93 protein-coding genes, 1 tRNA gene and 1 pseudogene are annotated in these 102,554 nt (G+C 61.8%); 68 read left to right on the plus strand and 27 right to left on the minus strand.

The features are described 5' to 3' along the window. Nucleotides 1-166 precede the first annotated feature (166 nt). Complete coding sequence (locus J2W94_RS17520; RefSeq protein WP_310096346.1) at nt 167-1,228, minus strand: LacI family DNA-binding transcriptional regulator; 1,062 nt, start codon at nt 1,226-1,228, stop codon at nt 167-169. A gap of 185 nt (nt 1,229-1,413) precedes the next feature. Here J2W94_RS17520 and J2W94_RS17525 point away from each other — a divergent pair, with 185 nt between their 5' ends. The 5 genes and pseudogenes from J2W94_RS17525 (at nt 1,414) to J2W94_RS17545 (ending at nt 10,174) form a co-directional block, all read left to right on the plus strand. Beyond that, nucleotides 1,414-3,561, plus strand: a complete 2,148-nt coding sequence (locus J2W94_RS17525; protein ID WP_310096187.1) for an alpha-glucuronidase family glycosyl hydrolase — start codon at nt 1,414-1,416, stop codon at nt 3,559-3,561. After that, a complete protein-coding gene (locus tag J2W94_RS17530) occupies nt 3,558-5,552 on the plus strand; it encodes a sialate O-acetylesterase (protein WP_310096189.1) in 1,995 nt (664 codons plus the stop codon). Before J2W94_RS17525 ends, J2W94_RS17530 begins: the two co-directional genes overlap by 4 nt. A gap of 25 nt (nt 5,553-5,577) precedes the next feature. Beyond that, nucleotides 5,578-5,757: pseudogene (locus tag J2W94_RS17535) on the plus strand (bifunctional D-altronate/D-mannonate dehydratase); the annotation flags it as partial. Nucleotides 5,758-5,804: 47 nt separating this feature from the next. Then, on the plus strand, nt 5,805-7,481 hold the full coding sequence (locus J2W94_RS17540; protein WP_430540656.1) for a glycoside hydrolase family 43 protein: 1,677 nt from the start codon (nt 5,805-5,807) through the stop codon (nt 7,479-7,481). 56 nt (nt 7,482-7,537) lie between these two features. After that, a complete protein-coding gene (locus J2W94_RS17545; protein ID WP_310096350.1) occupies nt 7,538-10,174 on the plus strand; it encodes a beta-glucosidase in 2,637 nt (878 codons plus the stop codon). Nucleotides 10,175-10,312: 138 nt separating this feature from the next. Here the strand turns inward: J2W94_RS17545 and J2W94_RS17550 are convergent, their stop codons facing one another. The 5 genes from J2W94_RS17550 to J2W94_RS17565 all read right to left on the minus strand — a co-directional run bounded on the left by J2W94_RS17550 (nt 10,313) and on the right by J2W94_RS17565 (nt 18,149). After that, a complete protein-coding gene (locus tag J2W94_RS17550) occupies nt 10,313-11,350 on the minus strand; it encodes an SMP-30/gluconolactonase/LRE family protein (protein ID WP_310096191.1) in 1,038 nt (345 codons plus the stop codon). A gap of 246 nt (nt 11,351-11,596) precedes the next feature. After that, nucleotides 11,597-12,034 carry an SMI1/KNR4 family protein gene (locus tag J2W94_RS18220; RefSeq protein WP_430540651.1) on the minus strand — a complete coding sequence of 146 codons (438 nt, stop codon included), beginning with the start codon at nt 12,032-12,034 and terminating at the stop codon, nt 11,597-11,599. Between the two features lie 70 nt (nt 12,035-12,104). Further along, nucleotides 12,105-14,780, minus strand: coding sequence for a TonB-dependent receptor (locus J2W94_RS17555; RefSeq protein ID WP_310096193.1), 2,676 nt, complete (start codon nt 14,778-14,780; stop codon nt 12,105-12,107). 413 nt (nt 14,781-15,193) lie between these two features. After that, a complete protein-coding gene (locus J2W94_RS17560; RefSeq protein WP_310096195.1) occupies nt 15,194-16,261 on the minus strand; it encodes a glycoside hydrolase family 11 protein in 1,068 nt (355 codons plus the stop codon). Nucleotides 16,262-16,919: 658 nt separating this feature from the next. Continuing rightward, nucleotides 16,920-18,149 carry an ROK family transcriptional regulator gene (locus tag J2W94_RS17565; protein ID WP_310096197.1) on the minus strand — a complete coding sequence of 410 codons (1,230 nt, stop codon included), beginning with the start codon at nt 18,147-18,149 and terminating at the stop codon, nt 16,920-16,922. Nucleotides 18,150-18,478: 329 nt separating this feature from the next. On the opposite strand from J2W94_RS17565, the gene J2W94_RS17570 reads away from it, so the two are divergent. The 8 genes from J2W94_RS17570 to J2W94_RS17605 all read left to right on the plus strand — a co-directional run bounded on the left by J2W94_RS17570 (nt 18,479) and on the right by J2W94_RS17605 (nt 28,934). Beyond that, a complete protein-coding gene (locus tag J2W94_RS17570; protein ID WP_310096199.1) occupies nt 18,479-19,657 on the plus strand; it encodes a glycoside hydrolase family 11 protein in 1,179 nt (392 codons plus the stop codon). A 204-nt stretch (nt 19,658-19,861) separates the two neighbouring features. After that, nucleotides 19,862-21,100, plus strand: a complete 1,239-nt coding sequence (locus tag J2W94_RS17575; protein WP_310096201.1) for a GH12 family glycosyl hydrolase domain-containing protein — start codon at nt 19,862-19,864, stop codon at nt 21,098-21,100. A 183-nt stretch (nt 21,101-21,283) separates the two neighbouring features. Further along, entirely contained in the window at nt 21,284-23,077 is a 1,794-nt protein-coding gene (locus tag J2W94_RS17580; RefSeq protein WP_430540652.1) for a S8 family serine peptidase, read from the plus strand. A 1,410-nt stretch (nt 23,078-24,487) separates the two neighbouring features. Next, complete coding sequence (locus tag J2W94_RS17585) at nt 24,488-25,990, plus strand: MFS transporter (protein WP_310096203.1); 1,503 nt, start codon at nt 24,488-24,490, stop codon at nt 25,988-25,990. Between the two features lie 8 nt (nt 25,991-25,998). Then, nucleotides 25,999-27,015: a glycoside hydrolase family 43 protein gene (locus tag J2W94_RS17590; RefSeq protein ID WP_310096205.1), complete on the plus strand. Its 1,017-nt coding sequence runs from the start codon at nt 25,999-26,001 to the stop codon at nt 27,013-27,015. Beyond that, nucleotides 27,005-27,844, plus strand: a complete 840-nt coding sequence (locus J2W94_RS17595; protein WP_310096207.1) for an aldose 1-epimerase — start codon at nt 27,005-27,007, stop codon at nt 27,842-27,844. The genes J2W94_RS17590 and J2W94_RS17595 overlap by 11 nt, the downstream gene beginning before the upstream one ends. A 164-nt stretch (nt 27,845-28,008) precedes the next feature. Further along, entirely contained in the window at nt 28,009-28,368 is a 360-nt protein-coding gene (locus J2W94_RS17600) for a glycine zipper 2TM domain-containing protein (RefSeq protein WP_310096209.1), read from the plus strand. Nucleotides 28,369-28,484: 116 nt separating this feature from the next. Then, nucleotides 28,485-28,934: a DUF6970 domain-containing protein gene (locus J2W94_RS17605; protein WP_310096211.1), complete on the plus strand. Its 450-nt coding sequence runs from the start codon at nt 28,485-28,487 to the stop codon at nt 28,932-28,934. Nucleotides 28,935-28,992: 58 nt separating this feature from the next. Here the strand turns inward: J2W94_RS17605 and J2W94_RS17610 are convergent, their stop codons facing one another. From J2W94_RS17610 to J2W94_RS17625, 4 genes are all read right to left on the minus strand, one after another. Further along, nucleotides 28,993-29,889: an endonuclease/exonuclease/phosphatase family protein gene (locus tag J2W94_RS17610; RefSeq protein WP_430540653.1), complete on the minus strand. Its 897-nt coding sequence runs from the start codon at nt 29,887-29,889 to the stop codon at nt 28,993-28,995. A 70-nt stretch (nt 29,890-29,959) separates the two neighbouring features. After that, the gene (locus J2W94_RS17615; RefSeq protein ID WP_310096213.1) at nt 29,960-31,204 is read right to left on the minus strand and encodes a cation:proton antiporter; all 1,245 of its coding nucleotides are present in this window, start codon (nt 31,202-31,204) and stop codon (nt 29,960-29,962) included. 135 nt (nt 31,205-31,339) lie between these two features. After that, complete coding sequence (locus J2W94_RS17620) at nt 31,340-32,350, minus strand: LacI family DNA-binding transcriptional regulator (protein ID WP_310096215.1); 1,011 nt, start codon at nt 32,348-32,350, stop codon at nt 31,340-31,342. A gap of 106 nt (nt 32,351-32,456) precedes the next feature. Further along, a complete protein-coding gene (locus J2W94_RS17625) occupies nt 32,457-33,941 on the minus strand; it encodes a glycoside hydrolase family 30 protein (RefSeq protein ID WP_310096217.1) in 1,485 nt (494 codons plus the stop codon). Between the two features lie 205 nt (nt 33,942-34,146). On the opposite strand from J2W94_RS17625, the gene J2W94_RS17630 reads away from it, so the two are divergent. Next, nucleotides 34,147-36,942, plus strand: coding sequence for a TonB-dependent receptor (locus J2W94_RS17630; RefSeq protein ID WP_310096219.1), 2,796 nt, complete (start codon nt 34,147-34,149; stop codon nt 36,940-36,942). A gap of 64 nt (nt 36,943-37,006) precedes the next feature. Here J2W94_RS17630 and J2W94_RS17635 read toward each other — a convergent pair whose 3' ends face one another. From J2W94_RS17635 to J2W94_RS17645, 3 genes are all read right to left on the minus strand, one after another. Further along, nucleotides 37,007-37,372, minus strand: coding sequence for an MmcQ/YjbR family DNA-binding protein (locus J2W94_RS17635; protein ID WP_310096221.1), 366 nt, complete (start codon nt 37,370-37,372; stop codon nt 37,007-37,009). A 74-nt stretch (nt 37,373-37,446) separates the two neighbouring features. Next, nucleotides 37,447-37,926: a DUF1456 family protein gene (locus tag J2W94_RS17640; protein ID WP_310096223.1), complete on the minus strand. Its 480-nt coding sequence runs from the start codon at nt 37,924-37,926 to the stop codon at nt 37,447-37,449. Between the two features lie 95 nt (nt 37,927-38,021). Further along, a complete protein-coding gene (locus tag J2W94_RS17645) occupies nt 38,022-38,498 on the minus strand; it encodes a hypothetical protein (protein WP_310096226.1) in 477 nt (158 codons plus the stop codon). Between the two features lie 165 nt (nt 38,499-38,663). Here J2W94_RS17645 and J2W94_RS17650 point away from each other — a divergent pair, with 165 nt between their 5' ends. From J2W94_RS17650 to J2W94_RS17670, 5 genes are all read left to right on the plus strand, one after another. Beyond that, the gene (locus tag J2W94_RS17650) at nt 38,664-39,062 is read left to right on the plus strand and encodes a hypothetical protein (protein WP_310096228.1); all 399 of its coding nucleotides are present in this window, start codon (nt 38,664-38,666) and stop codon (nt 39,060-39,062) included. Nucleotides 39,063-39,265: 203 nt separating this feature from the next. After that, nucleotides 39,266-39,667 carry a hypothetical protein gene (locus J2W94_RS17655; protein ID WP_310096230.1) on the plus strand — a complete coding sequence of 134 codons (402 nt, stop codon included), beginning with the start codon at nt 39,266-39,268 and terminating at the stop codon, nt 39,665-39,667. Between the two features lie 128 nt (nt 39,668-39,795). Next, nucleotides 39,796-40,788 (plus strand): cyanophycinase, encoded by a 993-nt coding sequence (locus J2W94_RS17660; protein ID WP_310096232.1) that lies wholly within the window; start codon nt 39,796-39,798, stop codon nt 40,786-40,788. Between the two features lie 139 nt (nt 40,789-40,927). Next, nucleotides 40,928-41,584, plus strand: a complete 657-nt coding sequence (locus J2W94_RS17665) for a hypothetical protein (protein WP_310096234.1) — start codon at nt 40,928-40,930, stop codon at nt 41,582-41,584. Between the two features lie 195 nt (nt 41,585-41,779). Further along, complete coding sequence (locus tag J2W94_RS17670; protein ID WP_310096235.1) at nt 41,780-43,642, plus strand: glycoside hydrolase family 13 protein; 1,863 nt, start codon at nt 41,780-41,782, stop codon at nt 43,640-43,642. A gap of 54 nt (nt 43,643-43,696) precedes the next feature. On the opposite strand, the gene J2W94_RS17675 is transcribed toward J2W94_RS17670, so the two are convergent. Further along, on the minus strand, nt 43,697-43,888 hold the full coding sequence (locus tag J2W94_RS17675) for a hypothetical protein (protein ID WP_310096237.1): 192 nt from the start codon (nt 43,886-43,888) through the stop codon (nt 43,697-43,699). Between the two features lie 374 nt (nt 43,889-44,262). Here J2W94_RS17675 and J2W94_RS17680 point away from each other — a divergent pair, with 374 nt between their 5' ends. Next, nucleotides 44,263-44,544, plus strand: a complete 282-nt coding sequence (locus J2W94_RS17680; protein ID WP_310096239.1) for a hypothetical protein — start codon at nt 44,263-44,265, stop codon at nt 44,542-44,544. Nucleotides 44,545-44,604: 60 nt separating this feature from the next. Here J2W94_RS17680 and J2W94_RS17685 read toward each other — a convergent pair whose 3' ends face one another. Continuing rightward, nucleotides 44,605-45,162: a flavin reductase family protein gene (locus J2W94_RS17685; protein WP_310096241.1), complete on the minus strand. Its 558-nt coding sequence runs from the start codon at nt 45,160-45,162 to the stop codon at nt 44,605-44,607. A 741-nt stretch (nt 45,163-45,903) separates the two neighbouring features. Here J2W94_RS17685 and J2W94_RS17690 point away from each other — a divergent pair. The 31 genes from J2W94_RS17690 (at nt 45,904) to J2W94_RS17840 (ending at nt 75,665) form a co-directional block, all read left to right on the plus strand. Next, on the plus strand, nt 45,904-46,320 hold the full coding sequence (locus J2W94_RS17690) for a TcpQ domain-containing protein (RefSeq protein WP_310096356.1): 417 nt from the start codon (nt 45,904-45,906) through the stop codon (nt 46,318-46,320). Nucleotides 46,321-46,377: 57 nt separating this feature from the next. Next, nucleotides 46,378-47,367, plus strand: a complete 990-nt coding sequence (locus tag J2W94_RS17695) for a virB8 family protein (RefSeq protein ID WP_310096242.1) — start codon at nt 46,378-46,380, stop codon at nt 47,365-47,367. Beyond that, on the plus strand, nt 47,364-48,125 hold the full coding sequence (locus J2W94_RS17700; RefSeq protein WP_310096243.1) for a TrbG/VirB9 family P-type conjugative transfer protein: 762 nt from the start codon (nt 47,364-47,366) through the stop codon (nt 48,123-48,125). Before J2W94_RS17695 ends, J2W94_RS17700 begins: the two co-directional genes overlap by 4 nt. After that, nucleotides 48,122-49,342: a TrbI/VirB10 family protein gene (locus tag J2W94_RS17705; RefSeq protein WP_310096245.1), complete on the plus strand. Its 1,221-nt coding sequence runs from the start codon at nt 48,122-48,124 to the stop codon at nt 49,340-49,342. Before J2W94_RS17700 ends, J2W94_RS17705 begins: the two co-directional genes overlap by 4 nt. Nucleotides 49,343-49,356: 14 nt before the next feature. After that, on the plus strand, nt 49,357-50,394 hold the full coding sequence (gene virB11 / locus J2W94_RS17710; protein WP_310096247.1) for a P-type DNA transfer ATPase VirB11: 1,038 nt from the start codon (nt 49,357-49,359) through the stop codon (nt 50,392-50,394). Between the two features lie 303 nt (nt 50,395-50,697). After that, nucleotides 50,698-51,465, plus strand: a complete 768-nt coding sequence (locus tag J2W94_RS17715) for a lytic transglycosylase domain-containing protein (protein ID WP_310096358.1) — start codon at nt 50,698-50,700, stop codon at nt 51,463-51,465. An 82-nt stretch (nt 51,466-51,547) separates the two neighbouring features. Further along, nucleotides 51,548-51,958: a TrbC/VirB2 family protein gene (locus J2W94_RS17720; protein ID WP_310096249.1), complete on the plus strand. Its 411-nt coding sequence runs from the start codon at nt 51,548-51,550 to the stop codon at nt 51,956-51,958. Then, nucleotides 51,951-52,259, plus strand: a complete 309-nt coding sequence (locus J2W94_RS17725) for a type IV secretion system protein VirB3 (RefSeq protein ID WP_310096251.1) — start codon at nt 51,951-51,953, stop codon at nt 52,257-52,259. Before J2W94_RS17720 ends, J2W94_RS17725 begins: the two co-directional genes overlap by 8 nt. A 61-nt stretch (nt 52,260-52,320) precedes the next feature. Further along, complete coding sequence (locus tag J2W94_RS17730; RefSeq protein WP_310096253.1) at nt 52,321-54,789, plus strand: VirB4 family type IV secretion/conjugal transfer ATPase; 2,469 nt, start codon at nt 52,321-52,323, stop codon at nt 54,787-54,789. A gap of 16 nt (nt 54,790-54,805) precedes the next feature. After that, entirely contained in the window at nt 54,806-55,606 is an 801-nt protein-coding gene (locus J2W94_RS17735) for a hypothetical protein (protein ID WP_310096255.1), read from the plus strand. Between the two features lie 174 nt (nt 55,607-55,780). Continuing rightward, on the plus strand, nt 55,781-56,836 hold the full coding sequence (locus J2W94_RS17740) for a type IV secretion system protein (RefSeq protein WP_310096257.1): 1,056 nt from the start codon (nt 55,781-55,783) through the stop codon (nt 56,834-56,836). 72 nt (nt 56,837-56,908) lie between these two features. Further along, the gene (locus tag J2W94_RS17745; protein ID WP_310096259.1) at nt 56,909-57,388 is read left to right on the plus strand and encodes a DUF4189 domain-containing protein; all 480 of its coding nucleotides are present in this window, start codon (nt 56,909-56,911) and stop codon (nt 57,386-57,388) included. Nucleotides 57,389-57,423: 35 nt separating this feature from the next. Continuing rightward, a complete protein-coding gene (locus tag J2W94_RS17750; RefSeq protein ID WP_310096261.1) occupies nt 57,424-58,107 on the plus strand; it encodes a hypothetical protein in 684 nt (227 codons plus the stop codon). An 82-nt stretch (nt 58,108-58,189) separates the two neighbouring features. Then, nucleotides 58,190-59,464: an XVIPCD domain-containing protein gene (locus J2W94_RS17755; protein ID WP_310096263.1), complete on the plus strand. Its 1,275-nt coding sequence runs from the start codon at nt 58,190-58,192 to the stop codon at nt 59,462-59,464. Nucleotides 59,465-59,630: 166 nt separating this feature from the next. Next, nucleotides 59,631-60,119 carry a DUF4189 domain-containing protein gene (locus tag J2W94_RS17760; protein ID WP_310096265.1) on the plus strand — a complete coding sequence of 163 codons (489 nt, stop codon included), beginning with the start codon at nt 59,631-59,633 and terminating at the stop codon, nt 60,117-60,119. Between the two features lie 282 nt (nt 60,120-60,401). Continuing rightward, entirely contained in the window at nt 60,402-60,716 is a 315-nt protein-coding gene (locus J2W94_RS17765; RefSeq protein WP_310096267.1) for a lysozyme inhibitor LprI family protein, read from the plus strand. A 73-nt stretch (nt 60,717-60,789) separates the two neighbouring features. Further along, nucleotides 60,790-62,070, plus strand: a complete 1,281-nt coding sequence (locus J2W94_RS17770; RefSeq protein ID WP_310096269.1) for a peptidoglycan-binding domain-containing protein — start codon at nt 60,790-60,792, stop codon at nt 62,068-62,070. 121 nt (nt 62,071-62,191) lie between these two features. Continuing rightward, nucleotides 62,192-63,226, plus strand: coding sequence for a type IV secretion system protein (locus J2W94_RS17775; RefSeq protein ID WP_430540654.1), 1,035 nt, complete (start codon nt 62,192-62,194; stop codon nt 63,224-63,226). A gap of 22 nt (nt 63,227-63,248) precedes the next feature. Then, entirely contained in the window at nt 63,249-63,728 is a 480-nt protein-coding gene (locus J2W94_RS17780; protein ID WP_310096271.1) for a DUF4189 domain-containing protein, read from the plus strand. 37 nt (nt 63,729-63,765) lie between these two features. Further along, nucleotides 63,766-64,251: a DUF4189 domain-containing protein gene (locus J2W94_RS17785; RefSeq protein WP_310096273.1), complete on the plus strand. Its 486-nt coding sequence runs from the start codon at nt 63,766-63,768 to the stop codon at nt 64,249-64,251. Between the two features lie 37 nt (nt 64,252-64,288). Continuing rightward, nucleotides 64,289-64,675 carry a hypothetical protein gene (locus J2W94_RS17790; RefSeq protein ID WP_310096274.1) on the plus strand — a complete coding sequence of 129 codons (387 nt, stop codon included), beginning with the start codon at nt 64,289-64,291 and terminating at the stop codon, nt 64,673-64,675. A gap of 311 nt (nt 64,676-64,986) precedes the next feature. Beyond that, nucleotides 64,987-65,460, plus strand: coding sequence for a hypothetical protein (locus J2W94_RS17795; protein ID WP_310096276.1), 474 nt, complete (start codon nt 64,987-64,989; stop codon nt 65,458-65,460). Nucleotides 65,461-65,474: 14 nt separating this feature from the next. Beyond that, complete coding sequence (locus J2W94_RS17800; RefSeq protein ID WP_310096279.1) at nt 65,475-66,053, plus strand: hypothetical protein; 579 nt, start codon at nt 65,475-65,477, stop codon at nt 66,051-66,053. 249 nt (nt 66,054-66,302) lie between these two features. Continuing rightward, nucleotides 66,303-68,051: an XVIPCD domain-containing protein gene (locus tag J2W94_RS17805; RefSeq protein WP_310096281.1), complete on the plus strand. Its 1,749-nt coding sequence runs from the start codon at nt 66,303-66,305 to the stop codon at nt 68,049-68,051. A gap of 363 nt (nt 68,052-68,414) precedes the next feature. After that, nucleotides 68,415-68,795 carry a hypothetical protein gene (locus tag J2W94_RS17810; protein ID WP_310096283.1) on the plus strand — a complete coding sequence of 127 codons (381 nt, stop codon included), beginning with the start codon at nt 68,415-68,417 and terminating at the stop codon, nt 68,793-68,795. Nucleotides 68,796-69,146: 351 nt separating this feature from the next. Beyond that, nucleotides 69,147-69,917: a hypothetical protein gene (locus tag J2W94_RS17815; protein WP_310096362.1), complete on the plus strand. Its 771-nt coding sequence runs from the start codon at nt 69,147-69,149 to the stop codon at nt 69,915-69,917. A 106-nt stretch (nt 69,918-70,023) separates the two neighbouring features. Further along, nucleotides 70,024-71,922, plus strand: coding sequence for an XVIPCD domain-containing protein (locus J2W94_RS17820; RefSeq protein ID WP_310096285.1), 1,899 nt, complete (start codon nt 70,024-70,026; stop codon nt 71,920-71,922). Between the two features lie 103 nt (nt 71,923-72,025). After that, complete coding sequence (locus tag J2W94_RS17825) at nt 72,026-72,937, plus strand: arginine deiminase-related protein (RefSeq protein WP_310096287.1); 912 nt, start codon at nt 72,026-72,028, stop codon at nt 72,935-72,937. 149 nt (nt 72,938-73,086) lie between these two features. Next, the gene (locus tag J2W94_RS17830) at nt 73,087-73,479 is read left to right on the plus strand and encodes a PepSY domain-containing protein (protein WP_310096289.1); all 393 of its coding nucleotides are present in this window, start codon (nt 73,087-73,089) and stop codon (nt 73,477-73,479) included. Nucleotides 73,480-73,533: 54 nt separating this feature from the next. After that, the gene (locus J2W94_RS17835) at nt 73,534-74,220 is read left to right on the plus strand and encodes a response regulator transcription factor (protein ID WP_093286361.1); all 687 of its coding nucleotides are present in this window, start codon (nt 73,534-73,536) and stop codon (nt 74,218-74,220) included. Continuing rightward, on the plus strand, nt 74,220-75,665 hold the full coding sequence (locus tag J2W94_RS17840) for an ATP-binding protein (protein ID WP_310096292.1): 1,446 nt from the start codon (nt 74,220-74,222) through the stop codon (nt 75,663-75,665). Before J2W94_RS17835 ends, J2W94_RS17840 begins: the two co-directional genes overlap by 1 nt. 38 nt (nt 75,666-75,703) lie before the next feature. Here the strand turns inward: J2W94_RS17840 and J2W94_RS17845 are convergent, their stop codons facing one another. Together J2W94_RS17845 and J2W94_RS17850 are read right to left on the minus strand one after the other, a co-directional pair. Continuing rightward, on the minus strand, nt 75,704-76,492 hold the full coding sequence (locus J2W94_RS17845) for a zinc-dependent peptidase (protein ID WP_310096294.1): 789 nt from the start codon (nt 76,490-76,492) through the stop codon (nt 75,704-75,706). Beyond that, nucleotides 76,459-76,752 carry a hypothetical protein gene (locus J2W94_RS17850; protein ID WP_310096296.1) on the minus strand — a complete coding sequence of 98 codons (294 nt, stop codon included), beginning with the start codon at nt 76,750-76,752 and terminating at the stop codon, nt 76,459-76,461. The genes J2W94_RS17845 and J2W94_RS17850 overlap by 34 nt, the downstream gene beginning before the upstream one ends. 500 nt (nt 76,753-77,252) lie before the next feature. Here J2W94_RS17850 and birA point away from each other — a divergent pair, with 500 nt between their 5' ends. The 4 genes from birA to J2W94_RS17870 all read left to right on the plus strand — a co-directional run bounded on the left by birA (nt 77,253) and on the right by J2W94_RS17870 (nt 79,810). Continuing rightward, entirely contained in the window at nt 77,253-78,221 is a 969-nt protein-coding gene (gene birA / locus J2W94_RS17855; RefSeq protein WP_310096298.1) for a bifunctional biotin--[acetyl-CoA-carboxylase] ligase/biotin operon repressor BirA, read from the plus strand. After that, a complete protein-coding gene (locus J2W94_RS17860) occupies nt 78,218-78,973 on the plus strand; it encodes a type III pantothenate kinase (protein WP_310096300.1) in 756 nt (251 codons plus the stop codon). The genes birA and J2W94_RS17860 overlap by 4 nt, the downstream gene beginning before the upstream one ends. Next, nucleotides 78,967-79,677: an SPOR domain-containing protein gene (locus tag J2W94_RS17865; RefSeq protein WP_310096302.1), complete on the plus strand. Its 711-nt coding sequence runs from the start codon at nt 78,967-78,969 to the stop codon at nt 79,675-79,677. The genes J2W94_RS17860 and J2W94_RS17865 overlap by 7 nt, the downstream gene beginning before the upstream one ends. A gap of 57 nt (nt 79,678-79,734) precedes the next feature. Next, nucleotides 79,735-79,810 (plus strand) — tRNA-Thr (locus J2W94_RS17870). Nucleotides 79,811-79,858: 48 nt separating this feature from the next. On the opposite strand, the gene J2W94_RS17875 is transcribed toward J2W94_RS17870, so the two are convergent. Next, on the minus strand, nt 79,859-80,236 hold the full coding sequence (locus J2W94_RS17875) for a hypothetical protein (RefSeq protein ID WP_310096305.1): 378 nt from the start codon (nt 80,234-80,236) through the stop codon (nt 79,859-79,861). A gap of 205 nt (nt 80,237-80,441) precedes the next feature. Between J2W94_RS17875 and rocF the strand changes: the two genes are divergently transcribed. The 3 genes from rocF (at nt 80,442) to J2W94_RS17890 (ending at nt 82,087) form a co-directional block, all read left to right on the plus strand. Beyond that, nucleotides 80,442-81,365 carry an arginase gene (gene rocF, locus J2W94_RS17880; RefSeq protein ID WP_310096307.1) on the plus strand — a complete coding sequence of 308 codons (924 nt, stop codon included), beginning with the start codon at nt 80,442-80,444 and terminating at the stop codon, nt 81,363-81,365. 137 nt (nt 81,366-81,502) lie between these two features. Next, a complete protein-coding gene (locus tag J2W94_RS17885; protein ID WP_310096309.1) occupies nt 81,503-81,655 on the plus strand; it encodes an entericidin A/B family lipoprotein in 153 nt (50 codons plus the stop codon). A gap of 213 nt (nt 81,656-81,868) precedes the next feature. Next, the gene (locus J2W94_RS17890; protein WP_310096311.1) at nt 81,869-82,087 is read left to right on the plus strand and encodes a CsbD family protein; all 219 of its coding nucleotides are present in this window, start codon (nt 81,869-81,871) and stop codon (nt 82,085-82,087) included. 79 nt (nt 82,088-82,166) lie between these two features. On the opposite strand, the gene J2W94_RS17895 is transcribed toward J2W94_RS17890, so the two are convergent. Next, nucleotides 82,167-82,970, minus strand: coding sequence for a hypothetical protein (locus tag J2W94_RS17895; protein ID WP_310096313.1), 804 nt, complete (start codon nt 82,968-82,970; stop codon nt 82,167-82,169). Between the two features lie 254 nt (nt 82,971-83,224). Here J2W94_RS17895 and J2W94_RS17900 point away from each other — a divergent pair, with 254 nt between their 5' ends. Genes J2W94_RS17900 through J2W94_RS17910 form a run of 3 tightly spaced genes read left to right on the plus strand, consistent with a single transcriptional unit; the run spans nt 83,225 to nt 85,774 of the window. Beyond that, the gene (locus tag J2W94_RS17900) at nt 83,225-84,514 is read left to right on the plus strand and encodes a tryptophan--tRNA ligase (protein WP_310096315.1); all 1,290 of its coding nucleotides are present in this window, start codon (nt 83,225-83,227) and stop codon (nt 84,512-84,514) included. Beyond that, nucleotides 84,514-84,813: a hypothetical protein gene (locus tag J2W94_RS17905; RefSeq protein WP_310096317.1), complete on the plus strand. Its 300-nt coding sequence runs from the start codon at nt 84,514-84,516 to the stop codon at nt 84,811-84,813. The genes J2W94_RS17900 and J2W94_RS17905 overlap by 1 nt, the downstream gene beginning before the upstream one ends. 31 nt (nt 84,814-84,844) lie before the next feature. Next, nucleotides 84,845-85,774, plus strand: coding sequence for an MBL fold metallo-hydrolase (locus J2W94_RS17910; RefSeq protein WP_310096319.1), 930 nt, complete (start codon nt 84,845-84,847; stop codon nt 85,772-85,774). A gap of 100 nt (nt 85,775-85,874) precedes the next feature. Here the strand turns inward: J2W94_RS17910 and J2W94_RS17915 are convergent, their stop codons facing one another. The 6 genes from J2W94_RS17915 to J2W94_RS17940 form a co-directional block, all read right to left on the minus strand. Then, nucleotides 85,875-86,261: a VOC family protein gene (locus J2W94_RS17915; protein WP_310096321.1), complete on the minus strand. Its 387-nt coding sequence runs from the start codon at nt 86,259-86,261 to the stop codon at nt 85,875-85,877. Between the two features lie 70 nt (nt 86,262-86,331). Further along, entirely contained in the window at nt 86,332-87,741 is a 1,410-nt protein-coding gene (locus tag J2W94_RS17920; protein WP_310096322.1) for a dihydrolipoamide acetyltransferase family protein, read from the minus strand. Between the two features lie 104 nt (nt 87,742-87,845). Further along, on the minus strand, nt 87,846-88,199 hold the full coding sequence (locus J2W94_RS17925) for an SH3 domain-containing protein (protein ID WP_310096324.1): 354 nt from the start codon (nt 88,197-88,199) through the stop codon (nt 87,846-87,848). Continuing rightward, on the minus strand, nt 88,199-89,248 hold the full coding sequence (locus J2W94_RS17930) for an alpha-ketoacid dehydrogenase subunit beta (protein WP_310096326.1): 1,050 nt from the start codon (nt 89,246-89,248) through the stop codon (nt 88,199-88,201). The genes J2W94_RS17925 and J2W94_RS17930 overlap by 1 nt, the downstream gene beginning before the upstream one ends. Further along, nucleotides 89,245-90,321, minus strand: a complete 1,077-nt coding sequence (pdhA, locus tag J2W94_RS17935) for a pyruvate dehydrogenase (acetyl-transferring) E1 component subunit alpha (RefSeq protein ID WP_310096328.1) — start codon at nt 90,319-90,321, stop codon at nt 89,245-89,247. Before pdhA ends, J2W94_RS17930 begins: the two co-directional genes overlap by 4 nt. 166 nt (nt 90,322-90,487) lie before the next feature. Continuing rightward, nucleotides 90,488-94,063 (minus strand): Calx-beta domain-containing protein, encoded by a 3,576-nt coding sequence (locus J2W94_RS17940; RefSeq protein WP_310096330.1) that lies wholly within the window; start codon nt 94,061-94,063, stop codon nt 90,488-90,490. Nucleotides 94,064-94,197: 134 nt separating this feature from the next. Here J2W94_RS17940 and J2W94_RS17945 point away from each other — a divergent pair, with 134 nt between their 5' ends. From J2W94_RS17945 to J2W94_RS17955, 3 genes are all read left to right on the plus strand, one after another. Next, nucleotides 94,198-95,070: a tryptophan 2,3-dioxygenase gene (locus J2W94_RS17945; RefSeq protein WP_310096331.1), complete on the plus strand. Its 873-nt coding sequence runs from the start codon at nt 94,198-94,200 to the stop codon at nt 95,068-95,070. 279 nt (nt 95,071-95,349) lie between these two features. Continuing rightward, the gene (locus tag J2W94_RS17950) at nt 95,350-96,909 is read left to right on the plus strand and encodes a peptide MFS transporter (protein WP_430540655.1); all 1,560 of its coding nucleotides are present in this window, start codon (nt 95,350-95,352) and stop codon (nt 96,907-96,909) included. Continuing rightward, nucleotides 96,909-97,523: a thioredoxin family protein gene (locus J2W94_RS17955; RefSeq protein ID WP_310096332.1), complete on the plus strand. Its 615-nt coding sequence runs from the start codon at nt 96,909-96,911 to the stop codon at nt 97,521-97,523. The genes J2W94_RS17950 and J2W94_RS17955 overlap by 1 nt, the downstream gene beginning before the upstream one ends. Before the next feature lie 4 nt (nt 97,524-97,527). Here the strand turns inward: J2W94_RS17955 and J2W94_RS17960 are convergent, their stop codons facing one another. Continuing rightward, nucleotides 97,528-98,022, minus strand: a complete 495-nt coding sequence (locus J2W94_RS17960) for a MarR family winged helix-turn-helix transcriptional regulator (protein WP_310096334.1) — start codon at nt 98,020-98,022, stop codon at nt 97,528-97,530. Nucleotides 98,023-98,119: 97 nt separating this feature from the next. On the opposite strand from J2W94_RS17960, the gene hppD reads away from it, so the two are divergent. The 3 genes from hppD to hmgA are packed head-to-tail and all read left to right on the plus strand — an operon-like array spanning nt 98,120 to nt 100,994. Next, on the plus strand, nt 98,120-99,211 hold the full coding sequence (gene hppD / locus J2W94_RS17965) for a 4-hydroxyphenylpyruvate dioxygenase (protein ID WP_310096336.1): 1,092 nt from the start codon (nt 98,120-98,122) through the stop codon (nt 99,209-99,211). Nucleotides 99,212-99,270: 59 nt separating this feature from the next. Continuing rightward, nucleotides 99,271-99,681, plus strand: a complete 411-nt coding sequence (locus tag J2W94_RS17970) for an endonuclease domain-containing protein (RefSeq protein WP_310096338.1) — start codon at nt 99,271-99,273, stop codon at nt 99,679-99,681. After that, nucleotides 99,678-100,994 carry a homogentisate 1,2-dioxygenase gene (hmgA, locus tag J2W94_RS17975; RefSeq protein WP_310096340.1) on the plus strand — a complete coding sequence of 439 codons (1,317 nt, stop codon included), beginning with the start codon at nt 99,678-99,680 and terminating at the stop codon, nt 100,992-100,994. The genes J2W94_RS17970 and hmgA overlap by 4 nt, the downstream gene beginning before the upstream one ends. A gap of 4 nt (nt 100,995-100,998) precedes the next feature. On the opposite strand, the gene J2W94_RS17980 is transcribed toward hmgA, so the two are convergent. Further along, nucleotides 100,999-101,568 (minus strand): hypothetical protein, encoded by a 570-nt coding sequence (locus J2W94_RS17980; protein ID WP_310096342.1) that lies wholly within the window; start codon nt 101,566-101,568, stop codon nt 100,999-101,001. A gap of 195 nt (nt 101,569-101,763) precedes the next feature. Between J2W94_RS17980 and J2W94_RS17985 the strand changes: the two genes are divergently transcribed. After that, the gene (locus J2W94_RS17985; RefSeq protein WP_310096344.1) at nt 101,764-102,405 is read left to right on the plus strand and encodes a lectin; all 642 of its coding nucleotides are present in this window, start codon (nt 101,764-101,766) and stop codon (nt 102,403-102,405) included. Nucleotides 102,406-102,554 lie beyond the last annotated feature (149 nt).

Here is a 102,554-nt window from a genome sequence, read left to right on the forward strand (position 1 = left end):
TTCGAGCAGGGCAAGCTGGCCCTGGCCGATCTGCGCACGCTGGCGGCCAACAACGGCGAGCCCAAGCAGATCAGCGGCAAGCAGGAGCGTTACGAGAACCTGTTGAACCAGTATCTGTTGCGGTAAGACGATGAGCGCGCGCTTCGCCGAGGTGGCTGCGGCCGGTCTACTTCCGCTTGGGCGGAGCGGCCACCGAATCGCGCACGATCAGGCGATGCGGAACCACCTGGTCCACCAGCACGCGCGTAGTGGGATCCTTGCGGCGGATGCTTCGCAACAGCACGTCGATAGCGGCGTTGGCCATCGACGCGATGGGCTGGTGGATGGTGGTCAGTTCGGGCCAGACGGTGGTGGCCGCCGAAGTGTCGTCGAAGCCCACCACCGACAGGTCGCGGGGAACATCCAGGCCGCGGCGGTGCGCCACCGAGATCGCCGCCGCAGCCATGTCGTCGTTGCTGGCGAAAATCGCGCTGGGCGGCCGGCGATGCGCCAGCAGTTTCTCGGTGGCCTTCAATCCGGAACGGTAGGTGTAGTCGCCGTGTTGCACCAGCGTGCTGTCCAGGGCGATGCCCGCTTCGTCCAGTGCGGCGTGGAAGCCCTGGAAGCGACGCGTACTGGCGCTCAGGTCGGAGCGGCCCTTGATGCAGCCGATGCGGGTGTGGCCCTGCTTGATGAGGTACTCGGCGATCTCCCTTCCGGCCTGGAAGTCGTCGATGCGCACGCAGGAAATGTCGTCGCTGAAACGGCCCGAAGCGATCGCGACGACGGGCACGTTGGCGCGAACGAATTCGGTCACCGCGGCGCGGGAGTCGCACAGAGGCGGCGGCAGGATTACGCCGTCCACTTTCTTGGCCAGCTTGCGGGCCGCCTTGCGTTCGGACTCGGCATCCAGGTCGTCCCAGTAGTCGATGACCAATTGAATGGCGGTACTCGAGGCCACGCGCAGCAGGCCGACCAGCAGTTCGCGCAGATAGGCGCCGCTGGGGTTGGTGTAGATGAGCGCGATACGCGTGTGTTGGGCCGCGGCCAGCGAGCTGGCGGCCAGGTTAGGCGTGTAGTCCAATTCGCGCACGGCGCGCATTACCCGTTCGCGCGTCGTATCGCGCACCTTGCCCTGGCCGTTGATCACGCGCGATACCGTCATCGGCGATACACCGGCCAGCGCCGCCACCTCGTCGATGGTGACGCTGCTGCTCTTGCGGCGCACGGATTTCCTGGGCTTTTCCAACGCTTTGTCCTTCATTCGGCTAGCGAGTGGAAACGTCGCGGCCGACTTGTGCCATGGGGAATACCGATGAGATTCAGCTCATGAGATCCAGTGCTGAACCGGTTTTCCGGATGCTCAGAATGTTAACGCTAACCCGTTGGGGCGGCGATAGCCAGCGGGCAAGCTCCCCATTGCGTGGCTTTGGCATGGCTGTCCTCCTGTTCTGCACGGTCGCCATGGCATGCGCGCCTGCCGCACATGCCGAAGACGGCTACGATCTTTGGCTGCGCTACCCGCCCACCGAATCCGCACGCGCGACCGCGTACCGGGCGCAAGTCTCACAATTGCTGGCTGCGGACGCCACGCCAACGCAGGCCGCTACACGGGCGGAACTGCTGCGTGGCTTGCGCGGCCTGCTTGGCGTCACGCCTGTGCCGGCGAACACCGTCACCCAGGCGGGAGCGGTGGTGGTGGGAACGCCCTCCTCTTCGCCGACGATCGCCCGCCTGCGCTTGGATACACGGCGTCTAGGACCCGAGGGTTATCTGATCCGGAGCGTCGCGATCGACGGCCACGCGGTCACGGTGATCGCCGCCGATGCAGACGCCGGCGCGCTGTACGGCGCTTTCCATTTTCTGCGCCTGCTGCAGACCGGGCAGCCGATCGCCAAGCTCGACCTGCGCGATACGCCACGGGTGAAGCTGCGATTGCTCGATCACTGGGACGATCTGGACGGCCATGTGGAGCGTGGCTATGCGGGCGCCTCGATCTGGGATTGGCACAAGCTGCCCGACTACCTGGACCCGCGCTACACCGACTACGCGCGCGCGAACGCCTCGCTGGGCATCAACGGCACGGTGCTCAACAACGTCAATTCCAATGCGCTCAGCCTGACCCCGGCGTATCTGGAAAAAGCGGCGGCGCTGGCGGGGGTATTTCGGCCCTACGGCATCCGCGTTTTCCTTAGCGCGCGTTTCAGCGCGCCTATGGAAATCGGCGGCCTCAAGACCGCCGATCCGCTGGATCCCGCGGTCAAGCGTTGGTGGCGCGACAAAGCCGATGAAATCTACCGCGTCATTCCGGACTTCGGCGGCTTCCTGGTCAAGGCGAACTCGGAAGGCCAGCCCGGTCCGCAAGACTACGGCCGCTCGCATGCCGACGGCGCCAACCTGCTGGCCGATGCGCTGGCGCCGCACGGCGGCACGGTCATGTGGCGCGCGTTCGTTTATTCGCATGAAGAGCCGGACGATCGCGCCAAGCAGGCCTACACCGAGTTCGTACCGCTGGACGGCAAGTTCCGCGGCAACGTGCTGGTCCAGGTGAAGAACGGAGCGATCGACTTCCAACCGCGCGAACCTTTCCATCCTCTGTTCGGGGCGATGCCGAAGACGCCGCTGATGATGGAATTCCAGATCACCAAGGAATACCTCGGTTTCGCCACCCATCTGGTCTATCTGGGGCCGCTCTACGAGGAAACCCTCAAGGCCGACACCCACGCGAAAGGAAAAGATTCGACAGTCGCGAAAGTGATCGATGGTTCGTTGGACGGCCATGCGTTGACCGGCATGGCCGGCGTCGCCAACATCGGTGCGGGCCGCAACTGGAGCGGTTCGCATTTCGATCAGGCCAACTGGTACGTCTACGGCCGCCTGGCCTGGAACCCGACGCTTTCGTCCCGCGCGATCGCCGAAGAATGGGTGCGAATGACGTTTTCCAACGAGGAAGGCGTGGTCGCTCCCGTCGTGGACATGATGATGGGCTCGCGCGAGGCCGCCGTCGATTACATGACGCCGCTGGGCCTCCACCACCTGATGGGGCGCAGCCACCATTACGGCCCCGGGCCGTGGGTAGAAGGCGGGCCGCGTGCGGACTGGACCTCGGTCTATTACCACCGCGCCAACCGCGAGGGCATCGGTTTCGACCGCACCGCGCACGGCAGCAATGCGGTTGCCCAATATTCCCCTTACCTCGCGCGCGAATTCGGCGACCTGCAGCGCGTGCCGGAAGAATTCCTGCTCTGGTTCCACCACCTGCCGTGGGACTACCGCACCCGTTCGGGCCGCCCGTTGTGGGACGAACTGGTGCATCGATACACGAGCGGGGTCGACTATGTGCGGGGAATGCGCAGCACGTGGAGTGGCCTCGAAGGAAAAGTGGACGCGGAGAGGCATGCGCAGGTAGCCGCCTTTCTCGGCATCCAGGAGAAAGAAGCGCAGTGGTGGCGCGATGCCAGCATCGCTTACTTCCAAACGCTCTCCGGACGCCCGCTGCCCGCCGGCGAAGCGGCTCCGGCGCATACGCTGGAGTACTACCAGTCGCTGGAATTTCCGTACGCGCCGGGAAGCGGACGATGAGGAGATTTTCAGTGTCGGTGAAGGAGTGGCCGTGCCGCGTCGTCGGCGCCTTGCTGGTGGTCTGGTCGTGCTTCATCGCGTTCGCCGCAAGCGCGGCAGAGGCGGGCGAGGCGCCATTGCTGCATGCCATGTTCCAGGACCACGCGGTGCTGCAACGGGACAAGCCGATCCGTCTGTGGGGCCATGCGAAGCCCGCGGAGGAAGTGCGCATCGCGCTGGCCGGAAAGAATGCCCGTGCGCGCGCCGACGGCGAAGGCCGCTGGGAAGCGCAGCTGCCGGCGTTGAAGGCCGGTGGCCCTTACGTTCTGACTGCGACCGCAGGAAATATCACGCAAACGGTGAGCGATGTGCTGATCGGCGACGTGTGGCTGTGTTCGGGCCAATCGAACATGGAGCTGCAGGTCTGGCGCACGCTCGATGCATGGGCCGAGATCGCCGATGCGGCCGGCGACACCATCCGCCTGTTGACGGTGCCGCAGGCCGGCAGCGCGGTGCCGCTGGAAACCTTCCCGACTCCTACGCGATGGCAAACGGTGAACTCCGACACGCTGCGCGATTTCTCCGCGGCCTGCTTCTACTTCGCGCGCGAACTGCAGAAGACCGTCGACGTGCCTATGGGGCTGGTCGATTCGGCCTGGGGCGGTTCGCGCATCGAAGCCTGGATCAGTGGCGATGCGTTGCGCGCCAGCGGTCGCTACAACGACGAACTGGACGTGCTGGCGACATACGCCAGCGATCCGGTAACGGCCACCGGCCGCTGGGGCGAACTCTGGGGCCGCTGGTGGGGCGGTCGCGCCGGCGCTGTCGCTGGCGATGAGCCCTGGAGCCTCGCCTATTCTGCGGGCGCCGGCTGGCGCAACGCGCCGCCCGAGCTCGGCGCGTGGGAACGTTGGGGCGTACCCGAGCTGGCGGATTTCAACGGCATGCTCTGGTATCGCACCAAGATCCGACTGACCGTGCAGCAGGCCGCGCAGCCGGCCACGCTGATGCTCGGTTCGGTCGACGAGATCGACATGACCTGGGTCAACGGCCGCGGAGTGGGCAGTGCCTATGCACCGGGTTCCGGCCGCGAATACGCGCTTCCCGCAGGCCTGCTGCGCGCCGGCGAGAACGTCGTCGTCGTCAATGCGCTGGACACCTATCACGACGGTGGCATGGCCGGTCCCGCTTCGGCATACGCGCTTCGGTTGCAGGACGGAACCCGCGTGCCACTGGACGTAGGATGGAAGTACCGCATTGCGGGCGAAGACACGCCACCGCGTGCGCCGTGGCAGACGGCGGGCGGCCTGTCCACCTTGTACAACGGCATGATCGCGCCCCTCGGTCGCTACGGTTTGCGCGGCGTGTTGTGGTACCAGGGTGAATCCAATACGACCGAAGCAGCGGGTTATCACGCGTTGCTGCGGGAGTTCCGTAGCGACTGGCGTGCGCGTTTCGATGCGAATCTGCCGCTGCTGATCGTGCAACTGGCCGGCTATGGCAAACCGAATACGGCCCCCGCCGAGAGCGGTTCGGCGTCGCTGCGCGAAGCCCAGCGGCAGGCGGCTTCGGAAGATCCGAACACGGGGCTGGCCGTCGCCATCGATATCGGCGACCGCTACGACATCCATCCGCCCAACAAACAGGAGCTGGGCCGCAGGCTGGCGCGTGCGGCGCGCCACGTGGTCTACGGCGAAAAGCTGCCGGCGTCCGGGCCGGTGCCGCTATCGGCAAAACGCGACGGCGAATCGGTGGTGGTGAGTTTCGGCGACGTCAGCGGCAAGCTGGTCGCGTACGGCGCCGATGGCCCGGTCGGCTTCGAGCTATGCGCGGCCGCACCCGGTTCCTGCCGCTATGCCAGTGCCGAGATTCGCGGCCACGAGGTGATCCTGCGTGCGCCATTGGCGGCTCCGGCCACACGGGTGCGCTACGGCTGGGCCGACAGCCCGGTCGTCACTTTGTTCGACGGCGCCGACTTGCCTGCGGGACCGTTCGAGATCCAGGTTCCCTGATGCTTTCCTTACGACGGACCTCTTGATGACTACGCAATCCCCTACCGAAACAAGCGCTCACGGCTCATCGCGCGATCGCGAGATCGTCGATGCCAAGGCCATCATCACTTGCCCGGGACGCAACTTCGTCGCCCTGAAGATCACCACGCGCTCCGGCGTGTATGGACTGGGCGACGCCACGCTCAACGGCCGCGAATTGTCGGTGGATTGGTGAGCAACGCCGGACAGCGAGGAGCAGGAACGATGACGCGAATGAAAGCCGGAATGCTGTTGTTGTGCTGGATGTTCGCGGCGCCGGTTCTGGCGCAGCAGCCGGTCCTGTTCGACTGGTTCGAATACAGCGGCAAGGACGCGGTCTTCGAAACGCCGCTGCCGGAAGGTAGCTACCGCAATCCAGTGCTGGCCGGTTTCCATCCCGACCCCAGCATCGCGCGGGCGGGCGATCGCTACTATCTGGTGAATTCCAGCTTCGCGTTCTTTCCCGGCATTCCGGTGTTCGAGAGCACCGACCTGGTGCACTGGCGGCAGATCGGCAACGTCATCGATCGCCCCTCGCAACTGGACTTCGATGGATTGGGCATGTCGCGCGGGGTGTTCGCGCCGGCCATCGAATATCACGACGGCATCTTCTACGTGGTCAACACTGCCGTGGACAGCGGCGGCAACTTCATCGCTACGGCCACCGATCCGGCCGGCCCGTGGTCCGATCTCCACTGGCTGCCAACCATCGGCGGGATCGACCCTTCGTTGTTCTTCGACGATGACGGGCGCACCTATCTTCTCAACAACGACGCACCGGTCGGCAAGCCGCGCTACGACGGCCACCGTGCGATCTGGATGCAGGAATTCGACCTCGCCAAAATGCAGCCGTTCGGTCCGCGCAAGGTGTTGATCGATGGTGGGGTCGATCCTTCGAAAAATCCGATCTGGATCGAAGGGCCGCATATCTTCAAGCGCGACGGCTGGTACTACCTGCACTGCGCCGAGGGCGGCACCGGGCCGCAGCATTCGCAGGTGATCCTGCGCAGCCGGACGGTGTGGGGACCGTACACGCCCTATGAGAACAATCCCATCCTGACCCAACGCGACCTGCCGGCAGACCGCGCCCATCCGATCACCAACGCAGGACATGCCGATCTGGTCGAAGCGGCGGATGGCAGTTGGTGGGCCACCTTTCTCGCCAGCCGCAACTACGGCGGCGTGCATTACAACACCGGCCGCGAGACGTTCCTGCTGCCGGTGGAATGGAAGGACGGCTGGCCGATGATCCTCGAACCGGGTCGCGAGATCGCGTACGCCGCGCCAGGCCCGAGCTTCATGTCGCGCACCGACACGCAGGCGCCATCGACCGGCAATTTCATTTGGCGCGACGAGTTCGACAAACCGGTCCTGGATCGCGCATGGACGTATGTGCGCGTACCCAAACAGCCCTGGGCCGACCTGACCGGCCATGCCGGCCAGTTGGCGATACGGCCCCTGGTGGAAGGGCTGGACACGTTGCGCAACCCCGCGTTCCTGGCGCGTCGCCAACAGCACACTAGGTTTGAAGCCAGCACCGCATTGCGGATGCCGGTCGAGGCCGGCACCGAGGCGGGCATCGCGGCATTCCAGAATGAGACGCACTGGTACTTTCTCGGCGCGCGCCGTAAAGGCAAGGGCATCGAACTGTTCCTGGAAAAGAACGGCGGCGAAGGCAGGCGCATCGTCGCCGCTTCGACGCTGCCGGGCTTGGAGTCGCTGAAATTGAAGATCGCAGGCGACGGCGCCGAGTATTCCTTTGGCTTCGATGCGGGACAGGGCTGGCAATGGTTGAAACAGGGCGAGGACGGTACCTTGCTCAGTACCGACGTGGCGGGTGGTTTCATCGGTGCCGTGATAGGGCCGCACGCGCGAATAGCGCAGGAAGAACGACAAGGGGCAAGCGAATGAATCACGAAAACACGCTATTCAAAATGACGATGCGCGGTAGTTTTATGGCCGCGCTGATGGTGGCCTCGTGGCACGCGCAGGACGTCCGAGCCGCCGACGCGCAGCAAGCGCCGCCGGTCTACCAGGATACGCAGCGCAGCTTCGAGGAGCGCGCGGCCGATCTGGTGTCGCGGATGACGCTGGAGGAAAAAGCCGCGCAGATGCAGAACAGCGCACCTGCGATCGAGCGCCTGGGAGTGCCTGCGTATGACTGGTGGAACGAGGCGCTGCACGGCGTCGCCCGTGCCGGAGCGGCGACTGTGTTTCCGCAGGCCATCGGCTTGGCGGCGACTTTCGACGTTCCGCTGATGGACGAGGTCTCGAGAACCATCAGCGACGAAGCGCGCGCTAAGCACCACGAGGCTTTGCGGCGCGGCGAGCATGGCCGCTACCAGGGCCTGACTTTCTGGTCGCCGAACATCAATATCTTCCGCGACCCGCGCTGGGGACGTGGGCAGGAGACCTATGGCGAGGATCCGTTCCTGACCGCGCGCATGGGCGTGAGTTTCGTCCGCGGCCTGCAGGGCGACGATCCCAAGTACCGAAAGCTCGACGCCACCGCCAAACATTTCGCCGTGCATAGCGGGCCGGAGGCCGATCGCCACCACTTCGATGCACGACCCAGTGCGCGCGACCTGTACGAAACCTACCTGCCGGCGTTCGAGGCGTTGGTGAAGGAAGGGCAGGTGGACGCGGTGATGGGCGCGTACAACCGGGTCTACGGCGAATCCGCCAGCGCAAGCCGCTTCCTGCTGCGCGACGTGCTGCGCCGTGACTGGGGCTTCAAGGGCTATGTGGTGTCGGACTGCTGGGCGATCGTGGACATCTGGAAGAACCACAAGATCGTGGCCACGCGCGAGGAAGCGGCCGCGCTGGCGGTGAAGAACGGTACCGAGCTGGAGTGCGGGGAGGAGTATTCGACCTTGCCCGAGGCCGTACGCAAGGGCTTCATCACTGAGGCCGAGATCGACGTTGCACTGACGCAGTTGTTCACGGCGCGCATGCGGCTGGGCATGTTCGACCCACCCGAAAGCGTGCGCTGGGCGCGCATCCCTGCTTCCGTCAACCAGTCGCCGGAACACGACGCCTTGTCGCGCAAGGCGGCGCAGGCTTCGATGGTGCTGCTGAAGAACGACGGCGTCCTGCCGTTGTCGCGCAAGCTGCGCCGCATCGCCGTGGTCGGCCCTACCGCCGACGACACCATGGCCTTGTTGGGGAATTACTACGGCACGCCGGCAGCGCCGGTGACCATCCTGCAAGGCATCCGCGATGCCGCGCCGCAGGTGGAGGTCGTTCATGCGCGCGGCGTCGATCTGGTCGAAGGGCGCGAAGACCCGGCCGCAACGCCGTTGATCGAAGCGCAATATCTGCGCCCGGCGGCGGGTAGCAGCGAACGTGGCCTGCGTGGCGAGTATTTCCGCAGCAACGACCTGTCCGGCACGCCCGCATTGGTGCGCGTGGACGCGCAGATCGGTTTCCGATGGGATCGTGGTTCGCCCACCGACAATCTGATGGCGCGCGGCGAAGCCGGCCCCAGCCAGGGCGTGCCCTCCGACAACTTCAGCATTCGCTGGAGCGGCCAGTTGCTGCCGCCGGTGTCGGGCAGCTACCGGTTCGAAGCCGCGGCCAACGACGGTTTCCGCCTGTACCTGGACGGACGTCTGTTGCTGGACCATTGGCAGCCCAGCGACCGCCTGCGTGCCGACAGCGTCAGTGTGGAACTGGAAGCCGGCCGCGCCTACGACGTGAAGATGGAGTATTACGACGGCGAGCGCGACGCCAGCGTTCGCCTGGCCTGGAACATGCCGGGCGCCAAGCCGCCGTTCGAAGAAGCACTGGAAGCCGCGCGCGGCTCCGATGTGGTGGTGTTCGTCGGTGGACTCACCGGCGACGTGGAAGGCGAGGAGATGACGGTCAACTATCCGGGTTTCGCCGGCGGCGACCGCACCGACATGGGCCTGCCTTCAACGCAGCGCAAATTGCTGGAAGCATTGCACGCCACCGGCAAGCCGGTGGTGCTGGTGCTGACCACGGGTTCGGCGCTCGCCGTCGATTGGGCCAAGCAGCACGTGCCGGCGATCCTGGTGGCCTGGTATCCCGGCCAGCGCGGCGGCAATGCGGTGGCGGACGTGCTGTTCGGAGACACCAACCCGGCCGGACGCCTGCCGGTCACGTTCTACAAGGCGGACGAGAAATTGCCTGCCTTCGACGATTACGCCATGAAGGGGCGCAGCTATCGCTATTTCAGTGGCGAGCCGCTGTTTCCTTTCGGGCATGGACTCTCCTATACGAGTTTCGCGTATTCCGGCTTGCGTCTGGATCGTAGCGATGCCGGACCGAAGGAGCAGGTTAGGGTGTCGCTGAAAGTGAAGAACACCGGCCAGCGCGCCGGCGAAGAGGTCGTGCAGCTGTATCTGCATCCGCTCGAGCCGCAACGTGAGCGTGCCTTGAAGGATCTGCGCGGCTTCGAGCGCTTGAGCCTGCAGCCTGGCGAGGAACGGGAAGTGTCGTTCACTTTTACGCCCGAGATGGCCTTGCGGCACTACGATGTCGAGCGCAAGACATATGCCGTCGATGCCGGCGCATACGAAGTGCAGTTGGGAGCGTCGAGCGCCGATATCCGCTTGAAGAAACGTTTTAAAGTCACACAATAGCTTGCGAATAACGCCCCTCTCCTCTTCGGAGAGGAGAGGGGCGCGGCGAAGCGATAGGTGTGAAAAGGAAAAGCGCGACCATTGGCTCTCCATTCGCCATGCGATGGCGCCGCACGCGCTCGCACCTGAAGGTCGTCATTAGCGATTGAAGCCGAAGCCGGTTGTTTTCACGCGTACCCGCGCAACGAAGGTATGCGAGCTCATATAAAGCGTGTGGCCGTCGTCGCCGAATGCGCAGTTGGAAATCGCCGCGCCGGTTTCGATGCGTCCAAGACGTTTGCCATCGGCATCGAATACCAGCACGCCGCCAGGTCCGGTGGCGAAGAGCTTGCCGTCGCTGGACACGGCCATGCCGTCGGGCAGTCCGGGAACGCCTTCGCCCAGCAAATCGGAAGCATCCGCGAACACGCGCTTTTCGAGAACCTCGCCTTGCGCATCTAGGGAATACGCCATCCATACCGGTCGCTTCGGATCCGAATTGGAGACGTACAGCGTGCGCTCATCCGGCGACAACGCGATTCCATTCGGAAAGCTCAATCCATCGTCCAGCAGATGGACGGTCCCATCGGCGTCGATGCGATACACGCCATTGAAACTCAGCTCCTTGGCGGGAGAATCATCCAGTCCTTTCAAGCCGTAGGGCGGATCGGTAAAGAACACCGCGCCGTCGCTGCGCCGGACCACATCGTTCGGGCTGTTGAAGCGTTTTCCCTTGAAATTCGCGGCAAGCGTGGTTTTCTTCTTCGTTCGCGGATCGAGCCTGGCTACCAGGCGCGAACCCGAGTCCGCAAGCAACACCGTACCGCCCGTTTCCGCGAACAGCCCATTGGCGCCCGCCTCGCGCAGCACGCCCGTGTCGGGGCCGTCGTAACCCGAAGGCTTGAGGAACACGGAAAGTCCGTCGCGCTCCGACCACCGATACAGCGTGTTCTCGGGTACGTCGGTGAAAAGCAGGTAGTTCCCCGCAGCGACCCATGCCGGCCCCTCCGACCAGGTGAAGCCTTCGGCGATCTTCTCGACTTTGGCATCGGCGGCCACGACCGCGTGGAACGACGGGTCGAAGGCGGTCACGCGTCCGACGGCGGGAAAATCCGCCGCCGATCCGTTGGGAGTCGCGCAGCCGGCCAGTGCGACGATGAATGGGATCAGGGGGAGATAGCGGGTGAGGTTTCGCATCGGGGGTTTCCTGGTGTTGATCATGTCAGCGAGCAGTCGGCGTTGAAGGCATTTCGTTCGGTCGGTAGCCTAGCAGCGTTTGTGTCGACAAACGCCGGCTTGCTGCTCAGTCGAATTGCTCCGTTTCGCATTCGTCCGGTCGCTCGCTACCCTCCCGCTTCCGGCCAAAAGCGGACATTCGCCAATGATCTAACTAAGCCGACCTGCAAAGCGAGTTCGGCTCGAATGACCTGTTAGCCGCCAAACCTATATCTTAACGTGGCCACTTGCCCACCATTGGAAGAAGGTCTTCAGAGATGGGGCAATCCAAGTGCGGCTATCGTCCCCGTGAGACCACCCGAAGATGTCAGAGCGTCTTACCGCACCGGACTGAATTGAGAAAGCGAACTGATCGCCGTTGCCCGCTTCACCGAAGAACAGGAGCGAGTCAAAGGGCATGTAGAGGCCTTGAAAGTCCGGGTTGCAACGGAAGGTGAGGTTGTCCGCCTCAATCCTGGCGATAGGCCATACCAAGCCTATTCCGTAGTCTACGAGAATTCCATCTGACTCAATGAGCAGCCCTTTGAGATCAGAAGGAAGTTTTATACCAAGGAGGTGTTCGCAGGACGTAATCTGCCCAAGCGTGGCTCCGCGTGGGAACCTCGCATCGGGGAAAAGCTTTGAAAGAGTCGATTGCCATTCCATAGGGCTAATGCCTGAGTTGAGCCGAGCCGCGAAGCGGCTCCGGCTTGAATGAACTACTAGGCGCGCCTCGTCAGAAGTTGTAGCGCACACGCAGGCCGTAACTGCGCGGATCGTTGAGAAAACGGAGGTTAAGGTTAGGGCCGACCAGCGCCTTCTGTGAGACGTCGTTGTTCAGCAGGTTGCTGCCCCACAGTTCGAAACGCCAAGCGCCGCTCAAGCTGGTGAAGCCAAGACCCGCATTGAGCGTGGTCTCGGCGCGCTGGCGATCGGGAAAGCCCGCGGTCGCCGCGTCCTCGATCCGGTCGACGGTACCGGCGGTGTCGGAGAGGTACACCACGTCGCGGTCGTTGAACTGGGTGAGGTAGTACGCCGAACGATACGAGGCCAGGAACTGCCAGTCGAAGCTGCCGTGGACCAGTTCGAAGGACTGCTTCAGGTGCACGTTGAAGGTGAACTCCGACGACAGCGGCAATTCGTTGCCGGCCAGATCGATCTTCGAGGTGATGCCGCCCGCGCCGAAGTTCTGGCTACGGACGTCGGCGACCACGCCGTCCTTGATCTCGGTGTGCAGATACAGCGCATTCAGGCCCAGGCTGAAGCCGTGGCGGAAGCGAAGCAGGCTGTCCAGCTCGAGACCGTAGATCTCCGACTTGCCGATATTGCGGTTGACCAGCGAGAAGCCGGTGGCGTCACCGTCCTGGTTCACGCCTACCACCGCCAGGTCCTGGAACACCTGGTCGGAGTAGTCGTAATAGAACGCGCTGACATTGAAGGTCGAACGCAGGCCGTTGAACCAGCGAAACGTATTCTTCGAGCCGATTTCGAAGGAGACCAGCGATTCCGGCTTGAAGGTCTCCGGGATAAAGTCGATATCGAAGCTGTCGTTGAAGCCGCCCGCCTTGTGGCCAGTTGACACCGTTGCGTAGAGCAGGCTGTCGTCGCTCGCGTCGTATTCGAAGCCGAGACGCCAATCGGTGAAGTCGAACTTGCTTCTGCCGATCTGCTGCTGCGGGATGCCGAGATTGACCCACGGGTGCGAACCGTCCGCGGTGCAGTTCAAACTGTCGCCACCGGTATCCGGACGGTCCACGCAGAGTCCGTTGGGCATCGAACCGTCGGCGATGCCTCCAAGCTGGTCGAGAATGGTATCGCGTGCGCCGGAGCGTGCGACGCCTTGCAACAGGAATCGTGCCAAGTCCGCGTTGGAAGTGAGATTGCTGACATCGAAATTCGGACGGTACAGGAAGGCCGGCATGAAGCCCTCGGTGCCCAACCTGGTGGCGAAGCAGCAGTTGTTGTCCGCGCCCAAGCCGATGGTCCAGTTGCCACCGATGCCGTAGCGGAACTTTTCTTCTTCGGTGTGGCGCAGACCGGCCTTGAGCCGGAAGCGGTCGTTGACGTTGAAAGTGCCGTCGGCGAACAACGCCGTGGACTTGCTGCGGACAACGGGCATGGTGAACTCGGTGCCTGAATAGAACACACCCCTGTCGTTGAGCGAGAAGAAGCCGGATTTCTGGTTCTCTTCGAAGTGGAATGCGCCCGCGGTCCAATACAAGCGCGCGTCGTCTGGCGAGGAGAAGCGCAATTCGTGCACCTGCGACTGCGACTGGGTCAGCCAGTAGACCGACGAATAGTTGTCGTACTCGATGCCATCCGGATTATCCGCCGTGCGGGGCGCGATGTTGCGGCCGGGCCAGAGGATGCTGTCGCTCGAGGCGTTGGTCTGCTGAAAATCGACGTCGCGGTAGCTGCCGTTGTATTCGACTTTCACCGGGCCAAAATCGTAGCTGATCTGGGCCATCGCCCCCCAGTTGGTGGCGTCTAGCTTGCCCTGCGGTCCGCGGTAGATCACCTGACGCATGTCCAGATCGTCGGGCAGGGTGTTGCCCTCGGTCACGGCCCTGAAGATATTGGCGCCCGGGTAGCCGGTGCCGCCTTCCTTGCCCATGTCGGCCATCAGGAATACCGACAGCTTGTCGTCCGGCTGGTAGAGGAGCGACAGCCGTCCGCCCTTTTCGTCCTGGATGCCGGCCGGTTTCAAATGGCGCGCCGCGCCCGCGTTTTCGAATGAACTGCCCTTGTCCACCGAGTAGCCGGCGAAGCGCAACCCGGCTACGCCGCCCAGCGGCAGGTTCACGGCGAACTCGCCGGCCTCGTGGTCGCGGTTGCCAGCCTCGACCTGCACATAGCCGCCGAATTCCTCCAGGTCGGGCCGCTTGGTCACGATGTTGAGCGTGCCACCCAGTGCATTGCGGCCGCGCAAGGTACCCTGCGGACCTTTGTTGACCTCGACCCGCTCCAAGTCGTAGAACATGGCGCCGAGACCCCGCGGGCGCGGGATGTAAGTGCCGTTGACGTGCGGTGCGTTAGCCGGATCGCCTAGTTCGGTGCTGTTGGCCGAACCCACGCCGCGCATATAAATTTCTGCATGGCCCTCCTGGTTAGCGATGCTCAGGCCTGGAACCATGACCTGGATGTTGCGCAACTCGTTGTTGATGCCCAACTCGCGCAGGTCGTCTGCGTACAAGGCCTGGGCAGTGCCGGCGTATTTCTGCAGATCCTGTTCGCGGCGCTCCACGGTGACGATGATCGTGTCGAGGTCCGTCGCGGTCGCTTCGGCAGCGGCGGTTTTTTTGTTGGCGTCTTCGGCAGGTGGCTCCTGCGCGAAAGCAGGCGAGGCGAGTATGGCGGCCAGTGCGAGTGGCAGTGCGGCGCGTGGCGATATGCTGTTGCGGATGATGGTCATTGTGGTGTTCCCCGAAGAATGTGGCGTTGAATGAGTAAAGTTGAATGCGCAAGGTCGTCTTCGCGATCGATAGTCGCCGCTCGATGGATCCTCACGGCGCTATTGCCAAATTCGGCCAATTTAATGTTAGCGCTATCATTTTTAATGCAAATTTTAGTGTTGGCTGTGCTGCGATACAGAGCCGGCGCCCGCCGCTCTGTACCGCAATCGTCGAATTCCCTGAGCGGACACTGCGGGCGGATCTTCGGCAAGCCTGTCGTTGATCGTCCGAAAGAGTGCGGTGGACCTCTCCACTACCCGATCGCTGGGCACGACTTCCTGGCAAGCTTCGGCAGACGAGGTGCTGCCGACGCACCGCGTTGCCCGATCGAACGATGGCAGCCTGGCTGGCCATTGCATCACCTGCGAGCAACTCAGAATCCGATGCCACCGTTGCAATGCAGCCATTCGCTGTAGCCCGCGCCGCCGCACTGATTGTTGGCCCAAACGCCGGTATTGGTGGACTGCTGCTCGGCTTGGCGAATCTGTCCGTTCACCTGGAGATAGTCGATTTGAACGTCACGCCCTGACGCGTCATTGGTGTAATAGACCATGATGCCGCCGTTGGCGGGGCTGTTGTTGGTGGAAATGGAGTAGTTCTGCATCGTGGTGGACAGGGTCCAGGTCGCGACATCGCTGCCGCCCACCCAGAGCCTGATCTGCTCCTGGCCGGATGTGCCGCGAGCGCGCACCACAAAGTTGTTGCCACCGCCCTGTTCCCAAACGGTTACGTTCGAATAGCCGTTGGTCGGGTATTGCTCATTGCCAAACCCTTCCGTTCCCATGACCTGGTATTTCTGTTCTCCTCCCAGCGTCCAGCCTTGATTCGCCCAGGCATTGACGTGGTTTTGCAAAGTGATGGTGCTGTTGACGCCGGTCTGTCGCTTCGACGTCCTGACGCTCCAGTACTGGTCGAAATCCGCGTTACCGGAGCCAAAAACGTGGGGCTGTTGGAACTGCCTCTTCTTGTATAGCTTGTAGGTGCCGCCATCGGTGGTGACATAGCCGACTGGCGCAGGCGGATTATTGCCAAAAGGCGGCTCCCAGGTACCCCAGCTGTCAACGACGTAGTACTCCACTATCTCGCCGTAGTTGCTTTTTGCCCATCCGTAGAACGCCAGATAGGCATTGCCGTTCGGTTGAAAGGTGGCGTTGTAACCGATGACCCTGCTGGGGTTTCCGATCTGCCAGCCCTTGCCGCCGACAAAGTTCCCTTGGAAGTTATTCCACGAGTAACTGTAGTTGCCAGGGCCTCCAAACTGGAGGCATGGATACCCGCTAGAACTGTTCGACCAGTGCGAATAGAAAAGATTGCCATCGACAGGGCCTGTGTTATTGCAACTTTGGGCGTTGGCCGCAGGCGCCCAAAGGCAAACGACGGCCAGCAATAATCCGAAAACAGAAAAACGATGGCATGTTCTTGTGTGCTCAAAGACGTTCATATCAATCAATCTCCAGAGAAACGGAATTAGGTGTGGTTACGTAGTGGACCCCGCAAAATTCACCGCCGGGCCGGCGGTATGGCTCGCATCCCTTCGATTGGCTTGCTCACAACCGGCATCCTCGCCGCATGGGTTCCGCACGAACATGCGCGACTTCATACCGTCGGATTTCCCCGTGCGCGCTCGCGGACAAATCCACAAAATGATCGCGGTTGTCGCGCACGTTTCCGCGTACGACCTACAACCCTTGTTTGCGCCGCATCGCGACTTCGTCGATCTGCATCCCTCAGTGAGGAATCGATGCGAGCATCTGCAAGACCCCACTAATGGTAGCGCTACCATTAATTTCAAAAATAATTAGCACGCGCTTTTTTTGCTGTCACGTTGCGACGCAACAGGTAAGGAGCATTACTTGTCAGGTGCTTCGATCTAATCGCAAGAACCTGGTCAGTTGCCTCGATCTAATCGCACATGGCATCAGTCGAAGCGCAAAAAAAAAAGAAAAAGAAAAAACAAAGAACTGGCGCCAGGCTCGCACCGGGCTCTGGTTTTGCGCATGTTATGGTGGTTACATACTTGGAATTTGCAGCTGACTTCCGTAGCCACTTCGCGATCTATCGGATTGGCCGCGCTAGGCGAAGCCATTGACCTTCGACGTTCAGCGGGCCAATTGGGCAGCGAGAATGCCCGGAGCGCCGTCGAGGATCATGGTTGCCGCTCCCAGCACCTCAGCGTGTTCGCCGAGCTCTGCGACGGTTACCCGGAGATTCTCCACTGCTGGCGAAAGCGCATGACGGGTTATCGCGCGGCTAATGGGCTCGATGAGGTTGTGACCGGCGCCTGCCAGGTCGCCGCCGATCACGATCAGTTCGGGATTGAGCAGTGTTACCACGGTCGCCAGCACGCGGCCGACTTGCTCGGCGGCATCGTTCAAAGCCCGCAAGGCGCTAGGATCCCCGGAATTGAGCAGCGTCACCAAGTCGGTCACGCTGACGGAACTACGCCAACTGTCCGAGAGCAATTGTGCGATAGCGGCTGGGCTGGCCACGGTTTCCAGGCAGCCACGATTACCACAGCGGCAGATCAGTCCATTGGGCACAACGACAATGTGGCCTATTTCGCCGGCCAAGCCGCCCGCGCCACGCACCGGTCGACCGCCGCTGATGATGCCAGCGCCGATACCCGCTGAAAGGCGAACGTAGATCATGTCGTCGACATCTTTGCCGGCGCCGTACTTCCGTTCGGCACGCGCACCGACCGTGGCGTCGTTCTCTACCCTCGTCGGCAGTCCGGTACGCTGCTGAAGTTCCTTAGCCGGCTGGAATCCGACCCAGCCCGCCATAATGCCGCGCGCCTCGAGCTGTCCGTTGCCGCTGCGGATGGGTGCGGCAATATCAACCCCAAGGCCCAGCACTTTGGCGGGATCAACGTGGCCTTCTCGCAATGCACGCGCTATCAGATCCGCAATCAGGTTCAGAGTCTCATGCGGCGCATGGTCGACCTCGCACAACGTCGTCCGGCTCCACACTGGAGTGCCGCTCAGATCGCATAGCGCGACCCTGATGTGCTGGTGTCCGATGTCCGCGCCCAGGGCATAGGCGGCTGAGGGGCGCAAGGTCAGGGGCTGGCCCGGCCGACCAGTAACTTGATCGCCCAGGTCCGGCTGCCCTTCTTCGAGGAGCCCCGCGGCCAGTAGGTCGGAAGCCACCGAAGACACGGTGGCCCGTGACAGCCCCGTCGTCCGCGCCAACCCCGAGCGCGTCAGGCTTTGGGCGTCATAGAGGGCTTGCAGGACCCGAAGACGACCAACCTCACGCAAGTTAAGAGGTGTCTCGATGGCTCGGCTCCCATGGGCTGCTATGGCCGCAAGCATGTTGCTTTGCGGCATCAAACGCGTTGCTGCAGTCTGCCCGACGAACGGTAGTGCGGCAATAGATCGTGACTTTTGGCTTATTAGTTCAAGTTAATGCAAAAGATGTGTGAGATAAGGCACAATTAGACTTGACATTCGATAAATTCACTCATAACACTCGCGCCGACTTGTAGGGTGCTACGCGGGATATGACTGAAAACCTACGCCGGCTGGCCCCCTCAAGCTCACCGTCCGCATCCGTGGACGGTTCCTATGACGTCTCTGCCCTGAAGTCTCTGCCCCCGCGCTCTTTACGAGCCAGAGACGTGGGATCGGTGGCGTCCTAATCGAGGGAGGGAATGCATATGAAGTACGAATCGATGCTGCTGGCTGGGCGTGCGGGGCGCATTTGGCGGCTCTTCAGCCTTGCCGGTTTATTCGCACTGGCCCTGGGCGCGTTGATGGTGGCCCCGGCTGCCCAGGCGGAGGCGGACAGACAGACATGCTCCAATAATGAGGTGGGCACCCATAACGGTTTTTTCTACACCATGTGGTTTGACCACGGCACCTCCTGCATCCAGCTGAAGGCTGGCGGCAGGTATGCGCTTACTTGGCAAGTCCCCAATAACGGCAATGTCGTGGCCGGCAAGGGTTGGGCCACGAGCGCTCGCCGCACCATCAGCTACTCCGGCACCTACAGTCCGGGCGGCGGCGGTGCCTCGTACTTGGCAGTCTATGGTTGGACGCAGAATCCGCTCGTCGAATACTACATCGTCGACAACTGGTCCAATTACAACCCGAGTTCCGGCGGTACCTTCATGGGCACCGTCACCACCGACGGCGATGTCTACGACATCTACAAGTCGAGGCGTTATGGCGCGCCGAATATCACCGGGACCAACCAGGACTTCGACCAATACTGGAGCGTCCGGCGCACCAAGCGCACGAGCGGCACGATCACGACTGGCAATCACTTCGACGCCTGGGCCAGCAAGGGCATGAATCTCGGCGACTTCAATTACTGCCCAAGCCAGCACTGTTACCAGGTTCTGGCGACCGAGGGCTACAACAATTCGGGCAGCTCAGACCTCACTGTCAGCGAGGGGACCCCTCCTCCTCCACCCACAGCTGCAGTGGGATTGATCAACCTCAATAGCGGAAAGGCGCTCGATACCTGGAGTTCCAACGACGCTTCGCCACTCCAGCAGTGGGACTATTGGGCGACCGACAACCAGAAGTGGAGCATCGTCAGGGGCCGCCTTCCGGACACTTGGGAGGTGAGAAGCAAGTCCAATGGAAAGTGCGTTAGCGTTCCGTCCAGTTCTACCACTCCTGGTGCTGTGTTGAATCAATGGCCTTGTTACGGTGGTACCGAGCAGCTCTGGTACCAAGTCTGGATCAACTATCCGCAACTTTTCCAACTCGTCAACGTGAATAGTACTCAATGCATGGACGTGTCCTACGGGTCCGGCGCCAACGGCGCAGCCATCATCCAGTGGACCTGCCATTCGGGTAATAGCCAGCGATGGAGTACACGTCCGTAGGCGCTAAGCATCAATGATGCCGGCATTCCCTGCTGAGGGTGCCGGTATTAGCCAGCCCCGGGCTCCCGATCGCGTGACGGTGTTTTCGAGCCCTCTCTACTCGAAGTTTTGAATCGTCAACGATCGGGAGCCTGTTCTGCGGTCGTGCGCCCAAGAGGTCGGAGCGATGCCTCATCTTTCTTAAGGACGTACATGGAGGGTCCAATGTTTAATCAAACATTCAATCAAAAGCGAAACACAACACCCGTCGCGGTGGCGTCCGCATTACTTCTTTTCGCTGGATTGGTCTTTGCCAGCCGGAGTGCGCATGCCCAAGCCTACTCGCAGATATGCGGCGATCATCAGAGTTCGAATCAGACCAGGTCGGTTGCTGGTGGCAAGTTCATAGTAATGAACAACAAGTGGAACCCTAGCGGCGCCTGGCAGTGCATTACTACGCGCGATGATGGGTTCGTCTACGATTCGGGCTATCACAACGTTCCGACAAACGGCCCCCCTGCGTCCTATCCGGGAATCTACGTCGGCTGCCATTACGGCATCTGTTCGTCAAGCGCAAACAGTGGCCTGCCCAAGCAAGTGTCGGCGCTCAACAATCCGACCTCAAGCGTGAGCTTCACGCCCCCTTCGGGAGGGGAATGGGACGCGTCCTACGACCTCTGGTTCGATACCAATCCTTATCCCGCGGGCCAGAATAACGGCGCCGAGATCATGATCTGGCCCAACCACGCAGGGAGGCCACAGCCCGCTGGACAGCAGGAGGCTACCGTCCAAATCGGAGGTGCCATGTGGAACGTATGGAAGGGCCGCCTCACAAACGGTTCCATCTCCTGGAACGTTATTTCTTACGTGCGACAGGCACCTGTCAACTCAATCAGCGTAAACATCAAGGACTTCATCAACGACGCGGTCTCCCGCGGCCACATGCAATCCAGCTGGTACATGACCAGCGTGCAGTTCGGTTTTGAGCCGTGGATTGGAGGGCCGGGCCTGAATGTATCCAATTTCACCTACGACCCAGGTACTACAGGAAATGCGGTTGGATTGATCAACCTCAATAGCGGAAAGGCGCTCGATACCTGGAGCACCAACAACGGGTCGGAGCTGCAGCAATGGGACTATTGGGCGACCGACAACCAGAAGTGGTACATCACCCGGGGCCGCCTCCCGGACACTTGGGAAGTGAAAAGCAAGTTCAGCGGCAAGTGCCTTAGTGTTCCGGCCAGCTCCACCACGCCTGGCATCCGGTTGAACCAATGGGATTGCTATGGCGGCACCGAGCAGCTCTGGTACCAGGTCTGGAGCAACGCGCAGAACTTCCAACTCGTCAACGTGAATAGTACTCAATGCTTGGACGTGTCCTACGGGTCCGGTGCCAACGGTGCAGCCATTATCCAGTGGACCTGCCATACGGGTAATAGCCAGCGATGGAGTACACGCCCGTAGATGTAGGGGTGCCTACCCGTTGTGAGCGCGCAGGCGCGACTCACAGCGGGTTGGCGTTAGACCAACGAGTAAGAATAAGAATGGCGCGGACACCAGGGTGGGGTGGAGACCCACCACCGCGCATATTGAACACCGCCCGCCGGCATTCTCCGTCTGCCGGTATATCGTGTAGGGGTTTACACCATGTACGACCATTCCTCTCGTGCCATGCGCATGCACGCGCTGGCTGCTGCCACCGCGATCGCGCTGTCCTGCGTCGCGCTGTCCGCCTTCGCGGCCGATCGCATCAACCTCACTTCACTAAGCAATGAAGGTCAGGATCAATTCATCGTCAAATACCGCGATGGCAGCGCCCAGCGCAGCAGCGACGCCAGCCTTCAGCGTTCGCTGAGCATGGCCGCCACCAGCTTCGCTGGCAAGGGCAAGGCACTCGGCCTCAATCGCGTGCGTCGCACCGCGCTCGGTTCGGACGTCGTCCGTGCCGGCCGCAAGCTCGACCGGGTCGAGGCCGCGGCGCTGATGCGCCAGATCGCCGCCGACCCGAACGTGGAGTACATCGAGCCGGATGCTCGAAAGTATGCGACGTTCACGCCGAACGACAGCTATTTCAACGAGCAATGGGGCTATACTGGCTCCGGCATCAACGCCACCGCCGCGTGGGACGTCAACACCGGTGCCGGTGCGGTGGTGGCGGTGCTGGACACTGGCATCACCAACCACAGCGACCTCAACGCCAACATCCTGCCCGGCTACGACTTCATCAGTGACGCCAATGCCGCGCGCGACGGTAACGGCCGCGATTCCAACCCGGCCGACCAAGGCGACTGGTGCGGCAGCGACCCGTCGAGCTGGCACGGTACCCATGTCACCGGCACCGTCGCAGCGGTGACCAATAACGGCAACGGCGTGGCCGGCACCGCGTACAACGCCAAGGTCGTGCCGGTACGCGTGCTTGGCAGCTGTGGCGGCAGCACGTCCGACATCGCCGACGCAATCATCTGGGCCTCGGGCGGCAGCGTGCCCGGTGTGCCGAATAACTCCAATCCAGCCAAAGCGATCAACCTGAGCCTAGGCGGCAGTGGCAGTTGCGATTCCACTTCCCAGGCCGCGATCAATAGCGCGGTCTCGCGCGGCACTACTGTAGTGGTCGCTGCCGGCAACGGGAACACTAACGTCGCCAATTCGAACCCGGCCAACTGCAACAATGTGATCGCGGTTGCCTCGGTGAACAGCAGCGGCCAGCGTTCGGGCTTCTCCAACTACGGCGCCGGCATCGACATCGCCGCGCCGGGTGAGAGCATCCTGTCCACCTGGAACAACGGGACCACCATACCGGGCGGTGAGAGCTACAAGTATTTCCAGGGCACCTCAATGGCGGCTCCGCACGTGGCCGGCGTGGTCGCGCTGCTGCAGTCGGCTTCGGGCGGGTCGAAGACTCCGGCGCAGATCGAGACCATCCTGAAGAGCACCGCGCGCGCGTTCCCGCAGTCCCCGAGTCAGCAGATCGGCGCCGGCATCGTCAACGCGAGAGCAGCGCTGGATTCGCTCGGCGGAGGCGGCGGAGGTGCGGTTGGATTAATCAATCTCAATAGTGGAAAGGCGCTCGATACCTGGAGCACCAACAACGGGTCGGAGCTGCAGCAATGGGACTATTGGGCGACCGACAACCAGAAGTGGTACATCACCCGGGGCCGCCTCCCGGACACTTGGGAAGTGAAAAGCAAGTTCAGCGGCAAGTGCCTTAGTGTTCCGGCCAGCTCCACCACGCCTGGCATCCGGTTGAACCAATGGGATTGCTATGGCGGCACCGAGCAGCTCTGGTACCAGGTCTGGAGCAACGCGCAGAACTTCCAACTCGTCAACGTGAATAGTACTCAATGCTTGGACGTGTCCTACGGGTCCGGTGCCAACGGTGCAGCCATTATCCAGTGGACCTGCCATACGGGTAATAGCCAGCGATGGAGTACACGCCCGTAGATGTAGGGGTGCCTACCCGTTGTGAGCGCGCAGGCGCGACTCACAGCGGGTTGGCGTTAGCCCGACGAGTACGAACAAGAACAGCACGGACACAGAGTCTGTTCACGATCTGCTGGAAGACGGCAAATTCATTTTCAGAATATCTGGGTTATCTGGGGAAGGACCTAAGTCGAGCTTATTCTTTCCGTTTCACGAATTATTCAAGATGCATCATCACCAGTGCCGGCATGTTCGCGGCGACAAACAACGTCCCAGGGCGAGGAATGGCGCGATCCGACCGGCTCGGCCATCAGCCGCAATGGCTTGCCTTGCACCTTCGCCGACTTGCTGCGGCGCTGGCTGTCTAATTGTGCCGATACCGTGGCAGTGCTCGAAGTCGGCGTTGTTTTGCCCGCCAGCGCTGTTGGTATCACCGGCTCAGAACGGCGCGGTGGACCAGTCCAGCGATACGGCGATGGCGGGGCACCACCTATACCCTCGCGGCGACCAACAGCGATCCCGATGCAGTGACCGGGCCGGTGGTGCGGGATCCAGCGCAAGCCGGTGACCTACACCGACCCGGTGTCATGCACGGGAAGCGGCTGCCCATCGGCCAAGTTGTCCCTGCAAGACTTCATCGCCAGTCCAGCGGCTTGGGTCGCATCCCTTTGACTCGCTTGCTCACAACCGGCGTCCTCGCCGCATCGCTTCCGCACCAACATGCGCTACTTCATACCGTGAGACTTTCCCATGTACATTCGCGGACAAGCCCGCGAAACGCTCGCGGTTGTCTGGTCCAATGATGACTTATATGGTGATAGCGCTATCATACATACGAGTCTCGTCAACACGCCTCCGTGCTGTAGCAGCAACATAAAAACAAAGAAAGTCGGCCAAAAATGATGTTGCGGTGCGGCGAAACTTGGCTGGGCGGTGGCAGTCAGGGATCAATGTTGCTCCGCAGCGTGTGCGGTATTGACTGGTAGCGCTACCATTTGCATATGTCGTCGAAGCCCATCGGATCAACAGCAGCAACTTCTTCATCAATGGTCAGCGCAGCGGGTAGCCCGGTCGCTAGAAACGGAAGGGGAGTACGGTGCATATTCACATCGCAAGAACCAGGTTTGTCCCGCGCATTGAGCCTGGTACCAACGCAGCCTACGAATACCGCGATCCGGGCACGACGGTCATGCTCGGTATTCGCGGAAAGTTCTGATAAACGCGTTTCCCTCCACCGCCCATTCCGATGCTTCGGCGACGGATGGGCGGTTTCTTTCTTCACAAATCCTCGTGCAATGCGCGATCGCCAGGTCCACGTTCCCCGGGTCGGGCATGGCTGATCGAGTGGACAATGAGAGGGCCGAGTGATGCTCCATAGCTGCGTTATAAATCACTTCAAAGATCCTTCGCCGCAACGAGAATCCGGTCGCCATGCATAGCACCTCGGAAAAGCTTTCCGTATTGGAAAAAGTGGGCTACAGCCTGGGCGACCTGGCGGCCAATCTCATTTTCCAAACGCTGGTGACGTTTCTGGCTTTCTTCTATACCGACGTATTTCGGATTCCCGCAGGCACGGCGGGAACGATCATTTTCGTCGTCGGTCTGCTGGGCGCCTTCGTGTTCACGCCCCTCATCGGCATCGCCGCCGACCGTACCCGCACGCGCTGGGGAAAGTTCCGTCCGTGGATCCTATGGACCGCCGTTCCCTTTGGCGTGCTTGCGCTGCTCGCCTTCAGCACTCCGGACCTGGGCGAACGCGGCAAGGTCATCTACGCGATGACCACCTATACCCTGCTGGTGCTGGTGTACGCGGCCAACAACCTTCCTTATTCGGCGCTGAGCGGCGTCTTGACCGGCAGCATGGCGCAGCGCAACAGCCTTTCGTCCTACCGCTTCGTCGCGGTCATGGTGGCGCAGTTCGTCATCCAGGTGCTGTTGCTGCCCCTGGTGCTGATCCTTGGCGATGGAGACAAGGTAAAGGGCTTCGAGAACACGATGACGCTGTTCGCTCTCATAGGCACGGCGTTCTTCCTGATCACGTTCTTTACCACCCGCGAACGCATCCTCCCCATGCAAGAGAAGACGTCCGGCATCGCCCAGGATCTGTCCGATCTGGTGAAGAATAGACCCTGGAAAGTGGTGCTGGCGCTGACGGTACTGGTGTTCATGAACCTGGCCCTCAAGGGCGGCATGTACATCTACTACTTCCAGTACTACTTGAACGAGACGCACCTCGCCGCGTTTCTCGACGGCGTGGGTTTCAACGGATTCATCGGAGGGCTGAACGCGCTGTTGACCGGCATGGGCCTCACCCAATTCCAATGGCCCAAGGACGCGCCGACTTCCGCATTCAGTCTGTTCAATGCGGGCGGAATCATCTTCATGATCGTGGGGATAGGTTTTTCCAAGCGATTGGCGGACAGGTTCGGCAAGCGCAACGTGTTCGGCGGCGCCCTGTTCGTATCCAGCCTGTTCCTGCTGGCGTTCTATTTCTATCCGCCCGAAGCCATCGGTCTGGTGTTCGTTTCCTACATTCTCCACGGCTTCAGCTACGGCATCACTATTCCGCTGCTCTGGGCGATGATCGCCGACGTGGCGGACTATTCGGAGTGGAAGAACGATCGGCGAGCGACCGCCATCATTTTCTCGGCCATGTTGTGCGGCCTGAAGATCGGCCTGAGCGTCGGCGGCGCGACCGTCGCCGGAATCCTCGCATTCTATGGGTACGAAGCCGGCGCGCCGACGCAATCGCCGCAAGCCGTCAACGGCATCCGGCTGGCGGTGAGCGTGATCTGTTCCGCGCCCTTCTTGCTGGCGGTCGCTCTGTTGTTTCTCTACAAAATCGACAAGTCGATGGAATCGCGCATCGAACGCGAGCTGGGAGAACGTCGATTGCAGGCCCGCAAGACCCCTAACCCCACGTTTATCGAGTAGGTATCTCCATGTTTGACAAGTCAGCAGCCGCTGATCTTCAGGCGCTAGCCAGCAGGGCCATTTCGCAACCGCTGGTTACTCATCTCTATACCGCCGATCCCTCCGCCCATGTTTTCGACGGCAAGATCTATATCTACCCCTCGCATGACATAGACGGGGGTATACCGCTGAACGACGACGGCGATCACTTCGATATGGAGGATTACCACGTGCTGCGGATGGATTCGCCCGACGGCGAGGCGGTCGATTGCGGCGTCGCTTTGCACGTGAAAGACGTGCCTTGGGCAGATCGGCAGATGTGGGCGCCGGATGCGGCCTGCAAAGACGGGAAATACTACCTCTACTTTCCCGCCAAGCGCGCCGACGGAATCTTCCAGATCGGCGTGGCCGTCGGCGACAATCCGGCAGGTCCTTTTACCGCGGAACCCGAAGCCATCGCCGGCAGCTATTCGATAGATCCGGCCGTCTATACCGACGACGATGGAAGCTCGTATCTGTATTTCGGCGGCATCTGGGGCGGGCAGTTGCAGAAGTACCGGGACAACCGATACGACGAAGCTCATGAGGAGCCGGCGGACGACGAGCCGGCGCTGGGGCCACGGGTGGGGCGACTAAGCGCGGACATGAAGCAACTCGACGAGGCGACGCGTGAAGTGCTGCTGCTCGATGAAAGCGGACGGCCGATCAACGCCGGCGATCACGCGCGGCGCTATTTCGAAGGGCCGTGGGTACACAAATATCGAGGCAAGTATTATTTTTCCTATTCGACGGGCGACACGCATTTGTTGTGCTACGCCGTCGGCGACAGCCCGTACGGACCCTTCACTTATCAGGGTGTGATTCTGAAGCCCGTGGTGGGGTGGACCACGCACCACTCCATCTGCCGGTTCGGCGAGGCTTGGTATTTGTTCTACCATGACTCCCTGCTTTCCGGCGGAGTGACGCATTTGCGTTCGGTCAAGGTCACGGAGCTGAAGTACGACAGCGAAGGCCGTATCCAGACCATCGATCCTTATGGGGCCTGATCGCAATCCTGCCGAGCCGGGGACTGGCGCCACGGTGCCGCTGGCGCCGGGCGAACTGTTCACAATCGCCAAGGGACCGCTGGTTGTCACCGTCGCGCCGCATGCGGGTGGACGGATTGCGCAAATCATCCACCGAGGCGATCCATTGCTGGTCGAATACGGGCCAGAAACCTCGACGATGATCGCGTGGGGAAGCTACCCGATGGTGCCGTGGGCCGGTCGGGTGAGAGAGGGGCGTTTCGATTTCCAGCGGAATAGTTACGAACTCCCTCTGAACCTGGGCGAGCACGCCATCCATGGCGTGGGATTCGGTTTGCCGTGGCGCGTCGACCGCCACGAAGAAGATCTCATCGAGCTTTCGCTCGCACTGCCCGACGATGAGCGATGGCCCTTTGGTGGCGAAGCCCGTCAACGCATCGAGGCAGGAAGCGGTTGGCTGAAAATGAGGTTGTCGGTGCGCGCGTTGGAAAAGGCCATGCCGGCCGTGGTCGGCTGGCACCCTTGGTTTCGGAAGCCGGAACGTCTCGATTTCACGCCCAGCAAAATTTATCCGCGGGACGGGCGAGGAATCGCGGTCACGCCCTGCGTAGATCCGACACCCGGGCCATGGGACGATTGTTTCATCAATAGCGATCCTGTCCGGCTCCACTATGCCGGACAGTCCGTGCGACTGCTTTCGGACTGCAGCCACTGGGTCGTCTACGACGAAACGACCTACGCGACCTGCGTCGAGCCGCAGAGCGGCCCGGCGGATTCATTCAATATCGAGCAGGTCGTCCTGCAGCCGGGAGAGGCATTGGAGCGACATTTCCTGATCGAATGGGATTGATGTTCGCCGCGATCCAATAGTTAGAATCGTCCCTCTGGCCTGCATTCCCTTGCACTGGCCATCTCCCTAGCTGAACCATCCAATTACTTCGGAATCGTTTTTCACGTGTCGTTGCCAACGGCGCACGAACAATGCCGCTTCGTACACAGGCATGAGGCTCGGACATGAAGACGATACGTACGATTCTGCTGGCCGGCGCGATGTTGCTCTCGGCCAACGCGTTCGCGCAGCAGTACGGACCGAAGGACGAAGGCCGCCGTTTCAATGACGGCAGCAAAGTGGTGTGCAAGAACGTCGAGGTCCAGCGCAGCAGCAAGGACTCCAACCGCATCCTCGGTACCGCCACCGGCGCGGTGGTGGGCGGTTTGCTCGGCAACCAGGTCGGCAAGGGCAACGGCAAGAAGGTCGCCACCGTCGGCGGCGCGGTGGCCGGTGGCTTGATCGGACGCAAGGTGCAGGGCGATAGCCAGGAAAGAAAGGGCGACCGGGTAGTCGAACGCCGTTGCGAGCGCGTTTACCGCTGAGTGTCCGGGGCTGAAAAAGTCATACGGCGGGCATAGACGGGTAGACACAGGGCTGGCTAGAGCCTGTCCCGGTTCGGAGATGTATTCTCTGCACTGTTGATTTCTGGAGAAGGCCTATGCAACGACAGAACCGCGCTGCTCGGTTGGTTCCGGCCATGACGATGTTCCTGGCCATGCTGTGCGCATCTTGCGCTGGAAGCGACTCGCGCTCTTCGGCGCCGTCGGCGCCGCGGCCCGATTCCTCAACCACGTCGTTGCCCGAATGGCTTCGGCTAAAGATCGGGGAATTCGAAACATTGCCTGCCGATCGAGCGCCGCTCGGCGTCTGGCGGATCACCCACAACGGACAGCCCGCTTTCTACCTTCTTTCTGCCTGCTGCGATCAATACAACCCGCTGTTCAACGCCGAGGGAACTGAGATCTGCAATCCGTCCGGCGGCTTCACTGGCAGGGGCGATGGCAAATGCCCCAAACCGATGGACCAGGGAACAAAGGCCGCGCTGGTTTGGTCGCATCCTGCTGCAACGTCCCAGACCGATGAGCCGCCTGGTCTGATGCGCGACTAAGGCCCCGCCGCTGCGCAGGCGGCGAGCGTCTACGCATGGCTCGACCGCTCCGGCCGATCTATTTTCGGGTGGAAAGGTCGAAGTCCACCACCACCGGGAAATGGTCCGACGGATAACGGCCGCGGCGATGGGTGGTCACGGTCCGGGCCGATTTCGCCTGCAATCCCCGGAACAGTATCCAGTCGATACGCAGGTCGGCTTTGCCGGTGAAGTTGTGGAACGTCGCTGGCGGACCCTGATGCCGCGGCGCCGCCTGCCAAGCGTCGGTCAGTGCGGCGGTCAGCAGCGCATGGGCCCGGCTGTCGGGGACGGTGTTGAAGTCGCCGATGAGGAGTATCGGTTCATCGGCCGGCAGTTGCCGCAAGCGCTCCAGAATGAGCGCGGCCCCGCGGGTGCGTACCGGCTCGTCTTCCTCGCGGTAGGGCAGGTGGGTGTTGTAGAGGACGAAGGTCGCGCCATCGGCGATACGCTGGAAGCGCGCCCACGTCACCATGCGCGGATACAGGTTTCCCCAGGTGATACTGCCCACCACTTCGGGCGTATCGGATAGCCAGAAATCGCCGGTCGCAAGCACGCGCAGGCGATCCTTGCGATAGAACACGCCCATGTGCTCGTCCCCATCCCCACTACCGCGGCGGCCGCGGCCGAACCAGGCGTATTGCGGCAAGCGCGCGACCAGATCGTCGCCCTGCTGTTTGAACAGTTCCTGCGTGCCGATCAGGTCAGGATGTTCGCGCTTCACCGTTTCGGCCATCAGCGCGCTCCTGGCTTCCCAGCGATTAGGACCGTCGCTTTCCACCGGCAGGCGCACGTTGAAAGTCATGACCCGAAGCGACTGCGCCATCGCCGGTCCGCTCGTCAGCAGCCAGATCGCCAGGCATATCAGTACGAACAGCCAGATCCGGTTGCCGGCGGCATTGCGTGGTGCATATCGAGCGCAAGGGAAGATGGGCATATAGGGAACCGAAGCAGATTGGCTATCTCGCCGGAAGTCTAGTACACACCTCGTTGGTGATGGTTTGTTGTCAGATGAGTTGACGGCCTGATTGCGGCTGCTCGGCTCGGCGCCCCAGGATAAAACGGAAGAATGGGCCGGTGAGAAGGGTGGACAGCACGGCAAGCGTGACCAGGGCCGCGAAGGCATGCTCCGAGAGCAATCCCTTGTCGCGCAGGATCGTGGCCGCCACGATCTCCATCAATCCCTTGCATTGCAGCAGCGCGCCGATGGCCAGCGCTTCTCGTCGGGACAAGGTGGAAGCCGGCGGACAGATCAGCACTGCGACGAGTTTGGCCACCACCGAGACAGCCAGCAATGCCAGGGACGCCTGCAACGAAGCCCAACCCAGCGTGTCCCCATCGATTTTCAGACCGCTGTGGCCGAAAAACAAAGGCGCCAGACCGAGCAGCGCGAACTGACCGATGCGCTCGACCGGCAGTCGACGCGCCCATGAAGGCGGAATCATCGCGCCCGCGAAATAGGCGCCCAGCAACGCGTGCAAACCCAGCTGCGAACTGGCCCAGGAGCCGGCGATCAGATAGAGCGGTAGCGTGAGCCAGATCGCCCAGCCTGGCGGCACGAAATTCCGGCGACGACTTATAGCGCCCAGTACCATCATCAGCACCGGCACCGCAAGCGCCAGGAGCTGCAGCGGCGAGCCAACGGACAGCGCGGCATCGCCATCGGCGACCAACAGCAGCAAGGCCAATCCGATCCACAACACCGCATCGTCGACCACCGCGATGCGTACGGCCACCTGAGTGAGGGAACGATGCAACGGACCCAGCTCGCGGACGATGCCGATCAGCACCGGCAAGGCGCTGACCGCGATGCACAGGCCGATGGCGATCGAGCCCAGCACGCGGTCGCCATTCGGCGTGGCCCAGTTCGGCAACACCGAGAAATAGTGATAAGCCGTCAGCGCGCCGACCAAGAAAGGCAGCAACAGCGCAAGCGCCGCGCTGGCCACGAACCGCAATACGGAACCGCGCGACTCAGCGGGCGCACCGGTCGGAGGATCCGCGTGCGCGAACTGGCGCGTTTCCAGACCCGCGGTGAAAGCCAACAGCAGTACGCCGATCCAGCCGATCTTGTCGCCGACGACCGAAGGAACGCCCCAGCTCTGCGGCAGCCAGCCCGTCGCGGCCAGCACCAGGCCGATGATGATCGGCACTACCGCGATCGGTATCGAGCGGCCGAGCAGGCGCCACAGCGTCCATGCCAACAGAATGAAGATAAGCGCATCGGCGCCGGCGGATAGGATCGTATGCATGTTGATCAGTGTGCGGGAATTGGAGCGGAACAGAAACCGCGCGGATGATCCTGCGCCGGCAGCTGGCGCGAAGTATCGTCTAGCTTGACGCGGATGCCGCCGAGGAAGCGGGCCAGGTACGGCTCGATCATCATGTCAGCGACCGGAAGGCGGCCTGGTCGATTCCCGGAACAACAGGGTGGGTTCGACATGAACCATGCGCCCTGCGCCGGGCGTGCGGATTCTCTCCAGTAGTTCCAAGGTCGCCAGTCGACCCATTTCCGAGGTCGGCTGGCGCACGGTCGTCAGAGCAGGGTAGATATGGCGGGCGATCGGCGTGTCGTCGAAACCGCAGACCGATAAGTCGCGCGGCACGACAAGGCCGCGCTCGCCGGCGGCCCGGATCACGCCGGCCGCCATATCGTCGTTGGCTGCGAAGATCGCAGTAGGCGGCTCGGCCAAGTCGAGCAGCCGGTTCGCGCCGCTGATGCCCGAGTCGAAAGAAAACTCGCCCTGGGTTACCAGCCCCGTGTCGTAAGCGATGCCGGCCTTGCGCAGCGCCTCGCGATATCCCGCGTAGCGCCACTGGCACGCGCCATGAGTCCGCGGGCCCTTGATATGGCCGATGCGCCGATGCCCTAGCGCAATCAATCCCGCCATCAGCTCGAGCACCGCAGCGGTTTCCTCCATCATCACGCCGATACGCTTCTCCGGATTGCGCGGAGCGATGCAGGCGAATGGCACCTCGTGCTCTTCCAGATAAGTCAGCACGACATTGTCGTCGGTCAACGGCGGTATCAGCACCACGCCGTCGGGGCCGAAATATTCGAAAAGCCCTTTGATATCGTCCGCGGTCCGTTGCTTGCCACAACCCACGGGAGCGAGGACCAGGTTGTAGTGGTTGGCACGACAAGCTTCGAGCATGCCGCTTTGGACCTCCATCAGATAGTTGCGCGAAGGATTGTTGTAGACCAGCGCCACCACATAGGAGCGCTGTCCGGCCAGGCTGCGAGCGGAGAGGTTAGGCTTGTACTGCAGCTGCTCGACCGCGCGCGTGACGCGATCGCGGGTTTCCTCACGCACATTGGGCTCGTGATTGAGCACTCGCGAGACCGTTTTCATCGATACGCCGGCAGCGGCGGCCACATCCTCGATACGACTACGCATATTCCTGGTCCCGTCCCTGAAGTAAGCCAGCCCTGCGACGGCTGGTTTGGATCAATCGATTCTGCCAGCGTAAGCGGCAATTAGGGGTATTCGCATCGCGTCCTGCTCATGGCTTGATAGTGGAGCCCGACCAGCGGAAGGTAGCTACGCTTTTGGCCGGAAGCGTGTAGCCGAAGCGCCGGGCTTGCTGGCGTACCGAAAAGCTGCGTTCCTTCTCGTTCTTATTGGTGACGATCAGCACTACGGAGCCATCATCGGTGTTCTGGAAGGCCACGTTGTCCAAGCCATCGCCGGTCGCGTTGGACGCGACGCGATACGCGTCGCGGCGGACGAAACGGCTGGCATGGGCGAGTGCGTAATAACCGTTGTTGCGGCTGACGCGGCCCGTCGCAGCGTCGATCGTCACCACGCCGATGCAGGTATCGCAGCCCCCTGCATGCGGACCGCCGCGTTCGTCCAGGGCCAGATTCCAGAACAGCACGCCGCGGGCCCAGTCGCGAGTGGCCTGCACTATCAGCTGCTGGGTTTGCAAAGGAAGGCCGCCACTGCGCACCGGTTCCCAGGTGCCGTCTGAGCATTCGGTCATATAGGCGTCCTTGTCAGGGAACGCTTCGTGCACGGCGGACTGCGCCGCGGGGTCGCCGCCATAGCAATGCCAAGCCACTGCGGCCACGTACGGCCCGGCGATGGGGTCGGACAGCACGGCTTTCGGTTCCTGCGGCTTGTCCCAGTTGTGGTCCCAATCGAAGATCAAAGGGCCGTCGCCGCGCGCGGCGATCAGCGGTCCGAGGTGATCGCCTATCAGGCGCGCGCGCGCCGGCGCGTTCAGGCGCATGCCTGGGTAATCGGCGGGTTCGAAGTCGGGTTCGTTCTGTACGGTGAGCGCGAAGATGGGAATGCCTTCGGCTGCGTAGGCGTCGACGTACTTGAGCAGGTAACGAGCGAAGGCGTCGTAGTATTCGGGACGAAGCGTGCCTTTGATCATGCTGCCGCTGTCCTTCATCCAGCCCGGTGCGCTCCACGGCGAGGCCATTACCCGCAGTTGCGGATTCACCGCAAGCGCCTGGCGCGTCACCGGAACCACGTCGGGCAGATTGGGGTCGATGCTGAAATGTAGTAGTTGGGGATCGGCTTCGCCGTTGGGCGGATCGTCCAAGCTGTAGTGATGCCGCGAGAAATCCGAGGCGCCGATGGTCAGGCGCGCGAAGTCCAGGCCGATGCCGTTGCCGGAACGTCCGAACAATTCCTGCAGCAGCGCTCCGCGCTGGTCGGGCGTCATCTTGTGTTGGATCAACCAGGCGGAAGAGTCGGTGATGGAGGCGCCGAAGCCGAGCATGCGTTGATACCGCTTGCTGGTATCCACTTCTATCTCCGCCGGCGCGTCCACGGAATCCGGGTGCACCTCCACAGGCTGCAGCGCCAAGCGGTGATCGGAAGTGGTGACCCAGGCTTCAACCTTCGCGGCGCCGTCAGCGACGTTGGAATCGGAGAGATGGGGCTGGCTAGTGCAGGCGGTCCCGATCATTGCAAATAAGAGCAACGACAAAACCGCTCTCGATTGCGCATTGCGACGATGGACCGGATTGCTCATTGGATCTCCCCCGCATCATGCGTCATGTAACGTTACATCGTGCGCACCTGCATGCTGCATCGCAACGATCACAACGTGTTACTACTGGCGAAGTACTTGCAACCGTGAGGTAGGCGCGGCAAGTGCGGCAACGTTCCTTGTCATTTGTTGACAAGCACTTTCGTGAATTATAAGACAGCGCTGTCAACAGTGCCGGGGAGGGTCTATGGCTTCTACACGTGAATCTTCAAAAACGACATCGGGCGCGCGCCAAGTAGTTCCGCGCAAGCGCGTTCTGGTCACCGCCTGCTGTCTGGGTTTGTTCGCGACGCAGTTCGTGCAAGCGCAGGAACAGCAAGCGGCGCCCGCCGACGCGGCTTCCGCACAAGAGGCGGAAGTCAATACGCTGGACAGGATCACGGTGACCGGCATCCGCCAGAGCATCGCCAAATCGGTGGAAGTAAAAAACGAATCCAGCTCGATCGTAGAGGCGATCTCGGCCGAGGACATCGGCAAGCTGCCCGACATCAGCATTGCCGACTCGATCTCGCGCCTGCCGGGCCTGACGATGCAGCGCGTAGACGGACGTGGGCAGGTCATCCATATCCGCGGCATGTCCGAGCAGTTCGCCGGCACCTTGCTCAACGGTCGCGAACAGGTCAGCACCGGCGATAGCCGAGGTGTCGAGTTCGACCAGTATCCAGCCGAACTGATCAATGCCGTCGTCGTCTACAAGACGCCCGACGCTTCGCTGGTGGGGCAAGGTCTCTCGGGGACGGTCGACATGCAGACCATTCGTCCGTTGGACTTCGGCGAGCGTCGCATCGTGTTCGGCGGCCAGGGCGAGTACAACTCGCTTGGCGACCTGACGGCAGGGGGCAAGGACAAGGGTTATCGACTCTCGGCTTCCTACGTGGATCAGTTCGCCGACAACACTATTGGCGTTGCCATCGGCGTCGCACGCCTCAACTCGCCATTCCAGGAAAAGCACTACAAATCGTGGTGGTGGGCCAATACCGATTTATGGGGCACCCCGCAGGGCGCCAAGCCCGCCGATGCGATCGCCCTGCAGGGCGCCGAGGGTTGGGTGAAGTCCAGAGACATGACCCGCGATGGCGTCATGGCGGTGCTGGAATTCAAGCCCAACGATACCTGGCACAGCGTACTGGACATGTACCACTCCAAGTTCGAACAACAGGAGTCGATGCGCGGCGCGATGTGGACCAACGATCCGTGGTGGAACAACGGTGCGGTGACCTATACCGCCGCCAATACCACCGAGTACCACGGCTACCCTGTGGTCACCAGCGGCACCTTGAGCGGAATCCAGCCGGTGGTGCGCAACGACGACAACCAGCGCGAGGACAAGCTATCGGCGATCGGCTGGAACAATGAGTTCAAGTGGGGCGTGTACACGCTGAACGCCGATGCCAGCTATTCGCGCGCCGAGCGCGAGCAGTCTGCGCTGGAAACCTACGCGGGCATGCTGGGTGGGCTGGACGTGGACTTCGAAATTCCGCTGACGGCGGGCTATGCCAACTATGCTCTGCCTGATCTGTCCGATCCGAATTCGGTCTACCTGCGCGACCCGCAGGGATGGGGTCACGACGGGCGCATGGAGGATTCGCAGCAGAAGGACACGCTGAAGTCGTTCCGACTGGACTTGAACCGCCTGGTGGAATCTTCGGATTTCCTGCGCAGCTACGACGTGGGCTTCAACTACAGCAAACGCACCAAGGACAAGAGCGCGCAGGTCTACTTCGCCGACTTGCCGGGCCGTGTGCCGACCCTGATCGATCCCTCCCTACTGTCCACGCCCACCAGTCTCGGCTTCGCTGGCATGGGCAACGTGATCAGTTTCGACCCGCGAGCCCTGCTTGATCGGTACTACAACGTTTATCTGAGCGAGAGCAACGACGACCTGCAGAAGGATCAAAGCATCGAGGAAGAGATTCGCACGTTCTACGCGAAGGCCAACCTCGACATGGACCTGACCGACACGGTGCGCTTGCGTGGCAACGTCGGCGTGCAGTACATCCGCACCGAACAAGCCTCGAGCGGGGTGGTCATCGACGCCAGTGGTCCTGTGGCGGTCGATTCGTTGGGCGCCAGTTACGGCGACATCCTACCCAGCCTGAATCTCGTAGCCGATTTCGGCAACGGCTGGAATGTCCGCTTCGGCGCCGCTCGCGAACTGATGCGTCCGCGCATTAACGACATGGGCGCCTTCGGCAGCGTCGGGGTAGCCGTTACTAATGGTGTGGGCGAATGGACCGGCAGTGGCGGCAACCCGCAGCTTGAACCCTACCGCGCCGATGCGGTGGACCTGTCGGTCGAGAAGTACTTTGGCGAATCCAATTCGAGCTACGTGGCCGTGGCCGTGTTCTACAAAGATCTGGATTCGTACATCTACACCCAGACCATCCCGTGGAATTTCGCCGGTTACGAGTACGAAGGGGACGTGCCACCGATCTCCGACTGGGGCACTTTTTCCAGCCCGGCCAACGGCACCGGTGGCTATATGCGCGGCGTGGAGTTCGGCAGCGCGCTGGGTGGCGATCTGCTGCATCCGATGCTGGATGGGTTCGGCCTGTTGCTCAATGCGTCCTATACCGAGTCGTCGATCGACCCTGACGGTCCGAACCAAGGTAGCGGTACCGACACGTTCCCCGGGCTGTCGAAAATCGTCGCCAATGCCACGCTTTACTACGAGAAGACCGGGCTCTCGGCGCGCGTGAGCCAGCGCTTCCGCGATCCGTACCGCGGCGAGTACAGCTATATCTTCGGCCAACGCAATTATCGCTACACGCGGAACGAGCGCACCATCGACCTGCAGGTGAGCTACGACTTCCCCGAATCCAGCAAGCTGGGCGGTCTGTCGTTGATGTTCCAGGTCAACAACCTGAACAACGAGCCTTTCCGCACCGAAGTCAGCGACTCCAACGGGCTGGGCCTTTTCTTCCCCGAGGAATACACCGAGTACGGTCGCCAGTACATGTTGGGCTTCCGCTACAAGTTGTAATCGGGCAAGCATGCAATTCCGAACCGCAGGCAGCTCGCTGCCTGCGGTCGGCCCATACCCTAGTTCAGGGCGAAGACGACAAAAACGCCGCCCTACGCGCCTTGCTCAACGAGCCCAATGCCTTGTGGTACGACCATTCCACGAGTTCGCGCAGATAGTCGGCCGGCACGCTGCGCACATCCACGATCGTCACCCAATGGAAACGGGCCAGCCAGCGGGCGGGCTTGATGCCGGGAATATCGGTCAGTTCCAGGAAACGTTCGGACGAAACCTTGATGCTGAATCGCCACTGTTCCGGCTGGCTGGTCTTGAAATGGGCGAAGCGCTTTCCGCCCACGGCATAGACCAGGATATTCGCGGGCGCACCATGCAACTGCGCGGAAGCGCCGGGAAGACGAGCGCAGAATTCTTTCAGTTGCTTCGTATCCATAGGTCCGGTTGGAAAAAGGACGGGCTCTGGGTAGGGAGTAGTGAGTCACAACGCCTGCGCTGCTGCCGGCGTCCTCACCTTCCGCCACTGCCTCGAAAACGCACTGTCAATCCCTTGAGGAAGTTGCGCAGTATCTGGTCGCCGCAGGGACGGTAGTGCTTGTGGCCGGCTTGTCGGAACAGGGCGGTGAGCTCCGGCTTGGTGAGGGGGAAGCCGGCCGCCTCGAACACCTCGTGCATGTCCACGTCCTTCAGCTGGAAAGCGACGCGTAACTTCTTCAGCACTACGTTGTTGGTGATGCGGGTTTCCACCGGACGTTGCGGTTGGCTTTCGTCCCGCCCGCGGTAATAGAACACCAGGCCATCGAGGAAATGCGCGAGCACGCGGTCGCTGCAGGCGACGAACCCGTCCTCATCCTCCTTTTTCAGGAGCGCATGCACCTGGGTTTTCTCGATAGGGAAATCCGCGTCGGCCAACTGGATCACTTCGACCACCTTGCCGTCGCCGAGATCCAGCATGTAGCGGATGCTGCGCATCACGTCGTTGTTGATCATGGCTAGTCCTGTGCGCTGGTCCTGGCAACCCAGGCAGGACACAGTCTAGCGTCGACCCATCCGCAAGCGATACGCCGACGTTGCCGATGGCTGTTCTAGACGCATCCGGCGCGGTCGTTGCACTTGATGCGGGATTTTTCGTCTTCTAGCAGTTTTTCGCCCCGCGCCTTCTGTTCGCGGAGCTGCGCCGGCGTGCGGCAGACGCGGGTGACGTAGTTGCTTCCGGTCCGCGCCTCCTGGCTGCAGACCAGGCGTTCGCCCTCGCCGTTCTTGATGGCGGTCTCTATCCGCGCGACCAGATTGCGGACTTCGACTTGGTCCGCGGGCGCGAGCAGCGAGGTATCGGGCTTTCCCTCCAGCAGTTTTTCCAGCTTGCCCTGGTCGGCCAGGACGGCTTTGCGCACGGCGCGCGGCAGGTTCGCGTAAGGCTCGGTGTTGGCGTCCATGCCTGCGCGGATCGCGTGCTGCCGGGCAAGGATGTCGTCGGATCGCGTCACCGCATCGGCGGCCATCGCGGAAAAGCTGGTGGCCAGCAGGGCGATGCAGGCCAGCGCGTACATTCGATAGGTCATCTCGTTCTCTTGTGGAGTCGTCGCTTCGACCGTAGCCGATCGGACCTACCGCTCCAAGAGCTGCGCGGCAAGCGGACAACTTCCGCAAAACCCCTCTGCGCGAGTTCATGACGCCGCCCGCAGCCGCTATAGTCGTGCCCGGGTTTTTCCAAGAAGGAAAGACGAGTGACCGCACACGCCGCTGTCCCGATCGCCATCGTCACCCGATTGCGGGCGATCTGTCTGGAATTACCGGAGGCCTACGAAGAGCGGGCCTGGGTGGGTACGCGCTGGATGATCCGCAAGAAGAACTTCGCCCATGTGCTGGTGATCGATTCGGGCTGGCCGCCGGCTTACGCGCGCGCCGCGAAATCCGAAGGTCCGCTCACGGTGTTGACGTTCCGTTCCGGCGCGCGGCTCGAAGCATCCAGGTTCTCGAAGGCGCCTTTCTTCAAACCGGTGTGGTGGCCCGATATCGCGGGCCTGGCGATCGATGCGCAAACCGATTGGGACGAGGTGGCCGATCTCCTTGCCGGAAGCTATCGCCTGCTAGCGCCGAAGAAGCTGGCCGCACAGGTCGAGTGACATGGTTTGGCCTTGTTACTGCGCGCTCGGTTAGCCGAAGTCGCGCAGGATGGCTTGAATCGGTCGGAAGCCTTCGTCAGGATGCGTGGAGAGGCGAGGAGACCGGTATGGATAGGAAAGAACGACAGCTTTCCTGCGCGGGGACGCCGCGCAATGCTGGCCGCACGCGAGGGGGATTTGAAAGGCTACCGTTGAAGACCGGTGTGACGGCCGCCTTGTTCCCGATCGTATTCCTGCTCGCCGCCTGTTCGCCTACCGCCGATGATCCTGCGGTGTCGGCCGCCGCGCCCGCGCGCGTGGCGACGATCGCGCCGCCCAGTCCGGCGCAGGCTGCGGCGCGGATGCAGGTATGCCGGGCGAAACTTGAGGCCGGCATTCCGTCGGGACTGGTGATCAATGCCTCCGTCGACAATGGCCGGCCGATACTCTGGGTCGGGCCGGCTTGGCAAAAGAGCACGCGCGAGGCGAAAGAGGCGCTTGCGCGCGATGCGGCCTGTTTCTTCTTGTCCGGCGACGAATCGAAGACCATAAAGTTCTCGATCTACGAGCAAACCACGGATAGGGAAGTCGCGGTATGGAATCTCTCTCGTTTGATCGAGTGGTGATCGCATTGTTCGCGGCGACTCTCACGACATCGAACGATCCCGCGAAGAACTACCCCGCAGTGCAGCTTGTGCGGCCAGGGAGCCCTATGCACACTCCGGCGTAGATTGCCCTGACTACGAGGTGTTCCATGCTGCGTTGCCTGCTGGTGCTCTTGTCCGCTTTCGTTCTGGCCGCTCCCGCGCTGGCCGCAAAAGCTCCGCCTTATACCTATTTGCGCGTCGGTAATGTCGCCGATGTGGCGCCGGCCACCACTCCCGGCGTGGTGTTGATGGGCGGAGGCACCGACGTCGACCAGGCTTTCCAATGGTTGTGCGGCCTGGGCGGCAACGGCGATTTCCTGGTGATCCGCGCCACCGGCACCGATGCCTATAACCCTTATGTGCGCGACCTGTGCCCCAACACGAACTCGGTGGCCACGTTGATCATTCCCAGCGCCACGGCCGCCAATCTGCCGGCGGTTGCCGCGATCATCGCCCAAGCCGAAGTGGTGTGGATCGCCGGCGGCGACCAGTCCAATTACATCAATTTCTGGAAGAACACGCCGGTGCAGTCCACCCTCAACGCGCGCATCGCCCAGGGCGTGCCGGTGGGCGGAACCAGCGCCGGATTGAACGTGTTGACCCAGTTCGTCTACACCGCGCAGGCCAGCCAGGGCGTGACTAGCAGTCAGGCCGTGGCCGATCCGTTCAACCGCTACATGAGTTTCGATCGCGACTTCGCCAGCGTGCCGGCATTGCAAGGCGTGATCGGAGATCCGCACTTCGCCGCGCGCGACCGCATGGGCCGCGACATCGCCTTCCTGTGCCGGGTGGCGGCCTACGGCTGGAGCGCCGCGCCGCGCGGCATCGCCGTGGACGAAATGACCGCGCTGCTGGTGGCCAATGGCGGCTACGCCAGCGTGGTGGGGTCGGGGAAGGTCTATTTCCTGCAGGCGCCAGGATTGCCGCAGGTCTGCGCCGCCAAGCAACCGCTGACCTACCGCAATATCGGCGTCGCGCGCATTGCCGCCGGTGATGGTTTCGATCTCTCCAACTGGATGCCGGCTGGCGGGACCACTTATATGGTGTCCGTGGAAGCCGGCGTGCTCGCTTCCTCCCAGGCGGGTGGTTCTCCTTATTGAGAGAGGAAGAGCAATGGCAGACATGGGCCGCGCTTGCTTAACCGCGTCCGGTGGGCGTTGAGCGGATAACGATTTCGTAAGGTTTGATTCACTCGGCGGCGCCGACACTTGCTCCACATTTCACAAGGAGGGACGAGTGATGAAGACATTGAAGAAGATAGGCCTGGCCGCCGCGCTGGCGGTAGGTCTGGGCATCGGTACAGCGGCCTCGGCGCAGACGGTGGGTTACAACATCCGCACCGGCGACGTCTGGGTGGATACCCGTTTGGGCGAAATCAACGACTACGGCCGGCGCTACCACGATCCGTTCGTGGGCGAGATGACCGGTTATTACGGCGCGCCGCGCAGCCTGATCGTCGAGTTGCTGGATCGTCGCCGCTGGGCGCCGGCCGATGTTTATTACGCCTGCGCACTGGCTCATTCGCTAGGCATTCCGTGCGTCAACGTGGTGCGCGAGTACGACCGTAATCCCGGTCGGGGCTGGGGCAACGTGGCCAAGCACTACGGCATCAAGCCGGGCTCTCCGGCCTTCCATGCCTTGAAGCGCGGCACGGTGTCCACCTACGGGCGATGGGGTTATCCGGTCGTCATCGATCGGCCCGTGCATGTCGACTGGTCCAAGCATGGTCCCGGCAAGTCGCAGGGCAAAGGTAATGCCCCGCGTCCTGCCGCCAGCAGTGGACATGGAAAGTCCAGTCACGATAGCGGCGACCACGGCGGCAAAGGGAAGGACAAGGGCCAAGGCGGCAAGGAAAAAGGTAGCGGCAAAGACAAAGGCAATGGCAAGGGCAAATAATCCGCCCGGCGCGATTGCAGTAACAAAGACGGCGGCCGCAGGGCCGCCGTCCTTGTTTGGGAGCCATCGAAAGCCAAGGCCGCGCCGCTGCTGCGTCGCAGTACATACGAATTCATTTCCCGCGAACGGCTCCGACTTGTAGCCTCGCTGCACATCGCGAATGCATCCGCCATTCGACGGCCTTCGGGATCTTGTATGAAAACAGCGCGCATGAAAGTAGTGATCGCTTTCTGTTTCGGTCTGATGCTCAGCGCGTCCGCGTCCGCGCGCGACTTCGCCATCGATCATCTGGAACCCGCCAGCTGGTGGGTGGGCATGAAGCACTCCCGTGTCGAGCTGATGGTGCACGGCAACGCGATCGGACCGTTGCAGCCCAGGCTCTCGCGACCTGGCGTGACCGTGATCGACGTGCAGCGAGTGGCGAATCCCAATTATCTGTTCGTCACGCTTGAGATCGCGGCCAGCGCCAGTCCCGGCACGTTCGACATCGAGTTCGTCGACGGCGATCGCGTGGCGGCGCGCCATCCATTCCGCCTGGACGCGCGCGAAGCCGGTTCGGCGGCGCGCAAGGGATTCGATGCTTCCGACGCCATCTATCTGATCACGCCGGACCGCTTCGCCAATGGCGATCCTAGCAACGACAGCGTCGCGGCCATGCAGGAGCGGGCCGATCGCGCTTCGCCTAATGGACGCCATGGCGGGGACATCGCGGGTATTTCGGCACATCTCGACTACATCGCCGGCATGGGCTTCACCCAGCTCTGGCCCACGCCGCTGCTGGAAAACGACCAGCCGAAGTTCTCCTACCACGGTTATGCCATCACCGATCTGTATCGCGTCGATCGGCGCTTCGGCAGCAATGAGGATTACCGCGCGCTTTCCCGCAGCGCACGCGCCAAGGGCGTCGGTCTGATCATGGACGTGGTGCTGAACCACATCGGCTCCAGCCACTGGTGGATGCGCGACCTGCCCACGCCGGATTGGATCAACCACGGCGGCAAGTTCGCACCCACCAACCATCGCCGCACCACGGTGCAGGATCCGCACGCGGCGCCGCAGGATAAGGCGGACTTCGTGGAAGGCTGGTTCTCGCCCGGGATGCCCGATCTCAACCAGCGCAACCCGCACCTGGCCACTTACCTGATCCAGAACAGTCTGTGGTGGATCGAGTACGCCGGTCTGTCCGGCATCCGCGAAGACACCTTCGGTTACGCCGATGCCGAGTTCCTCAGCGCATGGGGCAAGGCGGTGCTCGATGAATATCCGGACTTCAGCATGGTCGGCGAGGAATGGAGCGCCAGTCCGGCCACGGTCGCGCATTGGCAACGCGGCAAGGTCAATGCGGACGGCCACGTTCCGCACATGCCGAGCATGATGGATTTCCCTGTGCACACCGCACTACGCGATGCGTTGAGGGAAGCAGAGGGCTGGGATACGGGTTGGATACGGTTGTACGAGGCGCTGGCCAACGATTATCTATACCCGGATGCGGATCGTCTGGTCGTCTTCGCCGAAAACCACGACACCACGCGCATGCTCGCCAACGTGAAGGGCGATGTCGCGCTGTTCAAGATCGCGATGGCCTATTTGACCACGGTGCGCGGCACGCCGCAGTTCTTCTACGGCTCCGAGGTACTGATGGAAGGGCCGCGCGAGCGCGAAGACGGCAACATCCGCGCCGATATGCCCGGTGGATGGGCGGGCGATGCGAAGAACGCTTTTACCGGCGCCGGTCTATCGCCGGCAGAGCGCGACGCACAGGATTACCTGCGGCGGCTGCTCGACTGGCGCAGGAACACGCCGGTCGTGCAGCACGGCAAGCTGCAGCACTTCGCGCCGGTCGACGGCGTGTATGTCTACTTCCGCTACGACGGCCAAGACACCGTCATGGTGGCCTTGAACCGAAATGCCAAACCCGCGCCGCTGGCGTTGGAACGGTTCGGCAGGTTCATCAAAGCCGGCAGCAAGGGCCGCGATGCGATGAGCGGCAAGGCGGTTGCGTTGGGGACCACGCTGGAACTGGCGGGCGACGCGGCGACGATCATCAGCATCGAATAAGCAACGCCCGCACCTGCAGGCGTTGCGCGCCTGTTCTGAAAAGCCGACGTTCTGCTAGGGGCCACTAGGCTGGGCAGGGTCGGCGGGCGGTGGGCCATCGGGATCCACGCCGGGATCGTGCGAGGGCGGGAATACCGGATCGCTGGGCTGCCAGGGCGGCGTGTCGCGCGCAGGATTTGGTGCTTCGCCGGGTCGCGGCGCAGGGGGCTGGAAAGGTCCGCCGGGGTTGGGGTTGTGCTGGTTCAAGTGGTTCTCCTCCATTGCCTGCGGCAACGAGTGCCGCATCGCCAACATGCGCGAGCGGATGCTTGCCTCGCGTGAAGAAACACGGATACGTTTTTTGCCAGGATTCCGCATCGGACTATTGATACCGCGCACGTATTTGAATCGGTTATCGATTCGCTTTCTCCGATTGTCCTAGCCCCGGCGTTCCTGCCTCATGCGCCAGCGGTCGGACCCCCTGACCCCGCGCGCCAGCGGGCTTTGCCCGCCCCAAGCGCCGGATTCCAGCGCCAAAATCGCCCGTTTCGTCGCGCCATCCCGGGTCCCGTCGCTGCCGTCGCCAAGACCGGCAAAGCGGCGACTATCCTCGCCGGCACTCCACACAAGCCGGGTGCGCCATGAGCAGTACCGACTTCCTGTTTTCCCTGCACAAACTACTCGCCTGGTTGTTTGCGTTCCTGTCGGCCCTGCTTCCTCAGCATCTGATCGCTCAGCTGTCGGCAGCGGACGTTTCACCGGCGATCCACGCAGCGCCGTCGCAGCTACAGGCACAGACCGCTACGCCTCCACGCAACCTGAACCGCGTCGTGCTCCCGCGATCGAACGCAGACAAGGCGGCCGACGCATCCGCAGCGGGGTCGGAAGGCGCGGCTGCGCACGCCTCGCAGACGAGGCAATGACTGGCTTGGCGGTCGGCAAGGGCGATGCGCAACAAAATCGCGCAGTGCGTTTGAAGCGCCTCATAGATTGCCGGGTTTGAACCGGCTGCGCCGCGAGATGTCCGGCCCCGACACCATGAATTTCCCCTCGCCGCGATAGTGCACGGTCTGCGGAATCTTCGGTGCGATTGCGACGTGAGCCTTCACTACTTCCCAGATGAAGAGCCCGTGTTTGCCCACCTGGCTGCCGTCGTAAAGCCGGCACTCGAAGTTGGAATGGCATTCCGCCAGCAGGGGCGCTTCCACCTTGCTGCCGCGTTGCGCGGTGAGCCCGAACTTCTCGAACTTGTCGATATCGGCGCCACTGCAGTTGCCTATGCCCACCACGGTATCCACCAGATCCAGCGTGGGCAAATTGATCACGCACTGTTTGCTGCGCCTGATCAACTCGAAGCTGTGGTTCTCTTCCCAGAGGTAGCAGGCGAACAGCGACGGATCGAAGCCCATCATCATGTGCCAGCCCATGGTCATGATATTGCGCTCGTCCTTCCATGCCGAGCTCACCAGCACGATGGGGCCCGGTTCCAGGAAGCGGCGCACCTGGTCCGTGGGAAAGTCCCGTTTGTGGAATCTTTTCATGCGCGGCATGCCGTCCGGAGCGAGGCCAGCCTCACGCTAGCGGCGCGCGCGTGAAAATCGCGGCATGGATCCTTCCAGTTACGCATCGCGTTGTTTCATTGGCGTTACATAGGATGACCTGCGGGAGCGCATTGTGGTCAAGGATCATTGAAATGCCGGTAAAAGCAATCGATCGAAAAAGCGGTGCTACCGATAGTCACCTGCCTGTTACGACATGACAATCGTCCTATCGTTTGCCCATCCGCGCGAATGAAACAGCGCGATTCGCGATTCGCAAAATGCGACATTCAACTTGCGCGCGGTCACAGTGCTTGACTATGCCGGTTGTATCGAGCTAATTTTCGGCTAGATTGCTTATCCGCCTGTTTAGGCGAGATCGCCATCCGCGCGCGCCCTCGAGCGTTGCCGGATCGGGCGCAATCCACGGGGAAAGTGTTTCATGGAGCGTTTCTGCCAGGGAGGTGGGGTACTAATGTCGCGAAATTCCTATACGGTCGCTGCCGATGCGGGTCCGGGATATGCCGGCCGGCACGTCGGATCCGTTCGCGCGATTCCTTCTTTCGCAATTCGCTTCCCAGTACGCGACGCCATCACCGGCCGTGCAGGGCCGCGCCTTTCGCTTGCCTCTTATTCCCATCGCCATGCCGGCCGCAGGGCGGCATCGGCGCGTCAGTCGATCCTTTCAATCTCATCCGTTGGTGAAGTGTGAAACATAAAACTCTGGCTGGCTGCTACTGGTACGTGTTGATCCTATTGGTTGTCGCGTTGTCCGGATGCGCCACGCGCCCGGCTCCGGATTTCGGCGGCCGCTGGAAAGCGGTGAATCGCTACGCAGCGACGGCCGAAGAGATTCCCCTGTACCAGTCCTACGTGTTCCATGCCTCGCCCATGGACGGCACGCTCAAGACCATGCTTACGCGCTGGGCGAACGACTCGAAGATGACCTTGTCCTATCTGCATCCTTCGGACTTCACGCTATACGGGCCAGTGGCGCAGATTCAGACCAACGATCTGCAGCAGGCCGTTTCGCAGCTGACCGCCGCCTACGCGGGGCAACGGGTATCGGTCACTGCCAGCAACAACCAGATCGTTGTCCGCGTGGCCGAGGCCGGTGGGGACACGCCCGCGGCAGCGGATACGCCGGCGACCACTCCCTGAGCATGGTCGGAATATCTCCAGGTCAGCGCCCCATAGCGGCTTCAAGGAATTAAATTGATGTTCGGGAAGAGAGTTTCATCGCCGCAGATCGATAACGCGGTTTCCAAGGCGGTCAATTTCGAGATCACCCTGGCCGATATGGCCAGGCGTAGCGAGCGCAGGGCATGGTTCGTCGCGTCCGGCGCCATCGTGCTGTCGCTTATCTTGGCGGCAGGTTATTTCTACATGCTGCCGCTGAAGGAAAAAGTCCCTTATCTGGTAATGGCCGACGCCTACACCGGCACCAGTTCGGTCGCCAGGCTCGATGAAGACCTCGGCGATCGCAGCATCACCAGCAGTGAGGCGATCAACCGCAGCAACGTGGCCCATTTCGTGCTGGCCAGGGAGTCCTACGACCTTGCGCTGATCAACCTGCGCGACTGGACCACCGTCTACAGCATGTCCTCTCCAGACGTCGCTGCGGGTTATACCAGTCTGCACAACGTGAAGAATCCCAGCGGTCCGCGGAATATCTACGGCAAGAGCAAGGCGATCCGGGTCAATATCCTCAGTATTTCGTTGATACCCGGCACGGGCAAGATCAAATACAAGGGCGCCACCGTGCGGTTCCAGCGCAGCCTCTTCGACAAGGTCTCGGGCGCCTCCGCGCCGCTGGATAGCAAGATCGCCACCATCGAGTTCACCTACAAGTCGAACCTCAAGATGGACGAGAAATACCGCCACGAGAATCCACTCGGCTTCCAGGTCACCAACTATCGGGTCGACAGCGACTACGACGCCACTCCGCCGATGGAAACAGCGGTACCGTCGGCGCCAGTCATGCAGCAAGCGCCCCCGAACGCCCTGCCGGCTGCGCCGCCTGGAACGCTGCCTGAGAATGCGGGTTATCCCCCGGCCGCCTATCCAGCCGGCACCTATCCAGCCGGCACCTATCCCCCCGCCGCGCCGCCGACCGCCGCACCCCCCGCCGCCACTGCGCCGCCGGGCAGCGTAGCGCCGCCACCACCTTTACCCACGGACAACTCCAATGGAGCCAGCAACCGATGAAACGCACGAGTAACCAGTGCCTGGCAGCGACCTTGTTCCTGGCCTTGCTCTGTCTGGCGCTGCCGGCCAGCGCGCAGGTGGTGCAGGAATACGAATACCAGTCCGACCGCATCTACGAGGTGCGCACCGGCCTCGGCATCACCACCCAGATCGAGCTGAGCCCCAACGAGAAGATTCTGGATTTCAGCACCGGCTTCAGCGCTGGTTGGGATCTGACCAGGCGCGAGAACGTGTTCTATCTCAAGCCGAAGAACGTGGACGTGGATACCAATATGGTGGTCCGCACCGCCACCCATTCCTACATCTTCGAATTGAAAGTAGTGGCCACCGACTGGACCGCGCTCAGCCAGGCCAAGCAGGCCGGCGTACAGTACAAGATCACCTTCGCCTATCCGAACGACACCCAGTTCGTCGCCGAAGTCGAAAGCGGACCCCAACTCAATACGCAGCTGGACAAGAACCGGCGCTACAACTTCAACTACGACTACTCCACGCGCAGGGCCAAGAAACAAGGCTGGCTGATACCCACCAACGTGTACGACGACGGTCAGTTCACCTACGTGAAGTTGAGCGATCTGAAGGCGTTTCCGACCGGAAATTTCCCCGCCATCTTCGGTCGCGAACGCGAAGGCAGCGAGGATTTCGTCGTCAACACCACGGTTGAGGGCAACACCTTGATCGTGCATGGCACCTACCCCTATTTGGTCATCCGGCACGGCAAGAACGCCGTCGGTCTGCGCAGGAACAAAACACAATGAGCCAGAACATGCCGCCCAACCCGCCAGGCAGATCCGATGAAGAGGGCGATGCCAACGCGTCCTATAACCGCGATCCTGATCGCGATGCGGATGCGCGCGATCAAACCAGCAACCCCTATTACGCCAGTCAGCAGGGCGCGCCGCCGCCGGATCTGGATGCCAACGCACCACAGTTGAAATCCAACGAGCTGCAGCGACTCAACCGCAAGGCGTTGTTGTTTCTGGCCGGCATCGTCGCGTTGCTGGTCGTGGCGGCATTCTGGATGGTCAAGAGCGCCAGCTCCGGCGACGACAAAGTCGCAAAGCCGGTGCGCGAAGAGAAGGTGGTGATCCCGGAGCTGCCCGGCAATACCGGCGCCCCTGCGGAGCCGGAACCGATAGAAGTGGAGCAATACGCCGCTGCACCGGCGCTGCCGCCCCTTCCTTCGGAACAGCCCGATCCCTCCGAGTACGGGGATGTTCCGCCCGCGCCGCGCGAGCCCAGCCTGATGGAGCGCCGCATGAGCGCGGGTGTCGACAGCGCAAACGTGGATGCGCGAGGCAACGCCTACGGGCAGCCGGCGATTCCCGGCGCGCAGCCGGTTGAGCCGCCCGAGAACGAGCCTTCCAGCGCGCAGTTCATCTACAGGCCGGACGCCCTGCTGGTCCGCGGCACCTATATCCGGTGCGTGCTCGAGACCCGCATCATCACCGATATCCCCGGATTCACCTCCTGCGTGGTGACCGAGCCGATCTATTCCATCAACGGCCGCAGCCTGCTCCTGCCCAAGGGTTCCAAGATCTCGGGCAGATACAACAATGCCGGTGCGACGGGTCCGCGCGTGGCGGTGATCTGGGACCGCATCACCACGCCCAACGGCATCGACGTCAGCATGGCCAGTCCCGGCGTGGATAATCTTGGCGGCGCAGGCCATCCGGGCGACTACAACGCGCACTGGGGCAGCCGCATCGCCTCGGCGCTGCTGATCAGCATGATCAGCGATGCCTTCAGCTACGCAGCTGCCGAGCACGGTCCCCGCACCACCACCATCACCAACGGCACCGTGCTCGATACGCCGTTCGAGAGCACCACGGCGCGGACCATGGAGCGTCTGGCCAATCAGGCGCTGGATAAGAGCGTCAACCGTCCGCCTACGGTCACCATCAACCAGGGCACGGTGGTCAATGTCTATGTCTCCAAAGATGTGGATTTCACCAACGTGCTGGCCCGCAACTGACGCGGGCCAGCACCATGGATACGGACGATTCCCCAGTCGCGCGCGTCTCCAATGAATTCCTGGAGTACCAGTACTCGGTACTCGGAATTCTGGAGTACATGAGTTCGCCCGATGTCACCGAGATCTGCATAAACAGGCCCGGCGAGATCTATCTGGAGAGCCGGCAAGGCTGGCAGCGCGTCGAAGTGCCGGCGTTGAACTTCGAGCGCGCCCGCCAGTTCTGCACCGCGGTCGTCAACGAAAGCAACACCGGACAGCGCATCACCGATACCGATCCGGTGGTGTCGCTGACCTTTCCCACCGGGCAGCGCGCGCAATTCGTGATTCCGCCGGCCTGCGACGCGGGCAAGGTGTCCATCACCATCCGTCTGCCGTCCAAGCACACCAAGACCTTGCAGCAGTACCAGGAGGATGGGTTTTTCGACCAGATCCTCGAACAAGGCCACGCGCTGAGCGACCACGACCGCGAGTTGCTGGAACTCAAGTATTCGCGTAACTATGCCGAATTCTTCAAGAAGGCCGTGCAGTACAAGAAGAACATCGTGGTTTCGGGCGCGACCGGCAGCGGCAAGACCACATTCATGAAATCGCTGGTCAACCATATTCCCGAAGACGAGCGCCTGGTCACCATCGAGGACGCCCGGGAATTGTTCATCAGCCAGCCCAACGCCGTGCATTTGCTTTATTCGAAGGGCGGACAAAGCACAAGCAACGTCACCGCGAAAAGCTGCATGGAGGCCTGCCTGCGCATGAAGCCGGATCGCATTATCCTGGCCGAGCTGCGCGGCGATGAATCCTTCTATTTCATTCGCAACTGCGCCTCAGGCCATCCCGGTTCCATCACCAGCTGCCACGCCGGCAGCACTACTCAGACCTGGGACCAGCTGGCGCTGATGGTCAAAGCCTCCGCAGAGGGCGCGGGATTGGAATTCGCCATCATCAAGCGTTTGCTGATGATGACCATCGACATCCTGGTGCACATCAAGGCCCATGCGGGCCAGCGCAGCATTACAGGCATCGATTTCAACCCGGAGAGGACGTTCGCTGAGTAACCTGGAATAACGTTGTCGGCCGGTCTTACGCACAGTCACCCGGTTACTTGTGTTGGCATTTCTTCGAAGAAGCAGCGAGTGCTACCAATAGCGGACGTGTGAATTGTGAAGCCGGTCAGATATGTAACATTTTCCCCGCAGAATTTTGCGGATACAGCAAGTTGACAACGCTATGCCGCTCATGAAATATGGGTGCAGGGATATTCGGTGGTGAATTCGGAGAGCCGTGGGATTCCACGGTTGTCGGATGATCGTCGAAGAAGTGGTAAGCGTGTAATGGAGGAGTACGCGGTGTTACCTGGCATGGAGCTAATGAGTTGTGCCGATCTGGCGGTTCCGCCGGACGTCATGCATCACGTCGTGCGCGTAGAGTCGTCGCACAACCCGTATGCCATCGGCGTGGTCGGCGGGCATCTGGTGCGGCAGCCGAAGAACCTGTCGGAAGCGCTCGCCACGGTACGCATGCTGGAGAGCCGCGGCTTCAATTTTTCGCTGGGCGTGGCCCAAGTGAATCGCTATAACCTCAGCAAGTACGGCCTGAACTCCTACGAGAAGGCTTTTGAGGTATGCCCCAACCTGCAAGCGGGTTCGCGCATCCTGGCCGAATGCTATGGACGTTCGGGCGGCGACTGGGGGAAATCGTTCAGTTGCTACTACTCCGGCAATTTCGTTACCGGTTATCGCCATGGTTACGTGCAGAAGATCTACGCTTCGATGCGCCAGACCGCTCCCGGCTCCGCCAGTGCTTCTCGGGGCCAGGCCATACCCGTCGTGAGCCGGCCTTCCCGTCGGACCGTCGAGGTAAGCCGCTATCCCGTCTATGCCGCTCCGCCACAGGCCGCCGTATCTCAGGCGCAGCCGACGGCTCCCTCGCGGGTTCAGCCCGCGGTGGCGCAGGAAGCCCCGCGCGCCGCCGCACCGACGCGCACCTCGGAACTCGTGCAGGAAGCGCCGGTCGTTCTGCAAAGCACTGCCGCTGCCTCGCCATCGATGGCGAGCGCGCCCGTGGCAGTTCCGACACCAGCATCCGCTATGCCTTTGCCGCCAACCGACGAGGCGTTTGTTTTCTAGCCCGTCATCCCCCCGCGGCAGCTCACCGTTATCCGCCGCCGCTTGTTTTTCCGTTTTGCAATCAACCAAGGAGATCAGAAACATGAAACCAGCCATCCATAACGAATCTCACGCCAATGCCAAAAAGCTGATGTCTTCCCTGCTTATGGCGGTCGTGTTCGTCGGTGTACTGGCAGCCCCTAGCATCGCGATGGCGACAACCGGAGGCAGCTCTGCCTTCGGCGACGCAGAAGACAAGGTAAAAGGGTTCTTCTCAGGCCTCAATTCCCTGCTCAACATCGCTTCGATCGCGGTAGTCACCATTGCGGTTATTTTCGCCGGTTATCAGATCGCCTTTGCACACAAGAGAATTTCCGATGTAGCGCCAGTGCTGATCGGCGGTTTCCTGATCGGCGCAGCGGCGCAGCTCGCCAAGATGCTGCTGGGAGACAACGCAGACATCAGCACCGGAACCACGATGCTGTTGAACAGTCTGCCGGCGTTCTATGCATAAAAACGTACTGTTCAGGGGTTGCACGCGCCCGGCCATGTTCCTGGGCGTGCCTTATCTGCCGTTCTTCATGGCGGCCGGCGCGTGCATCCTGCTGACCTTCTACATCAACATGTACTGCCTGCTCCTGCTGCCGCCGGTGATCATGGTCATGCGGCAGATGGCCAGGCGCGACGAGATGATCTTTCGTCTGCTGGGCCTGCGCCTGCAGTTCAAGTTGAAGGCAAGGAACCTGCAACACCATTCGGGCATGTGGGTGTTCTCGCCCAATAGTTACCGTACCAAACCAGCACAGCGCTCTTAAACGGGCGCACCCGCTTTCCCAATTGTCCCTGGCTCTACGAATTCCCTGGATTACACGAAGCATGTTCACCCCCGACACCTCCATCAGCGAATTCATTCCGCTCTCCACCCACGTCTCGCCTTCGGTGCTTAAAACCACCGGCGGCGATTATTTGCTGGTGTGGCATTTGGGCGGGCTGCCGTTCGTGGGGCGGGACGAATGGGAGATCGAGCACCGCCACAATACGTTCAACCGCATGCTGCAGACGCTGCGTGCGCCGGACTTCGCCAATCTGGCGTTCTGGGTGCACGACATACGCCGCAGGCGTCGGATCAAAACCCGCAGCAAGTTCGATCAGGCCTTCAACCAGGACATGTCCGACGCCTACTTCGAGTCGCTATCCTCGCAGAAGATCATGCAGAACGAGCTGTACCTGACCATGATCTACCGCCCGGTGGTGACCGGCAAACGGCTGGTGGAGAAATCCACCAACATCGCCCAGTTGCAGTCAGAGCAGGACCAGGCCATCGCCAAAATCCAGGAGCTGGCCGGCAACCTGGAAGCGGTGCTGAAGGATTACTCGCCCTATCGGCTGGGTATGTACGAAGCCAGCAACGGGGTGGTGTTCTCCGAGGCGCTGGAATTCTTCGGCTACTTGCTCAACCGCATCGACGAACCGGTGCCGGTGCTCAGTGCGCCGGTGAGCAGCTACCTGCCGGTCAGCCGGCATATGTTTTCCGACAAGACCGGCGACTACATCATCAACACGCCCAATGGCGTCAATCATTTCGGCGCCATTCTCAACATCAAGGAATACACCGACGGTACCTATCCAGGCATCCTGAATGGGTTGAAATACCTCGATTTCGAGTACGTGGTGACTCACTCGTTCAGCCCCATCGGCCGGCAGGATGCGATCAAAGTGCTGGACCGCACCAAGGGCCGGATGATCTCCTCCGGCGACAAGGCGGTCAGCCAGATCGTCGAACTGGACCACGCCATGGACCAACTGGCGTCGGGTAATTTCGTTCTGGGCGAATATCACTTCACCCTGGCGCTGTACGCCGAATCGCAGGAGAAGCTCTCGCAGAACATCGCCACCGCTCGCGCCGAGCTGTCCAACGCAGGCTTCGTCTCCGCCAAGGAAGACCTGGCGGTGGCGTCTTCGTTCTATTCGCAACTCCCGGGCAACTGGAAGAACCGCACGCGCCTGGCCAATGTCAGCTCGCTCAACTTCCTGGGTCTGTCGCCGCTGCACAACTTCGCTTCCGGCAAGAAAGACAACAACCCGTGGGGCGAATGCGTCACCACCCTGCAGACCACCAACGGCCAGCCCTACTACTTCAATTTCCACGCTACCCATCCGGCGGAGAATTCATTGGGCGAGAAGGCCATCGCCAACACCATGGTCATCGGCAAGTCCGGTACCGGCAAGACCGCGCTGATCAACTTCCTGCTCAGCCAGGTGCAGAAGCTGGACCCGTCGCCGACCATCTTCTTCTTCGACAAGGACCGCGGCGCCGAGATCTTCGTGCGTGCCTGCGGCGGCAATTACCTGGCTCTGGAAAACGGCCAACCCACCGGCTTCAACCCCTTTCATTGCGAGCGCAATGAGGCCAACCTCCAGTTCCTGGCCGATCTGGTCAAAGTGTTGGCGGGCAAGACCAGCTATACCTCGCGCGACGAAGAGGACATCTTCCGCGCGGTCGAGAACATGCTCGACACGCCCATGCACCTGCGCAACATGACCAACTTCCAGAAAAGCCTCCCCAACATGGGCGACGACGGCCTGTTCGCGCGCATGCGCAGATGGACCGCGGGCAATTCGCATGGCTGGGTGTTCGACAACCCGGTGGACACCATCGATCTGCAGAAAGCCAACATCATCGGCTTCGACTACACCGACATCATCGATAATCCCGAAGTGCGCGTGCCGGTGATCAACTACCTGCTGCACCGTCTGGAAGCGCTGATCGACGGCCGCCGCCTGATCTATGTGATGGACGAATTCTGGAAAATCCTCGACGGCAAGGGCGGCCTGAAGGAATTCGCCAAGAACAAGCAGAAGACCATCCGCAAGCAGAACGGCCTGGGCATCTTCGCCACCCAGAGCCCGGAAGACGCTCTGGCCAGCGATATCGCCGCCGCGTTGATCGAGCAGACGGCGACCATGATCTTGCTGCCCAACCCCAACGCGAGCCGCGACGACTACATCGAGGGTCTGAAGCTGACCGAAGCCGAGTATCAGGTGGTGGTCAGTCTGGATGAGCGTTCGCGCTGCTTCCTGGTCAAGCAGGGCCATGCGTCCAGCGTTTGCCAGCTCAATCTGCGCGGCATGGATGACGCTTTGGCGGTCATCTCCGCCTCCACCGACAACATCGAAATCATGCATCAGGTGCTGGAGCAGCAGGCCGAAGCGGCCGGCGTTCCGGTTAACGAGCTCCGCCCCGAGCACTGGCTGTCAGAGTTCTATGACCAGCGCAGGGGCTCGGGCAAGGGAAAGAGCAAAGAAGCGGTTAGAAGCGGTGGTGAACGCTATGCCCGCGCCTGATGCAGACAGATGCCCGATGAATCGCAAGACCCCGCACTCACATGACTACCAGTTCCGAGGTGATCCCATGAAGAAGACGACCAAAACATCAAAGCGCCGTATCAACAAAATGCCGCTCATCGGCGGGTGCCTGATCGCACTGCTTGTCGCAGGCAGCGCAAGCGCCGAATGGAAAGTTGCCGATAAATTGGTCAGGGATCGGATTGGCGACGGCAATGTCAACAAGAAGCTCGGCGAAATCTATACGCAGCACGCCATCGGTTCGCACAAGGCCAGCGGCGAGGCCGTTACCGATCCGGAGCAGAAGATCGAGAAAGGAACTATCAGCCTGACCACGGGCACTGATCGCTGCAAGTCGGCCAACGAAGATCAAAAAGCGACTTGCGAAGAGATCATCAAGACTGAAAATTCGCAATACCTGTACATGGTGAAGATGTTCGAAATCACCACGAAACGCAAGGAAATGCTCGACGAGATAGAGAAGGAGCGAGCCGGCCTGCAGGGCAAGACGGAGAACTACGGCAAGCTGCAGAACAACACGAACAAGCTGATTGCGCTCAATACGCGCATGGCGCTGGACCAGGCGCAGATGGAATCGGCCATGCACGCCTACGATACCCGACTGCGCTACCTCAAGCAGTTCCAGACCCAGCAAACCGATAACCGTCTGGCTGGCAAGAAGGCCGGTGAGGGCAGTTCTCCCTTCGGCACGGATATCGGCGCGATCGGCTCTTCGCTGGTGGCTGGCGCGGTGATGGGTGGCACTTTGGAAGCTCTGAAATCGCCCGACCCGGATAGGCGGATGGATTGGCTGTAAACGGCTCTGGTTTGCAGGAACACAAGCGACAGATTGGACAAATGACACAGGCGTGCGAATGCGCGCCGGCAAGGCAGGGCCCGCAACCGGGCCCTGCACAACAGGGGTGATATATGTGGGGTATGCAATGTTGGCCACGCGATGGGCGGGCCGCAGTCGTTGGTGGAGCATCCTATGGGTGAGCTAAGTCAGTTCGTATTCTTCAAGCTGATCAACGAGTTCCTGCGCCACGAAATTGACGCCTATACCTGGGAACTGCTGACGCGTTTCTCCTTGATGCTGAGCTCATTCATTTTTTCGTTGATGACGATTTGGATCCTCTATCAGGGCTACCGGATAGTGACTGGGCAGTCGCGCGACTCGCTGATGGGCTTGGTAGTCAGTTCGTTGCGCGCGGTGCTCATCGTCGGCGTGGCTACCAGCATGGCTGCCGGTGGTTCGCAGATGTACTGGGCCCTCACCGATGGGCTTGGCAAAGCGATCATCGGCGTAGTCGCGGACGAAAGTGATCCCTACGAGAGCATCGACAAGAATCTGGCGATCATGACGGCCTCGATGGCGGCGATTGATGCGCTGCAGGACGAGCAGGAAGAGACTGTCAAGGACGACAAGGATCGCGCTATCTGGTTCACCGGCATCGGCATCGCCGGTCCGGCGGTCATCGCTTCTTCGTTGTTGTTGCTGAACAAGATCGCCATGGCCTTGTTTGTCGGCTTCGGACCATTGTTCGTGCTGTCGTTGCTGTTCGAGCAGACCAAAGGGATGTTCAGCCGATGGCTGTTCTACGGCATAGGCACTGCCTTCAGCCTGGGCGTTCTGACGGTGATGGTAAGCCTGGCCACCAAGGTGGTGGGCGCGGTGGCACTGGCGTTTCTGGCCAAGTACGCAGCCAGCGGTTTCACCGGCGGCGGCGAGGGCGTCAACTCCATGGCCCTGCAGCAAGGCGGTCTGGGATTGGTTATGAGCACCCTGATAGTCATGGCCCCACCCATGGCGGCGGCATTCTTCCAGGGCACGCTGGCCAACTTCGTGGCGCAGTCTTCGTTCGGTCAGATCGGCCGCAACAGTACTGGGCAGACGTCGGATACTGTCATGCCGACCCAGCGACTGGGTGGTCGGGACGGCGATAGACAGCTGAATACCGAGAGAGGTGGCGATAGAGGCCAGAACGTCGGAGTACGGACTCCGACCTACAACACTCCTAGCCTTGGTCCGCCGAAGAGAGAATAGTTTCAGTTCAGGTCACGGTAATATCACTAGGGTTAACTAGCGAGTCGTAACTCCGGTAACAGGGTGATCTTAATGAAGCGAAAATTATTCATCGCAGTTGGACTACTAATGTTGAGTTATATGGCTGTGGCTCAACAGAGTCCTACCAATCCCGGCGGCTTCCTCAACACCGATCCACGATCGCCTGCCTACAATCCAGGTCTCGCTGCGCCGCCAAGACCTGCAGAAGAACGCTGGGCAGATCGATGGGGGGCCATTGCCAGTGATGGAGATGTCACATATGGCATTGTTACTGACAAGGTGAGCAAGGATGAGGCTAAACATTCTGCTCTCGCGGAATGCAAAAAAAGAGGCGGGGGCGCTTGCTCCATTGAGCGTTATTTCGTCAACCAATGTGCAGCGGTAATAGCAGGAGATGGGGCGACCGCTTCATCAAATGCACCGACAGTAGAAGAAGCTGTAGAAATTGGGATGCCGATCTGTCGTGAAAATGGGGGTGAGAATTGCCACGTCTACTATTCCGGTTGCAGTTTCCCGGCAAGGTTGGATTGATGACGATCCTCTGTGAAAGTTCAGATGGAGCTCGAATGAATTACAAAAAAATCATTTTATTGACTTGCGCGGCGGTCATCACCGGCTGCCAGATGGGTGCTCCGGCCACAGCTGCTACAGATTCCTCGCCGGAAAAGGCAAAGACCGAAAGCGCCATGCCAACGACGGAAACTACCAAGCAAGAAACATCCAGTCACAAGGAAGCGACCGTGGCCGAATTGAATGCATTTGCCGAGGGTAACTCAAAAATACTTTCCAGTCAGCAGGGTGACCTCAGCGGGAACGGCATGCAAGGCGTGGTACTGGTGCTCGATCATCCGGGAAGCGGTGCCGAGATGTTGGGCGAAGGAACGCCGCGATCAACTTTGCTGCTGATGCGCGATAGCGCGGGACAACTCCAGAAAGTTAAACAGAATGATCGACTTGTCCCCTGCGCGCAGTGTGGTGGCATGGCTGGTGATCCGTTCGGTTATGTGCGGGTGGACAAAGGCGGTTTCACGGCGCTCATCGAAGGCGGCTCGCGCGAGCGCTGGTCCGATGAGTACGCTTTCAAATACTCGGCTGAGCAGCAGGACTGGCTACTGGACAAGGCGGTGCGAGCCGTGACTGATACGGAAACTGGGGAAGAGAAGCAAATAGAACTGACCGGCAAGGATTTCGGCACGATCCGTTTTGAGGAATTCGATCCGAAGACCTTGCCGAAAGTGGAGGGAAAGTAGAAGAAAGGTCTCTCTAAAAGCAGGAATGGATTCCAAGACAGAGAGTAACGGCGTTTAATCATCAGGAATGAGGAGCTACAAGATGGCAACGGACAGAGAAACGCAATTGTTGCAAGCGGCGAGCACGGCGGGAATAAGCTCGCAAAAAGAGCTGGCGAACTTCATGGCACAAGTGGGCCATGAGTCTGGCGGCCTTACCCGCCTGGAAGAAAGCTTCAGGTACACCAAGGGAACTTGGCAGATTCCAGTCAAATCCGCTATGCGGGAAGGTAAGGAAGCGCTGGAAGACGCGCGGCTAGAAGCTCTGCAAGGAAAACCCGAGAAGCTGGCTGAGCTGATGTATGGCGGCCGCATGGGAAATGACGAACCAGGCGACGGTTACAAATTCCACGGACGTGGATATATGCAGTTAACGGGCAAGGACAATTACCGTGCAGCGGGGGAAGCCTTGGGGCTGGATCTGGTGAAACATCCGGAGCTGGCCGCGGAGCCTGAAAATGCGGCGAAGATTGCGACTTGGTATTGGAATTCCCGTGTGCCGGAATCTGCACGCGAGGATGTCACCAAGGCCACGCACGCCATCAACGGTGGCGAGAATGGTCTGGCGGATCGTCAGGCACGTTTCGAAAAATGGGAAAAGGCGTTAACGCCAGAGCTGATGGAAAAACTATCGACGGGGGATTTAGGCCGTCCGATGAGTCAGCAGTCCAACGAACGTAGCCCCGCAGTTGCCGCAGCGCAGCCCGGGAAAAATGATGGCGACGGCGTGCTCCGTCATGGCGAGAAGAGCGAAAGCATCCGCCAGCTACAAGACACCTTGAACAACTTCGGCTACCGCGACAAAGACGGCCGCGCGTTGCGCGAAGACGGTGGCTTCGGCGACCGCACCAAGGAGGCGGTGCAGAGCTTCCAGCAGGCACATGGTCTGAAGGCTGATGGCGTGGCGGGTCCGCAAACCCTGGAGGCGTTGAAGAAATCGCAATCCGCTCCTCTGCTCTCCGATTCGCGCCATCCTGACAATGCTTTGTACCAGCAGGCAGTGAAAGGTCTGGAGCAGCTCGGACCGCAGGCGTTCAAGAGCCGGCAAGAACTGGAGAACGCGGCCGGCGCCACGGTGTTCGAAGCCAAGGCCAGCGGCCTGACGCGAATCGACCATGTCCTGCAAAGCACCAACGGCACAGGCCTGTTCGCGGTGCAGGGCGCGCCCAATGATCCTGCGCATAACCGCGTGCATCTGGACAAGGCGCAGGCTGCCGCAGAACCGCTCGAGAAGAGCACGGCGCAGGTGCAGCAGGAAATCCAGCCTCAGCCTCAAGTGCAGCAAGAGCGCGAACAGCGGCGTGCGGTAACGATGTAAATCGTTGTTTGTTTATCTCTCACAAAAGCCCCGCACAAGCGGGGCTTTTGTTACATGGAACAGTCTTGCAACAGACAATGTGACTGCTAGCATCTATTCATCGCTGTGGTCCATGCGGCCCATGATCCAGCACACGCACATACTTTGCAGCACCGAGGGTGAATTTATGAAGAGAAAATTGATTGGCGCGGCCACACTGCTAATGCTGAGTGGTATGGCTTGGGCGCAAATGACGCCGCAACAGCAGGCGAACTTGCCCATAAGCGATCCAAACTCACCGCAGTACAACACTGTCTATCTTCCCTCCCTGGAGAATGCCGCTCCCCCACAGGAGCGTTGGGCCGATCGGTGGGGTGCAATTGCAACTGATGCTGACAACGCGAAATTAGGTGCCGTTGTTGACATGACGAGCGAAAAAAAAGCGAAACGAGCCGCACTTGAAGCATGCAAAAAAAATGGGGGCGCAAATTGTAGGGTGGACATTTCCTACTACAACCAGTGTGCAGTGTTGGTTACCGGGGATAGCATGTACAGCACTGCAAGGGGAGCAACAGTTGAAGAGGCCGAGAAATTAGGATTTAGCAAATGCCGGAATGCCGACGTGAACTGTCGCGTGTATTATTCCGATTGCAGTTTGCCAGTAAGACTGGATTAACGGACGCGGAATCCCTAAAAATGAAGATTTGTTGAACTAATAGCTAACTAGATAGGAATGTAAAAAATGGATTGCGGCAAGCCCCTGCTATTGATGGCTATAACAACTTTCCTCATGGCTTGTTCCTCCAAAACCCCGGGGAGTAATGCTGACGCGGCCGCGCAGGCATCGTTGCCACCTTCACCACCATCCGTTGCATCCACAAACGATGCGTCCCAATTCGCCGCTACATCTAATGCGAAGGTCGACAGTTCAACGCAACCCACAAAAGGAGACGCTTCAATGCTGCGTAGTTCATTTGAAGAATGCATCAAGGCGTCTGGCGGTGTTGTACCTGAGATGCAGGCTTGTATCGAATCTGAGTTTGAGTATCAGGACGGTCGCTTGAATGTGGCGTATCAACGTTTGCAGGGAGCATTAGCCGCCAACGAAAAGGCTGAGTTGGAGTTGAAGCAAAAGCAATGGCTTAAGGAGCGCGACGCACAATGTGGGTGGGATGCCGATGAAGAGGGGCAGGGGCAACGACTTGAGGCAAACGATTGCCTCTTGGAAATGACATCCAAGCGTGCCGATGAGTTGGAGGCTATCGGAATTTAACTATGTGCGTTTCTGCGTGACCGAATAACACTAATTCAAATTTCTCATACGACATGTAATGGAGGACGTGACGATGGCGGATAGTAGTTGGCATCTTGGACAAACTTCTACTAAATATGAAACTGGTAATCGCGGAGCAGGCACGATCTCCACAGGAAGGGGGGATCTCGGCGGTGTTTCGTATGGCTCCTATCAACTCTCTACCAAGATGGGGACATTGCAGGAGTATCTCGATCAATCCCCTTACAAGGATCAGTTCGGGGGCTTGTCGCCCGCGACTCCCGACTTTGATGCTAAATGGCGTGAGCTGGCGAAAACTGATCCGGGTTTTGGCAAAGATCAGCACGCTTTCATTAAAAGTACTCACTTCGATGTACAAGATGACGAGCTAAAGGCGCGAGGGATAGATCTGTCTGATCGTGGACCGTCAGTGCAGGATGCTTTATGGAGTACATCGGTTCAGTTCAGGAGCTTGACCCCGGGGATTTTTTCCAAAGGACTAGAGGAGAAGTTTGGAAAAGATTACGAACTGTCCAAATTGTCAGACAAAGATATTGTTGAGGCAGTACAAGACTACAAGATCACTCACAACAACCAGTTATTCAGCAAATCTCCGAGCCTTTGGCCTGGGCTGCTGGAACGAGCTAAAAATGAGAAGGCTGACTTGGTCGCCTTGGCAAATGACATAGTCATCGCCAAGTCTGAGCAACACCCTAACCAATCGAGGGATCAATCGGTACGATCGACTTCAACATCCAATGAGATACTCAAGCACGGCGAGAAAGGCGAAAGCATCCGCCAGCTCCAAGACACCTTGAATAACTTCGGCTACCGCGACAAAGACGGCCGCGCGCTGCGCGAGGACGGCGGCTTCGGCGACCGCACCAAGGAAGCGGTGCAGGCATATCAGCAGGCACATGGACTGAAGGCCGATGGTGTAGTGGGCCCGCAGACCCTGGAGGCGCTGAAGAAATCGAAGGAGGCGCCATTGCTCTCTGATCCGAAGCATCCCGACAATGCTCTGTACCAGCAGGCGGTGAAGGGACTGGAACAGCTGGGCCCAAATACGTTCAAGAACCGCCAGGAGCTGGAGAACGCGGCGGGCGCTACGGTGTTCGATGCCAAGGCCAGCGGCCTGACGCGAATCGATCATGTCTTGCAAAGTACCAACGGCACCGGCCTATTTGCGGTGCAGGGCGCTCCCAACGACCCCGCGCATAACCGAGTACATCTGGACAAAGCACAGGCCGCCGCAGAACCGATCGAAAAGAGCACGGCGCAGGTGCAGCAGGAAATCCAGCCTCTACCTCAGGTGCAGCAAGAGCGCGAACAGCGACGTGCGGTAGCAATGTAGTCGCTGTTTGTTTTATCTCTCACAAAAGCCCCGCACAAGCGGGGCTTTTGTTACATGAGATAGTCTTGCATCAGGTGCTTCAGCTGATAGCATCTATCCATCGTTACGGACCATATGGAACATGATCCCGCACACGGCATATATCGCATTTTCAGCCATTGAGCCGAACCGGTTCGCACGGCTACGCGTACGCCTTCCAGACATGATCGTCCGGATTCTCTATCGGGGGTACCGGATCGTGACTGGCCAGTCGCGCGACTCGCTGATGGGCTTGGTAGTCAGTTCGTTGCGAGCGGTGCTCATCGTTGGCGTGGCCACGAGCATGGCCGCCGGCGGTTCGCAGATGTACTGGGCCCTCACCGATGGGCTTGGCAAAGCAATCATCGGCGTGGTCGCGGACGAAAGCGATCCCTACGAGAGCATCGACAAGAATCTGGCGATCATGACGGCCTCGATGGCGGCGATTGATGCGCTGCAGGACGAGCAGGAAGAGACTGTCAAGGACGACAAGGATCGCGCTATCTGGTTCACCGGCATCGGCATCGCCGGTCCGGCGGTCATCGCTTCCTCGTTGTTGTTGCTGAACAAGATCGCCATGGCCCTATTCGTCGGGTTCGGGCCATTGTTCGTACTGTCGTTGCTGTTCGAGCAGACCAAAGGGATGTTCAGCCGATGGCTTTTCTACGGCATAGGCACGGCCTTCAGCCTGGGCGTTCTGACGGTGATGGTAAGCCTGGCCACCAAGGTGGTGGGCGCGGTGGCACTGGCGTTTCTGGCCAAGTACGCAGCCAGCGGTTTCACCGGCGGCGGCGAGGGCGTCAACTCCATGGCCCTGCAGCAAGGCGGTCTGGGATTGGTTATGAGCACCCTGATAGTCATGGCCCCACCCATGGCGGCGGCATTCTTCCAGGGCACGCTGGCGAACTTTGTGGCGCAGTCCTCGTTCGGTCAGATCGGTCGTAACAGTACTGGACAAACCAACGACACCAGACAGCCCATGGCTCGCTCCGATGGTAGCGATTTTGGGGGGCGGTTGAATAATAAGGGCGAAGATAGAGCCCAGAATAAGCAATTAACAGGCGGAGGCCCGCTTAATAATCCCTATGCCAATAATTCAGCCCAGGGTAATAGCCCAAGGGCTAAATATGAGTCGTAACCGAGGCCAGGGGTGAGATCTTATGAAGAGTAACTGGGTGTTGATGGTGGTCTTGCTGTTGATATCGGGAATTGCAAGCGCGCAGAGCACGCCAACCAACCCCGGTGGATTTCTCAATACTGATCCGAGATCGCCCTACTACAACTCAGGCAACAACCTTCCGCCTGCTCCACCGCAAGAGCGTTGGGCTGATCGATGGGGTGCCTTTGCTAGCGCGTCGAGTGGAGTATTTGGTGGGGCGCAGGATAAGCAAAGTAAGCGTCAGGCGGAAAAATCCGCGCTTGCAGAATGCAAGGAAAAAGGTGGAGATGATTGTCGGGTGGATCTTAGTTACTACAATCAATGCGGTGCTGTAGCGTCTGGCGGAGGGCATATGGGCTCGTCACGTGCGCCAACAGAGAGGGAAGCTGTAGAGCATGCGATTAAAACTTGCGAAAAGGCTGGTGGTTCAAACTGTCAACTCTACTTTATGGGCTGCAGCCTGCCTGTAAGGGTGAATTGATCGGTATCGAATCTCTGCATGGAACAAGGAGCGTGAAATGAAGAGTAAATGGCTTGGTGTTGTCGTACTGTTGGTATCGAGCAGTACGGCTTGGGCGCAAATGACGCCGCAACAGCAGGCGAACTTGCCCCCGAGCGACCCAAACTCGCCGCAGTACAACACCGTCTATCTTCCCTCCCTGGAGAATGCCGCTCCTCCGCAGGAGCGTTGGGCAGATCGATGGGGAGCATTCTCCAGCGCCTCAAGTGGGATGTGGGGGGGCGTTCAGGACATGGAAAGCAAACGTCAGGCAGAAAAAGCCGCACTTGCAAGATGCAAAGCAAAAGGCGGCAAAGATTGTCGAGTAGATATCGTTTATTACAATCAATGCGGTGCGGTGGCCTCTGGCGACGGTGGTTCGGGTGGCGGGCGTGCGGCGACAGAGAAGGAAGCAGTAGAGATCGCTATGGAGTCGTGCGGTGAGAAAGGTGGAAATTGCCAGCTCTACTTCATGGGCTGCAGCCTGCCCGTAAGAGTGAATTGATCGGTATAGAATCTCTGCATAGAGTGGGGATGGTGGAATGAAAATTAAATGGAATTTAGTAGCTGCTTCGGGTTTTGCGCAGGCCTGGCAGGTGTGGGTTAGAGAGCGATCCAGAATGGCGCATGTATTTGCAATAGCATTGATTCTGGCCGCGGTAACTTTGGTTTCCGGCACGTCAGAGGCTCGCGCGGAGAACGGCGATGGCTGTGCCGAAGGATATGCTTGGGGCAGCGCGCCTTACCAAAGCACAGGGCCAGACGGTCAGCCAGTTATGGTGCAAAATGCTGGGTGCCATCCGATCAGCACGCAAGATTTTTGGGGCGCCGTTGCCTATGCATCCGCGAACGGCAAGATTTATGCAAATGCCTACTGGAACGCTTACAGCGAGCGACTAGCGAAAAAAAATGGCTCTCGCAGATTATAAGAAATATCTGCGGGAAGAAAAAATCAGCGGTCGATGCGAGATCGTAGGGTCCGACCGCAATGGCAGCGGTTGGGTCTCCCAGGGAAATAACTTAAGCCTGTATTTCGGGTATGACGAGAGCGAGGCATTAAGCGCATGCCGTCGCGTGACGGCAGATTGCCGCATGTATGCCAAGCTTAGAAGCGATGGGACCCAGCAATCAGGCGTCACATGGTTCGAATGACGTCTCTCTCCACGCATTCAAGATAGGGCTGTAGGCTGTCTCGCGAGTGAAGTGGGCTCGATCTGTCGACAACCAAAAAGGATTCAATATGACAAGAGCGATCGTCTTACTCGCCGTGATGGCGCTGCTGGGAGCCTGTGAAGCTACGCCCCAGCAGAATCTGCCCGTTGCCCAGCCTGCAACTTCAACTCCGGCGCCCGCATCCGCCACGTTGGCCTGCCCGTCGCCCAACTTCGAGGGCTTCCTGAAGGTTTTCATAAGTGATGTAGAGGCGCAAAAGGAATTCTCCGCCAAGCCGCTGGAGAGTCAAACCGTGGATGCCACGGCAGAGCCGGAGCCCGCACTGGTCACAAAGATGTTGACAGCGACCGAGCTGGAGTTTCCATTGATTCCAAGTGAGCAGCAGCAGGCCAACGAAGGCCTGAAAATGCGCCAATCGGTACTTGAGAATGGCGATATCAAAGTGACGCTGGCAAAGGAAGATACCGATTACCAGATGTCGTTCTATTTCAAGAAAGAAGCGTGCTGGAAGCTGATTCGCATAAGGAACGATTCGCTGTGATGAGGACTATGAGCATGGTCAGTAAGAAACTGATGGTTATCGCGTTCGTTACCTTGGTAGCCGCCTGCCAAGCTAAACAGTCGGATACTCAAGTGGTAGCGCCGACCGTCCCGGCAACGACTCCCAGTGAAAGTTCGATGTCCTCAGATTCAGCAAACAAACCCGCAGGGAATGCAATGGAAAATCAAGCCCAGACCGAGATTGTCGAGCAACAGCCCGTTACCGCCGCCGGAAAGGCGCTTTTGCCCGGGCTGAAGGAAGGTATGGCCTACGCCGACTTCCGGAAGTTGGTGCTGGCAAATGGCTGGACACCTGTCGTTACTCCAGAGTGCGTGGCCAATGTGGTGGGTGGCGACTATGCAAGCGTTTGCAAGGCCAACCCGGATCAGATCAGTTGCCGGATTTGCGAGTTGATGCCGGAACTGGATTCGTACAGCGGAGATGGTTACAGCTTGGTGCGTTTCCGGCACGCTGGCGATGGCGAACAGGTGGAGGTAACGGGTTACGGGATGATCGAAGACTGGAATGTTTCCGGAGACGACTCGCGGTTGCAGGTGATGGGTTGGGAATTTTCGAAGAGCCCCTCGCAGTAAGTCTCAGTCCCGGAACGGTTAGCGATATCTGGGATGTATTGATAGGAGAAGTGAAGTACTAAACTTTTTTGCGGAGTTACATCTGCAAAGATCGATGCAAGACGCATCGGAAAACAGGTCGGGTTATGCAAGGGCTCGATCTGTAGAGCAAGCAGGGTGGATACCTGGCTTGCCATGGCTGAAAAAGATTCAGGATGAAACTTTTTCAGGAAAACCATCTAACCAACTTGACAGAAAATGGAGTTTTACATGAGCAATCCACTACTCGAGCTGATGAGGCAAGGCGAGTCCGGAGCGGCAGGCTATAACGCCTACAACCGTGGCACCTACACGGGCTCGGACGGGAAGCAACACATTCGCGGGGCGAATGGAGCAATCGATTTTTCGCAATTCACTCTGGAACAGGTTCAGGATCTGCAGCATCTGGGGCGTCAGGACCCGGACCGGGTATTCGCCATAGGCAAGTACCAGATTATTCCCACCACCATGGACCGCAGCGTCGAGGCCCTCGGTCTGGACCGAAGCCAGCGTTTTACTCCCCAGCTGCAGGATAAGATCTTCTCGGAATACCTGATCGTCGACAAAAGGCCTGCGGTACACGACTACATCACCGGCGAGCCGGGCGCGTCGCTGCAGGCGGCGCAGAAAGGCCTGGCCATGGAATGGGCCAGTTTCGGCGACCCCGATAAAGGCGGAAGAAGTTATTACGGCGGTGCCAACAGAGCCAGCATCACGTTGGAACAGTCCGCTAGCGCCTTGAACCAGATGCGTGAAGAATACAAAGCGAACATCGACAAAGGAGTGTCGCCTGACGATGCCTGGAAGAAAGTGACTGCAAGCGGCAACGAACAGACCCGGCAGACGGCTCAGCCCAGCGCGCAGCCTGTTGCGAGTACGCAGGGCCCTCGCTCGTTCGACGACGTAATGAAAGTCATGCTTCCGCCGCAGAACGGCGTATCCCCGCACGTCACGGGGCACTATGGAGAACACCGCGACAAGGGCGATCATGGTGGCGTCGACTTCAACTACGTGGGTGGACAAACGGGGATCAACAAGCAACATCCCACCATCAATGCTCCGATTTCCGGAAAAGTCACCTTTGTAGGTGGGCAGTACGGGACCATCAAAATCGAGGACGCCCAAGGCAACAGCCATGAAATCCTCCACACGCAATCGCAGTCGGTCAAAGAGGGACAACAAGTGACTGCCGGCCAACCTATCGGCACCATGGGTGGGCGGGGTCCCGATGGCGCCAACGACTATGCGCAGCATGTGCATTACCAGCTGAAAGACAGTACTGGAAAGCTGAAGAGCCCTGAGGATTTTTGGAACAAGCAGCAGGATGTTGCGGTTACCAACCCTGCAAGCCGTGCGACAGAACCAAAAACGCAGGCTGCATCTGATGGGGTCATCAAGCATGGCGAGAAAGGCGAAAGCATCCGCCAGCTCCAAGACACCTTGAACAACTTCGGCTATCGCGACAAAGACGGCCGAGCTTTACGCGAGGATGGCGGCTTCGGCGATCGCACCAAGGAAGCGGTGCAGGCTTATCAGCAGGCGCACGGTTTGAAGGCCGATGGTGTAGTGGGTCCGCAGACCCTGGAAGCGCTGAAGAAATCGCAATCCGCTCCTCTGCTCTCCGATTCACGTCATCCGGACAATGCGTTGTACCAGCAGGCAGTCAAAGGGCTGGAACAACTCGGACCGCAAGCCTTTAAGAATCGGCACGAGCTGGAGAACGCGGCGGGTGCGACGGTCTTCGAAGCCAAGGCCAGCGGCTTGACCCGGATCGACCATGTCCTGCAAAGCACCAACGGCACCGGTCTGTTCGCGGTGCAGGGCGCGCCTAACGATCCTGCGCATAACCGAGTACATCTGGACAAGGCGCAGGCTGCTGCAGAACCGATCGAGAAGAGCACGGCGCAGGTGCAGCAGGAAATCCAGCCTCAGCCTCAAGTGCAGCAAGAGCGCGAACAACGGCGTGCGGTAGCGATGTAATCGTTGTTTGTTCATCTCTCTCCAAAGCCCCGTACAAGCGGGGCTTTGGAGACATGGGATAGCTCCGGCGACCTTATCGACGGCTGATGTCTAAGAAGAGATCGGAACGATGAGGGGTTTTAGTAATCAGTTCGTCGTGTTTAGTCGACTCTATTTCTCCCGCTATTCGGGTGTCTTACGGGCGCAGCGTTACCAAAAGTAGCCTTGCGCCGTCTTATATGAACGGTAAGATCGGGACCATGCGTTGGCCGAGTTAATGCTTCGGCCTGCCGCGGGGGCTAGGGGTGACGTAAGGCGCCTGCAGCAGCGAAAGCGGATTTCGTAAGGAAGAATCGGTTTAGTATGGATTTCTAAGGAGTTTTTATGAAAATTAGGATTTTGGCTTGTGCGCTTTTCTTCGTTTCCTCGGTGTTGCTGGCATCGCCGCCCATGTACGAGGACCACAGCGAATATCGCGACAACGACGTTTTCCTGTTCTGTTCCGACGGCTTGAAGAAGCCGCGTGCGTGGAAACCGATTAATCCCATCGCAGCTTTATGGATGGCGGAACCGACCTATTGCCCGATACCGCACGACGGCGGCGAATGCCCCCTCTGTGTCCATAACTACGGCGTCCATTTCCAGTCCTGGACCCACAACGACTACGATGCCTGGCAGAAGTGGATGCGTATCTGCCCCAGAGGCGATGAAGAAGGCAAGTGGGAAGGTCAGGGGAGGCCCGAGAATACCCCCCACTCGCATTGATTGACCTCCGCTTCAAGCGGTTGCCAAGGATGGCGCCTTTTTGCACTCGCCACAGTGCGACCTGATGCGTGAACCCCGGGCTTTGCGCATTTGCCTGGCCCTAGAACTTCACCGCATCTACAATCCGACAGAGTTCAGCGACTTAGCTGCCCAATGTAAAAAATCGCAGGGATGGGCAGGTCGTCCGGAACGAATAAGGAGCCGAAAGACGCTATGAGACACGGAAGAGAGCTACTCCTTGTGCTGATGCTGCTGTTTGTCGGCGCATGTAGCGCCGAGACGTCCGAGGACGTCTCCGGGAAAACCGCCGCCAGCAACACCGTCAAGCCGAACGATAAGGAGGCCCCCCCCATGGCCAACGATTTTCAGAAAAAAACCGTAGCCGAGCCGCCGTCTCCCAGCAGCGTGCTTTATTTCATCTACCAGAAAGACGGCGATGGCGCCTTGTCGTACGAAGTCGAGAATGGCAGCTGGACGACCTACTGGTACGGCTATGGGTTCGAATTGGATGGCAAGCAGTACTACACCGGGTTTGCCTACGACACGCCCTTCAAGTTCGGTAAGGCTGCGGAAGAAAGCGATCCAGCGCCGGACGCGAAAGCGACCATCACTCAATCTACGTTCGCGCTAACGGCGCCGGGAACCGAAAGTCCCTGGGCCTTCCTAGGCTCGGATCGGGATGTCGGCGAGTTCGGGGCGTACGAGAAAGGCAATGAGATCGACAAGACGCGCGAGCCGCAGAGCTACCGCACGCCGGGCGGAAACCTGGTGTTGGCCATTCCGACCTGGTATCTGGCGGCAGGCACGCGGGTGAGTTCTTTCGACCTGTTGGTTTTCAATCCGCACGAACTGAAAGTCGATGATCAGCGCTGGGTTTACTTGGGAAATGTCGTCGCCGGAGAAGACAACGGTGCGGCCTGCGATGAAGAAGACGGCGGAAAGATCGCTTGTGTCAAAAGCTCGGGAACGTTGAGTTTCGTGCCGCAGGAAGGCAGCGATTTGCCGCTGCTACGACTCGCACGGAGCGGAACGGAAGTGGTTTCGCCCGGGAAAACCCGTGTATTGGGCCCGAACGACGCCACCGATTACCGTTACGACCCAGCAAAAAAACAGTATCAATAAGCGGAGTAGAAGCATCTGTTGACCGAGAACACAGGACTCACGGACGAGTCCGGTTGGCGACCCACGGCACCTCTTGCCGTAACTCAACCTGGAAGGAGATCCAATCATGGAACGTGATTACAGCCGCGCGGAAGTTCTCGATATCATCGAAAAGGAAGCCGGGGAGCGGAATATCCCGCGCGACGATTTCATGCGCTTCGCCTACATCGAGACCGGAGGCACGTTCAACGAACAGGCTTCGCGGGGCGAACGCGGGGCCAAGGGCCTGTTTCAATTCGTGCCGGATACGGCTCAGGCTTACGGCATCCGCGGCCAAGAGCTCGACGCGGTAGCGAATACCGACGCGGCGGCGCGGCTTTATTTGGACAATCGGCAGATCCTGGTCAATCGCCACGAGCGCGATGGCCGGCCTTATCTATCGGGTAAGGCCGAGCCCGACGGGCTGGATATGTATATGGCCCACCAGCAGGGCGGGGCGGGTTATCGCTCGATCCAGACGGCCATCGCCACGGGCCAGTTCGGCCGCGAGGACACGCGCAGCAACATATTGAACAATGTCAGCTCCCGCGATTTCGAGACGGTGACGGGAAAGAAATACGCCGATTTCAGAGGCATGTCGGATCGCGACATGGCGACGACGTTCACCCAATACTGGGACACGAAGTTCGATCGGGTACGAATTCCGGAAAAGGGAATCGAGCCGACGGCCGATGCGCGCCAGAACGGTCCGGTTCAGAGCACGCCGGCGCAAACCACACCCGTTCAGAGCCAGACCACGCCGGCGACGGGAATCGCGCTGACCGCCGCCCATGATCTGAGCGTGAAATACGATCACGTGAAGTACGCCATGAGCGGCAAGTACCCGGGCGTCGACGGCAAGCATCCGGACCAGGGTTACGTGGATTGCTCGGGCTGGGTGGCGACCATGCAGAACGCGACGATGGCCGAGGTGAACGCGAAGGCAGGTCGCGAAGTGTTCGGCAAGGGAGACTTGTTCAAACTCGGCACCGACGGCGCGGCGATGATCGTCGAGAAGGCGCAATCGCGCTCCGGTGTGATGATCGAAGGCAAGGCGGTCACCCGCGATGCGCTGAAGGAAGGCATGATCATCGGCGAGGACAACGGTCCGACCAAGTGGGACGCAGGCCGCTACAAAGGCATAGATCACATCACCATGGTGGTGAAGGATCCGAAAAGCGGCGAGTTGATGATCAGCCAGTCGCGCGGCGGCGAAGGCGTGGAACTGAGCTCGCTGGATCGTTATCTCGAGCGCAAACAGGCCAATGGCGTGAAGCTTTACGCGACGGACCCGCTGGCCGAGGCGCGCACCTTGCTGCAGGACAAGCAGCAGACGCAAGGCCAAACGCAGACGGAAGGGCAAACGAAGCCGCAGCCGCAGCAACCCGCTGACGCTACCTTGCGCACTGGCGAGAAAAGCGAAGGTATCCGCCAACTCCAGGACACCTTGAACAACTTCGGCTACCGCGACAAGGAAGGCCGCGCGTTGCGCGAGGATGGAGGCTTCGGCGACCGCACCAAGGAAGCGGTGCAGGCCTATCAACAGGCGCACGGTTTGAAGGCCGATGGTGTGGTGGGTCCGCAGACGCTGGATGCGTTAAAGAAATCCAAGGAAGCGCCGCTGCTCTCGGATACGCGCCATCCCGACAATGCGTTGTTCCAGCAGACGGTTAAGAGCATGGAGCAACTCGGGCCGCAAGCCTTCAAGAGTAGGCAGGATCTCGAGAACGCGGCGGCGGCCGGCGTGTTCGAAGCCAAAGCGAGCGGTCTGACCCGGGTCGACCATGTGCTGCCCAATACCAACGGCACCGGCGTATTCCTGGTGCAAGGAGAACCGGGCGATCCCGCCAATCGCCGCGTCTACATGGACAAAGCGCAGGCCACTGCCGAGCCGATCGAGAAAAGCACGGCGCAAGTGCAGCAGGAGACGCAGAATCAGCCGCAAGTGCAGCAGGAACGCGAACAACGACGCACGATGGGCATCTGATCGATCCGCCCGATGATAGAAGCCCCGCGAAAGCGGGGCTTCTATTTTGCAAGGATACGGTTGAGACTTCATTCTTCTTGAAGGTCGCCGCTGCAGAGATCCCATGCTGACCCGCGTTCCCTCCGAGTTCTTCCCCTTCGCACGGCAATGCGCGTCCGATTTCGGCCCCGCTACGGCGCGAGCGGCGTTCCTGGTGGCGCCGGACGGGTTCGCGCGGGCGGACCAATCGGCACGCGACAACCGTTACATGGCGCAGGCGGCCGCATTCGACGCGGGCGCGGCGCAGGCGCAGCACCGGGAACTGCAGCGCGCGCTGGCGACCGAATTGCCGGTGGTGTGCTTCAGCGGCGATCCGGCCACGCCCGATGCCTTGTTCCCCAACAATGTCTTCGCCACCGCGCCGGGCCGGTTGGTGGTGGGACGCATGCGCCACGAAGTGCGCCAGCGCGAAGCCGCACGCAGGGATATCCGCCAGTTCTTCGTCGGCTTGCTGGGTTACGAGGAAATAGACTTGTCGGCGCAACCGCATCCTTGCGAACTCACCGGCGCCCTGGTCATCGACCGTGCGCGGGGCCTGGGCTTCTGCGGTTTGTCCGAACGCTGCGACGAAGAAGGCGCCACCCTGCTGCACGAAGCCTTCGGTTTGCGCGCCACCCTGATGTTCGACCTGGCGCCGGGCGAATACCACACCAACGTAGTGCTGGCGGTGCTGGCCGGCCGCGCGGCCCTGGTCTGCGCGGACGGATTCGCCGATGCCGCCGTGCCTGAAGCCATCGCCGCGCTGTATTCCCCCCATGGCATTTCCCTTTCTCGGGCCGAACACGCCGCTTTCGCCGGCAACGCCATCGCGCTGTGCGACACATCGGTCTGGATGAGTGCGGGCGCCGAAGCGTCCCTGACGCCAGCCACCCGTAGCCGTTTGCTCGAAGCCGGCTTCACGCCGCGCAGCGTGCCGCTGGAGGCCATAGAGGCTGCCGGGGGCTCGCTGCGCTGCTGTGTTGCAGAGGTTTTCTGAGCAGCAAGGAACCTGAATGAGTCGGACGGGGCTGTGGATAAGTTCAGATCGGATTCACCGCCTGACGCCAGAATCCATTCCCTAGTCAATTACAGGCCGGCGTCGGCTCCCGTTCATTCAGGGAAGCCGAAAACCGTTACGATTCCGTTATGCGATTCATGTCCCGCTTTCTGCCCCTCTGCGCTCTGCTCGCCCTCTCCGGCGTAGCGGCAGGTGCGTGGGCGCAATCGGCGCAAGAGCCGCCGCGTCCCGATCCGCCACCGCCGCCGCGCCAGAACATGATGCCGCAGCGCAATCCCGCCTCGTTGTCGGATTCGGTGCGCCGTGCGCAACGCGAAACCGGCGGCCAGGTCCTGGGTGCCGAGCGAGTGCAGTTCGACGGCCGCGAGATCAATCGGGTCAAGGTCATGGACGATCGCGGCCGCGTCCGCTACATGGACGACGATCCGCAGCGTGGCGGCAATGTCCGCGACCGCGATCGCGGCTTCCCGCGCGAGGATGCGCCGCCGCGTGCACGCGGCGACAACCCCCGCCGACCGTAAAATGTTCCCTACCCGGGGGCCTGCTGGCCGCCAGTTCTAGTCACAGGAGTGTCCATGCGTATTTTGCTGGTCGAAGATGAAGCCCCCCTCCGCGAAACCCTGGCCGCCCGCCTCAAACGCGAAGGCTTTGCCGTGGATGCGGCGCAAGACGGCGAGGAAGGCCTGTACATGGGCCGCGAAGTGCCGTTCGACGTGGGCATCATCGATCTGGGCCTGCCCAAGATGTCGGGCATGGAGCTGATCAAGGCGCTGCGCGATGAGGGCAAGAAATTTCCGGTGCTGATCCTGACTGCGCGTTCCAGCTGGCAAGACAAAGTGGAAGGCCTGAAGCAGGGCGCCGACGATTACCTGGTCAAGCCGTTCCATGTGGAAGAGTTGCTGGCCCGCGTCAACGCGCTGCTGCGCCGTGCCGCCGGCTGGAGCAAGCCCACGCTTGAATGCGGCCCGGTCGCGCTCGACCTCGCTGCGCAGACGGTCAGCGTCAACGGCGGCAACATCGATCTGACCAGCTACGAATACAAGGTGTTGGAGTACCTGATGATGCACGCAGGCGAGCTGGTGTCGAAGGCCGATTTGACCGAGCACATCTACCAGCAGGACTTCGACCGCGATTCCAACGTGCTGGAAGTCTTCATCGGCCGCCTGCGCAAGAAGCTGGATCCGGAAGGCGAACTGAAGCCGATCGAGACCGTGCGCGGCCGCGGCTACCGCTTCGCCATCCCGCGCAACCACGAGGGCTGATGCCCCCGCGCGCGACGGACGCTGCTGCGACACCAAGCGGGCGCGATCCTTTTCAGGGATGGCGCCCGCGCTCTTTGCGCGCCCGTCAGTTGCTGGCCGCTAGCGTCGGGTTGGTCGCTTTCCTGTTCCTGGCCGGTTACGCGCTGGATCGCGCCTTCGTCAGCACCGCCGAGCTCAACCTGCGCAATCGCCTGAAGGGCTATGCGATTTCCTACGCCAACAAGCTGGAATTCGGCCGCGACGGCACCCTGATTCCGCCGGAACTGCCGGTCGATCCGCGTTTCACCCAGCCCGGCAGCGGCCTTTACGCCGAAGTAGTGCTACCTAATGAGCGTTGGGGCTCCGATTCCACGCTGGGTCCCAGCCTGCCGGTGGCCAGCATGCTCAGACCGCTGCAAGAAACCTTTGAAGGTCCGGTGCCGATGCGCCAGATCGATGGCAACGAAGGCGGTGTATATCGCTTCGGACTGGGCACGATCTACGCCAACCGCGCGCCGGAAGGCGAGTTCCCGTATTCGATCTACGTCTCCGAGGATTCTCGTGTGTTGGGTGCGCAGCTGCGCACCTTCCGCGGCGCCTTGTGGGTGTACCTGGGCGCGGCGGGCGCGTTCCTGTTGCTGCTGCAGGTGGCGGTGCTCAACTGGAGCCTGCGGCCGTTGCAGCGGGTGATCAACGAACTGACCCGGGTGCAGCGCGGGCAGGCCAGCCGCATGACCGAGCGCCATCCGCGCGAGCTGGAACCGCTGACCGACAGCATCAACGCCTTCATCGAGAGCGAGCGCGAGAACCTGGACCGCCAGCGCAATACGCTGGCCGATCTTGCCCATAGTCTGAAGACGCCGCTGGCGGTACTGCGTTCGCAACTGGACGAGGGCATCCACGCCGTCGCCCTGCGCGAGGAACTGGATACGCAGTTGAAGCGCATGAACAACCTGGTGTCCTATCAACTGGCGCGTGCGGCTTCCAGCGGCCATGCGTTGTTCGCCGCGCCGGTGCCGATCGAGTCCAACGCCGAGGAAATCGTGCGTGGCCTGGAAAAGGTCTACGCCGCCAAGGGCGTGATCTGCGAATTCGATATCCACCCGGATGCGCGTTTCCACGGCGAGCCGGGCGATTTGCAGGAACTGATGGGCAACCTGCTGGAGAACGCGTTCAAGTGGGCGCGTTCGCGCGTGCTGCTGACCGCCACGCCCACCAAGACCGTAGGCAACCGCCGCGCCGGCCTGCTGCTGGCGGTGGACGACGACGGTCCCGGCATCGCCGAGGAAGATGTCGCCCATATCCTGCAGCGTGGCGTGCGCGGCGACGAGCGCGTGCAGGGGCACGGTATCGGGCTGGCGATCGTGCAGGACTTGGTGCGGGGCTATCGCGGCGAGCTGCAAGTGACGCGTTCGCAGGAATTGGGCGGGGCGCGTTTCGAAGTGATTCTGCCGCAGGGCCTGTAACTCCCCATCCTGTTTTTGTCTCGCGACTTACGTCGCTCCTACGGCGGCGATGCCGGCGCGGGGCCGTAGAAGCGTTGCAGGTGCATGGCGACTTTCGGCATCTCCGTCTGCAACAGCGCGGGCGCGGAGAAATGATATTCGCTGGTCACGGCGAAGAATTCTTCCGGCGATTCGGAAGCGTAGGCATCGATGACCGTGTCGCGCCCGCGATCCACTTCGTCGCAGAACGCATCGTATTCGCGCTGAAAATCCGCGGCCCATTCGCGTTGCCAGCGACGCGGCAGCGGTGGAGTGCCGTCCATCGCACCATCCAACGCGTCCAGCTTGTGCGCCATTTCGTGGATGGCCACGCAGTAGCCAGCGAAGGGGTCGGCCAGGTCCGCCTGCACGTCGGCCCAAGACAGGATCAATGGGCCAGCCTCCCACGATTCGCCGATGAGTTCGTCCTCGAATTCGTGCAGTACGCCGGCCGCATCCTCATGGCTGCGCTGCACGCGAAAGGCGTCCGGGTAAACCAGCAGCTGCGACCAGCCGCGCAATCCCTTCTCTCCGAATTCCATCAGCGGCAGGCAGCACAGCGCCGCCAACTGCGTGCGCGCCGTGGCATTCAAGGTGAGGTCGGCGAGTGGGGTGATGGTCTTGTCGTGCAGGAAGCGCGCCACCAGCGATTGCAGGACAGCGTCCCGAGTCGCATCCATTCCATGCAATAGCGGAAGCGACCGGCGGGTTTCGGCCCAGAGTTCGCTATCGACAGAGCGGGGCTGGCGGTTGAGCCAGCCGAACCACGATCCGGTCAGCGGAACATGCCCGGCAGGAAACTGTGCCATTTGGAGCCGCGCACACGCTGCAGGCCGTCCTCATCGCCACCACCACCTCCACCTCCGGGGGAAGCCGATGCGGGCTTGGCGTACTTGTTGCGGGCAGCGGTGGCCTTGGGATGCGCAGCGCCTGCCTGCGCCGCGTCGTCGCGCGCGACCGCTTCGGTTTCCTGGCAGGCACCCGGATTGGGCGGCGCATTACGTCCGTTCTGGGCCAGGGCGTGGGCGCTGGCGCAGATCAACAACAAGGCTAGGCTGAGACGCAGCATGGGAGACTCCTGTCTGGCGGACGCTCTGACCGCGCGAACTATAGCGCGGTTCCCGGCCCGTTTGCGGACGGGAACCGTCTTTGCCGACTATCGGCTGCTGCAGTGCAGCATGGCCGTTGCGGCGTTCATGCAGACTCTCTGTGCTCGGTGCGCCAGAACGGCATGCTGCGACTATGAAAGATCCGAAAGCACCCACAAGTGCGAGCGACAAAAGAATCCGTTCGCCTACCGAGGCGCGCTTTTTCCGCAAAAAACGGAGCTGTCGTGCCCTGCCTTATCTCGCCAAGAGCGTGGTTCGACAGGCTCACCACGAACGGAGTTGGGTATTCGGACCTTCCCTTAATGGCGTTGCAGGAACGCAACAACCTCAAGGGGGCATCGTCATGGTCGGAACCGGTGTCGCCCTGACAAACTACCCATCTCGCGCATAATTACGGCATGTCCACCTTTGTCCTGTCCCCCGCGCTGATTCTCGCCGCACGCCTGCCGCGCAGGTGCAAGTGAGCGGCGAACGCGGAATCCTGCAGCGGCTTATCGCCGGCCCCGTGTCGGGCGACGCGCTGGCGCAGGAGGCGGGACTGACCCGCGCGGCGATGTGGAAACGCATCGAAGCCCTGCGCGAAGCCGGCGTGGAAATCGATGCGCAAGCCGGCCGGGGCTATACGCTGCGCCATCCGGTCGAACTGTTGCAGGCCGAGGCCATCATCGAAGCGCTTCCGCCTTTCGTGCGTGCCGGCCTTGCCTCGCTGGAGATCGCCTGGTTGCTGGACTCCACCAACAGCGAACTGCTTCGCCGCGAGACCCCTGCGCACGGCGTGGCGGCATTGATCGCCGAACGTCAGACCGGTGGGCGCGGGCGCCGCGGGAAAACCTGGACTTCGCCGTTGGCCGCGCATCTTTATCTGTCGCTGTCGCGGCAATTCTCCGGCGGCCTGGCGCGGCTTGGCGGCTTGAGTCTGGTCGCAGGCGTAGCCACGGCAGAGGCGCTGCATGAATCGGGCTACGTCGACGTGCGCCTGAAGTGGCCCAACGATCTGGTGGTGGAGGGACGCAAGCTCGGCGGATTGCTGGTGGAGGGCGGTGGCGAACACGCCGGGCCGGTGCGTGCGGTGATCGGCCTCGGCCTCAACGTGCGCATGCCCGAGACGATGGCCGCGACGCTCGACCAACCCTGGACCGATCTGGCGCGACTCATGGATCCGACGCCTTCGCGCAACGCGGTCGCTGCGCGACTGCTCACCCATTTGCTGCCTGCGTTGGACCAGTTCGATGCCGAAGGGCTGACCCCGTTCCTGGCGCGCTACGCGGGTTTCGACGCGCTGATGGGGCGCGAAGTGGTCGTGCATTTGGCGGGGGAATCGCAGATCGGGATCGCCTCGGGCATCGCCGAAGACGGCGCGCTGCGCGTGCGGGTCGATGGCGAAGAACGCGTTTTCCATGCGGGTGAAGTCAGTGTGAGGGCGCAATGAGCCGATGGTTGTTCGATCTGGGGAATTCGCGCCTGAAGTGCGCGCCGCTACACGACGATGGCAGCCTGGGTGAGGTCGTTGCGCTGGCGCACGAGCAGACGGAGTTCGCTCGGGAGTTGCAGCGACTGTTGCCGGAGCGCGCGGATTCGGCCTGTCTCGCCAGCGTAGCGTCACCCACTCTCAGCGCGACGGTGATTGAAGTGCTGACCCAGCGATTCCGTTGCATTTCCTTAGCGCGCAGCAGCGCCCGGTTGGCGGGGGTCCGCACCGCTTATGCCGAACCCGCTCGCCTGGGCGTGGATCGATTCCTGGCCTTGCTTGCCGCGCATGGGCGTGGGACGGGACCTTGGTTGATTGCAGGAGTCGGCACTGCGTTGACCATCGATCTGCTGGACCGAGACGGATTGCATCGTGGCGGACGCATAGGGCCTTCGCCGAGAATCATGCGCGAAGCACTGCATGCCGCTGCCGTGCAGTTGCCGCCGCATGGCGGCGACTATCGGGAATTCGCTTCCGACACCGTCGATGCCCTGGCCTCGGGTTGCGAAGGCGCCGCCCTGGGCTTGATCGATCGCAGTCTGGCCCAGGCGACGCGGATGCTGGGCGAAGTTCCCACCCTGTTGCTGCATGGCGGCGGTGCTGACATGCTCGCTCCCCATTTTCCCGATGCGCTTCGCGCGCCTGCGCTGGTCCTGGAAGGGCTTGCTGCGTGGTCGCGCGTGGGCACGGTCCCTGGAACCGCCGAATGCTGATCCGCGCCCTGATCGTCCTGCTCATCGTGTTGAACCTGGGAGTCGCCGCCTGGTGGATTTCCCGCCCCGAACCGCTTCCTCCCGCGCTTCCGGCGCAACCGGCGGGGGTACCTAGGCTGCAATTGCTCAGTGAAAGCGGAAAAGCCGCAGCGGTTGTTCCGCAGCCACCGGCACCCACGGCGTCGGCTGCTCCCATCGTCGCCGCACCAGCTGTTGCTCCCGTCGCGAAACCGGCAGCACCCGCGCAGTGCTTCAGCGTCGGACCCTTCGCCGACCAGGCAGCAGCCAAATCGGCGGCGGCACGCCTGGGCAGCCAAGCCAGCCGCAGCAACCCGCGCGAAATTCCCGGCAAGGCGGCACAGGGCTACAACGTGGTCTTGCCGCCCCAGGCCGATCGCGAAGCCGCCCAGGCGCTCGCACAGCGCATAGGCGCCGCGGGTTTCGACGACTATCTGGTGGTGAACAGCGGCGCGCAGACCAACGGCATCGCCCTGGGTCGCTACCGCAGCCGCGAAGGCGCGGAACGCCGCCAGTCCGCGCTGCGGGCGGCCGGATTCGATGCGCAACTGCAGCCCATAGGCAATGAAGGGGCGGCGCAGTGGTGGCTGGATGTCGCGGCCGCTGCCGGCGTTACTGCGTCAGGGTTGCAAAGCGGGACCGACGCCCTGCAATCGCGTTCGCTCGATTGTGCTCTGCTGCGGTAGAATCCGCGTCCGCGGTTTTCCGTACGCATTCTGCGACGCGCACCGCGCACCAGCCATGCCGGCATAGCTCAGTTGGTAGAGCAACCGCCTTGTAAGCGGTAGGTCCCCAGTTCGAATCCGGGTGCCGGCACCATCGCGCTGCTATGCGCTCATTCGCCTTTCGCGATCGCTCTCTTCGCGGTCACATCGACGCAGCAGCGCCGCTGAAGCCGTGATCGTGACCCAATGGTTGCATCCGTCGCCAGGACTGTCCGCTCTTCATCCGCTTCCAGGTTTCGCGGATGATCGCTTCGCTCAGCGGCCAGTCGAGCCGCTGCCATTCCGGGATGCTGCGTTGGTAGCGTTGTTCGAGCGTGGCGAGCAACTCATCGAGCTCGACGCGGTAATTGAGCAGATAGAGGTCGTAGCCGAATTTCAAGGTGGGGATGTAGTCGTCGAACTCGCGCGAACTACGATGGAAAGCGCTCTCGCGATAGCAACCGCGCCAGTGCCGGAGTTCGGCGTCTATATCCAGCATCACATCCTGCGGGGTCGAACGAATGTCACGAACGGTGCCCATGGCAATCTCCGGCGATCTTTGTTTCCCTGCGCCGGCAGTGTTCGGGATGGGCGGTGACAGGGCCGTGATTGAGGCGTGAGACCGAAGTTAAGCCTCACTGGCGGCCGTTAAGGCCGCATTAGCGGCGAGTCTTGCTGCACCGCCACAGTACGCTGCGGCGATCGCAGCTAGACTCGTCAGCCCTTGCGCAGCTTGAAGATTGCAGATGAGTCGAACTTTCCCACCCGTTTCTCTGATTGGCGTGCCTACCGACATCGGCGCCGGGCATCGCGGCGCGCGCATGGGACCGGACGCCTTGCGTATTGCGGGCCTGGGCGAGGCCCTGGCCGCGCGCGGTGTCGAAGTCGCCGACCGAGGCAACCTCAACGGCCCGGTAAACCCTTGGCTGGCGCCGGTGAACGGATATCGCCATCTGGACGAAGTGGTGGCCTGGAACCGCGAATTGATGCATGCGACGACCGCGGAGCTGCAGCTCGGACGCATGCCGATCATGCTCGGCGGCGACCACTGTCTGGGCATGGGCGCGATCACCGCGGTGGCGCAGCACTGCCGCGATACCGGCAAGCGGCTGCGCGTGATCTGGCTGGATGCGCATTCGGATTTCAACACCAGCGAGGTCACGCCGTCGGGCAACATCCACGGCATGCCGGTCGCCTGTCTGTGCGGGATCGGGCCCGACGCGTTGACCCGGCTGGGCCGCGATTTCCCGGCGATGGATGCGCGGGATCTGCGCCAGATCGGCATCCGTTCGGTGGACGCGGAAGAAAAGCGCCTGATCAAGGACAATGGCATCGATGTCTACGACATGCGTTATATCGACGAGAACGGGATGAAGCGCACCATGGAAGCGGCGCTGGAGGGCGTGGACGAAAACACGCACGTGCACGTCAGCTTCGATGTGGATTTCCTGGATCCCAGCATCGCGCCCGGCGTCGGCACCACCGTACTCGGCGGCCCCAATTATCGTGAGGCGCAACTGGTGATGGAAATGATCGCCGACACCGGCCGCCTGTTGTCGCTGGATATCGTGGAGCTCAATCCGGTGATCGATACGCGCAACCTGACTGCGGAACTGGTGGTGGATCTGGTGGAAAGCCTGTTTGGAAAGTCGACGCTGATGCGGGACTGAGTCGGAACTGAATGCGGGGTCGCGCGTTCACGCGGGATGAATGCGGCACCGGTCAGCGTATGCCCAAGGTTGTCCGGGGATCGTTCCGATTGCGTACGGCAACTGGCAAGACCTACTTTTAATCAGGAGGAACCAATATGAAGCGTTTACTGGCATTGATGGTGCTGTCCATGTTCTCGATGGGAATGCTGGCCGGCTGCAACACCATGGCGGGCGCGGGCAAGGATGTGCAGAAGGTCGGTGAGAAAGTAGAAGACAAAGCCGAAGATTGCAAAGACGCCAAGTGCTGATTACAGCGATCGTGCGTTGAATGCGGCGTAGTCGATACGCCATGGAAAGGGCCGGGAAACCGGCCCTTTTCTTTATAGCCGGAATGCGCCGTTCAACCTGAGACATGAATGGCGTTACGGTGCGTTTTACGCAGGTTTGACCTTGCGAAAACGGGGCTAATGCGATGCTGCGCATACGGTATCACCGCCGTGATTTCCTCAAGAGGCAAGCCCATGAACAAGGACACCATCGCCGGTAACTGGAAGCAGTTGAAAGGCAAGATACAAGCCAAGTGGGGCGACCTGACCGATGACGATTTCAAGGTCGCCGAAGGCAATTCGGAATATCTCGCAGGCAAGCTGCAGGAGCGTTATGGCTGGGATCGCGACCGCGCCCACACAGAAGTCGACGACTTCGCGCGCAGCCTTAATAAATCCGACATCCGCAACTGACTCCGTCCCCGCATACTGATACGACAACGGGCCGTTCGGCCCGTTGTCTTTTTTACCGCTTGGCCAATCGACGCGCCATTCAGCGTGAAGGATCCGCAACGAATCCGTTGGGGAACGCGCGCGGAGCGGGATCGCGGCGGTCGTAACGCGGGTACTGCCGTGGCATCGCTCCGATGGCCATCAGGCGGTGCGCGTCGTCGTAACGCAGTTCGCTGATCTGCGCCGGGCTGCGGGTGGCGCGCACGAACTCGGTCTGGCCCACCGGCGACCATTCGCGCTGGCCATGCCCGGTTCCCATGCTCTGGCGCGCGGCGCTGTCGGCGGCCTGTTCCTGGATGGCGCCTCGCGCAGCGGGGGCTGAGGCGGACTTGGCTGCGTCGCGCTCGTATTCGCGGTCGCGTCTCAGGGAAGGCGCCGGCATCGGGTAATAACGCGGGCGCGATTCCTGGAACACCGCCACGCCGATCACGCCGACGTTGTGCGGGCGTCCGGTGCGCGCCGCGTAGCTGTCGCCCAGGTCGGTGAACACGAACTGGGCGATGTCGTCCAGCGATTTGCGCCAGCCGGCGATTTCGGCGCTTTCCCAGGGCTCAAGTACGTAGCCGGCTTGCGAAGGCGCGGCGGTTTCGCCGGTGACGGCATTGATGCCGTCGACCGACAACACCACCAGCACGCGTTCGCCGGTGGTGTTGGTCAGGCGCACGCCGTAGCGGTTGCCGGGTGTGCCGGCCACCCAGGTGTCGCCGCGGTGCGGGTATTCGCGCAGCCATTCGCCGGTGTCGCGGTCCACGACCGAGACATCCACCAATGGCCTTGCGGAAAGGGGTGAGCAGGCGCCGGTCAGCAGCAGCGCCAGCGACATCAGGACGGTTTTGCGGAACATGGTCGTTCTCCTTGGTGGGCATGACAGGGAACGCGCCGGCTTTGCCAGTGGGGTTGATCGCGTTTAGCGGCCGTTGGCCGTGGGAGCGGCGTCCCGCCGCGAGCTTTTCTCTTCGATTGTCCAACTGCACTTACGATTGCGCTGGAGGTAGGAATGACAAGAGCAAGAGCTCGCGGCGGGACGCCGCTCCCACAGGACGCCGCTCCCACCGCACGGTTAAACTTGGCGCATTCAGTCCCAGGCAACTTTCACGAATGACCCGCGTCCTTACCGGTATCACCACCTCCGGCACCCCGCACCTCGGCAACTACGTGGGCGCGGTGCGTCCGGCTATCGCGACCAGTCGCGCTTCCGGGGTCGAGAGCTTCTATTTCCTGGCCGACCTGCACAGCTTGGTCAAGGTGCAGGATGCCACCCGCGTGCAGCGTTCCACCCTGGAAATCGCCGCGACCTGGCTGGCGGCCGGGCTGGAACCGGACAAGGTGTGGTTCTACCGTCAGTCCGATATCCCCGAGATCAGCGAGCTCAACTGGTTCCTGACCTGTGTGGCCGGCAAGGGCGTGCTCAACCGCGCGCACGCCTACAAAGCCTCGGTGGACCGCAACCGCGCCGAAGAAGAGGACGACGATGCGGGCATCAGCGCGGGCCTGTTCATGTATCCGGTGCTGATGGCGGCCGACATCCTGCTGTTCAACGCGAACAAGGTGCCGGTGGGCCGCGACCAGGTGCAACACATCGAGATGGCGCGCGATTTCGGCCAGCGCTTCAACCACCTGTTCGGCGGTGAGTATTTCACCCTGCCGGAAGCGGCGATCGAGGAGAACGTCGCCACCTTGCCCGGTTTGGACGGCCGCAAGATGAGCAAGAGCTACGACAACACCATTCCCTTGTTCGCGCCGCGCGAGGAAATGCGCAAGTTGATCGCTTCCATCGTGACCGATTCGCGCCTGCCGGGCGAGGCCAAAGAAGCCGAAGGCTCGCACGTGTTCCAGCTCTATCAGGCCTTCGCCAGCGCCGAAGAAACCGCGCAGATGCGCCAGGCCTTCGCTGAGGGCATCGGCTGGGGCGACGCCAAGCAGCAACTGTTCGAACGCATCGATGCCGAGGTCGCACCGATGCGCGAGCGCTACCACGCGTTGATCGCGAGGCCCGGCGAGATCGAATCGATCCTGCGCGACGGCGCGCGCAGGCTGCGCGAAAAGTACGCCACGCCATTCCTCGCGGAATTGCGGCAGGCGGTGGGCTTGCGCGATCTCTCTCATCGTTCCGAGGCGCAGGACAAGTCGCTGCAGAAGTCGACGCCGCCTTCGTTCAAGCAGTATCGCGACACCGACAACCGCTTCTATTTCAAATTTCTCGATGGCAACGGCGTATTGCTGGTGCAGAGCAACGGCTTCGATTCGCCGAAAGAGGCGGGCCAGCTGATTGCGGTGTTGAAACGCGCCGATCAAGCCGATGCGATGGAGACGCCGGAGATCAACCTGTTGGTGCCGGTGCAGGAGGTACTGACGGCGCTCGGGCAGCTGCGCGAGGCCGACGCCTGATGCCGTACCTCGCGCTCATTCTGTTCTTGCCGTGGTTCCTGCTGCTGGGTTCGCTGTACTGGCTGTTTCCACGCCAACCCCGCAATGCGCGCCGCAAAGCATTCGACCTGACCGCCCTGGCCGTCGCTTTCGTGCTCAGCTTCGTCGGCATGCAGTGGGGCTATGCGCTGGGCCTGGCCGATGTGGGCACCGGCGCCATCTGGAAACAGGTGCTGGCCACGCTGGTGGCGTATGGCGCGTTCCTGTTCGTGCTGACGGTCGCCATCCCGTTGCGCAGCTGGTGGCTGTCGCGGGGTTAAGTCGCTCCTCGCGATTGAACGGGATCACCAGATGAACGAGCACGGCATCCATACCATCGACACCGCGTTCCAGCGCGACCATTTCGATGCAGCCTATCTGATCGTCGAGAACGGCCGCGGCGCCTTCATCGATTGCGGCACCAATCATTCCGTTCCTCTGTTGCTGTCGGCGTTGGACGGCGCCGGATTGACTCCGGCCGACGTCGATTGGCTGATCGTCACCCACGTACATCTGGACCATGCCGGCGGCGCCGGCCTGCTGATGCGGCATTTGCCCAACGCCCGCTTGATCGCGCACCCGCGCGCGGCGCCGCACCTGATCGATCCTTCCAAATTGATCGCCGGCGCCACCGCCGTGTACGGCGAAGACGAAATGCGGCGCAGCTACGGACAGATTCTGGCGGTCGCCGAACAACGCGTGCAGGTGGTCGAGGACGGGCAGGTCGTTTCGCTGGCCGGCCGCGCGCTGGAGTTCATCGATACGCCGGGACATGCGCGCCACCACCACTGCGTCTGGGACGCACGCAGCCGCAGCTGGTTCACCGGCGACACCTTCGGCCTGTCCTATCGCGAGCTGGATAGCGCCCAGGGTGCGTTCGTGGTTCCCACTTCCACGCCGGTGCAGTTCGAACCGGAGAAGCTGAAGGATTCCATCGGCCGCTTGCTGTCGCGCGAGCCGCAATGGATGTACCTGACCCATTACGGCCGGGTGGGCGACGTGCGGCGACTCGCCGAGGATCTATACACGCAGATCGATGCCATGGTGGAGATCGGCCGCGAGTTCGATGGCATGCCGGATCGGCATCAGCGGATCAAGGACGCGCTTGCCTTGCTCTATCTACGGCGTGCCCGTGAACATGGTTGCTTGCTGGACGATGCGGGCGTGGGGAAGGTGTTGCACATGGACGTCGAGCTCAACGCCCAAGGTTTGGCCTCGTGGTTGGATCGCGACAAGCGCTGACTCAACCTGTGTAGGAGCGACGTGAGTCGCGATTATTTTCCCCTGGCAGCGCCAATTCGCGACTCACGTCGCTCCTACGACGTTCCTGCGCACGCGGTATCTATTTCCAGGCGTTGGGTTTCGCGCGCGACGACTTCTTGGCCATCGGCACCACGCAAAAGCGGTGTCCGCTGGGCGCTTCCATCACCCACCAGCGTTCGCGCACGAATTCGATGCGTTTGGCGCCCAGCTTCTCCAGCCGCGCGACTTCCGCTTCGATATCGTCGGTCTCGATATCCAGGTGCACGCGCGAGGGATGCGACACCTTCTGCACCTCGATGTGCAATCCGCCGGGTCCATCGCTGAGCGGCGCATAGAGGCCCAGTCCGTCCTCATCGTAGTCCTGCACTTCCATGCCCAGCGCCTGGCTCCAGAAATCGGCGGACGATTCGAGCGAGCCGCGTTTGCAATCGATGATGAAACCGGCCAATCGGCTGCGATGCGTCATATGCTCTCCGTAGGGCGGGCACTGCCCGCCATGGCGTGGTATGTGAGGAAAGCGGCGGGCAATGCCCGCCCTACGTGGCGAGCGCCAGGTCGTCGATCATGGCCTTGAGGAAACGCGCGGCTTCCCCGCCAGTCGCGGCGCGGTGATTGAAAGTGACCGACAGCGGGATGATCTTGTGCGATTCGAAACCGCCCATGATCGGCATGACCTGGTGGCGCGCGCGACCGGCGGCCACGATGGCCACGCAGGGCGGCACCACCACCGGCGTGGCGTAGCGGCCGGCGAACATGCCGAAGTTGGACAGGGAAATGGTGTAGCCGCTGAGTTCCGAAGCGGCGATGCTGCGGTCTTCCACCTGCGCGCGCAAACGGTTGACGCCTTCGCGGATGCCGCGCGCATCCAGGATGTCGGCGTTGCGCAGCGCAGGGACGAACAGACCGTCGTCGGTATCGACCGCGATGCCGATATCCACTTGAGGATGCAGGGTACGGCTGAGTTTTTCGCCGTCGAACCAGGCGTTCAATGCCGGCACCGCCTTGCAGGCGCGCACGATGGAACGGATCAGGCGCACGGTGACGTCGTTGCCGGGCACCCAGGCGTGCACGTCGGCGTCGTCGTTGAGCGTGGTGGGGACGACCTTGGCATGCGCGTCGGCCATGACCCGTGCCATGTTGCGGCGAACGCCTTTGAGCTGTTCCGGTTGGCCGCTGACCGAGACGCCGGGCGGCTGGGTGCGCATGGGTTTGCCGGAAGCGGAAAGCTGGGTGCGTTGCTCTTCCCTCCTCATCTCGGGAGAAGAGGGCCGAACGGTTTCGAGCGCTTGCGCCGTACCCTCACCCCCGACCCCTCTCCCGGTGGGAGAGGGGAGCAAAGCGGCATCGCCGCCGGCTGCCGCTGCTTTCACGTCCGCCATCGTTACCGTGCCCTCGGAACCGGTGGCGCGAATGCGGGAAAGATCCAGCCCCAGTTTCTTGGCCAGTGCGCGTACGGCCGGCATCGCCCTGATTCCGCCGACAGCTACCGCCTGCTCCTGGTGCACAGCGTTGGAGCTCTGCATGGCGCCGACCACGGTGCCTGCATCGTCGCGTTCGGAAGTCGTGGGAGCGCCGTCCCCGGCGCGATCTTTTGCTTCGGTGCTTTCAGCGGGAAGCTCGCGGCGGGACGCCGCTCCCACGGCTGCAGGTGGTGTGTGCGCATGCCCGGTGTCCTGCCCGTCGGCGCGTTGCGGCAGGCTGGGGTCGGGCTGGAACTCGGCCAGCATGGTGCCCGTCACCACGATATCGCCGGCGTTGCCCGCCAACTTGAGCACCTTGCCGGACACCGGCGAAGGGACCTCCACGATCGCCTTGGCGGTTTCCATCGACACCAAAGGTTCGTCCAGGCGGATCACATCGCCTTCCTTGACGAACCATTCGACGATGGTGGCGTCGGGCAGGCCTTCGCCCAGATCGGGAAGATTGAAAGTCTTGCTGTCGCTCATCGGAAATCCAGGTTGTGTTGTTTGTGCTTTGTAGAGCCGAGCTTGCCCTGTCGCTTTTTTTATTCAGCGCAAAGAGCAGTCGAACGCACTCGGTTCTACAAGAATCAGGTCGGGTCGCCTTCGATCAGCTCGATGGCGCGCGCCGGTATCCAGCCGCTCTCACCCTTCGCGTTTTCCGCCCACCACCAACCTTCCTGCTCGTAGTGGACATTGATGGATTCGCCGATGATGGTCGCCAACTCGCGCGTATCGTAGTCACCCAGCGCGGTGGCCATGCCCGTATCGCGGTCGAACAGCGCCGCCGGTATCCAGCCGCCCAGTCCCTGCGCCAGCGTGGCCCAGACGAACTGCGGCCAGTCGCTGTCGCGTTCGCCCAAAGTGACCGAGTCGCCGGCCGAGACACGGATCGACGGACGGTCCGGAGATCGATGCTCGGCGATGACGCGGGCGCGTTGCATCAGCCGGCGGCCAGGACGCGTTTGGCGGCGGCGACGATCTTGTCGACGCTGGGCAGGTATTTCATCTCCAGCCGGAACAGCGGGATATGCGTGTCGTAACCGGTGACGCGCTCCACCGGCGCCACCAGGTCGTACATGGATTGCTCGGCCAGGCGCGCGGCGATCTCCGCGCCGAAGCCCGCCGTGCGCGGCGCTTCGTGCACGATCACGCAACGCCCGGTCTTGCTGACCGATTCGGCGATGGTGTCGAAGTCCAGCGGCTTCAGCGTGGCCACGTCGATCACTTCGGCGCTGATGCCTTGCTTGGCCAGGGCGTCGGCGGCTTCCAGCGTTTCCTTGACCTGCGCGCCCCAGGTCACCAGGGTCACATCGCCGCCGTCGCGCAGCACGAAACACACGTCCAGCGGCAGCGCTTCGCCGTCGTCGGTCACCAGTTCCTTGTACTGGCGGTAGATGCGCTTGGGCTCCATATAGATCACCGGATCCGGATCGCGGATCGCGGCCAACAACAATCCGTACGCGCGCTGCGGCGAGGAGGGCATGACCACGCGCAGACCGGGCACGTTGGTGAAGATGGATTCGTTGGCCTCGGAATGATGCTCCGGCGCGCGGATGCCACCGCCCCACGGCACGCGCAACACCATCGGGCAATGCAGGCGACCGCGCGTGCGATAGCGCATGCGCGCGGCGTGGCAGACCAGGTGGTCCACCATCGGATAGACGAAGCCGTCGAACTGGGCCTCGGCCACCGGCTTCATGCCCATCGCGGCCATGCCGACGGTCAGTCCGGCGATGGTGGTCTCGTCCAGCGGCGTGTCCAGGATGCGATCGGAACCGAAACGCTGCTGCAGGCCGGCGGTGGCGCGGAACACGCCGCCGTTGACGCCCACATCCTCGCCCAGCACCACCACCGAGTCGTCGTGGGCGATTTCCCAGGCCAGGGCCTGGGTGATCGCCTCGATCAGGGTGATCGGCAGGGCGGCTTTGGCAGCCTGGTCGGCGGAGGCGCCGGGCGCTGTGGTCACGGTCTTGGCTACTTCGACGTTCATGGCCTGTTCTCCGCGGCGATAGCGGCGGCGCGTTGGGCGAGCAGTTCCGGCGGCGGGTCGGCGTAGAGATAATCGAACATCGCCTCCACCGGTTGCACCGGCGTCTCCAGGTAGGCGTTGACCTCGATGTCGACCAGCCGCCCGCATTCTTCCTTCCATGCGGTTTCTTCCGCCTCGCTCCACAACTGCTGCGCGGTGAGCCAGGTACGCAGGCGGGTGACGGGGTCGCGTTCCCAGGCCGACTTCACTTCCGCGTCTTCGCGATAGCGGCGCGCATCGTCGGCGGTGGTGTGGTCGCCCAGACGGTAGGTGACGAATTCCAGCACGCTGGTGCCTTGGCCGCTGCGCGCGCGCTCGGTGGCAATGCGCATGGCTTCCAGCACCGCGATCAGATCGTTGCCGTCCACCTGCAGGCAGAACACGCCGCCGGCGATGCCTTTCTGCGCCAATGTCTGCGCGCCGGTCTGCGCCGAGCGCGGTACCGAGATGGCCCAGCCGTTGTTGATCACGCACAGCACCAGCGGCAACTGGTACGCGCCGCCGGAATTCAGTGCGGCGTAGAAATCGGTTTTGGAAGAACCGCCGTCGCCGCAGGTGCTGACTGCGACGCGCTTTTCGCCGCGCAGCTTGAACGCCAGCGCCGCGCCGGCCGCATGCAGGCATTGGGTGGAAATGGGCACGCACCAGGCGAAATCGTGGCGCGGCACGGCGAAGTCGTTGCCGCGTTCGTCGCCGCCCCAGTACAACAGCACTTCGCGGGGGCGCACGCCGCGCATGAACTGGGCGCCGTATTCGCGATAGCTCGGCGCGAAGGTGTCTTCCGGAAGCGTAGAAGCGCCGATGCCCACGTGGGTGGCTTCATGGCCCAAGCAGGAGGCGTAGGTGCCCAGCTTGCCGGTGCGCTGCAGGGCTACCGACTTGGTGTCGAAGGTGCGCACGAACAGCATCTGCTTGAACAGTTCCTTCAAGCGCTGGGTATCGCGCGCGGCCTCGGGCAGGTCGTCGCGGACCTGTTTCCCGTCCGGGCCCAGGTATTGCAGGTATTCGATCTCGAATTTTGCGGCGATGGTCATCGCGTGTCGGGTTCCCGTTACATGTGAAACCAATGATAAGTCGCGCCATGTTAAGGAACCGGGGTTGCAAAACCGTCGTGCAGCGCAGCAATCCTAGGGCAATGGTTCACACAAAAAAAAGACGCGGCCGAAGCCGCGTCTCCTTGTCTAGCTGCCGTCTCGATGTTCAGAACACGATGACGGTGGTGATGCTGGCGTCGTTGTTGGCGGTGTTCGATTCCGGCGTGGTGGTGGTCGCCGCGCCATTGACCTGCTGCCTGCGGTTGGCCGGAATCGGCAGGGCGTTGACGCGAATCCGGAAATCCGCGCTGGCGCCCGCGGCCAGGGGGTTGCGGGCGCTGCAACGGAACGTCGTGAGCCGGACCGTGCCGTATTTGCGGCATTGCCAGCCTGTGGGCGGGTTGACGGTGGCGGTGGCGTTCATGGTGTTGCCGCTGAACACGACCACCGGCTGTTCCGCCGCCAGCGTGCCCAGGTTGCGCAGCGTCGCCGTGTACGGAATCGAGAACGTCCAGCGCGGCACGGTGGCCGGGCCGCTCAACTGCAGATCCAGGTCCGCGGTGGGCAGCGCGTTGACGCTGATGGCGGCCACCGCTTCATTGTTGGTGCTCGCCGCGTCGAACGACTGCGTAGTGGCGGCTACCGCCAGATTGGCGCTGCCGCCGATCTGCGCCGTGGTGGAAACGGCGCTGATCGAGAACGAGGCGGTCGTCGCATTGGCCAGCGCATCGGTGTGGCACGCGATCGAGGTCATGCCGCCCGAGATCTGGGCCGCGTCGCAATTCCAACCGCTGGGCGCGACCACCGCGAAGGTGGTCGACTCGGCGTTCAGGGCGAAACCGATACCGGTCGCGGCAGCCACGTCCGGACCCAGGTTGGTCACGGTGGCCGTATAGCGCAGGGTTTCGCCCGCGTTGACCGTCGCCGTATCGGCCGTGGCGGCGACCGATAGGTCGGCGCGATGGCGCGATTCGAAATACGCCACTACCGGATCGTGATCCGACAGCCGCGAGGGCGAGTTCGCATCGTTGCGCGCGATTTCCGGGAAGTCGGCGTTGATGCGCGCGTGGTCCAGGCCGAAGGCGGTGCTGGACAGGATCAGCTGTTCGTTGACCAGTACGTGGTCCAGGGTCTGCGCATTGCCGCCGAAGACGAACGAATAGCGTTCGTTCTCCGGTTCCAGCACGCCCAGATTCACCAGGTCCGGATCGACCAGGTCGATGCCGTCGCCCGGCACCGCGGTCTCGTTGTCCGCGCTGGGCGTGCCGGTCACCACGTTCATGGTGTCGGCCAGGCCGTCGTTGAACGCGAACGCGTTGTAGTCGCCCAGGCTGACGATGCGCTTGGCCGGGTCGGCGGTCTGCAACGACTGGATCAGATTGGCCAGGTACTCGGCCTGCTTCTGGCGCTTCTGGCGCACCCGGTCGCCCAGGGTGGTCGGACCGGAAGCTTCCACGCTGTCCACGTCGTTGAGCGAACGCTGGTGCACCGCGATCGCGGTGATCGGGTAGGTGCGGCCATCGGCGTAATGCACCACCGCATCCAGCACCAGCGGCGGACGGTCGTTGAGCAGGCTGACCGTGCCGCTGGGCTCGGTCCAGGTGGTGTCCTTGCCCTGCTGGGTCACGCCGAGCACCTGCACGCGCGCCACGCCAGCGGCGACTTCCGCGGTCTTGACCAGGAAGCCGACGTCGATGCCGCCCACGTCGTTGCCTTCTTCCAGGTAGGCGATGTAGTCCGGGTCCGGCTGGCCGGCAGCCACGGCGTCGGCATTGATCTTGCTGGCCAGCGCCTGCAGCGTGGTCAGGTTCTCCACTTCCACCGTGGCCAGGATGTCCGGCGTATTGAGGAAGTCGCGGACGGTGAGCGAAGCCTTGTTGAGGCGGTTGGCGAACGCCGCCGCAGTCAGCACCGGTTCGCCGGTATTCGGATCGTTCATCGTGTCGAAGAAGCGCTCCAGGTTGTACGCGGCCACCGTGAACTCATCCGGGTTGGCTACGCGCGCCGCCTGCGGCGACGGGCCCGGAGAGGTGGTGATGGCGACCGCCGGGTCGCGCAGGATCGTGTAGCGGCGGAAGCCGTAGTCCAGCGGACCGGTCATTCCCTGGATCGTCGCGCCGGCGGCCAGATTCAGGATGAAAGTCGGACCGCCCAGCGAGTCGCTGTCGATGGTCAGCAGTTCCGGGTTGAAATCCCAGCGCGGAATCGGCGGAATGCTGCCGCCGGCAGGCGCCGGGTCGGGCGCCTGGATGCCGGCTTCGCGGAACGGTCGCGGCGTGCCGGTGACCACGGCATTGAGGATGCCGTTGCTGGTGCCGGTGGCGTTGGGTTCGTTGGTGTTGCCCTGGGTGGGGGCCACCACGGTCAGGCTGGCGGCGGTCACGCGCATGCCTTCCAGGCGTTCCAGCTGGTCCAGCGCGCCGGTCGGCGACGGCAGGCTGGTGCTCATCGGCACCGGCACGGGCAGCGGGTTGTCGGTGGAAAGCAAGGCGACGCTCGGGTTGCCGGTGATCTCGGTCAACGGCAACTGGTTCGGGTCGGTACTGGGGACGTATTCGATCACCGTGCCGCTGACGCGCACCCGGTTGCCGACGGCGACGGCCGCAGGCGGCGCGACGCTAGTGAATACGTACACGGCCTGCGAGGTCGCCGGGTCGGAATCGGCTTCGGCATCGCTGGTCTGGAGGAAGAAGCCGTTGCTCTTGCGCCCGGTCACGATACCGGTGGTGGTGACCAACTGGTTGGCGACCGGAGAAGTCGCGCCGCTGCCCTGAATGTCGTGGATGGAAATCAGGGTGACGTCGTCGTTGACGATCGTGGCCTGCGCCTGCGCATCGCCCAGGACCGCGCCGCTGATGTTGCCCAGGCCCAGGAAGAAGGTTTCGTCGGCTTCCTGCACGCTGTCGTCGGCCACCGCGATGACGACCTGAGTCGAATCGGCGCCTTCGGCGATGGTCACCGTGCCGGTGCCGGCGGTGTAGTCGGTGCCCGCCTGCGCGGTGCCGTCGGCGGTGGCGTAGTCCACGCTGACGCCACCTGCGCCTGCAGGCTGGGTGAGGGTCAGGGTGAAAGCGAAATTGCCGGTGGCTTCATCCTGGCTGACATCGGCCACGGACAGGATCGGCAGGCCGCCGCCGCCGCAGACCAGCGCCGCGGACGCTCCGTTGCGCGGCGCCGGCGCGGAGAGCGCGAAATCGGCCGCGTTGTTGTTGCTGTCGGTACAACCGTTGTCGGCGCGCACGGCGGCGATGGTGTTGCTGAGGTTGGCGGTGGGGCTGGAGCCCTCCGCGCAGCTGGCGGTAGTGCCGAAACCGACGAAGTCGATGTTGCCCGTGGGGCAGGCGCCGCTCAGGGTGACGACCGAATTGACCAGCGCTACCTTGCCGGCGGTACCGGACATGGCGATGGTGCCGGTGGCGTCGGGCGTGGGCAGCGCGGGCGCGGCGGTGTTGGCGCCGTCCGCTTGCTTGACCAGATAGTAGCCACCCGCCGGGATGTTGCCGCTGAGGTTGGTGCGCGCCCAGCTGGTGCCGGCGGCGCTGGCGTACTGCACGGACCAGCCGTCCAGACTGACGGTGGCGGTGGAATTGTTGTGCAGTTCGATGTAATCGCTGCGCAGCGGGGCGCCGGAGTTGCCGCCGCCGCCGTAAACCTGGCTGATCACCACCTGCGCTTGCGCGGTACCCGCGCAGATGAACGAAAACGCCGCTAGCGCCGTCAGGCGCGCGAACCCGTACTTCATAAACCTCTCCCTAGATATGAATGCAGCACGAGCGAGCGACTGCCGGCCGATTGTGCCGCAATCCTCGGGCAGGCGCATGACACCGCCGTGACGCCAGCCGTTACCATGCCCGGATCGCATTCCTCAGGTTCCGCATGAGCATCCAGGACAACCAGCGCCCGCTGGAAGAAGGCATCCACACCGATCTGGCCGGCCGCATCAGCTATGCCGGCTACTTGCGCCTGGACCTGCTGCTGGCCGCGCAGCAGCCGGTGTCGGATCCGCCGCACCATGACGAGCTGCTGTTCGTGGTCCAGCACCAGGTGTCGGAGCTGTGGATGAAGCTGATGATCCACGAACTGCGCGCGGCCCTGGCGCACCTGCAGCGCGACGAGGTCTGGCAGTGCCGCAAGGTGCTGGCCCGCAGCAAGCAGGTCTTGCGCCAGCTGACCGAGCAGTGGTCGGTGCTGGAGACCCTGACGCCTTCGGAATACATGGGTTTCCGCGACCTGCTGGGGCCGTCTTCCGGGTTCCAGTCGCTGCAGTACCGCACCATCGAGTTCCTGCTGGGCAACAAGAACGCCGACATGCTGCGCGTATTCGCCCACGATCCGCAGGGCCAGGCGGAACTGGAAACCGTGCTGCGCGCGCCGAGCCTGTACGAGGAGTTCCTGCGTTATCTGGCGCGCTTCGGCCATGCCATCCCCGCCGAGCGCCAGGAGCGCGACTGGAGCCAGCCGCACGCCAACGATCCGGCGTTGCTGCCGGTGTTCGAGGCGATCTACGAGGACACCGGCCGCTACTGGCGCGAGTACGCGCTGTGCGAGGACTTCGTGGACCTGGAGACCCAGTTCCAGCTGTGGCGATTCCGCCATATGCGCACGGTGCTGCGCATCATCGGCTTCAAACGCGGCACCGGCGGTTCCAGTGGGGTGGGCTTCCTGCGCCAGGCGTTGGAGCTGACGTTCTTCCCCGAATTGTTCGAGGTGCGGACCCTGATCGACGGCAAGCCGGGGTCGTCGGCGTAGGGCATGTTTCCTTCTCCCACCGGGAGAAGAGCCTGCCCCCGCGAAGGCGGGGGTGCCCCGAAGGGGCGGATGAGGGCGCGCACTTTGAGATTAACGGATAGTTCTCGGGGGTCGGAATTCTCCCGCCCTCATCCGTCGCTACGCGCCACCTTCTCCCGGTGGGAGAAGGAAAGCCTATTTGACGCCAGCCGCGCCCGTCGGTGATCCTCGCCAGTCCCGCGCCGAGGCGCGGACTCCTATTTCCCGCTACATCCGAATGCTGAACAAGGGGGCAAGTCCATGAGCTCAACCATCCCGAACGCCGCCGAACCCGCAGGCCCGCCGCTGGAGTCCCCCGCGGGCAACGATGCTCCTTCGCCGCCGGAGTTCAGTCAGCGCATGGGCCATCCCAAGCCCCTGTGGATGCTGTTCATGACCGAGTTCTGGGAACGCTTCGCGTTCTACGGCATCCGCTGGGCGCTGGTGTTGTACATGGTGGCGCAGTTCCACGCCGGCAATGCCGCCGGCGAAGCGCCATCGAACCTCATCTATGGCGCTTATCTGGCGCTGGTCTACGCCGCCGCGATCTTCGGCGGCTACGTTGCCGACCGGGTGCTCGGCTATCAGCGATCGATCCTGTTGGGCGCGGTAATCATGGCGGCCGGCTTGTTCATGATCGCGATGCCCGACGAACAGATCTTCAAGTTCGGCCTCGCCACCGTGATCTGCGGCAACGGCTTGTTCAAGCCCAATATCTCGACCATGGTGGGCAAGCTGTACGCCGTCAGCGATGGTCGCCGCGACGCCGGCTTCACCATCTTCTACATGGGCATCAACCTCGGCGGTTTCCTGGCGCCGATCGCGACCGGATTCCTCGCCGAGCAGGTGTTCGGCACGCAGGCGATGCCGGCCTACAAGTATGTGTTCATCGCTTCGGGCATCGGCATGGTGTTGAGCCTGATCTGGTTCTGGTTCGGTCGCCGCCAGCTCAAAGGCATCGGCCGCCCACCGGAGGGCGATGGCGGCAAGCAGAAGGTGTTGTACGTCTTCATAGGCGCACTGGTCGCGATCCCGGCCGTGTACTTCCTGCTGTCGATGGGCGCCGCGGCGCTGCAATGGTTCGTGTTGCTGCCGATGTTCGTCATTCTGTGCGCCTTGCTGCTGATCGAGGGCATCCGCGAAGGCAAGGTGCAGCGCGACAAGGCCATCGCGATGCTGATCATCTTCGTCTTCAACGTGATGTTCTGGATGTTCTTCGAGCAGGCGGGCAGTTCGTTCACCTTCCTCGCCGACAAGATCGTCGATCGCGACATCTTCGGCGCAGGCGGCTTCGTGTTCTCGAACGCCTGGTTCCAGTCGGTGAACTCGCTGGCGATCATCGCCCTTGCGCCGGTGATCGCGCTGATCTGGATCTGGATGGGCAGGCGCAAGGTCGAGCCTTCGATCCCGCGCAAGTTCAGCCTGGGCCTGATCTTCAATGGTCTGGCCTTCCTGTTGCTGATGTTCGCGCTGTCCAGTCTGGTCGACGACGTCGGCAAGATCCCGTTCTGGACGCTGTTCATGGTCTATGTCATCCAGTCGGTCGGCGAACTGTGTCTGTCGCCCATCGGCCTGTCGATGGTCACCAAGCTGGCGCCGGTGCGTTTGGTCGGTTTCGGCATGGGCGGTTGGTTCCTATCCACCGGCATCGGCAACAACCTGTCGGGTATTTTCGCCGGGCATGTCAGCGGTACGGGCGGGATGACGGTGCAGTCCGCGCATGCCGGCTACACCTTCGGGTTCTGGGCGTTGTTGATCGCCGGTGCCTTGCTGTTCCTGTTGGGGCCGTTGATCCAGAAACTCATGCACGGCGTCAAGTGATGCGCAAGCTCATCGCCCGCACCGCGTGTTGCCTGCTGGCGGTTGCCGTGGCCGCTTGCAGCAAGCAGGAGCCTACGGTGGCGGCCCAACCCAATCCGCCCTCGTCCGCGCCCTATGCGCCGGCCGAGCCGGATACGTCGCAGCGGGTCGTGTCCGGCAACACGCCCGCCGCCGCGGATATCGCCGCGGCAGCGGCGTTGAACGCCTCGTTCAGTCCGCAGCGCGATCCGGCCAAGGATTTGGAAACCGCCAAGGTCGAAGCCCAGCGTGGCGGCAAGCGCGTCCTGCTGGAGGTCGGCGGCGAGCGCTGCGATTGGTGCCACGTGCTGGACAACTTGGTCGAGGGCGATGCGGAAATCCGCAGCTTCCGCGACGCCAACTTCATATGGGTGAAGGTCAATCACAGCGAAGAGAACGAGAACCAGGCCTTCCTTGCGCAATACCCAGAAATAAAAAGCTATCCGCACCTGTTGGTGTTGGAGGCAGACGGCAAGCTGTTGCATTCGCAGTCCACCAGCGAGCTGGAGAAAGGCAAAGCCTACGACCGCCGCAAGTTCTTCGCGTTGCTCAAGGAGTGGGCGCCCGCCGCCCCGCCGAACCAAGCCAAGCCCTGAGCCTTCAGGGCTTTTCCAAAAGGTTGCCTACGCCCTCGGCCAGCTTGGCCAGCAGGGCGTCCAGCTGCGCGCGGTCGTTCTCGTCCAGGCCGGCGAGCAGGCGGCGCTCGCAATCCAGCGCCATCGGCGCGACTTCGTCGTAGACCGTATAGCCGACGGGCGACAGTTCCAGCACCGAACGCCGCCGGTCGTCCCCATGAGTATCGCGTTGCACCAGGCCGCGCTCCAGCAGGCGGGCCAGGGCCCGGCTGACGGCGACCTTGTCCATGGCTGTGCGCTCGGCCACCTCGCCGGCGGACAGCTCCGGGTAGCGGCCCAGCACGGCCATGATCCGCCACTCGGTGACCGCCAGGCCGAAGCGCTGACCGTACAGGCCGGAGATGGTCTGGCTGATGCGGTTGGACAGGATGCTCAGCCGATAGGGCAGGAAATGCTCCAGCTCCAGGACGGCATGCTCCTGGGGAGCGTTGGGGGAGGTGCTTGGGGTTGGATCGTTCATGAAGCTTTCCTAGGTAATGGCGCATCGCCACTTGCAATTGGTTTCATATGAAACTATAAAGTTCGTCTCACAGATACAAACCCGCGAGGTACGAACCATGAGCGCACAGCCCAATCTTGGCATGCAGGTCACCACGTTCGAAAATCCGATGGGTATCGACGGCTTCGAATTCGTCGAATTCGCCGCTCCGGAGGGTCAGGGCGAGCTGCTGCACGACTATTTCCGCAAGATGGGATTCACCGCGGTAATGCACCACAAGATCCGGCCCATCACCATTTACCGCCAGGGCGGGGTCAACTTCCTGGTGAACGAAGATCCGGATTCCTTCGCGGCCGATTTCGCCAAGGCCCATGGCCCCAGCGCCTGCGGTTTCGCCATCCGCTTCCAAAAGCCCGGTGCGGAAGTCCTGCGGACGGTGCTGGGCAATGGCGGCGAAGCGGTCGACCACAAGTCCGACACCCGGGCGGTCGACGCCCCGGTGGTGAAGGGCATCGGCGACTGCATGCTGTACCTGGTCGATCGTTACGGCGACCGCGGTTCGGTGTACGAGGACTTCTTGCCGGTGCAGGGCGCCGACCAGAATCCGAAAGGATTCGGCCTGACCTTCATCGATCACCTCACTCACAATCTTTATTTCGGCAACATGCAGAAGTGGTCGGATTACTACGAGCGGCTGTTCAACTTCCGCGAGATCCGCTACTTCGACATCAAGGGCGCCAAGACCGGCCTGGTGTCCAAGGCGATGACCGCGCCGGACGGCATCGTGCGCATTCCGCTCAACGAATCCAGCGACCCGAAGTCGCAGATCAACGAATACCTGGATGCTTACCACGGCGAGGGCATCCAGCACATCGCCTGCTTCACCGACGATATCTACACGACCGTGGAAGCCATGCGCGAGCAGGGCGTGGCCTTCCTGGATACGCCGGACGCGTACTTCGAAGTGATCGACCAGCGCGTGCCCAACCACGGCGAGGACGTGCCGCGCCTGGCGCGCAACAAGATCCTGATCGACGCCGATCCGGAAACCCACCAGCGCAAGCTGCTGCAGATCTTCACCCAGAACGCGATCGGCCCGATCTTCTTCGAGATCATCCAGCGCAAGGGCAACGAGGGTTTCGGCGAGGGCAATTTCCAGGCGTTGTTCGAGAGCATCGAGCGGGACCAGATGAAGCGCGGGTTTCTCTGACGTCAGATTGAGCCCCTCTCCCATTGGGAGAGGGGTTGGGGTGAGGGTACGGTGGAGCCATGAAGCTCAAACCACCATTGCCAACCACCACGCTCGAAAATTCGCGCCGCTTGCGTAGGGAAATGACGGATGCGGAGCGTAAGTTGTGGAGTCTACTTAGAGCTGGCCAACTGGAAGGATTGAAATTCCGCCGCCAGCATCCGATCCCACCTTATGTTGCCGATTTTTGCTGCATCGAGAAGAAGCTTATCGTCGAACTGGATGGTTCGAAGCACAATGCGCAATCGGATGGATCAAGGAGCAGGGCATTGCAATCGCAAGGCTGGCGGATAGTCCGCTTCTGGGATCATGATGCGCTGCTTTCCGCGGCCGCCGTAGTCGAGGCGATCTGGAACGCCGCGTGTGAACCGTACCCTCACCCCAACCCCTCTCCCGATGGGAGAGGGGCTTTAAGCAAGGCTTCCGCATGACTAGCGACAACGCCTACCAATCCGGCTTCGCCAACCATTTCGCCACCGAAGCGATCGAAGGCACGTTGCCGGTCGGCCGCAACTCGCCCCAGCGCGTGGCGCACGGGCTGTACGCCGAACAGCTGTCGGGCACCGCGTTCACCGCGCCGCGCGCGGAGAACCGGCGCAGCTGGCTGTACCGCATCCGCCCGGCGGCGATGCACGGCACGTTCGCACCCTTCGTGCAGGCAAGCTTCCATAACGATTTCGACACCGGGCCGGTGTCGCCCGATCAACTGCGCTGGTCGCCGATGCCTATGCCGGAAGCGCCCACGGATTTCGTCGAAGGCCTGTTCACCATGGCCGGCAATGGGTCGGCTGCTGCCCAGCACGGAGTCGGCATCCACCTGTATGCCGCCAACCGTTCCATGCAGGGTCGCTACTTCTACGATGCGGACGGCGAATTGCTGATCGTGCCGCAGCAGGGAGTCCTGCGCATCGCTACCGAACTAGGCGTACTGGAAGTGGAGCCGCAGCAAATCGCGGTGGTCCCTCGCGGCGTGCGTTTCCGCGTGGATCTCCCGCAAGGCGCATCGCGTGGTTATGTGTGCGAAAACTTCGGCGCTGCGCTGCGGCTTCCCGACCTGGGTCCCATCGGCGCGAATGGTCTTGCCAATCCGCGCGATTTCGAAACGCCGGTGGCCGCTTACGAAGACGTGGAAGGCGCGGCGCTCGGAAAGAATTTCGAGCTGGTCGCCAAGTTCCAGGGCCATCTGTGGCGCGCCGATATCGGCCATTCGCCGCTGGACGTGGTGGGCTGGCATGGCAACTACGCGCCGTACCGCTACGATCTGCGCCGCTTCAATGCGATCGGCTCGATCAGCTTCGACCATCCCGATCCGTCGATCTTCACCGTGCTCACGTCGCCCAGCGATACGCCGGGGACGGCGAACCTGGATTTCGTGATCTTCCCGCCGCGCTGGCTAGTGGCGCAGGACACCTTCCGGCCGCCGTGGTTCCATCGCAATGTGGCCAGCGAATTCATGGGGCTGGTTTACGGGGCCTACGATGCGAAGGCGGAAGGTTTTTCGCCGGGCGGCGCATCGTTGCACAACTGCATGAGCGGGCATGGACCGGATGCGGCCACTTTCGAGAAGGCCAGCAACGCCGACCTGTCGAAACCGGATGTCGTCGCCGACACCATGGCTTTCATGTTCGAAACGCGTGCGGTGATCCGGCCGACGCGCCAGGCGATCGAGGCGACGTACCGTCAACGCGAGTACCAGCATTGCTGGGCTGGCCTTAAGAAGAATTTCTCCGCGCCCGCCTCATAGAAGCCTACTGCGACGTGGCGGACGCCAGCGCCAGATCGAGCTTTTCCAGCGCCGGCAAATAGGGTTCGGGCATCACCTCGGCCAGACGCTCGCGAACGCGCTGAGTGAAGGAATGGGAGGTGGTGCGCTGCAGGCAGTGCACGGCGGCCAGAATGTGCGCGGCAGTGGCGTCCGGATCTTGGCAGGCCTGCAACCGCGTCCGGTGCGAGGCGGCCGATTCGTGGCGCTGCAGTTCCAGCATGCCGACCATATAAAGCTTGGCTGCGACGATGGAACGGCGCGGAGACGCCGCAGGTGCCGGGGCTTTGGCAGGCGCGGCGATCTGCGCAGCGGGCCAGATCGCTTCGGCGGCTTGCGCGTTCGCCGACGCAATCGGGTTCCCAGCCATGGTCAGGTAACCGGCTGCGCAGAGGCGCTCTATTTGCGCCGTCGTACCCGGCCCCAGCAGCGCTCCGAGTGCGGCCAGATCGCGATGTCCATCGCACAGGATGAGTGCCTGGCGTTCGCGCATGGCCAACGGCGCCGCATGCGATTGCAGAGCTTGCCGGGCCAGGTCGGTCTTGCGTGGATGCATGCGTGCGCGTGGAAACTAGAAGCCGGCGGCAGCGTAGAAGCCGCCGATGAAACGCGCGTGACAGGGACGGCACGCAGGTTTCACCGGAGGGCGCGGTCGGCTCCGGGTTCGTCCCAGGCCTCGGGCAACCTCCATTTGCGGCGGGTTAACGCGCAAGTGTTAGCGTGCGGGCTACCGCCAGACTTGGAGTGCTGCATGCGCCTTCCCCACACCCTGCTGTTCCTGGCCATCGCCGGCCTGTCGCTTGCCGCGTGCAAACCTGCTGCTCCGGAAGCGCCGGTGGCTACCGCCAGCGACGCGCCGGCGCCCGTTCCCGCTCCGGCCACGACGCCCGAAGCGCCTCCAGCTCCAATTGCCGAAAGCGCGCCAGCGCAAAGCGCCGCAACCGACACCCAAGCCAGCTTCGCCGGCTATGGCGACATGAAGCTCGGCAGCACCGTCGACGAAGCGAAGGCCGCGTGGGGCGGTGAACTCAATGGCAAACCCGGCGAAGGCAGCACCTGCTATTACCTGACGCCGAAGTGGGTGAAGAAGCCGTCCGATTTCGCCTTCATGGCCGAAGACGGAAAGTTCGTGCGCTACGACGTCGGTACCGACAAGGAGGCGGCGCCGGGCGGCGGCAAGGTCGGCATGACCGTCGAAGAGTTGCAGAAGCTGTACAGCAACGCGCTGCAATCCAGCCCGCACAAATACGTGGAGGGCGGCAAGTACCTGTCCGTCGCCGCCAGCGGAGTGGCGCCCAGCAAGCTGGTGTTCGAAACCGATGCGACGGGCAAGGTCACCGCGTGGCGCGTGGGCCTGACGCCGCAGGTCGACTACGTGGAAGGCTGCTCCTGAACCGAGCTGCGGTGATATTTGCCGTGGGAGCGGCGGGGCCCCCCCCGCGGGTGGCGTAGACAGCGGGGCGGGGGGCCGCCGGCCCCCGGGCGGCCGGGGTGGGGGGGGGGGGGGGGGCGGGCCGGGGGGGGCGGCTCGCGGGGGCGCGG

It is taken from the genome of Pseudoxanthomonas sacheonensis, assembly GCF_031455975.1.
GTDB lineage: Bacteria > Pseudomonadota > Gammaproteobacteria > Xanthomonadales > Xanthomonadaceae > Pseudoxanthomonas_A > Pseudoxanthomonas_A sacheonensis_A.

Bases quoted from the DNA above. Each gene is read 5' to 3' on its own strand.
- J2W94_RS17560 (WP_310096195.1), bottom strand. From the start codon at position 16,261: ATGAACGTCTTTGAGCACACAAGAACATGCCATCGTTTTTCTGTTTTC.
- J2W94_RS17720 (WP_310096249.1), top strand. From the start codon at position 51,548: ATGAAACCAGCCATCCATAACGAATCTCACGCCAATGCCAAAAAGCTG.
- J2W94_RS17625 (WP_310096217.1), bottom strand. From the start codon at position 33,941: ATGAGCAATCCGGTCCATCGTCGCAATGCGCAATCGAGAGCGGTTTTG.
- J2W94_RS17955 (WP_310096332.1), top strand. From the start codon at position 96,909: ATGCGCAAGCTCATCGCCCGCACCGCGTGTTGCCTGCTGGCGGTTGCC.
- J2W94_RS17925 (WP_310096324.1), bottom strand. From the start codon at position 88,199: ATGCAACGCGCCCGCGTCATCGCCGAGCATCGATCTCCGGACCGTCCG.
- J2W94_RS17985 (WP_310096344.1), top strand. From the start codon at position 101,764: ATGCGCCTTCCCCACACCCTGCTGTTCCTGGCCATCGCCGGCCTGTCG.
- J2W94_RS17530 (WP_310096189.1), top strand. From the start codon at position 3,558: ATGAGGAGATTTTCAGTGTCGGTGAAGGAGTGGCCGTGCCGCGTCGTC.
- J2W94_RS17595 (WP_310096207.1), top strand. From the start codon at position 27,005: ATGGGGCCTGATCGCAATCCTGCCGAGCCGGGGACTGGCGCCACGGTG.
- J2W94_RS17660 (WP_310096232.1), top strand. From the start codon at position 39,796: ATGCTGCGTTGCCTGCTGGTGCTCTTGTCCGCTTTCGTTCTGGCCGCT.
- J2W94_RS17905 (WP_310096317.1), top strand. From the start codon at position 84,514: ATGCCGTACCTCGCGCTCATTCTGTTCTTGCCGTGGTTCCTGCTGCTG.
- J2W94_RS17825 (WP_310096287.1), top strand. From the start codon at position 72,026: ATGCTGACCCGCGTTCCCTCCGAGTTCTTCCCCTTCGCACGGCAATGC.
- J2W94_RS17900 (WP_310096315.1), top strand. From the start codon at position 83,225: ATGACCCGCGTCCTTACCGGTATCACCACCTCCGGCACCCCGCACCTC.
- J2W94_RS17750 (WP_310096261.1), top strand. From the start codon at position 57,424: ATGAATTACAAAAAAATCATTTTATTGACTTGCGCGGCGGTCATCACC.
- J2W94_RS18220 (WP_430540651.1), bottom strand. From the start codon at position 12,034: ATGGAATGGCAATCGACTCTTTCAAAGCTTTTCCCCGATGCGAGGTTC.
- virB11 (WP_310096247.1), top strand. From the start codon at position 49,357: ATGGATACGGACGATTCCCCAGTCGCGCGCGTCTCCAATGAATTCCTG.
- J2W94_RS17715 (WP_310096358.1), top strand. From the start codon at position 50,698: ATGGAGCTAATGAGTTGTGCCGATCTGGCGGTTCCGCCGGACGTCATG.
- J2W94_RS17585 (WP_310096203.1), top strand. From the start codon at position 24,488: ATGCATAGCACCTCGGAAAAGCTTTCCGTATTGGAAAAAGTGGGCTAC.
- J2W94_RS17960 (WP_310096334.1), bottom strand. From the start codon at position 98,022: ATGAACGATCCAACCCCAAGCACCTCCCCCAACGCTCCCCAGGAGCAT.
- hmgA (WP_310096340.1), top strand. From the start codon at position 99,678: ATGACTAGCGACAACGCCTACCAATCCGGCTTCGCCAACCATTTCGCC.
- J2W94_RS17550 (WP_310096191.1), bottom strand. From the start codon at position 11,350: ATGCGAAACCTCACCCGCTATCTCCCCCTGATCCCATTCATCGTCGCA.
- J2W94_RS17730 (WP_310096253.1), top strand. From the start codon at position 52,321: ATGTTCACCCCCGACACCTCCATCAGCGAATTCATTCCGCTCTCCACC.
- J2W94_RS17785 (WP_310096273.1), top strand. From the start codon at position 63,766: ATGAAGAGTAAATGGCTTGGTGTTGTCGTACTGTTGGTATCGAGCAGT.
- J2W94_RS17795 (WP_310096276.1), top strand. From the start codon at position 64,987: ATGACAAGAGCGATCGTCTTACTCGCCGTGATGGCGCTGCTGGGAGCC.
- J2W94_RS17575 (WP_310096201.1), top strand. From the start codon at position 19,862: ATGTTTAATCAAACATTCAATCAAAAGCGAAACACAACACCCGTCGCG.
- J2W94_RS17615 (WP_310096213.1), bottom strand. From the start codon at position 31,204: ATGCATACGATCCTATCCGCCGGCGCCGATGCGCTTATCTTCATTCTG.
- J2W94_RS17640 (WP_310096223.1), bottom strand. From the start codon at position 37,926: ATGATCAACAACGACGTGATGCGCAGCATCCGCTACATGCTGGATCTC.
- J2W94_RS17695 (WP_310096242.1), top strand. From the start codon at position 46,378: ATGTTCGGGAAGAGAGTTTCATCGCCGCAGATCGATAACGCGGTTTCC.
- J2W94_RS17820 (WP_310096285.1), top strand. From the start codon at position 70,024: ATGGAACGTGATTACAGCCGCGCGGAAGTTCTCGATATCATCGAAAAG.
- J2W94_RS17770 (WP_310096269.1), top strand. From the start codon at position 60,790: ATGGCGGATAGTAGTTGGCATCTTGGACAAACTTCTACTAAATATGAA.
- J2W94_RS17735 (WP_310096255.1), top strand. From the start codon at position 54,806: ATGAATCGCAAGACCCCGCACTCACATGACTACCAGTTCCGAGGTGAT.
- J2W94_RS17810 (WP_310096283.1), top strand. From the start codon at position 68,415: ATGAAAATTAGGATTTTGGCTTGTGCGCTTTTCTTCGTTTCCTCGGTG.
- J2W94_RS17740 (WP_310096257.1), top strand. From the start codon at position 55,781: ATGGGTGAGCTAAGTCAGTTCGTATTCTTCAAGCTGATCAACGAGTTC.
- J2W94_RS17605 (WP_310096211.1), top strand. From the start codon at position 28,485: ATGCAACGACAGAACCGCGCTGCTCGGTTGGTTCCGGCCATGACGATG.
- J2W94_RS17835 (WP_093286361.1), top strand. From the start codon at position 73,534: ATGCGTATTTTGCTGGTCGAAGATGAAGCCCCCCTCCGCGAAACCCTG.
- J2W94_RS17920 (WP_310096322.1), bottom strand. From the start codon at position 87,741: ATGAGCGACAGCAAGACTTTCAATCTTCCCGATCTGGGCGAAGGCCTG.
- J2W94_RS17980 (WP_310096342.1), bottom strand. From the start codon at position 101,568: ATGCATCCACGCAAGACCGACCTGGCCCGGCAAGCTCTGCAATCGCAT.
- J2W94_RS17685 (WP_310096241.1), bottom strand. From the start codon at position 45,162: ATGAAAAGATTCCACAAACGGGACTTTCCCACGGACCAGGTGCGCCGC.
- J2W94_RS17620 (WP_310096215.1), bottom strand. From the start codon at position 32,350: ATGCGTAGTCGTATCGAGGATGTGGCCGCCGCTGCCGGCGTATCGATG.
- J2W94_RS17665 (WP_310096234.1), top strand. From the start codon at position 40,928: ATGAAGACATTGAAGAAGATAGGCCTGGCCGCCGCGCTGGCGGTAGGT.
- J2W94_RS17790 (WP_310096274.1), top strand. From the start codon at position 64,289: ATGAAAATTAAATGGAATTTAGTAGCTGCTTCGGGTTTTGCGCAGGCC.
- J2W94_RS17645 (WP_310096226.1), bottom strand. From the start codon at position 38,498: ATGACCTATCGAATGTACGCGCTGGCCTGCATCGCCCTGCTGGCCACC.
- J2W94_RS17805 (WP_310096281.1), top strand. From the start codon at position 66,303: ATGAGCAATCCACTACTCGAGCTGATGAGGCAAGGCGAGTCCGGAGCG.
- J2W94_RS17570 (WP_310096199.1), top strand. From the start codon at position 18,479: ATGAAGTACGAATCGATGCTGCTGGCTGGGCGTGCGGGGCGCATTTGG.
- J2W94_RS17705 (WP_310096245.1), top strand. From the start codon at position 48,122: ATGAGCCAGAACATGCCGCCCAACCCGCCAGGCAGATCCGATGAAGAG.
- J2W94_RS17915 (WP_310096321.1), bottom strand. From the start codon at position 86,261: ATGACGCATCGCAGCCGATTGGCCGGTTTCATCATCGATTGCAAACGC.
- J2W94_RS17745 (WP_310096259.1), top strand. From the start codon at position 56,909: ATGAAGCGAAAATTATTCATCGCAGTTGGACTACTAATGTTGAGTTAT.
- J2W94_RS17670 (WP_310096235.1), top strand. From the start codon at position 41,780: ATGAAAACAGCGCGCATGAAAGTAGTGATCGCTTTCTGTTTCGGTCTG.
- J2W94_RS17540 (WP_430540656.1), top strand. From the start codon at position 5,805: ATGAAAGCCGGAATGCTGTTGTTGTGCTGGATGTTCGCGGCGCCGGTT.
- J2W94_RS17610 (WP_430540653.1), bottom strand. From the start codon at position 29,889: ATGCCCATCTTCCCTTGCGCTCGATATGCACCACGCAATGCCGCCGGC.
- J2W94_RS17800 (WP_310096279.1), top strand. From the start codon at position 65,475: ATGGTCAGTAAGAAACTGATGGTTATCGCGTTCGTTACCTTGGTAGCC.
- J2W94_RS17895 (WP_310096313.1), bottom strand. From the start codon at position 82,970: ATGTTCCGCAAAACCGTCCTGATGTCGCTGGCGCTGCTGCTGACCGGC.
- J2W94_RS17565 (WP_310096197.1), bottom strand. From the start codon at position 18,149: ATGCCGCAAAGCAACATGCTTGCGGCCATAGCAGCCCATGGGAGCCGA.
- J2W94_RS17590 (WP_310096205.1), top strand. From the start codon at position 25,999: ATGTTTGACAAGTCAGCAGCCGCTGATCTTCAGGCGCTAGCCAGCAGG.
- J2W94_RS17525 (WP_310096187.1), top strand. From the start codon at position 1,414: ATGGCTGTCCTCCTGTTCTGCACGGTCGCCATGGCATGCGCGCCTGCC.
- J2W94_RS17970 (WP_310096338.1), top strand. From the start codon at position 99,271: ATGAAGCTCAAACCACCATTGCCAACCACCACGCTCGAAAATTCGCGC.
- hppD (WP_310096336.1), top strand. From the start codon at position 98,120: ATGAGCGCACAGCCCAATCTTGGCATGCAGGTCACCACGTTCGAAAAT.
- J2W94_RS17580 (WP_430540652.1), top strand. From the start codon at position 21,284: ATGTACGACCATTCCTCTCGTGCCATGCGCATGCACGCGCTGGCTGCT.
- J2W94_RS17755 (WP_310096263.1), top strand. From the start codon at position 58,190: ATGGCAACGGACAGAGAAACGCAATTGTTGCAAGCGGCGAGCACGGCG.
- J2W94_RS17890 (WP_310096311.1), top strand. From the start codon at position 81,869: ATGAACAAGGACACCATCGCCGGTAACTGGAAGCAGTTGAAAGGCAAG.
- J2W94_RS17840 (WP_310096292.1), top strand. From the start codon at position 74,220: ATGCCCCCGCGCGCGACGGACGCTGCTGCGACACCAAGCGGGCGCGAT.
- J2W94_RS17830 (WP_310096289.1), top strand. From the start codon at position 73,087: ATGCGATTCATGTCCCGCTTTCTGCCCCTCTGCGCTCTGCTCGCCCTC.
- J2W94_RS17775 (WP_430540654.1), top strand. From the start codon at position 62,192: ATGATCCCGCACACGGCATATATCGCATTTTCAGCCATTGAGCCGAAC.
- J2W94_RS17845 (WP_310096294.1), bottom strand. From the start codon at position 76,492: ATGGCACAGTTTCCTGCCGGGCATGTTCCGCTGACCGGATCGTGGTTC.
- J2W94_RS17850 (WP_310096296.1), bottom strand. From the start codon at position 76,752: ATGCTGCGTCTCAGCCTAGCCTTGTTGTTGATCTGCGCCAGCGCCCAC.
- J2W94_RS17545 (WP_310096350.1), top strand. From the start codon at position 7,538: ATGGTGGCCTCGTGGCACGCGCAGGACGTCCGAGCCGCCGACGCGCAG.
- J2W94_RS17945 (WP_310096331.1), top strand. From the start codon at position 94,198: ATGAGCATCCAGGACAACCAGCGCCCGCTGGAAGAAGGCATCCACACC.
- J2W94_RS17760 (WP_310096265.1), top strand. From the start codon at position 59,631: ATGAAGAGAAAATTGATTGGCGCGGCCACACTGCTAATGCTGAGTGGT.
- J2W94_RS17600 (WP_310096209.1), top strand. From the start codon at position 28,009: ATGAAGACGATACGTACGATTCTGCTGGCCGGCGCGATGTTGCTCTCG.
- J2W94_RS17865 (WP_310096302.1), top strand. From the start codon at position 78,967: ATGCTGATCCGCGCCCTGATCGTCCTGCTCATCGTGTTGAACCTGGGA.
- J2W94_RS17680 (WP_310096239.1), top strand. From the start codon at position 44,263: ATGAGCAGTACCGACTTCCTGTTTTCCCTGCACAAACTACTCGCCTGG.
- J2W94_RS17950 (WP_430540655.1), top strand. From the start codon at position 95,350: ATGAGCTCAACCATCCCGAACGCCGCCGAACCCGCAGGCCCGCCGCTG.
- J2W94_RS17910 (WP_310096319.1), top strand. From the start codon at position 84,845: ATGAACGAGCACGGCATCCATACCATCGACACCGCGTTCCAGCGCGAC.
- J2W94_RS17815 (WP_310096362.1), top strand. From the start codon at position 69,147: ATGGCCAACGATTTTCAGAAAAAAACCGTAGCCGAGCCGCCGTCTCCC.
- J2W94_RS17555 (WP_310096193.1), bottom strand. From the start codon at position 14,780: ATGACCATCATCCGCAACAGCATATCGCCACGCGCCGCACTGCCACTC.
- J2W94_RS17940 (WP_310096330.1), bottom strand. From the start codon at position 94,063: ATGAAGTACGGGTTCGCGCGCCTGACGGCGCTAGCGGCGTTTTCGTTC.
- J2W94_RS17875 (WP_310096305.1), bottom strand. From the start codon at position 80,236: ATGGGCACCGTTCGTGACATTCGTTCGACCCCGCAGGATGTGATGCTG.
- J2W94_RS17725 (WP_310096251.1), top strand. From the start codon at position 51,951: ATGCATAAAAACGTACTGTTCAGGGGTTGCACGCGCCCGGCCATGTTC.
- rocF (WP_310096307.1), top strand. From the start codon at position 80,442: ATGAGTCGAACTTTCCCACCCGTTTCTCTGATTGGCGTGCCTACCGAC.
- J2W94_RS17700 (WP_310096243.1), top strand. From the start codon at position 47,364: ATGAAACGCACGAGTAACCAGTGCCTGGCAGCGACCTTGTTCCTGGCC.
- pdhA (WP_310096328.1), bottom strand. From the start codon at position 90,321: ATGACCATCGCCGCAAAATTCGAGATCGAATACCTGCAATACCTGGGC.
- J2W94_RS17860 (WP_310096300.1), top strand. From the start codon at position 78,218: ATGAGCCGATGGTTGTTCGATCTGGGGAATTCGCGCCTGAAGTGCGCG.
- J2W94_RS17635 (WP_310096221.1), bottom strand. From the start codon at position 37,372: ATGGATACGAAGCAACTGAAAGAATTCTGCGCTCGTCTTCCCGGCGCT.
- J2W94_RS17930 (WP_310096326.1), bottom strand. From the start codon at position 89,248: ATGAACGTCGAAGTAGCCAAGACCGTGACCACAGCGCCCGGCGCCTCC.
- J2W94_RS17885 (WP_310096309.1), top strand. From the start codon at position 81,503: ATGAAGCGTTTACTGGCATTGATGGTGCTGTCCATGTTCTCGATGGGA.
- J2W94_RS17780 (WP_310096271.1), top strand. From the start codon at position 63,249: ATGAAGAGTAACTGGGTGTTGATGGTGGTCTTGCTGTTGATATCGGGA.
- J2W94_RS17630 (WP_310096219.1), top strand. From the start codon at position 34,147: ATGGCTTCTACACGTGAATCTTCAAAAACGACATCGGGCGCGCGCCAA.
- J2W94_RS17765 (WP_310096267.1), top strand. From the start codon at position 60,402: ATGCTGCGTAGTTCATTTGAAGAATGCATCAAGGCGTCTGGCGGTGTT.